82 protein-coding genes, 3 tRNA genes and 3 pseudogenes (2 of these 88 running past the window's edge) are annotated in these 115,343 nt (G+C 41.8%); 41 read left to right on the top strand and 47 right to left on the bottom strand.

Annotated elements, in window-relative coordinates; all coding sequences use genetic code 11:
- Nucleotides 1-1,296: the 3' portion of an arginine--tRNA ligase gene (gene argS, locus DWW10_RS12540; protein WP_022392633.1), read on the top strand. Its footprint begins 522 nt before the window's first position; 1,296 of the gene's 1,818 nt are visible here — the last part of the coding sequence; its start codon lies beyond the left edge, outside the window; its stop codon occupies nt 1,294-1,296.
- Between the two features lie 77 nt (nt 1,297-1,373).
- On the opposite strand, the gene topA is transcribed toward argS, so the two are convergent.
- The 5 genes from topA to DWW10_RS12515 all read right to left on the bottom strand — a co-directional run bounded on the left by topA (nt 1,374) and on the right by DWW10_RS12515 (nt 10,927).
- Nucleotides 1,374-3,731, bottom strand: a complete 2,358-nt coding sequence (gene topA, locus DWW10_RS12535) for a type I DNA topoisomerase (protein WP_022392632.1) — start codon at nt 3,729-3,731, stop codon at nt 1,374-1,376.
- A 134-nt stretch (nt 3,732-3,865) separates the two neighbouring features.
- Nucleotides 3,866-5,521 (bottom strand): TonB-dependent receptor, encoded by a 1,656-nt coding sequence (locus DWW10_RS12530; RefSeq protein WP_022392631.1) that lies wholly within the window; start codon nt 5,519-5,521, stop codon nt 3,866-3,868.
- A gap of 73 nt (nt 5,522-5,594) precedes the next feature.
- Complete coding sequence (locus DWW10_RS12525; RefSeq protein WP_022392630.1) at nt 5,595-8,627, bottom strand: tetratricopeptide repeat protein; 3,033 nt, start codon at nt 8,625-8,627, stop codon at nt 5,595-5,597.
- 93 nt (nt 8,628-8,720) lie between these two features.
- A complete protein-coding gene (locus tag DWW10_RS12520; RefSeq protein ID WP_022392629.1) occupies nt 8,721-9,248 on the bottom strand; it encodes an NUDIX hydrolase in 528 nt (175 codons plus the stop codon).
- Nucleotides 9,249-9,274: 26 nt separating this feature from the next.
- A complete protein-coding gene (locus DWW10_RS12515; RefSeq protein ID WP_118421685.1) occupies nt 9,275-10,927 on the bottom strand; it encodes an RNA-binding domain-containing protein in 1,653 nt (550 codons plus the stop codon).
- 1,175 nt (nt 10,928-12,102) lie between these two features.
- Here DWW10_RS12515 and DWW10_RS26040 point away from each other — a divergent pair.
- A complete protein-coding gene (locus tag DWW10_RS26040; protein WP_182021391.1) occupies nt 12,103-12,264 on the top strand; it encodes a hypothetical protein in 162 nt (53 codons plus the stop codon).
- Nucleotides 12,265-12,334: 70 nt separating this feature from the next.
- Here DWW10_RS26040 and tnpB read toward each other — a convergent pair whose 3' ends face one another.
- The 8 genes from tnpB to DWW10_RS12470 form a co-directional block, all read right to left on the bottom strand.
- Nucleotides 12,335-12,853 (bottom strand): IS66 family insertion sequence element accessory protein TnpB, encoded by a 519-nt coding sequence (tnpB, locus tag DWW10_RS12505; protein ID WP_022392625.1) that lies wholly within the window; start codon nt 12,851-12,853, stop codon nt 12,335-12,337.
- A gap of 686 nt (nt 12,854-13,539) precedes the next feature.
- On the bottom strand, nt 13,540-15,159 hold the full coding sequence (locus DWW10_RS12500; protein WP_022392624.1) for a sulfatase family protein: 1,620 nt from the start codon (nt 15,157-15,159) through the stop codon (nt 13,540-13,542).
- Nucleotides 15,160-15,179: 20 nt separating this feature from the next.
- On the bottom strand, nt 15,180-16,757 hold the full coding sequence (locus DWW10_RS12495; protein ID WP_022392623.1) for a sulfatase family protein: 1,578 nt from the start codon (nt 16,755-16,757) through the stop codon (nt 15,180-15,182).
- 25 nt (nt 16,758-16,782) lie between these two features.
- Entirely contained in the window at nt 16,783-19,251 is a 2,469-nt protein-coding gene (locus DWW10_RS12490) for an alpha-galactosidase (protein ID WP_022392622.1), read from the bottom strand.
- An 86-nt stretch (nt 19,252-19,337) separates the two neighbouring features.
- Complete coding sequence (locus tag DWW10_RS12485) at nt 19,338-20,819, bottom strand: RagB/SusD family nutrient uptake outer membrane protein (protein ID WP_022392621.1); 1,482 nt, start codon at nt 20,817-20,819, stop codon at nt 19,338-19,340.
- A 30-nt stretch (nt 20,820-20,849) separates the two neighbouring features.
- Complete coding sequence (locus tag DWW10_RS12480; protein WP_118421687.1) at nt 20,850-24,251, bottom strand: TonB-dependent receptor; 3,402 nt, start codon at nt 24,249-24,251, stop codon at nt 20,850-20,852.
- A gap of 251 nt (nt 24,252-24,502) precedes the next feature.
- Nucleotides 24,503-25,447 (bottom strand): FecR family protein, encoded by a 945-nt coding sequence (locus tag DWW10_RS12475; RefSeq protein WP_118421688.1) that lies wholly within the window; start codon nt 25,445-25,447, stop codon nt 24,503-24,505.
- Between the two features lie 65 nt (nt 25,448-25,512).
- Nucleotides 25,513-26,064 (bottom strand): RNA polymerase sigma-70 factor, encoded by a 552-nt coding sequence (locus DWW10_RS12470; RefSeq protein WP_118421689.1) that lies wholly within the window; start codon nt 26,062-26,064, stop codon nt 25,513-25,515.
- Between the two features lie 383 nt (nt 26,065-26,447).
- Here DWW10_RS12470 and DWW10_RS12465 point away from each other — a divergent pair, with 383 nt between their 5' ends.
- From DWW10_RS12465 to DWW10_RS12450, 4 genes are read left to right on the top strand one after another with little or no spacing between them, the layout of a single operon-like run.
- The gene (locus DWW10_RS12465) at nt 26,448-26,894 is read left to right on the top strand and encodes a hypothetical protein (RefSeq protein ID WP_022391576.1); all 447 of its coding nucleotides are present in this window, start codon (nt 26,448-26,450) and stop codon (nt 26,892-26,894) included.
- Between the two features lie 14 nt (nt 26,895-26,908).
- The gene (locus tag DWW10_RS12460; RefSeq protein ID WP_022391577.1) at nt 26,909-27,403 is read left to right on the top strand and encodes a 3'-5' exonuclease; all 495 of its coding nucleotides are present in this window, start codon (nt 26,909-26,911) and stop codon (nt 27,401-27,403) included.
- 19 nt (nt 27,404-27,422) lie between these two features.
- Nucleotides 27,423-28,223 (top strand): inositol monophosphatase family protein, encoded by an 801-nt coding sequence (locus DWW10_RS12455; protein ID WP_007661949.1) that lies wholly within the window; start codon nt 27,423-27,425, stop codon nt 28,221-28,223.
- A gap of 17 nt (nt 28,224-28,240) precedes the next feature.
- A complete protein-coding gene (locus tag DWW10_RS12450) occupies nt 28,241-28,945 on the top strand; it encodes a ComF family protein (RefSeq protein WP_022391578.1) in 705 nt (234 codons plus the stop codon).
- Between the two features lie 117 nt (nt 28,946-29,062).
- Here DWW10_RS12450 and DWW10_RS12445 read toward each other — a convergent pair.
- Together DWW10_RS12445 and DWW10_RS12440 are read right to left on the bottom strand one after the other, a co-directional pair.
- Nucleotides 29,063-29,136: transfer RNA gene (locus tag DWW10_RS12445), tRNA-Asn, on the bottom strand.
- A 24-nt stretch (nt 29,137-29,160) separates the two neighbouring features.
- Nucleotides 29,161-29,234, bottom strand: a tRNA-Asn gene (locus tag DWW10_RS12440).
- Nucleotides 29,235-29,314: 80 nt separating this feature from the next.
- Between DWW10_RS12440 and DWW10_RS12435 the strand changes: the two genes are divergently transcribed.
- The 13 genes from DWW10_RS12435 to DWW10_RS12375 all read left to right on the top strand — a co-directional run bounded on the left by DWW10_RS12435 (nt 29,315) and on the right by DWW10_RS12375 (nt 51,068).
- Entirely contained in the window at nt 29,315-30,295 is a 981-nt protein-coding gene (locus tag DWW10_RS12435) for an adenosine kinase (protein WP_022391579.1), read from the top strand.
- A gap of 10 nt (nt 30,296-30,305) precedes the next feature.
- Entirely contained in the window at nt 30,306-32,063 is a 1,758-nt protein-coding gene (locus DWW10_RS12430; RefSeq protein ID WP_022391580.1) for a S41 family peptidase, read from the top strand.
- A gap of 147 nt (nt 32,064-32,210) precedes the next feature.
- Nucleotides 32,211-35,048: a triple tyrosine motif-containing protein gene (locus tag DWW10_RS12425; protein ID WP_182021390.1), complete on the top strand. Its 2,838-nt coding sequence runs from the start codon at nt 32,211-32,213 to the stop codon at nt 35,046-35,048.
- Between the two features lie 170 nt (nt 35,049-35,218).
- Complete coding sequence (gene bglX / locus DWW10_RS12420) at nt 35,219-37,510, top strand: beta-glucosidase BglX (RefSeq protein WP_118421690.1); 2,292 nt, start codon at nt 35,219-35,221, stop codon at nt 37,508-37,510.
- A gap of 202 nt (nt 37,511-37,712) precedes the next feature.
- Nucleotides 37,713-40,718 carry a SusC/RagA family TonB-linked outer membrane protein gene (locus DWW10_RS12415; RefSeq protein ID WP_007661974.1) on the top strand — a complete coding sequence of 1,002 codons (3,006 nt, stop codon included), beginning with the start codon at nt 37,713-37,715 and terminating at the stop codon, nt 40,716-40,718.
- Nucleotides 40,719-40,750: 32 nt separating this feature from the next.
- Nucleotides 40,751-42,268: a RagB/SusD family nutrient uptake outer membrane protein gene (locus tag DWW10_RS12410; RefSeq protein ID WP_182021389.1), complete on the top strand. Its 1,518-nt coding sequence runs from the start codon at nt 40,751-40,753 to the stop codon at nt 42,266-42,268.
- A gap of 17 nt (nt 42,269-42,285) precedes the next feature.
- The gene (locus DWW10_RS12405) at nt 42,286-43,119 is read left to right on the top strand and encodes a LamG domain-containing protein (RefSeq protein ID WP_259320476.1); all 834 of its coding nucleotides are present in this window, start codon (nt 42,286-42,288) and stop codon (nt 43,117-43,119) included.
- Nucleotides 43,116-44,783, top strand: a complete 1,668-nt coding sequence (locus tag DWW10_RS12400) for a glucoamylase family protein (RefSeq protein WP_118421693.1) — start codon at nt 43,116-43,118, stop codon at nt 44,781-44,783. Before DWW10_RS12405 ends, DWW10_RS12400 begins: the two co-directional genes overlap by 4 nt.
- 12 nt (nt 44,784-44,795) lie before the next feature.
- Nucleotides 44,796-46,109 carry a glucoamylase family protein gene (locus tag DWW10_RS12395; protein ID WP_409012364.1) on the top strand — a complete coding sequence of 438 codons (1,314 nt, stop codon included), beginning with the start codon at nt 44,796-44,798 and terminating at the stop codon, nt 46,107-46,109.
- A 15-nt stretch (nt 46,110-46,124) separates the two neighbouring features.
- Nucleotides 46,125-46,979: an endonuclease/exonuclease/phosphatase family protein gene (locus tag DWW10_RS12390; protein WP_118421695.1), complete on the top strand. Its 855-nt coding sequence runs from the start codon at nt 46,125-46,127 to the stop codon at nt 46,977-46,979.
- 4 nt (nt 46,980-46,983) lie between these two features.
- A complete protein-coding gene (locus DWW10_RS12385) occupies nt 46,984-48,552 on the top strand; it encodes a sulfatase family protein (RefSeq protein ID WP_118421696.1) in 1,569 nt (522 codons plus the stop codon).
- Between the two features lie 16 nt (nt 48,553-48,568).
- Nucleotides 48,569-50,293: a family 43 glycosylhydrolase gene (locus DWW10_RS12380; protein WP_118421740.1), complete on the top strand. Its 1,725-nt coding sequence runs from the start codon at nt 48,569-48,571 to the stop codon at nt 50,291-50,293.
- Between the two features lie 7 nt (nt 50,294-50,300).
- On the top strand, nt 50,301-51,068 hold the full coding sequence (locus tag DWW10_RS12375; protein WP_118421697.1) for a carboxylesterase family protein: 768 nt from the start codon (nt 50,301-50,303) through the stop codon (nt 51,066-51,068).
- Nucleotides 51,069-51,119: 51 nt separating this feature from the next.
- Here the strand turns inward: DWW10_RS12375 and DWW10_RS12370 are convergent, their stop codons facing one another.
- The 5 genes from DWW10_RS12370 to rpoN form a co-directional block, all read right to left on the bottom strand.
- Nucleotides 51,120-52,961: a 4-hydroxy-3-methylbut-2-en-1-yl diphosphate synthase gene (locus DWW10_RS12370; RefSeq protein WP_118421698.1), complete on the bottom strand. Its 1,842-nt coding sequence runs from the start codon at nt 52,959-52,961 to the stop codon at nt 51,120-51,122.
- 13 nt (nt 52,962-52,974) lie between these two features.
- On the bottom strand, nt 52,975-53,484 hold the full coding sequence (gene purE, locus DWW10_RS12365) for a 5-(carboxyamino)imidazole ribonucleotide mutase (RefSeq protein WP_118216376.1): 510 nt from the start codon (nt 53,482-53,484) through the stop codon (nt 52,975-52,977).
- 77 nt (nt 53,485-53,561) lie between these two features.
- Nucleotides 53,562-53,942, bottom strand: a complete 381-nt coding sequence (gcvH, locus tag DWW10_RS12360; protein WP_118421741.1) for a glycine cleavage system protein GcvH — start codon at nt 53,940-53,942, stop codon at nt 53,562-53,564.
- Between the two features lie 81 nt (nt 53,943-54,023).
- On the bottom strand, nt 54,024-54,692 hold the full coding sequence (locus DWW10_RS12355) for a membrane protein (protein ID WP_007661986.1): 669 nt from the start codon (nt 54,690-54,692) through the stop codon (nt 54,024-54,026).
- Between the two features lie 59 nt (nt 54,693-54,751).
- Nucleotides 54,752-56,242: an RNA polymerase factor sigma-54 gene (rpoN, locus tag DWW10_RS12350; RefSeq protein ID WP_007661987.1), complete on the bottom strand. Its 1,491-nt coding sequence runs from the start codon at nt 56,240-56,242 to the stop codon at nt 54,752-54,754.
- Nucleotides 56,243-56,554: 312 nt separating this feature from the next.
- On the opposite strand from rpoN, the gene DWW10_RS12345 reads away from it, so the two are divergent.
- Together DWW10_RS12345 and DWW10_RS12340 are read left to right on the top strand one after the other, a co-directional pair.
- On the top strand, nt 56,555-57,928 hold the full coding sequence (locus DWW10_RS12345) for an aminopeptidase P family protein (protein ID WP_007661988.1): 1,374 nt from the start codon (nt 56,555-56,557) through the stop codon (nt 57,926-57,928).
- Nucleotides 57,929-57,950: 22 nt separating this feature from the next.
- Nucleotides 57,951-60,029 carry a TlpA family protein disulfide reductase gene (locus DWW10_RS12340; protein WP_022391453.1) on the top strand — a complete coding sequence of 693 codons (2,079 nt, stop codon included), beginning with the start codon at nt 57,951-57,953 and terminating at the stop codon, nt 60,027-60,029.
- 70 nt (nt 60,030-60,099) lie between these two features.
- Here DWW10_RS12340 and DWW10_RS12335 read toward each other — a convergent pair whose 3' ends face one another.
- The gene (locus DWW10_RS12335) at nt 60,100-60,978 is read right to left on the bottom strand and encodes a PepSY-like domain-containing protein (protein WP_007661990.1); all 879 of its coding nucleotides are present in this window, start codon (nt 60,976-60,978) and stop codon (nt 60,100-60,102) included.
- Nucleotides 60,979-61,141: 163 nt separating this feature from the next.
- Here DWW10_RS12335 and DWW10_RS12330 point away from each other — a divergent pair, with 163 nt between their 5' ends.
- Nucleotides 61,142-62,311 carry a DUF418 domain-containing protein gene (locus tag DWW10_RS12330; protein ID WP_007661991.1) on the top strand — a complete coding sequence of 390 codons (1,170 nt, stop codon included), beginning with the start codon at nt 61,142-61,144 and terminating at the stop codon, nt 62,309-62,311.
- A gap of 8 nt (nt 62,312-62,319) precedes the next feature.
- Here the strand turns inward: DWW10_RS12330 and DWW10_RS12325 are convergent, their stop codons facing one another.
- From DWW10_RS12325 to DWW10_RS12270, 12 genes are all read right to left on the bottom strand, one after another.
- Nucleotides 62,320-63,618 (bottom strand): HlyD family secretion protein, encoded by a 1,299-nt coding sequence (locus DWW10_RS12325; RefSeq protein ID WP_022391454.1) that lies wholly within the window; start codon nt 63,616-63,618, stop codon nt 62,320-62,322.
- Between the two features lie 34 nt (nt 63,619-63,652).
- Nucleotides 63,653-65,839: a peptidase domain-containing ABC transporter gene (locus tag DWW10_RS12320; protein ID WP_022391455.1), complete on the bottom strand. Its 2,187-nt coding sequence runs from the start codon at nt 65,837-65,839 to the stop codon at nt 63,653-63,655.
- A gap of 179 nt (nt 65,840-66,018) precedes the next feature.
- On the bottom strand, nt 66,019-67,254 hold the full coding sequence (locus DWW10_RS12315) for a TlpA family protein disulfide reductase (RefSeq protein WP_022391456.1): 1,236 nt from the start codon (nt 67,252-67,254) through the stop codon (nt 66,019-66,021).
- A 195-nt stretch (nt 67,255-67,449) separates the two neighbouring features.
- Nucleotides 67,450-67,674, bottom strand: a complete 225-nt coding sequence (locus tag DWW10_RS12310) for a hypothetical protein (RefSeq protein WP_022391457.1) — start codon at nt 67,672-67,674, stop codon at nt 67,450-67,452.
- Nucleotides 67,675-67,764: 90 nt separating this feature from the next.
- Entirely contained in the window at nt 67,765-69,291 is a 1,527-nt protein-coding gene (locus tag DWW10_RS12305) for a cysteine peptidase family C39 domain-containing protein (protein WP_022391458.1), read from the bottom strand.
- A gap of 19 nt (nt 69,292-69,310) precedes the next feature.
- On the bottom strand, nt 69,311-69,703 hold the full coding sequence (locus DWW10_RS12300; protein WP_022391459.1) for a DUF3244 domain-containing protein: 393 nt from the start codon (nt 69,701-69,703) through the stop codon (nt 69,311-69,313).
- 130 nt (nt 69,704-69,833) lie between these two features.
- Complete coding sequence (locus tag DWW10_RS12295) at nt 69,834-71,336, bottom strand: tetratricopeptide repeat protein (RefSeq protein WP_147350471.1); 1,503 nt, start codon at nt 71,334-71,336, stop codon at nt 69,834-69,836.
- A 467-nt stretch (nt 71,337-71,803) separates the two neighbouring features.
- Nucleotides 71,804-73,354, bottom strand: coding sequence for a vitamin K epoxide reductase family protein (locus tag DWW10_RS12290; protein ID WP_118421701.1), 1,551 nt, complete (start codon nt 73,352-73,354; stop codon nt 71,804-71,806).
- Between the two features lie 39 nt (nt 73,355-73,393).
- Nucleotides 73,394-73,789: a DUF3244 domain-containing protein gene (locus tag DWW10_RS12285; RefSeq protein WP_022391463.1), complete on the bottom strand. Its 396-nt coding sequence runs from the start codon at nt 73,787-73,789 to the stop codon at nt 73,394-73,396.
- Nucleotides 73,790-73,906: 117 nt separating this feature from the next.
- Nucleotides 73,907-75,532, bottom strand: a complete 1,626-nt coding sequence (locus DWW10_RS12280; protein WP_022391464.1) for a tetratricopeptide repeat protein — start codon at nt 75,530-75,532, stop codon at nt 73,907-73,909.
- 142 nt (nt 75,533-75,674) lie between these two features.
- Nucleotides 75,675-77,183 (bottom strand): sensor histidine kinase, encoded by a 1,509-nt coding sequence (locus DWW10_RS12275; protein WP_022391465.1) that lies wholly within the window; start codon nt 77,181-77,183, stop codon nt 75,675-75,677.
- A gap of 47 nt (nt 77,184-77,230) precedes the next feature.
- Nucleotides 77,231-78,904 (bottom strand): nucleoside kinase, encoded by a 1,674-nt coding sequence (locus DWW10_RS12270; RefSeq protein WP_022391466.1) that lies wholly within the window; start codon nt 78,902-78,904, stop codon nt 77,231-77,233.
- Nucleotides 78,905-78,985: 81 nt separating this feature from the next.
- Between DWW10_RS12270 and DWW10_RS12265 the strand changes: the two genes are divergently transcribed.
- Complete coding sequence (locus tag DWW10_RS12265; protein ID WP_022391467.1) at nt 78,986-80,683, top strand: Na/Pi cotransporter family protein; 1,698 nt, start codon at nt 78,986-78,988, stop codon at nt 80,681-80,683.
- Here the strand turns inward: DWW10_RS12265 and rd are convergent.
- Nucleotides 80,680-80,841: a rubredoxin gene (gene rd, locus DWW10_RS12260; RefSeq protein WP_021967231.1), complete on the bottom strand. Its 162-nt coding sequence runs from the start codon at nt 80,839-80,841 to the stop codon at nt 80,680-80,682. The genes DWW10_RS12265 and rd overlap by 4 nt on opposite strands.
- 112 nt (nt 80,842-80,953) lie before the next feature.
- Here rd and DWW10_RS12255 point away from each other — a divergent pair, with 112 nt between their 5' ends.
- The 8 genes from DWW10_RS12255 to DWW10_RS12220 all read left to right on the top strand — a co-directional run bounded on the left by DWW10_RS12255 (nt 80,954) and on the right by DWW10_RS12220 (nt 89,191).
- On the top strand, nt 80,954-82,249 hold the full coding sequence (locus DWW10_RS12255) for a PAS domain-containing sensor histidine kinase (protein ID WP_021967232.1): 1,296 nt from the start codon (nt 80,954-80,956) through the stop codon (nt 82,247-82,249).
- A gap of 74 nt (nt 82,250-82,323) precedes the next feature.
- Nucleotides 82,324-85,008: a calcium-translocating P-type ATPase, PMCA-type gene (locus tag DWW10_RS12250; protein ID WP_022391468.1), complete on the top strand. Its 2,685-nt coding sequence runs from the start codon at nt 82,324-82,326 to the stop codon at nt 85,006-85,008.
- Nucleotide 85,009: 1 nt separating this feature from the next.
- Nucleotides 85,010-85,627 (top strand): HAD family hydrolase, encoded by a 618-nt coding sequence (locus DWW10_RS12245; protein ID WP_022391469.1) that lies wholly within the window; start codon nt 85,010-85,012, stop codon nt 85,625-85,627.
- 22 nt (nt 85,628-85,649) lie between these two features.
- A complete protein-coding gene (locus tag DWW10_RS12240; protein WP_022391470.1) occupies nt 85,650-86,567 on the top strand; it encodes a bifunctional riboflavin kinase/FAD synthetase in 918 nt (305 codons plus the stop codon).
- Between the two features lie 313 nt (nt 86,568-86,880).
- Nucleotides 86,881-87,660 carry a CPBP family intramembrane glutamic endopeptidase gene (locus DWW10_RS12235; RefSeq protein ID WP_022391472.1) on the top strand — a complete coding sequence of 260 codons (780 nt, stop codon included), beginning with the start codon at nt 86,881-86,883 and terminating at the stop codon, nt 87,658-87,660.
- The gene (locus DWW10_RS12230; RefSeq protein WP_022391473.1) at nt 87,657-88,313 is read left to right on the top strand and encodes a DUF2975 domain-containing protein; all 657 of its coding nucleotides are present in this window, start codon (nt 87,657-87,659) and stop codon (nt 88,311-88,313) included. Before DWW10_RS12235 ends, DWW10_RS12230 begins: the two co-directional genes overlap by 4 nt.
- Nucleotides 88,314-88,328: 15 nt before the next feature.
- Nucleotides 88,329-88,958 carry a DUF2975 domain-containing protein gene (locus DWW10_RS12225; RefSeq protein ID WP_022391474.1) on the top strand — a complete coding sequence of 210 codons (630 nt, stop codon included), beginning with the start codon at nt 88,329-88,331 and terminating at the stop codon, nt 88,956-88,958.
- A gap of 26 nt (nt 88,959-88,984) precedes the next feature.
- A complete protein-coding gene (locus tag DWW10_RS12220) occupies nt 88,985-89,191 on the top strand; it encodes a helix-turn-helix domain-containing protein (RefSeq protein WP_022391475.1) in 207 nt (68 codons plus the stop codon).
- A gap of 60 nt (nt 89,192-89,251) precedes the next feature.
- Here DWW10_RS12220 and DWW10_RS12215 read toward each other — a convergent pair whose 3' ends face one another.
- From DWW10_RS12215 to DWW10_RS12205, 3 genes are read right to left on the bottom strand one after another with little or no spacing between them, the layout of a single operon-like run.
- Nucleotides 89,252-89,674 carry a SufE family protein gene (locus tag DWW10_RS12215; RefSeq protein WP_022391476.1) on the bottom strand — a complete coding sequence of 141 codons (423 nt, stop codon included), beginning with the start codon at nt 89,672-89,674 and terminating at the stop codon, nt 89,252-89,254.
- Between the two features lie 29 nt (nt 89,675-89,703).
- Entirely contained in the window at nt 89,704-90,699 is a 996-nt protein-coding gene (locus DWW10_RS12210) for a M28 family peptidase (RefSeq protein ID WP_022391477.1), read from the bottom strand.
- On the bottom strand, nt 90,696-91,658 hold the full coding sequence (locus DWW10_RS12205; protein ID WP_022391478.1) for a S66 peptidase family protein: 963 nt from the start codon (nt 91,656-91,658) through the stop codon (nt 90,696-90,698). Before DWW10_RS12205 ends, DWW10_RS12210 begins: the two co-directional genes overlap by 4 nt.
- A gap of 244 nt (nt 91,659-91,902) precedes the next feature.
- Between DWW10_RS12205 and DWW10_RS12200 the strand changes: the two genes are divergently transcribed.
- Complete coding sequence (locus DWW10_RS12200; protein ID WP_022391479.1) at nt 91,903-92,817, top strand: phosphate acyltransferase; 915 nt, start codon at nt 91,903-91,905, stop codon at nt 92,815-92,817.
- Nucleotides 92,818-92,879: 62 nt separating this feature from the next.
- Nucleotides 92,880-93,962 (top strand): butyrate kinase, encoded by a 1,083-nt coding sequence (buk, locus tag DWW10_RS12195; RefSeq protein WP_022391480.1) that lies wholly within the window; start codon nt 92,880-92,882, stop codon nt 93,960-93,962.
- Between the two features lie 318 nt (nt 93,963-94,280).
- Here buk and DWW10_RS12190 read toward each other — a convergent pair whose 3' ends face one another.
- From DWW10_RS12190 to pnp, 6 genes are all read right to left on the bottom strand, one after another.
- Complete coding sequence (locus DWW10_RS12190; protein ID WP_022391481.1) at nt 94,281-95,906, bottom strand: SusD/RagB family nutrient-binding outer membrane lipoprotein; 1,626 nt, start codon at nt 95,904-95,906, stop codon at nt 94,281-94,283.
- A 12-nt stretch (nt 95,907-95,918) separates the two neighbouring features.
- Nucleotides 95,919-99,344 (bottom strand): TonB-dependent receptor, encoded by a 3,426-nt coding sequence (locus DWW10_RS12185; protein WP_022391482.1) that lies wholly within the window; start codon nt 99,342-99,344, stop codon nt 95,919-95,921.
- Between the two features lie 187 nt (nt 99,345-99,531).
- Nucleotides 99,532-100,467, bottom strand: coding sequence for a FecR family protein (locus tag DWW10_RS12180; RefSeq protein WP_022391483.1), 936 nt, complete (start codon nt 100,465-100,467; stop codon nt 99,532-99,534).
- Nucleotides 100,468-100,602: 135 nt separating this feature from the next.
- The gene (locus DWW10_RS12175) at nt 100,603-100,791 is read right to left on the bottom strand and encodes a hypothetical protein (protein WP_022391484.1); all 189 of its coding nucleotides are present in this window, start codon (nt 100,789-100,791) and stop codon (nt 100,603-100,605) included.
- Nucleotides 100,792-100,880: 89 nt separating this feature from the next.
- The gene (locus DWW10_RS12170; RefSeq protein ID WP_022391485.1) at nt 100,881-101,441 is read right to left on the bottom strand and encodes an RNA polymerase sigma-70 factor; all 561 of its coding nucleotides are present in this window, start codon (nt 101,439-101,441) and stop codon (nt 100,881-100,883) included.
- Between the two features lie 169 nt (nt 101,442-101,610).
- Nucleotides 101,611-103,755, bottom strand: coding sequence for a polyribonucleotide nucleotidyltransferase (gene pnp / locus DWW10_RS12165; protein WP_022391486.1), 2,145 nt, complete (start codon nt 103,753-103,755; stop codon nt 101,611-101,613).
- Between the two features lie 204 nt (nt 103,756-103,959).
- Here pnp and DWW10_RS12160 point away from each other — a divergent pair, with 204 nt between their 5' ends.
- From DWW10_RS12160 to DWW10_RS12150, 3 genes are all read left to right on the top strand, one after another.
- A complete protein-coding gene (locus DWW10_RS12160; RefSeq protein ID WP_022391487.1) occupies nt 103,960-105,111 on the top strand; it encodes a TlpA disulfide reductase family protein in 1,152 nt (383 codons plus the stop codon).
- A 183-nt stretch (nt 105,112-105,294) separates the two neighbouring features.
- Nucleotides 105,295-105,759, top strand: coding sequence for a transcription elongation factor GreA (greA, locus tag DWW10_RS12155; RefSeq protein ID WP_007662037.1), 465 nt, complete (start codon nt 105,295-105,297; stop codon nt 105,757-105,759).
- A gap of 53 nt (nt 105,760-105,812) precedes the next feature.
- Nucleotides 105,813-106,205 (top strand): HIT family protein, encoded by a 393-nt coding sequence (locus DWW10_RS12150; protein ID WP_044154835.1) that lies wholly within the window; start codon nt 105,813-105,815, stop codon nt 106,203-106,205.
- Nucleotides 106,206-106,313: 108 nt separating this feature from the next.
- On the opposite strand, the gene DWW10_RS12145 is transcribed toward DWW10_RS12150, so the two are convergent.
- Nucleotides 106,314-107,399: a mannose-1-phosphate guanylyltransferase gene (locus DWW10_RS12145; RefSeq protein ID WP_022391489.1), complete on the bottom strand. Its 1,086-nt coding sequence runs from the start codon at nt 107,397-107,399 to the stop codon at nt 106,314-106,316.
- Nucleotides 107,400-107,556: 157 nt separating this feature from the next.
- Here DWW10_RS12145 and DWW10_RS12140 point away from each other — a divergent pair.
- A tRNA-Leu gene (locus tag DWW10_RS12140) sits at nt 107,557-107,640 on the top strand.
- Between the two features lie 64 nt (nt 107,641-107,704).
- Nucleotides 107,705-107,854, top strand: a pseudogene (locus DWW10_RS12135) (Fic family protein); the annotation flags it as partial.
- Between the two features lie 2 nt (nt 107,855-107,856).
- Here the strand turns inward: DWW10_RS12135 and DWW10_RS12130 are convergent.
- The 3 genes and pseudogenes from DWW10_RS12130 to DWW10_RS12120 form a co-directional block, all read right to left on the bottom strand.
- The gene (locus DWW10_RS12130; RefSeq protein WP_022391490.1) at nt 107,857-109,830 is read right to left on the bottom strand and encodes a nuclease-related domain-containing DEAD/DEAH box helicase; all 1,974 of its coding nucleotides are present in this window, start codon (nt 109,828-109,830) and stop codon (nt 107,857-107,859) included.
- Nucleotides 109,831-110,165: 335 nt separating this feature from the next.
- Nucleotides 110,166-110,357, bottom strand: a pseudogene (locus DWW10_RS26435) (mobilization protein); the annotation flags it as partial.
- A 29-nt stretch (nt 110,358-110,386) separates the two neighbouring features.
- A pseudogene (locus DWW10_RS12120) lies at nt 110,387-110,542 on the bottom strand (transposase); the annotation flags it as partial.
- 318 nt (nt 110,543-110,860) lie between these two features.
- Between DWW10_RS12120 and DWW10_RS12115 the strand changes: the two are divergent.
- From DWW10_RS12115 to DWW10_RS12105, 3 genes are all read left to right on the top strand, one after another.
- Nucleotides 110,861-113,095, top strand: a complete 2,235-nt coding sequence (locus DWW10_RS12115) for a sensor histidine kinase (protein ID WP_259320475.1) — start codon at nt 110,861-110,863, stop codon at nt 113,093-113,095.
- Nucleotides 113,096-113,198: 103 nt separating this feature from the next.
- A complete protein-coding gene (locus DWW10_RS12110) occupies nt 113,199-114,461 on the top strand; it encodes a TolC family protein (protein WP_022391492.1) in 1,263 nt (420 codons plus the stop codon).
- Nucleotides 114,462-114,464: 3 nt separating this feature from the next.
- Nucleotides 114,465-115,343, top strand: the 5' portion of a protein-coding gene (locus DWW10_RS12105) for an efflux RND transporter periplasmic adaptor subunit (RefSeq protein ID WP_022391493.1). Its footprint extends 219 nt past the window's final position; the window shows 879 of its 1,098 coding nt (coding positions 1-879); it begins with the start codon at nt 114,465-114,467; its stop codon lies off the right edge, out of view.

Below are 115,343 nucleotides of genomic sequence, written 5' to 3'. Positions count from 1 at the left end.
GCATGGTCCAAATATGGAAATGGTGAAACTCCTGAATCATCCGGTAAAAAGGGCGATCATCTGGTAGGTGACTATTATGTAGCTTTCGATAAACATTATAAAGCTGAAGTGAAAGAGCTGATGGCCAGATTCCAGGCTGAAGGTGCGACGGAAGAAGAAGCTAAAGCGAAAGCAGAAGCTGCCTCTCCTTTGATGAACGAAGCTCGTGAAATGCTGGTAAAATGGGAGGCCGGTGATCCGGAAGTACGTGCACTCTGGACAAAAATGAATAATTGGGTGTACGAAGGTTTTGATGAAACTTATCGTAAGATGGGTGTGGGGTTTGACAAGATATATTATGAGTCAAATACCTATCTTGAAGGTAAAGAGAAAGTTATGGAAGGTCTTGAAAAAGGTTTCTTCTATAAGAAAGAGGATGGCTCTGTATGGGCTGACCTTACTCCGGAAGGCTTGGATCACAAATTGTTGCTCCGTGCCGATGGAACTTCGGTTTATATGACTCAAGATATCGGTACAGCAAAATTGCGTTTTGCAGATTATCCTATTGACAAAATGATTTATGTTGTAGGTAATGAACAGAACTACCATTTCCAGGTGCTTTCTATCTTGCTTGATAAACTCGGTTTCGAATGGGGAAAGGGGCTTGTGCATTTCTCTTATGGTATGGTCGAGTTGCCTGAGGGTAAGATGAAGAGTCGTGAAGGTACAGTAGTAGATGCCGATGACTTGATTGAGGAAATGGTGAACACTGCTAAGGAAACTTCAAATGAACTGGGAAAACTGGATGGTTTGACTCAGGAAGAGGCTGATAATATTGCCCGAATTGTAGGATTGGGTGCTTTGAAATACTTTATTCTCAAAGTGGATGCCCGCAAGAATATGACGTTCAATCCGAAAGAGTCAATCGACTTTAATGGAAATACAGGACCGTTCATTCAATATACGTATGCGCGTATTCAATCTGTATTGCGTAAGGCGGCTGAAGCCGGTATCGCAGTTCCGGCTGAAATCCCTGTAGGTATCGAGTTGAGTGAGAAAGAGGAAGGACTTATTCAAATGGTGGCTGATTTTGCAGCTGTTGTGAAGCAGGCAGGCTCAGACTACAGTCCATCTATTATTGCCAACTATACTTATGACCTGGTGAAAGAATATAATCAGTTCTACCACGATTTCAGTATCCTGCGCGAAGAGGATGAAGCCGTGAAAGTATTCCGCCTTGCTTTGTCGGAGAATGTGGCTAAAGTAGTTCGTCTCGGCATGGGATTGCTGGGTATCGAAGTACCGGACAGAATGTAATTACAGATAGTATTATAAAACATCAGCCCCGGAATGATTCTTTCATTCCGGGGCTGATTGTTTTATGATGAATCGCTTTATGCTTTCTTCTTGGCATATTTTCCACGTTTCGGTTTTGCCGGAGCTGATGCAGCTTTTTCACTTTGCAGTTTGACGATTTCCAAGCAGGCATCCAGACTTAAATCTTCCGGAACGATATCTTTTGGAATCTTATAATTGCTGCCTTTATAAGCGATATAAGGGCCATATCTTCCGTTCATAATTTCCAATTCCGGTTCTTCTTCGAATTTTTTAAGATGCTTCTTGGCTTCCGCTTCCGCTTTTTCCTTGATCAGTTCCAGAGCCTCTTCCAATTCTATTTCCATAGGATCTGCTCCTTTGGGAAGTGAGGTATAGGTTCCGTTATAATAAATATACGGACCGAAACGTCCGGCATTGACGCTGACAGTTTTACCTTCATGTTCTCCAAGGGTACGTGGCAACTTGAACAGTTCCATAGCCTCTTCCAGGGTAATAGTCTCGATAGACATGCCTTTCTTCAGAGGAGAAAAACGAGGTTTCTCTTCGTCTTCCGCACTTCCTATCTGTACTACCGGACCGAAACGTCCAATCTTGACTGAAACAGGTTTGCCACTGACGGGATCGTCTCCCAATAAGCGTTCTCCGGTCTTATGTGCATTCTTGGCAGCGAGGGTACTTTCTACAGATGGATGGAACGTTTTATAGAACGTCTTCATGATAGTCGTCCATTTTGTATCACCTTCTGCTATCTCGTCGAATTGTTTTTCTACGCTTGCCGTGAAGTTGTAGTCCATGATGCTGGGGAAGTATTGCATCAGGAAGTCGGTTACAACTGTGCCGGTATCTGTAGGTAACAGTTTGGCTTTCTCAGCCCCGGTAATCTCAGTGCGTGTATCATCTGCAATCTTATCTTTCTTCAAAGTGATTACATTGTATAAACGCTCTTCGCCAGTCTTGTCTCCCTTCTCTACATACTCACGCTGCTGTACAGTAGAAATAGTAGGTGCATAAGTTGAAGGACGGCCGATACCCAACTCTTCCAGTTTGCGTACCAGGCTTGCTTCAGTATAGCGGGGTGGATGTTGCGTGAAACGTTCCGTAGCAGTTATATTCTGGTACTGTAGTTTCTGTCCCTTCTTCAAAGGAGGTAACAGATGGCTTTCATCTTCCTGCTCCACATCATCATCATAAGATTCTCTGTATACGCGCAGGAAACCATCGAATTTTACTACTTCTCCGGTTGCATTGAATGTATCAGATGCATTGCTGATGCTGATGGTTGCTGTTGTCTTCTCCAGTTCGGCATCTGCCATCTGGGAAGCTATAGTACGTTTCCAGATCAGGTCATACAGTTTCTTCTCCTGTGCGCTACCTTCTATTTGCGCCTGTTCCATATATGTAGGACGGATAGCTTCGTGTGCTTCCTGTGCCCCTTTGGTCTTGGTACTGAAGTGACGTGGATGCACATATTTGTCCCCCATCATGTTAGCGATGGCTTCTTTACTGCCGTTGATTGCGTATTCCGATAAGTTTACCGAGTCGGTACGCATATAAGTGATACGTCCGGATTCGTACAGTCTCTGAGCCACCATCATGGTTTGAGCAACCGTGAAACCGAGCTTACGTGCAGCTTCCTGTTGCAGGGTAGAAGTGGTGAACGGTGCGGCCGGGCTTTTCTTTACCGGACGAGTCGTGATATCTTCAATGGTAAACATTGCTGCCTGGCAATGCTCCAATAGTTTCTGAGCTTCTGCTTTAGTCTTGAGGCGGCGTGCAAGTTCTGCTTTCATCTCCACAAGTTTGCCGTCAGTGTCGGGAACCAGGAAAATAGCAGTGACCTTATAAGATGCTTCACTTTGGAAAGCATGTATTTCACGTTCGCGCTCTACGATGAGGCGTACGGCTACTGATTGTACACGTCCGGCAGAAAGTGCAGGTTTTACTTTCTTCCACAGTACGGGCGATAATTCAAAACCCACGATACGGTCGAGGATACGGCGAGCCTGCTGTGCATTGACAAGATTGATGTCAATGTTTCGAGGTTGCTCAATAGCCTTTAATATAGCGGTTTTGGTAATTTCATGGAATACGATGCGTTTGGTATGTTCCGGATCGAGTTTCAATACCTCATACAAGTGCCACGCGATGGCTTCTCCCTCGCGGTCCTCATCGGAAGCCAACCATACGGTATCTGCTTCTTTCGCTTCAGATTTCAGTGTCTTTACCAGCGCTTTTTTATCTTCCGGGATTTCATAGTCCGGTTCAAAGTTCTTTTCAACGTCAATACTGAATTCTTTTTTCTTCAAATCGCGTATATGACCATAGCTGGAAAGAACCTTATAATCTTTTCCCAGGAACTTCTCAATTGTTTTTGCTTTTGCCGGTGACTCGACAATGACAAGGTTTTTTGGCATAAATTTCTGTTTTATAGTGACTCCTGTCACTGAATTCGCCCGCAAAAGTAGAAAAAAACAATTGTTTCCACCTTATAATATGTAGAGAATATATTCTTTTTTAGTAAAAATGACTTTTTTTGCCTCGTTGTTTGTTAAAAACGGAAACTCACACCACCTACGAAATTGATACCTTCTGTAGGATATCCCCAATAATATTGATAGTCTTTGTTCAATAAATTGTTTACGCGGGCGTAAATAGAGATGCCTTTGAAGACTTCGTAGCTGCCACCAAGGTAAAGATTACCAACGGGATCAACTCGTTCGTTTCCTATTTTTTCACGAGTGATGTGCTGGTATCCGAAGCTGATCAGGACTGAGGAGATCGGTCGGATATCTGCGTGAATGTTTGCTTCGAAAGAGGGCATATAGGCAAGTAGCCAATCTCCGTTATCTTCTTCTACCTTTGCAACTTTCCAGTCACGGTAGACACCTGAGGCGGAAAAAGAGATAATGTCTTTATAGCTGTAGCTGACCTCAGCGCCTGCATAGATGTTATGCATGTTTCTTTGGAACAGTTGGAGATACGATTGGTTGTTGGTATCTACGAAATAGCTTGAAACTCCGACAGAGGCGAGGTTATTCTTTAAATCCTGGTATCCACCATAGAGGTTGAACCATAAACCTGTTACAGGGCTGGTCTTGAATCCGAGTGCGGCATTCAGTTGCTCGTAAGTGGCATCCAGTTGCATTTCACTCTGTCCGTAAGGCGAAACGGTTTCCAGTCTGCGGAAGTCATTGGTTCGGCGTCCGCCTGTGGCCTGGGCATAAAGAATGTAACTGTCAGAGAAGATATATTGGGCAGTGACGTCCGGTGATACCCGGAACTTCTTACCAAATCCGAAAGCAAAATCCACATGGGCGCCAAGTCGGATTTTCCAGTCATCATTCTGATACAAGTAGTAAGGATTGAGTTCTACAGATGTATAATCATCAAAAAGATTGTTCTTATAAAATACATTGTCCATTGCCAGATCTACTCCTACAGATTGTTCTTCGGAGATAGAACCCATTGCACCTGCTTTGGTCCGTACCATCGCTTCCTGTGCATCTTTCTGAGAGAGGTCATACTGGCGTTCATAGAACATCAGGTTCGTTTCGGCATGAAACTGAAAAGGCAAGTCTTCGCTTGTCGATTTGACTCCGAAATGTACATCGCCCGACAGGAATTTCTGTTTGTTGTTTATACTATAGGGTATAAAGTTGAAATTGCTCAGACCGAAGTTGCCGGCTACATTTAAGTCCACTTTCCGGAAAGCATGTATATAGTCCATGCCAACGTGTGTACGGTAGTAACGTGCATCCCATTTCTCCGCAAAACCGGGTACTTTTAGTTTGCCGTCCATGCCGTTCATATGGAAGTTCAGATTTAACTTATCGCTATTGGGAAGGATAAATAAGTAATTGGCGCATGCGTCCAGATTTCCATAATTTCCATATCCCAGGCGTGCGTATCCGCGTTGGGCTTTGTCCTGACTTTCTGCTCCGGTATAAGCTTGCATGGTACTTGCGGGGATATTTCCTTCCGGTACCAACGTTGCATCATATTCCACTACTTTTTTGCTGACAGTTGGCGGTGCTACTTGTGGCAACACATTTACCTTGGAAGCATCCATGATGTCCGGATTATATTCTTGTTCTACCACGACCGTGCGGCTCAGGGTAGTGTCTTTAGCTTGCGTTTGGGCCTGTGCCCAGTTCGGGAAGGCTATTAGTGCCAATGCTCCGAATATATATTGTACCTTTTTCATATTTATAGTTGACGAGGTTTTAGTTGACAAGTTGACAAGGCCTCGTATCTTGTCAACTTGTGTCCTTATTCCTTTACTTCAGTTTTTCCAGTCTCTCATTGATCATCTGTTCAATGTCATCGTCAGCATGGTAATTCTGCTGCAGGCTCAATAAATATTGGCGTGCATCCAGTTTCTTATCCATGGCTACATATACATCAGACAGCAGAATAAAACTGCGTGCCAGCCAGTAAGCGTGTGGTGTACTTTGTTCGATGAAGTTAAGTATTTCTTTCTCAGCGGCAGCATACTCATGGGCTTTATACAATTGCAGGGCAACCAAGTATTTAGCTTCGGCTCCATAGAGAGTACGTGTATCCTTAGCCAATGCCTGAAGATCGTTCATCGCTTTTTTGTCGGCCTGTTGGTTCAAGTATGCTTTAGCACGGAAATACAGGGCTTCGTTGCGCAATTCCGGTGTCAGCTTAGCCTCGGCAAGCATGTCCGTAGCGGCAGCGATTGTTTCTACATCATCCTGCATCATGGCTGCACTGCGTAGCATACCGGTTGCTGCAAGCTGGCGACGTTCGGCGGTGGTAGCTTTAGCCTTCAACTGCTTGTAGTCGGTAAGTGCCTGGTCGAAATGTTTACGGTTGAATAGTATTTCAGCCCGTGCGATAAGTGCTTCCTGTGAGTAAGGAGTGTCCGGATATTCCAGCAGCTTACCGGCGTGTTCCAGTACTGCTTCTTCGTCTTTCTGTTCTTTGCCGATGACGCACAAGTAATAGTGCGCATTCAGGCTGAATGCACCGTTGGGATAACTTTGCAGATAGCGTGTAAAGCTTGACTTGGCTGGTGCAATCTCTCCTTTCATGTATACCTTTTCGGCAGCGATGTAAGTCAGTGAGTCTTGCTCGCTGGCGTCGAAACGAATTTCCCCCGGCACTTTAGCCGCTAACTCGGCAAATTCATCTACGCGGTTGGCATCCACATAAATGGATTTCAGGTCTCGCATGGCAAGACGTGCTTCCTCGCTACCCGGATATTGTGTTACAACATGCTTGTATGCTTCTATCGCACGATCATAATCATCGTTCTGATAGTACAGCAAGCCAATCTCAGCGGCAGCTTTACGGCTGACCGGACTTTCCGGATATTTATCCAGTAACTCTTTGAAGGCTGCGATGGCCTGGCGGCTGTTGTTAGTCTGTACATACGAACGTCCTTTTTCATAAAGGGCATTTATGGCGTAAGGTGAACTCGGATATTTGCTGGACAGACGGTTGAGCAATGCCACTTTGCCGTCATAATCCTTTTGTAGACCGGCTACTAAGGCCAACTGATAGAATGAGTAGTCTCCTGCAGGAGTTCCCATATTCTCAGCTTTATTATAGTATTGTTTGGCTTCATCGAAACGGCGAACATGCAGGTGGCAGTCGCCTATACGGTTATAGGCGTCGGCAAGTGCGGTGGCATTTTCTCCTTTTTCCAGTTGTGTAAACTTCAGGAAGCGGTTTTGTGCAAGCGTATAATCTTTTTCGTGGAAAGCAATATAAGCCAGATTATAATATGCCAATGCATAAGTCTCCGTATTCCTGTCCGGAGTCAGATTCAGATATTCATTAAAGTTACGGGCGGCTTCCTGCATCCGGTTCAGGCGATAATAAGATTCACCTCTCCAATAGATGGCATCCGCTTTGGTTTGCAGATTGTATTGCCCCAAGGCAATAGACTGGTTGAAATAACCGATAGCTTCCTGGAACTGTGTATTTGCAAAAGACTGGGTGCCGAGGTGGAACAGAATTTTCTGTTTAGCCTCCAGAATGGCAGCACCCGGATGAGTGATACGTTCGATGGATTTCAGGGCAGCTTCATAACTACGGGTATTCATATACACCTCTACCAGATAGCTGCTGACTTTATCTACATACTGAGAATTGGGGAATTCATTGAGGAACTTCTCGAAAACGGTGACAGATTCACCGAAAGCGGAATAAGAAGTTTCGTGAATGCAGAGGGCATAGTTGTATGCGGCCTGCTCCTTGATCTGCATGTTTGCATTAGAGGCGGAAGCCTGTTCAAATGCCATACGCGCTTTGTTCTTGTCTCCCATTTGCAGGTAAGCCAAGCCCATGTGCAGATAGGCATTCTGTGAAAGCGCATCATTTCCTGTAGCTACTTCTCCGAGTGTGTTGGCTGCTTTGGTATATACACCGGAGTGATAATATGAAAGTCCCAGCATGTAGAGCGCATCCCGGCGGGGAGCTTCCTCTTTGTTGTTCGCCAGATACTTTTCAAATGCTCCCATTGCTTCGTGGTATTTTCCGAAGTGGTAGTCCGCATCGCCCAGAACACGATACATTTCTGCGGTATATTCATTGTTTGGGTAGGCGGACAGGTAATTTTGTGCAACGATTTCCGCCTTATCATAATTCTTCTTTATCAGATAAATTTCTGCTATATAATAAGGTGCCAATGCTTTATACTTTTCATTATCCTGCAAAGACAGGAAACCAGTCAGGGCGTCATCGTAGCGCTGCTGGGTGTAGCGGATGTATGAAAGGTAATAAGTGCAATCCGCAACATATTTTTTGCTGGTGTTACGAAGCATCTCGAACCAGATGGCAGCTTCTTTCACATTTCCTGTTTTCAGGTAGCAGGTGGCGAGGCGATAGGTCATGTCATCCCGTTCTTCATTTCCAAGCAGGTCGAGGCGGGAAGCATTGAACATAGCCATAGCCGCATCATAGTTTCCTTCGAAGAAGTATACGGAAGCCATGAGTGCATAAATGCGATTGGCGTATGGAGTATCGGGATACTCATCCAGATAGGCACGCAATTTATCTATACTTTTTGTATCTTTCAGTTCATAAGCGGCGCATACCAGCATATATTCGGCTTCCATCCGTTCGCCTTCGGCAGGCAACGGTTTGCCTTCAGCGTCTACCTGACGCACAAAGGCCTGAAGTGGTGGGATGGCGGCAGCGTAAGCTTTTTGTTGGAACAGTGATTGTCCTTCCTGGTAAAGTCGTTGGGGGGAAGTGATTTTCTCGCTGGTCTGTGCCGTAGCGAGCAAGGGTGCACAGCAGAGGACCGTGCACAGTATTCGGGAGAGTTTATTCTTCATAATACAACGCGTTTTTACAAAAGTACGGGTTTTAAGTCGAATTTGTTACACTTGTTTGGCTTTTTTAGGATATAGAGTTGTGAACGTGAATCGTTATTGAACTATTTCTTTCAGGAATATTCCTAATCCTTTCCGGATAGATCCCAGCCCGAAATCTTCTGTGCGTATATCTTTCAGTGGAATGAAGAACAGGTCTGCAGCGTCATCCATTGCTTTGTAATGCAGCGTATCGGCTACCGTGCAACGGAAAAACAGATCCAGCGTATGGACAGGAAAACCGGAATACACATATATGTTAGGCAAGGAAAAAAGGTATTCCGCCTTATTCACTTCCATGCCTGTTTCTTCTTTCACCTCACGGCGCACCCCTTCTTCTCCGGTTTCGGTCATGTCGATAAAGCCGCCCGGCAAATCCAGTGTGCCTTTAGCAGGATCTTTGGCGCGGCGGCATACCAATAGCTCATTTTGTTCATTCATAATCAAGGCTACGGTGGCGGCGGAGGGGTTGAAGTAATATACAAATCCGCAGTCGGCACAGCGTTTTGACTTTTCGTTGTTGATTTCGAAATGTATGGAGCCACACTTGGGGCAGTACTTGAATTGGGAAAGAGGATGTTCCATGGATTTTATGAGTTTATTAAACCTTTTTATTTTCTACCTAATAACAAAAGAACTTGCCTTCCGGTTTTTGAAATTTTGTATGTTTGTTTGGGACTTGTCCTTTTGTCAGGAAACTCCATCTCCACCCATCCATATGAAAGTAGTGGATCCAAATACTTTAGTCTGTTATCTGAGTGATTTTTTAATCCCATCATTTCAAAAAGCTCTGTTCGCGGAATTCTCTTTTGCAAAAGTATCAGCATTTCTTTCACTCTATTGTGTACTTTCCTATTTAAGAGATCGCTAACTTGGTCGCTAACTTGGTCGCTAACTTGGTCGCTAACTTGGTCGCTAACTTGGTCGCTAACTTGGTTTGTGAAATTAATAAGGTCATCAATGGTATTGAAACTAAGTTTAATATCAAGATTGATGTTTGGCTTTATAAATGTTTGATCCGCTAAAATATGCGCTGGAATTGTTGTTAAAAAGTAAGTACTATCATCGTCTGTTTCAAAAACAGGTTTGGGAGAACCATTTGCCTCCAATGCGTCATATATAGCAGGAAAGCCTGTGCCTCTCCCTTCTGTTAATTGCAACTCCTTCAGGAAATCACCGATACGTCTGTTTCGATATTCACGGGCTACAATGCGGCGTTTGCTTTTTAATACATTAACATCAACAGGTGGAACCGGACCAGGCAGACTTAATATCTCTATTTTATCTGGCCATATCTGAACTTCTATAGGTGATTGTTGTTCGTAACTTTTGTGATATACAGCGTTTGATAAAGCTTCTTCAATTGCTGCATATGGGAAGTTGTAGAACCTTAATGCTTCTGCTTTATCCTTTTGTTTGATAACTTTCTCAGTGATGATATTAGTTTGTATAAAATTCAAAGCATTTCTCAATTGCTTTTGCAGGCATCCTTTGAAATAGTATTCCTCAAATTGTTGTCCCGAACCATCTTTATGCCATACAACTTCGATCCATGAGCGGGGAAAGAACTTTTCCGGATTTCTGGAGAAGAATAGCAAACCGACGTTTACCGGACGCAAATCTTCATTTGGACCTTTAGCTATATACATTGCTTTTGTCAAATCTGCCAGTGACATTTTAGTACTTTCGGAATATAGATCGCTTTTAACTTCCTGTAAATGGGACTGAATAAGGCTTAAATCAAAATCATCAATCTTGGCTTGGTTGTTTACTCGGTCATCAAACGGGATACGGGCAGTAAGCTCCATCAATAGGCGTAAGTTCTCTTCTTTAGCTACAATGCTCTCACTGCCAACACGTATATAGGGTTGTCGTTGTGCTTTTGTACCAAGTGTTATGGGAGCGGAGTACATGCGATTGTCTCCTGCAGGACACCAGAGTACCATGATGTGTTTACCTTGTAGTACATAAGGTTGCATAATCGGAAAATAGTTAGGTTGTATCTGGTATCCTATGTTAATAACCTCTTTTTGTATTTTATCCAGACTACTTTCTTTTAATCCGATGAGGGATGATTCAGGCTTATCGCCGTTTTCATTAATTCCAATAATAATATAACCGCCTCCCCAATTGTGGAGATCATTGGCAAAGGCGCACATGGTGTGGATAATGGTTTCCGGATTCCACCCGGATTTAAGCTCGATCCTCTCCCATTCAACAGTGTTGCCTTTTATTAAGTCTTCTATATTTATTGGTAAAGCCATATTCAGTTACATAATATTTCTGCAAATGTACTGAATGTTGTCGGTATAACAATAGGACAGATCAGATAAGTGGAATTTTCAAGTCTGTGTCTTTCCAATAATATTGAGGGCCTGAGTTCAGTTTACACTTAAAGTTAGTTTCAATCTACTATCACTACTCTCACTTTAAAAATAAATCGTTGATAGCTAAAGTGTTAGGTGTGAGTGAGGGTAAAGTTTGCGCGTGAGAGTAGGGGGCTTACTCTCACGCGCAATTTTTGTATTTTTATATCGTAACTTCTTTTGTTATAACGTGGTATCCTGCATGTGGCACATGTGTCGAATGAACCTGTAATCTGATGTTTTTTAGTCTTTTTTCCCATGTAAGTGGTGGGTTTGCCATAGTTGCTTGCCTTAATCATAAGGCATTAATTTGTTTTGCATTAGTCAAATATCTCGTTCACTCTTAGGAATAATTGGATGTTAACCTTGGTCAACAGGCTTATCAACGTTGGCTGATCGGCCTGTTGACCGAGGTTAACAAGCCTATTGACCAAGGTTAGCACTCAATAGGACTTACTGTAAAGTTGCAAAAGGAGTAGAGGAAAGTCAAATGCTTCTCTGTTTGTTGTTTGATTAGTATTGAAGCTTTTATTGTAAAACAAATGGGGGTGAACCTTTTAGCGCAACAGGTAGATAAGCGTTCTAGTCATTATATACACAGCTACCGGAATACCCTTGCACTATGTCAGACTTTTGTGACATGATTGTAGTACAAATAATAGTATTGTAATAGCTATATGTTTTTCATAATCAATTGTTGAGAAATTGTAAATCATTTTTAGAATTACATATATAGTGAATATTATTTTCGATTGAAAATTTGTCCATCCCTATATTCATACCACCAATACAAATCTTTATTTCCCCTATGATGAAATTCAAATTGGTACTTTTGAGGAGCAATACAAGAAATTGTAGTAGAACGCCCTGTTTTGTGGAGGAGTATACCATATTCTATGGTATCTACATAGAAATTATATCCTTTGTAGTTGAAAATACCTTGAGTCCACTTTCCATAATTATAGAAACGGGGGTTATAAATAACACCAATTAAAATGTATGGATTAGGCGAGAGTTCCTCCGTATCGGTTAATATTCATTTAAAGAAGCGCTTTAAAAAAACTTTCGGAAGTATGAAAATGTTACATGAAGATATCAGGACGGAATATAGTAAAACCGGTCTGTACCCGCTCAGGAGATATCTGTGGCACAACTTTTACAAGGCTACACCCTTTTCTACGGATGGTGTAGCCATCACCTCCAAAGGGTGTAGCCATCCGGGAGAAAGGGTGTAGCCCTGCCGGAAGAACGGTTTACTTACACCGCGATTGATGAATGTTATTTGACAAGAATTCCACATGCTGCCTACAGATCAGACCGTGCCTGTTTCCTGGAAGGCTTATGTACGGTCAGAAGCTCATTCAGGTGGCTCCATGGGATGGGAAGGAAACCGGCGGAGACTTCCTCACGGCGCAGGTGGTACAAGCCTGTACTCAGGCGACGGGATTCCAGATGATATTCACCGCCGGTACGATACAGAAGAGACAGTTGACGACGCGAGCGTTCTATAAAGACGTGACAACTCTCTTCTTGCAAGGGGGAACCCGTGTATCGGAGCACTTCACCGCAAAAGCCATCAATGCCTTTGTTGAAATTGGAACAACAGGGATAAAGATAGTAATGCCAAAAAGGACTGCTACGGAAAAGACCAAGACCCAAAGGCAACAGTAAATCCTCAGCAGTACTTATTCCAAGGTTGGAAACAGGAACCTTATAACAGCGGCCATCATTAAAAATGAAAAGAATGGAGTCAAAGTAATTCGACTCGGAAAAAAGGCTGCGTAGCTTGTCACTCTCATTATTGAATACTAATACTGAACACATGACTGATTATACTTTTAATGAAGAGGCAAAGATAGGAACTAAAAGAAGGGCAACAAACACGCACAAGACCGAATGCTTACAGGCAAAAGAACATTTTGTCCGGTTCAAAAGAACAAAATCATTAGGCTAAATATACATTTATCTGCTTTGTTACAGTTCTTGAATCCTTGGAAAGGGTTGTGTTACCTCTTGCTCTCTGGTGTATTCGGTGCTGTATTCTTTCATTATTCGCAAGGAGTGTGGTGGTGTTGAGGGATTTTTGAAGAAAAAAGTACTGAATGAGCTTTATTTACTCGTAGAAAGGTGTTGTTTGAAGATAATTTGGTGAGTTCGGTATGAAATGTATATGATGTTGAAAAATAGAATGTTATATTGATAGTAAGTAAATATATTGAAAAAATGCGGTGTAAGAAGACGGTTTGGCTACACTTGTATGCAAATCTTTTATGTCACGTAAGATATTATTGATGAGTATATTAATGTACAGGGGGTAGGATGTAGGCAAAAACGGTCTTTTTTGTTTCTATAAATCACTGTGATCTGATCTTGAGAAAGTAAAGTTAAATACTATTATTGATGAAAGTTAACGACAAGCAAACCGCAGTAAATCAGTGTTCACTGCGGTTTGTCTTTTTATATAATCTTCAATTACAAACTATAATCCTGAGCCAATTAATAATAAATCTTCATTTTTTCCAATCCGGTTTAGGAAATAGCCGAATCGGACTGTAACGGATATAAGTTTCGAATATCTCTTTATCAGGACCAATCATGCGAGGATCACCTGAACACTCCATTTCATTTTGCAAAGCTGTTTTGAGCTCTTTTTCGACTGGTACATAGTCTACATAACCGACTAAGTTGTGTAAACAGAATGGATCGTCGTTCACATTGTATAATTCGAATTCAGTACGTTTGTCATATGCCATGTTGAAATAGGGATGTATGGCAGGATCTTTATAATTCTCGATCAGAAATGACTTTGACGGTGCGTCATCAACATCAGTAAATGCCCATCCGGAATGATGAATGCCTTTTTCATCGATGCCATACATCGGGTAAACTCTCCCCGTTTCATTATTGATTGCCTGAGGTGCACCGGCAGGCCAACGTTCCGGTTTTATATTCCAGATAAAGAGGTATTCCCTGCTACGTATGGCGCGTTGCGGATATCCGAGGTTTTTCCAACGGGAAGAAGAATGTCGTTCACGGCCCATAAAGACATATTTCCTAGTTTCATCCACAATCCCATTTTTTTCAGACCGGAGAATATTCACAATGCTTCGCCCTGAAATAGGAAGCATTCCATCAGGTTTCACTCCTGCGAGTTCTAGAATGGTTGGTGCGATATCTACAAAACCTATCAGATCGTCCACCCGACGTTTACCCGGAAATCCTTTCGGGTAACTGATTGCCAGGGGCACATGTACACCATATTCGAAGCAGTTTGCTTTTGCACGCGGAAAAGGCATGCCATTGTCGGCTGTTACCATAACGATCGTATTGTCAAGTTCGCCGATGGAGTCTAGGTAATTCAGCATTTTATAAAGATGAGAGTCTGCCCATTCTATTTCTACAGCATAATCAAGCATATCTCCCCTTATCTCATCTGTATCGGGGAAAAAACCGGGTATATCAACCTGAACAAGTTCTTTTCCATTACGCTTCCATGATCCTTTTTCATAAGCCCGGTGGGGTTCGGTTGAACCGTACCAGAAATAGAAAGGTTGGTCCGGTTTGCGTTGTTGCATGAAATCATGGAAGTTGCTAAAATAGTCTATCAATCCAATCCCTCCTGCAGTTCTCGGATCCGACGAATCGTTTTTTGTGTATCGATATTTATTGTAGGCATGTCCGGCTGCATTCTCTTTTCTCCATAGTGAATCTTCCTCATTCTGGGCGTAGCGGAAAGGGTCAACTCCTTTTCCGGTAAATCCGGTGTGGTAACCGTTTGCTTTGAGAAGATCAACAAAGGGAATGAATTCTTTCATCCAGGACGAAGCATGCTGTCCTGCCTGTTTATTTTGCCAATGATGACGCCCCGTTACCAATGTACTCCGGGATGGCGCGCTTCCCGGTGATCCGGCATAACAATTGGTGAAATAGATTCCGTTGGCTGCTACTCTGTCAAAACCGGGGGTGCGGACAAACTTGCTTCCAGCAAATCCTGTGTGTATATACGTCTGATCGTCATTGATTACAAAAAGTATATTAGGCGGTTTTATCGTTTCTTTCTGATGTTGTTTACATCCGCCTAAAACTCCTGAACTAATGGAGAGAAAAATTATTCCAGATAAATGTTTCATGATATTATTTATATTTTAATTCAAAAGTTAACTTCCAATCCGGAGGCTTCCGGTTCAAAATCTGACTTGTTTATTGAGCGTGCCGGAACACTTTCACCTTTCTTTATGCGGTTCCATGCATCTCGGGCAGAGCCCATATACGGATATGAATCAAAAATATCTCCCTGACCAAGCATCCTTGGATCCTGCTGTTCTGCCAGTTTTTGCAGAAGTTCGCTCCGCATTTGTCTTTTCAATGTATCGTAATTGGCATCTTCTGCCAAGTTTACGATACATTCGCGGTCTTCTGAGATTTTGTACAGTTCTTCTTTCTGCCGTTTACCGAAAGAAAGCTGCCAGTAGCTCTCCGTTTCGGGATTCCGGCGTGCTTTTAATACTTCTGTTTTTGTCGGACTGCCGTCTACATTCATATATCCTGTTTCTGGATTTCCTGCCGGCCAGCGACTGGTTTCAAAATTTATCAGATAAAGAAAGTCGCCTTTTATAATACCTCTGATAGGATATCCTTGATCGTTTGGGCGTCCCACATCATGTCTTTCCTTACCGATCAGAACATAGTCCTTTTGTGGTTTGCTGTCTTCTTTTGTTAACAAGTCGAGAAAACTTTTACCTTCTATCGGTTGCATCCTCGATTTTTCTTCCGGTATGCCGGCTACAGCAAGAATTGTAGGTGCCAGGTCAATAAAACTCAGAAGATCCTTTATCTCCCGTCCGGTTTTTGTTATCCCTTTTTTCCACATCATGGCAAACGGGACATGATTAGAGTATTCGTATTCTTGTCCTTTGGCGCGGGGAAACGGCATTCCATGATCGGCAGTAACGATGACAATTGTGTTTTCCAGTTCTCCCGCCGCTTCCAATATCTGAAGAATAGCGACTAGGTGTTTATCAAAATGCTCTATTTCCAGCGCGTAATCCAGCATATCCGTGCGTACTGTCTCATTGTCCGGCCAAAAAGATGGAACAGAATCAATCTGATTGATATCTTTTCCGGCTTTTAAAGAAGAGCCGAATTCGTATCCTCTATGTGGTTCCAAAGCCCCATACCAGAAACAGAAAGGTTGGTCCTCGGGCTTATTTCTGAGGAATTCTTTGAAATTAGCCGCATAATCAATATTGGATATTCCCTTTGTCGGGGGTGTCAATTTGATCTGATTCCACATTTTTCCGACTATATTCCGTGCATTTCCCAATGAGTCGTTAGCAAAACCGGGTCCCCAGCCTTTTCCTGTTGCTCCTACCTTATAGCCGTTCTCAGTCAATACCTCGGGATAAGATTTGAATTTTGCAGGGAAATCGGGCCAGTGGTTGCAGGCTTCTTCCAGTTGCCAAGAATTACGTCCTGTAATAATGCAGGCGCGGGAGGGCGATGACTTGGCATTACAAGTGTACATGCGCTGAAACAGCAGGCCTTGTTGCGATACTTGGTCGAAACCGGGTGTGTGGAGCCAAGGCGTTCCATATGCTTGCATGTGGGGATAGGATATATCGTCGGCAATGCAGAACAGGATGTTGGGGCGTTGTTTTTCTTCTGCTTGTTTGCAAAATAGGTTGCTTGTTCCGGTAACTAAGAATATAGGGATGAATATTTTCTTCATTTTATATCATAATAAATTAAAAGTATTATGGAATGTTTTCAAATGTAATGGATATATCCTTACTTTCTTTTGAATATAAGGTAATTTCATTTACATTCTGTGATAGTACATTTCCTCCGATAATTTTTATCGGTTTCTTGCCTTCATATTTTATACACACGGTTGAAGCTGATGCAACCTTAATGACTAGCAGGTTGTTTTCCAACTGTATATTGTCCAACTGTCCTGTGGATGAAATGACGGATACTTTTTCTCCTTTATTGCCAATAAGAAAAGCGTTTATTGTATCATCCGGTTTATTGAAATTGAAGTCCATGCTGATACTTTTGTGGTTGCTTGTGTAAGGATGATTTAAGATTCCGAGTAGTTGTGACCGATTCAAATCTAATTTGTAAAGGAGCCTGGTCTTTGATCCGCTGAATCCGATAATCTGTCCGAAAGCATGCATGGAATCTACCTGGGTGTATATCTCCGGTGATGCTCCTACGTTAACATTATAATCGGTCATTATGCCGTGAATATAGGGTCTTACCCGTTTGGCTTTTGCTAATGTTTTACCGATACCAATCCTTTCTTTGGGAGTAAGTTGGCTTAGATCTCCCCAAAAACCATGCCCAGCAATTAATGTGTTATTTATATTATAATGTTGTGCGCGGTAGGGTGCTACATCATGTGGATAAACCGCATAAGTAAATAACTCTTTTGGAAAAAAATGTCCGTAATCATTGATAACCGTACGCATAGATTTAGTTCGGTAAGCGGAAAAGTCACCATAAGCGGATGCACCATTATTGATGAAAAAGAATATTCCCTCTTGTAGAGGCATTAATCCAATCATGCACCGTTCCGGCTCTGTAAGGTCTACTTCTATAACTACATCGTTATTATATTTCCGTAACTCTTTCATAATGCGAGTTACATAAAAAGGGAAAAGATAATTATATCTTTCTATCCTTTCTTTTTTTGTATGGCTATTATCTCCATGATTGAGGCCGGACAGAGAACTATTGAAAGTATTCATAGCATCCCATTTAAAAAAGCGAATACCTTGATCAATCAGTTTTTTACAATCTTCGAGAAATAAATCAGAAAAAGGCCCTACGATATCAAATACTGGTTTTCCCCATTGTGCTACAATAGGAACTCCGTCGGATCGGCGGATAATCCATTCGGGATGTTGTTGGTATCTTTTAAAGAGACTGTCTATTGCCATCGGAGATAACCAGATCCCTGGTATCATATTATGCTCTTTCATCCGGTTAACAAGTGGGGTTAATTTGTTAGGTAAACGTTTTTGATGTGGAGTCCATATACCTAGTGCTTCTTCCCATCCATCGTCGAGTACAAAAAGTTCAATATTCATCTGAGCAGCATAATCAATTTCCTGGAGTATTCGTTCCTCTGTCAAGACCCCTCTTAAATCATGCCCTTTCTTATTTAGTTCTCTTTGCATTGCCCAGGTATTGTAATAGAAATGAGATTCCCGGGATTTAGGGTGCTCTGTTATTTGGCTGAAAAGGTAATTGTGTATCAATGGTTCGATTTTTTCATCTTTTCCTATAAAACTGAAACTATTCCATACGGTTTCGTAATAAGAATCGTATGGTATTTTCTCATTATCGAAATAACCTCCTCTTATTAGTTCTGTAGCTATTGTCCGGGTATTTCCGTTTTGACTATAATGGTGGGCTATAAACCAGAAATTTTCATCTTTTATTTCTGTTTCGTCTCCTTCTACTCCCTGACTAGCGTCAATATCGCCCTTTTTCATGGAGGTAACTGCCGACAATCGGAAACCTTTTGCTTCATCTTGTGAGGCATGTTCGTACGTTGACATTACTTTATGATTTCCCGTGCAGGTAACAGAGAAAGGACCTTTCAGGAGAAGTTCATCACTATCCGTCAGTGTATGATTTCTAATAGAGGGATAAAATGTATGATTCCAATACTGGTAATTAGCTATTTGTATTTCCTGTATAGATCCTTTCATGTTATTGTTGAGGGATAACCTTGGGTAAATGAAATGCAGTTTTCCTTCCTTTTTATTCAACTGAAAATTGTGTCCTTTGGTCGATTTCAGTTGTATCTTCTCTCTGGTAAGTGTTGAGTTCTGAAAATATTGTCGGTACAATTCCATTTTCAAGCCTTTGTAAGCTCCCTTACCCTTAAAATAAAAAATATACTCCAAACCTTGATTAGCCAAACTTCTTTCTTCGTATTTAATAAATTCCCATACCGGCATGGATGAGAGTACTGTTTCTTTGTTAATCTGAAATTCGAAGTAAGGAAGTGCATTTTCAGCTATTAATTCTTTCTGGTTTTTCTTATCAAACACTGATTGAACGGAGATTGTATTATTCTTAAATGATAATACCTGTCGCATCTTTGCATTTTCATAAATGAACTCCTTTCCAGCCATGTGTCCGTTGGCTAGTATATCATTATCACAATAGAAGAATAAAATGATTAGTAAAAAGATGTTCTTAAGTTTCATTGAATTTGTTGAGGTATTGAGGGGTGTATCAAAAGTCCACTCTTTTTTACCCAAAGGGAATTTTGATACACCTCAATGATTTTTATTTATTTAGGCGTAATTTGATAATCATTTTGTTTCAATTCCGGATTTACATCAACCTGTTTCTGTGGAATTGGAGTGGTGAGGTTTGTTTCATTGAGTTTAAACCCTTTACTCGTCATAACTTCAATCGCACGGCCGGTGCGGATTAAATCGAACCATCTGTGTCCTTCAAAAGCCAGTTCCACACGGCGTTCGTGTTCAACGATTAGGAAGAATTCATTTTTATCCGAAGTTTTAATATCTACGGGAGAAGTTTCGGTTGTCTGGTAACCGAATCCTCTGCGACGCACTTGATTGAGGCAATCGCATGCCTGCGCTGTTTTCCCGTTTTGGTTTAATGCTTCGGCATACATTAAAAGTACGTCGGCGTAGCGGATTACCGGAAAGTTATTGTTGCTGTCGCCGCCTTGGTAAGGGATGTCGAAGTATTTCTTCACATGGCGTGATTCTACCCATTTCCCGCCTTTGCGTGAGTCGTTATAGCCGAGTGCCATAGAAAAATCACGTCTTAGGTCGCCATCTTCGTATGCATTATAAATATCCATTTCCGGAATGTTGTTACCTCCCGTTCCTCCTACTTGGACAACATTGGTTCCTGAATTGAAAGGTGCAAATGTGTTCGGGAAATCACTACCTTCTCCGTATCCGCCTTTCTTGAACTGAACTTCGAAAACGGTTTCTTTGTTGTTATGATTATCCGCATGGAATACACTGGCATAGCCCTTATTGTTCAACGAGCCTGCCTCGTTCTCTAAAAGTGCGTACACTTTGCTATTTATCACTTCGGCTAGTTTAGCTTCGGCTTCCGAGTATTTGTTTAGTGTTAGATATACTTTGCCTAATAAAGCTTTGGCAGCTCCTGAAGTTGCCCGACCAATATTCTCGTCTTCTTTATAAGATGTAGGCAATGCTTCGGATTCTTTTAGGTCAGCGATGATTTGTTCGTATACTTTTTCTTTTGGATCTCTCATGTATTTATATGATTCATTGATACTAATTTCATGCAATACTAATGGAACGTCTCCATACACACGAACAAGATTAAAGTAAGTCAATGCCCGGAGAAATTTGCATTCCAGTTTGTATCGGTCACTCAGCGTTTTGTCTATATCTATATTATCGATACGATCTAAAACCGTATTAACACGATTAATACAAGCATAGCTCTTATTCCAGAAATTGGCAATATAAGGATTCGTAGTACGGATATAGAATTTATCGAATTCATCTTGATCGACCACGGAACCGGACAGTAAATTGTGTGTGTTGTCTGATGGAATTTCTGAAAAAACATACCAGTTGCCATATTGACCGCCTTCCTGAAGTGTGGAGTACGCTCCGTTGACGGCCATTGTAAATTGTTCCGCTGTTTGATAAAACTGTTCCCCCCCTAATTTATTTTTCGGTTGTAAGTCCAGAAAATCGCTACAGGATATAAGGCCTAAACACAAGCCTAATGCTACTATTTTATATTTTGCTTTCATACTTATTATTCTGTTTTTAGGTATTAACAATTAGAAAGTCACATTTATGCCTACCGTGAAAGTTCGGTTCAACGGGTACATTCCATAGTCAGTACCCGGTGCCAGCGAGCTATCCTCTTTATGGCTTGTTTCAGGGTTGAATCCGCTATAATTGGTGAATGTCGCCAGATTCTGGATAGACATGTATACCCGGGCATTCTGCATGGCGCATTTTTGAGTAAGTACTTTAGGCAAAGTGTAACCCAGCGTCAGGTTATTGATCCGTATAAAAGAAGCATCTTCCACCCAACGGGTTGAAACGGCATTATTTTGTCCCGTGGTCAAGGCATTTGCGCGTGGAGTTTTGCCGTCTCCCGGATTTTCCTCAGATTGCCATCTGTTGAGCACTTCCCGCATCTGATTCATATTTCCTTCTAATTGTGTGAAAAAACGTTTTCCTAAGAACAGTACATCCCGCCCATGAACACCTTGTAGTACTATACTGAGATCAAAATTCTTGTATGTCAACTGGTTAGTCATCCCCCAAGAGAATTTAGGTTCGTTGTTTCCGATAATGGTACGATCATCGGCATCAATTATTCCGTCTTTGTTTATATCGGCATATTTAGCATCACCCACATGCGAATCGGCCAAGTGGGGACTGTTATCTAAATCGGCTTGGTTCATATAAACGCCTATTTGTTTATAACCATAGAAATTTCCCATCGGTTTACCAATCATTGTAATGTGCGTTGTTCCGGCGCCACCGTCGCTTTGTATCGGATCACCTGCGGGACCAAGCTCAATCACCTTATTACGGTTCATGGACATATTTAGATTGGTGGTCCAACTAAAGTCTTTATTCATCACATTGACAGAATTGATTGTGAATTCAATCCCTTTATTGTTTACTTTACCAATATTACGCCAAGCTTTGGAAAAGCCAGTGATTGTTGGAATATCTACATTAAGTAACAGGTCGGTTGTTCTGCGCTTATATAAATCCAACATAAACGATAAACGATTTTTGAATATGGAGAACTCAAATCCTAAATCGTATTGTAAAGTCTTTTCCCAAGTCAGAGCGTGATTGGAAAAACTATCTTGTGCTGATCCGGCAACAACATTTCCAGTTCCGGAACCAAATACATAATTTGCATTACTCATCGTACCGATTGATGCGTAATTGTCCGACATGCTGTTGTTTCCGGTTAAACCAATACTTGCCCGTATTTTCATATCACTAATCCACTGGATATTTTTCATAAACTTTTCCTGTGAGATTCTCCAGGCTACTGACCCCGATGGAAAATAACCGTAGCGATTGTCTTTTCCGAAGCAGGAAGAACCATCTGAACGAATCGAAGCTGTCAGATAGTATTTATTGTTATATCGATAATTCACACGAGCCAGATAAGAAATCAGTGACCATTCATTCATATCAGAAGAACCGCTTTTTACCTTTGCATTATTTAAGGTACGGATAATATCGTCAGGAAAATCCGAACCTTCCGCTTTGCTCTGATTGTAAGTGTTCTTTTGGAAGGTAAGCCCAGCTACAGCATCAATTTCATGAGCTCCGAAAGAAGTGAAATAACTTAGTGTATTTTCGTTCAGCCAATTAAAAACTTCTTTGTTCTCAGTATTACCTTTTCTATCAGTTGAAGGAAGTGGAGCCACCGTTCCACCTTTAGGAACGTTAGATGGGCGGAAAAACTTACTTCTGTAGTTCATCATGTCGGCTCCTATTGTTGTCTTAAATTTCAAATTTCTTAATATGGAAATTTCAGCAAACATATTTCCGAAAAAGCGGAGATTGGCTCGTTTATTTTCGATATCTTTTGCTAAAGCAACAGCATTGGGAACACCGCTCAGACCATCGCCAGCTACAGCGTATTCTGCTTGCGAAGACCAGGTCCCATCTGGATTATAAACAGGCATAAGGGCAGTGGTTGCTAATGCCGGAATGATTACTCCGTCACCCGTCCAGTGTCCTTCGTTCACCCGGTTTTGATTGATATAGGTCGGCGCCAGATTGATCCCGACTTTTAGCCATTTAGTAAATTCACTTTCAATTTTCGCACGGGCTGAGAAACGTTCATAATCGCTTCCAATGATGATTCCTACTTGATTGAAATATCCGGCAGAGAACATATATTTTGTTTTGCTATCCCCACCGCTAACAGAAACCTGATAGTTTTGGATAGGCGCCGTTCTGAAAATTTCGTCCTGCCAATCTGTTCCTTTGCCTATGGCTGCCATAACTTCCGGATCATCGTATATGGCTGGATAGCGATAACGGTTACCGGCGGGGCGCATTTCTAATGGATCATTGGGTGATGCACCCGGAACACGATCGACATAATTATTGTTGAAAGCTTCTCTACTAAATGCAACGAACTCCTCAGCATTTAACATGTCCATTTTTTTAGTGACATTCTGAAATCCATAATATATATCTAAGTTTATACTCACTTTTCCGGCTTTACCCGACTTAGTGGTAACCAACACAACTCCGTTTGCTGCACGCGAACCGTAAATGGCAGATGCAGAGGCATCTTTCAATACTTCTATAGATTCTATATCATTCGGATTGATAGAATTCAGATTTTGTTCGCCTAAAGGAAAGCCGTCAACCACGTATAGTGGGGAACTGGAAGCAGAGATTGAACCCGCTCCGCGCACACGGATAGTGGCGGCTTGTCCGGGAGAACCAGCAACCTGCTGAACTTGCACGCCAGCTAGTTGTCCGGCCATAGCTTGTGTAGGGTGTGATACTTTCAGGTCTTTCATAGAACCGGCTGATATTTGACCTACAGATCCTGTTAGGTCTTTCTTCTTAACAACTCCATAACCAATAACTACTACTTCATCCAGAGTCTCCGAATCTTCTTTCATGATTATCTTCAAATGAGTCTGATTGCTAATTTTAATTTCTTGAGTGAGATAACCAATATAGGAAACTTGAAGAATAGCGTTTTCGTGCATATTGGTAATGATGAACTTACCATCCAGATCTGTAATGCATCCGTTAGTGATACCTTTTTCAACTATATTCGCTCCGATAATCGGTTCACCTTTTTCATCGGTGACTATACCGGTAATTTTTTTAGTTGATTGCTGGCTTATTCCATTTTGGTGAGAAAGGTCATCACGTTTGATAAGCGTGACGTTCTTTCCGACTAATTTATATGCTACGTCGGTTCCTGTAAATATTTTATTTAAAATTTCAGAAACAGATTCATTATCAGCATTCAAGGATATCTGTCGATTTACATTGATCTTGTTCCTGTCGTATACGAACAGGTATTCGGTTTGCTTCTCTATTTTATAAATGATTTCCCGTAGGGAAAGATTGTCGGCATGTATAGACACTTTTGCATTCTGTGAATTGGCTTCTGTTGCAAAAAGGTTGCAAAAACATGCGAACAGAACAATAACTGTGATTTTCATAATACGAAATATGTGTTTAATTTCGGATATGGATTGTTTATACAAAAAATAATTCATAATTTTGTATGCAATTATGTTAGTACTTCGATTAATTATTCAAGGTCGGGAGTCTAACCCTTAACCGGTAAGTGTTGGAGCACTTGCCGGTTTTCTATTTACTCTTTATATCTATGTCATAGGCTATTAGTATTTAAAGGTTTAACAATAAAATTTATATAAGAATCAATCTCTGTAAGAATTTGTATGTTGGATTAATTAATAATAATTAAATTTTTCTCATCATCTTTTTGGTAAGTGAAATGATGGGTGAGCTGCAAAACATTCAGGATGTGGTATAAACCATCTCTTGTTCGAAATTTGGCAGTGGAATGTAGCTTGTTCTGTATAATAGATTTGTTGTTTATCTGAATATTTACATCAAAATATAATTCCAGCTTTTTTAGAACTTCCATCAGTGACTCATCAAAATAGAGAATTCCTTTGCGCCAAAGAAAATAGTCAATGTGCTGCATAGAAGTAACTACTAACTTCTTATTTGTCAATATAGCCCGATTGTCAGGTGTCAAAGAAAGCTGTTGATTTGTCGCATGATCGCTAATTTCAACTTTTCCAGTTAACAAAGCAGCTTCAAAATCTTTTGATTGTTTGTAGGCTCTTACATTAAAAGAGGTTCCTAATGCCTTAATATCATAATTGGATGTGGATACAATAAATGGTTTGTTTTTATTTGCTTTTACTTCAAAAAAACCTTCTCCATTGAGACTGACCTTTCGTTTTCCTTTAGCGAAGCGGGTAGGAAAATTTAGTGTACTACCGGCATTCAACCAAACCTGAGAACCGTCGGCTAAAGTAAGTTGTGCATTCTGCCCAGCTGGAACATGTATGGTTTGCATGGCAATATCTTCTTCTGTATCTACGAGTGGTAGATGTATCCAATAATGCAAAATAAATCCTAGAATAAAGATTGCAGCTAGTTCTATTGCTTTTTGCCAGATATGTCTTGATTTTACCTTCTTTAGGAAAGAATTTGTAATAACTTCAGGTACCTCATGCCAGAAACTTATCTCATATAAACGGCATAGCTGCTGATAGTGTTTCATATTCGCCTCATTGGCATCTAGCCATTCCGTAATCAAACGTGATTGTTCATCAGTTGTACGTCCTTCGAAATATAATTGTAGTAACTTATCATCCATATTTTTCTTTGCTTTATATATAAGACGATAGTTAGGAAAGGTTCACTAGTAGCAAACCTACTTTTTTAATAGAAAAATAAAAAATAAAACAGAGGCAGGTAATCTTTTAGAGAAATGCGTAGAGCTTTCAATGCTTTGGCAATATGATAATCGACCCCTTTTACGGTGATACCTAATGTTTGTGCTATCTCTTTTCCGGATTTCTGTTCGAAACGGCTCATCCTAAAAACTATGGCTGTTTGTTCGGGAAGTACTTCTAGAGTATGATTTAGGATCGTTTGTATTTCTGTAGAGAAAATATCATCAGGATTGCATCCTTCAAGAGTTGATATACGAATGGACAATTCCCGCCGCTGCCATTCAGCCATAGCCTCAAGTCTTTCTTTGTGGCTAATCTGTGCTCTGAGGTAATCCTGGGATTTATGTTTTAGTATTGTCAATAGCAAGACCAAAGGTTTCTCTACGGTTTCCTTATTCATTGTTTCCCATAACTTAATAAGGGATTCTGTCGCTATATCTTCGGCTACCTGGTCGTTTCGTACATACATCAGAGAGAAACGGTAAGCTTTTCTGTAGTACTTTACATAGATGTCGTTAAACTGTTCGATTTGTAACATTATTACTAAGAACCTGTTAAAATATGATTGAAATATTGTTTTAAGAATGTTTCTGATTAGTCCAATAGTATAAGTGACTAAATAAAATGTATCAGACTGATTTTACGGAAACAGGGTGGCAATATATATAGAAAGTTTTGAATGTACAAGCAGAAAGTGTAAATATAATCTTTAGATGATTTGAAATGTAACCTTTTATTCTGTGAGGCTGGTGCCACTTTGATACAGTTATGGTATGGCTCATCTCTTTTGTCTGGAAGGAAATAATCATGGTTTTAGTCTATTCATAATTTGTAAAAAGGAAAATAAAAGAGTGAAGCAGATGGAGAAGTTTTCGGCTTTATTTGTACTTTTGGCGTACGAAATATTAATGAATGATTCTTATGAAAGCAGGATACATCTGTTTATTGCTCTTAATGGGTGCGAGTGTCGCACTCACAGCATGTGGTAATACCAAAAATAAAAAGGCTGAAAGTAATATTGTAGGTAATGATAAAGACGAGCATGGCTGCATTGCTTCCGCCGGATATACGTGGAGTGAAGTGCAAAAAGACTGCATTCGTCTTTGGGAAAAAGGAGTCCGCATGGAAGATGTGGCGGATAAGGAAAAGTCGGCGTATATTGTTTTTGCTCCCGACTCATTGCAAGTAGAATTATTCTTCTCCGGTGACCAACCCAATGAAATATTGGATCGCCGTTCGCTGCCGGGCGGAGACTATGCCTGGAATGTAGAAGACGATGATACAAAGAATGTCCGCCAGGAGAATGGAAAATGGACAATCAGCCAACGAGGAAACCTGATCTATCAGCAGGTGGACGAGGCTAAGTAATTGTTTGAGCTGTTATGGAGAACTTTGCTGCCATAGACTTTGAAACTGCCAATGAACAACGCACCAGTGTGTGCAGTGTCGGGGTAGTGATTGTACGGGATGGGGAGATTGTAGATCATTACTATAGTCTTATTCGTCCTGAACCGGAGTATTACTCCTATTGGAATACCCGGGTACATGGGTTGACATTGGCAGATACAGCGGAAGCACCGGTATTTCCGGTAGTATGGCAAGAGATTGCACCGCTTATAGAGGGGCTTCCGCTTGTGGCGCATAACAAAGGTTTTGATGAAAGTTGTTTGAAAGCGGTTTTCAAGACTTACTGCTTAGATTACCCCGATTATGAATTTCATTGTACCTTGAGTACGGCACGAAGGCGAATCAAAGGTTTGCCCAATTATCAGTTGCATACGGTAGCGGCCTATGTTGGATACGAGTTGGAACAGCATCACCATGCATTGGCTGATGCTGAGGCTTGTGCCTGGATCGCCCGGGAAATAATAGAATAACGAAGAAAAAAGTACGAATATGGATTTAGCATCACTTACTGCGGAAGTCTGCCGCATTGCTATGGATGCAGGAAGTTTTTTGAAAGAAGAAAGAAAAACATTCCGTAGCGAGAGCGTGGAAAAGAAACATGCGCATGACTACGTGTCCTACGTAGATAAAGAATCGGAGAAGCAGATTGTTGCTGAACTCTCCGCATTGTTGCCGGAAGCCGGTTTTATTACGGAAGAAGGTTCGGCTGTGTATCAGGATGAACCCTATTGCTGGGTTGTGGACCCGCTGGACGGGACTACGAATTATATCCATGACAATGCACCTTACTGCGTATGTATAGCCCTTCGCTCCAGGGAGGAACTCTTGTTGGGTGTGGTGTATGATCCTTGCCGGGATGAGTGTTTCTATGGTTGGAAAGACGGTGGCGCTTACGTAGATGGCCAGCGAATACAGGTTTCTAATGTACAACAGATGGAAGATGCCTTTCTGGTAGTCGAACTGCCTTATAACTCATGCCAATATGCCCGTACGGGAGAACACCTGATACATAACCTGTATGGTAAAGTAGGTGGCATTCGTATGACCGGTTCTGCTGCCTTAGCGATATGCTATGTAGCTGCCGGACGTTTTGATGCCTGGGCGGAGGCGTTCATCGGCAAATGGGATTATTCGGCGGCGGCGTTGCTTGTATTGGAGGCAGGTGGCCGGGTGACCGACTTCTATGGAAATGAAAGTTTTATAGAAGGGCATCATATTATTGCTACGAACGGACATCTGCATTCTACGTTACAACAACTGATACAAGAAGTCCCTCCATTGGGGATGTAACATAAATAAACTACTTAATGAAAAATACTGTGAAAATCTGGTTAGGCCCTCTGTTTCATCTCTTTTTCCCACGTTGTTGTGTGGTTTGTGGAGCTCCGCTTGCAGAAGGTGAAGAGGCTATTTGCACGCATTGTAACATTAACATGCCCCGTACCAATTACCATAAGGTAAAAGACAACCTTGTGGAGCGTATGTTCTGGGGAAAGATTCCTTTGGAACGTGCCACTTCTTATTTTTTCTATCGCAAAGGGAGTGACTTTCGCAAGATACTGCATCAGTTCAAGTATGGAGGACGAAAAGAACTGGGTGCAATAATGGGGCGTTTTATGGCTGCAGAGTTGGCTACAACAGATTTCTTTGAAGGTATAGATGTCATTATCCCCGTGCCTCTGCATCCCCGTAAGAGGAGGGCGCGCGGGTACAATCAAAGTGAATGGATTGCCCGTGGTGTGTCTCAGGTAGTAGGATTACCTGTGGATGTATCTTCGGTGATACGTGAGAAGCATACGGATACGCAAACCCGTAAATCGACTTATGAACGTTGGGAGAATGTGGATGGCATCTTTCGGCTTCGTCATCCGGAGAATTTTGTGGGAAAGCATGTACTGATCATTGATGATGTGTTGACTACCGGCTCTACTACTACTGCTTGTGCCGATGTTTTTCATGAAGTAGAAGGAGTACGCATTAGTGTGCTGACATTGGCGGTAGCCGAAGGATAGTATAAATAATGTTAATATAAAAATTAAGGCTCTGCATTCAGCAGATTCTGTATCATTGATGCAGCTGTTTGCAGGACAGAAAACAAAAAAGGTTCGCCGTAATGACGAACCTTTTTGCTCTTCCTCTTGGACTTGAACCAAGGACCCTCTGATTAACAGTCAGATGCTCTAACCGACTGAGCTAAGGAAGAATATGCATTCAAGTTTCTCTTTCGCTCTTCCTCTTGGACTTGAACCAAGGACCCTCTGATTAACAGTCAGATGCTCTAACCGACTGAGCTAAGGAAGAATGTTGTTTTTTCTCAAATGCGGTGCAAAAGTAATAGGATATTTTGAAATATGCAATATCTTTGCAAAAAAAATATCGAAATGGACAAAATAATTGGAATGGGCAACGCCCTTGTTGATGTTCTTGCTACTCTCAACGACGACCAAATTCTAAACGAAATGGAATTGCCCAAGGGGAGCATGACTCTGATTGATGAAACGAAACTGCTGATAATCAATGAGTGTTTCAGTGAAATGGAAACAGAACTGGCCACCGGGGGCTCTGCAGGAAATGCAATTCGTGGTATGGCATGCCTCGGAGCAGGAACAGGATTCATTGGTAAGGTTGGCAATGACGCATATGGAAAGTTTTATCGGCAAAGTTTGTTGGAACGGGGAACTGAAGCAAATTTATTGGTATCTTCCGAGTTACCTTCGGGGGTAGCTTCCACTTTTATATCGCCTGACGGGGAACGTACTTTCGGTACTTACCTGGGTGCTGCTGCTACATTAAAGACAGAAGACCTTTCACGGGAGATGTTTAAGGGCTATACTTATTTGTTCATTGAAGGTTATCTGGTACAGGATCACGATATGATACTTCGTGCCATTGAACTGGCAAAAGAAGCCGGATTGCAAATCTGCCTGGATATGGCAAGCTATAATATTGTGGAGCAAGACCATGATTTCTTCTCTTTATTGATAAACAAGTATGTGGATATTGTGTTTGCCAATGAGGAGGAGGCCAAGGCATTTACGGGTAAGGAGCCTGAAGAGGCACTGGACGTGATTGCCAAAATGTGTAGCATCGCTATTGTGAAGTTGGGTGCCAGAGGATCACTCATCCGTAAAGGTACGGAAGAAGTGCATGTGCATGCTGTCACTGTGGACAGGGTAATAGATACGACCGGTGCAGGTGATTATTTCGCTGCCGGTTTTTTATATGGGCTGACTTGCGGATATTCCCTGGAGAAATGTGGTAAGATAGGTTCTATCCTTTCAGGAAGCATCATCCGGGTGATCGGTGCAGAAATGCCTGTCGAGTGGTGGGAAGATATCAAAACGAGAATCAGTGAACTATAATAAACAGGATATGAAGAAAATACTGAAAGTACGCTGGATAACTGCTTTACTGTTAGTAGTAGGTGCAGTTGTCTTTTTTAGTTTCAAGAGTGGTGATAGCCGCAGTTTCCAGATTGCAAAGAACCTGGATATATTCAACTCCATTGTGAAGGAACTGGATATGTTCTATGTAGATACGTTGGACCCGAATAAGACGATACGTGAGGGTATCGATGCGATGCTGTATTCGCTGGACCCCTATACGGAGTTTTATCCGGAGGAGGATCGTAGTGAACTGGAACAAATGCTTAAGGCTTCTTATGGAGGTATAGGTTCTATCATTCGATATGAGCCGAAACTGAAGCGTACGGTGATTGTAGAACCTTACGAAAATATGCCTGCTGCGGAAGTGGGATTGAAAGCAGGTGATATCTTGCTTGAAATAGATGGAAAGGATTTGACCGGAAATACGGATGTGAGTAAAATGCTTCGTGGACAGGTGGGGACAAGTTTCCAACTGAAGGTTGAGCGTCCCGGTGAGGCAAAGCCATTAGATTTTACAATTGTCCGTAAGAACATCCAGTTGCCGTTTATTCCTTATTACAGCAAACTGGATAACAATATCGGTTATATCAACCTGAGTACTTTCTCCGGAAATCCTTCCAAAGAGTTTAAGAAAGCTTTCCTTGATTTAAAGAAACAGGGTATCACTTCATTGGTGATCGATTTACGTAATAATGGCGGTGGTTTGTTGGAAGAAGCTGTAGAGATAGCCAATTACTTTTTGCCTCGTGGCAAGACGATTGTAACCACGAAAGGCAAGATAAAACAAGCCAGCAATACGTATAAGACCTTGCGCGAACCGTTGGATACGGATATTCCTATTGCTGTATTGGTAAATAGCGGTACGGCTTCTGCTTCGGAAATTCTGGCGGGTGCATTGCAGGATTATGACCGGGCAGTGATTGTGGGCAATCGCACGTTTGGAAAAGGCTTGGTGCAGGTTCCGCGTACTTTGCCTTATGGTGGTACGATGAAGGTGACTACTTCCAAATATTATATTCCCAGTGGTCGTTGTGTACAGGCGATAGACTACAAGCATCGTAATCCGGATGGTAGTGTAGGACGTATTCCTGATAGTTTGACTACCGTATTCCATACGGCTATCGGACGTGAAGTGCGTGATGGCGGTGGTGTGACACCGGACGTTGCAGTGGAACAGGAAAAGTTACCTAATATTTTGTTCTATCTGGTGAATGATAATCTGATCTTTAATTATGCTACGCAATACTGCCTGAAGCATCCTACAATCGCTTCTCCCGAGAATTTCGAAGTGACGGATGCTGATTATGCAGAGTTTAAGGAAATGGTGAAGAAGGCGGACTTTAAATATGACCAGCAGAGTGAGAAAATTCTGAAGAACCTGAAAGAAATGGCAGAATTTGAAGGCTATATGAAAGATGCTTCCGAAGAATTCAAGGCACTTGAACAGAAGCTTAGCCATAATCTGGACCGTGACCTGGATTACTTTGCAAAAGATATCAAGAACATGATAGCACAGGATATCATTAAACGCTATTATTTCCAGCGTGGCGGCATCATCCAGCAACTGAAGGATGACAATGACCTGAACGAAGCAACGAAGGTGCTGGGCAACTCGGAGGAGTATAAGAAAATGCTGAGCGTACCGGAAGCTACGGTCATAAAAGAGAAGGGGAAAGAAACAAGCTTGGTGAATTATAATTCATACCGAAAAAGCAGTCTGATGATTTTTGACTATGTAGTGTAGGCTATAGCTTGTAGCTTCTTAAAATAAGTAACCGGATAATTTTACGGTTTATCTTTACCTTTTCGGAAAAGATAATCCATAAAGTTATCCGGTTTTTTGGTGGAAAACAATTACCTTTGCTGGCAGGTTACTTGTAAATCAATATATATGAGAATATCTCTGTTGTTATTTTGCATATTTTCTCTTTTTAGTAGCTTATCACGTGGTTCCTCTATTCCTTTCTCTCCCATCGTGAGGAGCTATTCCGTATCAGATTATAATGCAGGTATTCAGAACTGGTCTATCACCCAGGATGATAGGGGAGTTATGTATATTGGCAATAACAAAGGTCTGCTGGAGTTTGATGGAAATAGCTGGGAGCTTCATGAATTACCTTCCAGGAATATAGTACGCTCTGTATATATCGGTAAAGACGGTAAAATATTTGTGGGCTCTTTCGAAGAGTTCGGATATTTCGAACGTAATTCATTGGATAGCCTTGTGTACCACTCTTTAAAAGATGAGGCGAAAGATTTCCGGTTCCATAATGATGAAATCTGGACGATTACGTCGGCACATGGGGAGATTGTATTTCAATCTTTCGGTTCTCTGTTCTTTTATGACGGGCATACCGTGAAGGGGATTCGTACAAAAACTCTTCCTTTGAATCTGTTTCAGGTAGGTGATACGGTTTATTCTCAACAGATAAACGGAGGGCTTTTCATTCTTGCAAAGAATGGGCTGGAAAATCTGATTGAACGAAAATTACTGGGAAACAGTGATGTGGTGGCAGGACTTCCGTATAATGACGGGGTTTTATTCCTGACACAAAAGAGTGGCGGTTTTGTTTACCAGAATGGAAAGATACTGAAGTGGCATACAGAATGTGATGCTGAACTCGAAAAGTACTCTGTAAACCGGGCTGTAATGACAAAAGACAGTTGCTATATTATCGGTACGCTTTCTAATGGAATTTATGCAATAGATAAAGAAGGACGTTTACTTTGGAAGGAGAATACGGATAGTCGCTTACAGAATAATACTGTATTAGGGTTATATTGTGATGCCGATAACAATGTCTGGGCAGCTTTGGATGAAGGTATAGCCTATATACAAAATAACTCCCTGGTGTATTACTATGAGCCTCCTTACCGGAAAATAGGAATGGTCTATGATGTGCTGGTGAAAGAAGATGAGGCTTATATCGCTTCCAATCAAGGACTTTACAGGATTAGGAACAGACTCCCCGAACTTGTTCCGGGACTGGAAGAGCAGGCATGGTTCGTTGGTGAATGGGGAAAACAGATTTTATGTGGACATAATAAAGGAACTTTTCAGATATCGGGCTCGCAGGCATTGCTGATTTCGGATGTGAGAGGAGCGATGTGTATGAAAGAAGTCAATCTGGAAGGACGTTCGTTCTTATTGCAAGGCACCTATACGTTTCTGAATTTATACAATGAGGAGTCTTCGGGCATCTGGAAGTTTCTGCGGTCGTTAGGCGGGTTTACCCACATGGTGCGGGAGATCGAGATGGATCCCCAGGGGAATATCTGGGTGAAGCATTTACGGAAAGGATTATTCCGTTTTCGGATTAATCCGGATCTGAAACGGGTAGAAGATGTCAGAACCTATATGGAACTGGGTGATGTGAAAGATGGGGACTTCTCTTTGTTTAAGATCAACGGACGGGTTGTTTTTTCAAATGGGGAAACGTTTTACACTTACGAAGATATGAATGATTCTATTATTCCTTATGAATCGATGAATGAACAATTGGCGGATTTGAAAGGAATACATAGTGTGAGTCATGCAAAAGGCAATCTATACTGGTTTGTCAGCAGTAAGATGGCATATTTGGTGAAATGTGAGATGAATGTTTTCCGGATTGAACATAGAATTCCGTTTTCTTTGTTTGATGGTTTGTCTATAGAGGAGAGAGCAGCGATGGTTTATGACAAGGCGAGTGGCAGTTCCTATCTCTGCTTGAATAATGCTGTTGCCCGAATTGATTCAGATAGTTCTCTTTTGTACAAGTCCTCTATTAGGCGCTCTTTGTGGATCTCGGCTATAACGACTGAGTCGGAGTGGACGGGAAAAATAAAACGATTGTCGGTGCAAAAAGAGAACAAGATTGATGCAGATTTGAATACCGTATGCTTCTCTTTATGCTATCCGGTTTATAATGACTATACTTACAAGGTAAGATATAAATTGGAAGGACTATCCGATCAGTGGGTGGAAGGTGACCGCAGCCTGCAGAAGAAATATACCCGTTTGCCATTTGGGTCGTATGTTTTCAAAGCTGAGATTTATAATGAGAATGAAGTATTGGCATCGGTAACGCTACCTTTTGAAGTCTTGAGACCTTGGTATCTATCATATTGGGCTATCACCGGTTATGTTCTGATTGGGCTGTTGTTGTTATTGTTGTTGCAATACATCGTTTATCAGTCTGTGAAGAAGAAGAAAGACAGGGTGATTGAACAGCAACGCATTGCCCATCAAGCTGAGATAGAAATACAGGAAAAGAAGATTATCGAATTGGAGAAAGAGCAACTGGAAGCTGATTTACGTTTTAAGAGTAAAGAGCTGTCCGGAGTTGTGATGACCAATATTGCCCATCAGGAGTTTTTGAATTCGTTGAAAGAAGAAATACAACAGCAGAAGTTATCAGGGCAGTATACGCGGAAGAACTTGGATAAGCTCTTAGTATTGATTAATCAAAGTATCGTTTCAGATGAGGAAAACTGGAATATGTTCCAGGCGAATTTTGACCGGATACATGAGAACTTCTTCCGAAACCTGAAACAACAATATCCGGATCTGACAGCAGGTGATTTACGTTTCTGTGCTTTACTCCGCCTGAATATGCCGACAAAAGAGATTGCCAAGCTGCTGAACATATCGGTGAGGGGCGTAGATGCGGCAAGATATCGCTTGCGTAAGAAATTTAATCTATCTCAGGAAGATAGTCTGACGGATTTTATGATTAATTTTAAATAGTTGATTCTTAACGTAATAATGTGAAAGGAAGTACTAAAATAGTACCTCCTTTTTTTTTGTTTTGCACTAAAGGTACTTTTGTTGTAGCTCTGTATTGTGGCGGTTTAAGGTGCTTTCTCTTTATTTGCAGCGAAATCATTTTTCTCCAAAAATAATAAAGAATGAAAAGCATGAGACAATTAATCCTTAAGGTACAATCGTTTTTAATTTTATTGGTGCTGGTATCTGCCAATGTGCAAGCACAAAAATCCCCTGTCGATATGGATCGCTTCATTGATGATCTGATGAAGAAGATGACGCTGGAAGAGAAAATCGGCCAGTTGAACTTACCTGTTACGGGTGAAATAACTACCGGACAAGCCAAGAGTAGCAATGTGGCTAAACGTATCCGTGCCGGTGAAGTGGGTGGACTCTTTAACTTGAAAGGCGTGGAGCGTATTCGTGACGTTCAGAAACAGGCAGTAGAAGAAAGTCGTCTGGGTATTCCTCTTTTATTTGGTATGGATGTAATTCATGGATACGAAACGGTATTCCCTATTCCTTTGGGACTATCCTGTACCTGGAACATGAAAGCTATTGAAGAATCTGCACGTATTGCTGCTATCGAAGCCAGTGCTGATGGTATTTGCTGGACATTCAGTCCGATGGTGGATGTTTCCCGTGATCCCCGTTGGGGACGTGTGTCCGAAGGGAATGGTGAAGATCCCTTCTTAGGAGCGGAAATTGCGCGTGCTATGGTACGTGGTTATCAAGGGAAAGATATGAGTAGTAATGATGAGATTATGGCTTGCGTGAAGCACTTTGCGTTATATGGGGCATCAGAAGCCGGACGCGACTATAATACAGTGGATATGAGTCATCAACGTATGTTCAACGAATATATGTTACCTTATCAGGCTGCCGTGGAAGAAGGTGTGGGTAGTGTGATGGCTTCATTCAATGAAGTGGATGGTGTACCGGCTACCGGAAATAAGTGGCTGATGACCGATGTACTTCGTAAGCAGTGGAACTTTGATGGGTTCGTTGTGACGGACTATACCGGTATCACTGAAATGACCGATCATGGTATGGGGGATACACAAACAGTTGCAGCCCTGGCTCTGAATGCAGGTGTCGATATGGATATGGTGAGCGATGCTTTTACAAGCACACTTAAGAAATCTCTGGAAGAAGGAAAAGTTTCAGTAAAGGCTGTTGATGCTGCTTGTCGCCGTATTCTGGAAGCTAAGTATAAGCTGGGCCTTTTTGATAACCCCTATAAATATTGTGATATAACCCGTCCTAAAAAACAAATCTTTACGAAAGAACACCGTGCTATAGCCCGTAAGACAGCTTCGGAAAGCTTTGTTCTCTTGAAGAATGAGAATAGTGTACTCCCTCTGGCAAAGAAAGGTACCATTGCTGTAGTAGGCCCTTTGGCTGATAGCCGTAGCAATATGCCGGGTACGTGGAGTGTGGCTGCTGTGATGAACAAATATCCTTCTTTGATTGAAGGTCTGAAAGAAGTAGTGGGAGGCAAGGCTAAAATTCTTACGGCTAAAGGAAGTAATCTGATGAGTGATGCCGAATACGAAGAACGTGCTACTATGTTTGGCCGTACCCTGCATCGTGACAATCGTACAGATAAGGAACTGCTGGATGAGGCACTTGCTGTAGCTGCCAAGTCTGACGTGATTGTTGCTGCTTTGGGTGAGTCTTCCGAGATGAGCGGTGAAAGCAGTTGTCGTACAGACCTCGAAATGCCGGATACGCAACGTGCACTTTTGCAGGAATTGTTGAAAACCGGCAAACCGGTGGTATTGGTGTTGTTTACCGGTCGTCCGTTAGTATTGAATTGGGAGCAGGAAAATGTACCTGCTATTCTGAATGTGTGGTTTGGTGGTAGTGAAGCTGCTCTTGCCATTGGTGATGTACTGTTTGGAAATGTAAATCCGAGTGGTAAACTTACTGCTACTTTCCCGAAGAGTGTAGGACAGATTCCTTTGTTCTATAACCATAAGAATACCGGTCGTCCTTTGCCTCAAGGGGCCTGGTTCCAGAAGTTCCGTAGCAATTATCTGGATGTAGATAACGAACCGCTTTATCCATTTGGATATGGCTTGAGCTATACTACTTTCTCTTATAGTGATATTACATTGGATAAATCGTCCATGAATATCAATGGAGAGATTACGGCAACTGTAACGGTAACCAATACAGGTAAGTATGACGGTTCGGAAGTAGTGCAGCTATATATCCGCGATCTTATAGGCAGTGTAACACGTCCGGTGAAAGAACTGAAAGGCTTTGAAAAAATCTTCCTGAAAGCCGGTGAATCCAAACAAGTGTCTTTCAAGCTAACAGCTGATATGTTGAAGTTCTACAATTACAATCTGGATTTTGTGTGTGAACCGGGCGACTTTGAAGTAATGATAGGTGGTGATAGCCGTGATGTGAATAAGGCCCTATTTTCGCTTCAATAAGTATCTGCCTGGTAGTAGATAGATAAAGAACGAATACAGAAACTTTATTAAAAATAAATATCTGATAACTAATTAGTTCTGCGAGTATGTAGTAGTTATAAAGTAGTACCATGTTTAGGCGTGGTACTCTTGTGGTAGCCTGTTTTTTGACTTAAATCAATTATTGCTATACGTTTGCAGAGTAATTTTAAATCAATACAAAATGAAAAGAAATCTATTAATTACATGTGTGATGTTGCTGTTTGCTGTCGTTTCGATGGCGCAGAACAAGATTACAGTTTCGGGTGTCGTTACAGATAAGACAGGCGAAACTGTTATAGGTGCTTCTGTTCGGGTAAAAGGACAGGAGAATATGGGAACTATTACGGATATCGACGGAAAATACCAGATTCCTGGCGTACCGGCAAATGCCACTTTGATATTCAGCTATATTGGTATGAAGGAACAGGAAGTGGCGCTTAATGGGCGTTCTACAGTGAATCTTATGATGGAAGAGGATAGCCAGCTCATTGAAGAAGTTGTAGTAGTAGGTTATGGTAGTGCCAAGAAGCGTGATTTGACCGGTTCTATTGTAACAGTGAAAGCTGCCGAGATTGCTTCAAAACCGTCTACCAATCCTTTGGCTTCTATTCAAGGTAAGGTTGCCGGTGTGCAGGTTATCAATACAGGACGTGCCGGGCAGGATCCGGAAATTCGTGTTCGCGGTACAAACTCCATCAATGGTTATACTCCTTTATATGTAGTGGACGGACTGTTTACGGATAACATCAACTATCTGAATACAGCGGATATTGAATCTATGGAAATCCTGAAAGACCCTTCTTCCTTGGCTATTTTTGGTGTGCGTGGTGCTAATGGTGTTATTATCATTACTACTAAGAAGGCGAAAGAAGGTAAGACTCAGGTCAGTATTAATGGTTCGGTGGGTTGGAAAAAGGTTACAGACCGCGTTAGCCTGACTAATGCAGAGCAGTTCAAAATGCTTTATAATGAACAACGCATGAATCAGGGTGGCGATCCGTACGATTATACAGTATGGAATGCAGATACTGACTGGCAGGATGAGATGTTCCAAACAGGTTTCCTTACTAACAATACGGTTAGCATTACAGCTTCGGGAGATAGAAGTAAGTTTTATCTGGGCTTGGGATATGTAATGGAAGAAGGTTCCATTAAGAGTGAAAAGCTGAATAAGTTTACTGTGAATTTGCATAGTGAACATAAAGTAACCGACTTCTTACGTTTTGGTTTCCAGGTGAACGGTGTACGTGCATTATATCCTGATGCAAAAGGTGTAGGCTCTGCTTTGAAAGCAGCTCCGATTGCTCCTGTTTATGATGCGGAAAGCGGTCTTTTACATACTCTTCCTGATTTTCAGCGTGCTCAGGTTTGGAATCCTATGATTGAACCCGTGTTGAGAGGTGCTCATAATAAATCTGCAAATTATCGTATGGCAGGAAATATCTACGGAGAGCTTGATTTGATGAAGAATCTAACCTTTAAGGCTACTTTCTCCCTGGATTATGCTTCCAGCCAGTCACGTTCTTATTCTCCGCTTATTTATGTGTATAACCCGGATGTAGAAGGTGGTAAAGAAAGATTGACGGATAAAGAAAGTATCAGTCAGTCGAAGTCTACATCAATGGCTGCACAGTCCGATTATGTATTGACTTATATTAACCAGTTTGGTGATCATGGTTTAACTCTGACTGCCGGTCTTACTACGAATTATAATGAATATTCTGATTTATCGGGTGGCCGCAGTCAATTGCCGGGTTATGGTGTTCCCATTGGCGAAGATATAGATAAGTGGTGGATTACTATGATTGATGATGCTACATCAGCTACTAATGGTGGATCCCAATATAAACGGTTTACAATGTCCTATCTGTTCCGTGCATTGTATAACTATAAAAATCGTTATTTGCTGAATGCTTCTTATCGTCGTGACGGTTCTTCCGTATTTAAGAGAACAGGAAATACATGGGATAATTTCTATTCATTCGGTGCCGGTTGGGTTATGAGTGAAGAAGCATTCATGAAGAAACAGAATGTAATCGATTATCTGAAGTTGAAAGGCTCATGGGGTGTTTTGGGAAGCCAGAATACAGGAGGTTCCCGCTATCCGGCCTATCCTAATATTACAAGTTCGGGTTCTGCTGTCTTTGGTGATAATGTTATTGCAGGTAAGGGACCGGATAAACTGATTTCACAGACATTGGGTTGGGAGCGTAACTATTCATGGGAAGTTGGTTTTGATATGCATCTGTTGGATGGTCGCATGCAGATTTCTCCTGTTTATTACAATAAGACAACCAAAGATTTGCTGACAAGTGTTCCCGGTCTTTCAGGTACGGTTCCTGCATTGCAGAATACAGGAGAGATTCGTAACCGTGGTTTTGAGTTGGCAGCATCCTGGAGCGATAAAATCGGTGAAAACTGGCGTTATGGTGTTTCAGCCAATCTAACGACTATTGATAATGAAGTTGTATCATTGATAAGCAAGGATTACTCAATAATTAATGGTGTTTCCCGTGTATCTGAAGGATATCCTATCGGCTACTTCTATGGATACAAAGTGGCAGGTGTTTATCAGAATGAAACCGATATAGAAACTTCAGCACCTAACCAGGTAGCTTCTGTGAAGCCGGGCGATTTGAAGTTTGCCGATGTAAATGGTGACGGTATTATCTCAGAGAAAGACCGTACTATGATTGGTAATCCTACTCCGGATTTTACTTATGGTTTTAGCGTAAATCTGGGTTACAAGAATTTTGATTTGAGTGTAGATATGATGGGTGTTTATGGAAATGAGGTTTATCGTAACTGGGATAGTAGTGCTTATGCACAATTCAACTATCGTACAGGGCATTTGAACCGTTGGCATGGTGAAGGAACATCCAACTGGGATCCGATTCTTGATCCATCCCGTTCTGTAAATCTGGAAGCCTCTTCTTACTATGTAGAAGACGGAAGTTTCTTCCGTATCCGTAACATAGAGTTGGGATATACCTTTGATCCCCGTTTGTTGAATCGCATTAAACTGCAATCTTTACGTATCTATGGTAATGTGCAGAATCCTAAAACATGGAGCCGCAATACCGGATATACTCCTGAAGTTGGTGGTAGTGCAACAGCGTTTGGTGTAGATGGTGGAGGTTATCCGATGCCTGTAGTTTATACATTAGGCTTTAACTTATCATTCTAAACATGAAATCTAATAAAAGAAAAACGATCAGTATGAAAAAGATATTTTATTATGTGATGGCTTTGGCACTGGGATGTTCCCAGATGTCATGCAGTGACCTGTTAGATCAGAAACCGCAAGGAGTATTGACTGAAGATGACCTGACTGGTGGTACTTATGAAACACAGATTTTTAACATGTATGCCTTGCTTCGCGGTTATCATATTGTTTCCGGAAATACGGCGTTGGCTATTCATGGTATGCGTTCGGAAGATGCGGAAAAGGGTAGTACACTGTCTGACGGATCTGCAACAGGAAAAATGTTTGATGATTTTGAATATGCTGCAAGTAATGGCATGATAAAAAGTTACTGGAATGCCAATTATACCTTGATTCATAAAGCAAATGATGTATTGGAGGAGATGAAGTCGAATCCTTCATTGACAGGCGGTGACTTAGTCAATAAGGGAGAGGCTTTATTGATGCGTGCTTTCTGTTATTTCAATTTGGTACGTGCTTTTGGCGAAGTGCCCTTGATTGATTTTAAAGTAGGGAGTGTAGCAGATGCCAATATTCCCAAATCTTCTGTTGCTCAGATATATACTTTGATTGATGAAGATTTGACAAATGCAGAATCTTACTTGCCGAGGACTTGGGAAGCACAATATGTCGGTCGTCTTAGCTGGGGAGCGGCTCGTGCCTTACATGCCCGTACTTATATGATGCGTAATGATTGGAACAATATGCGTGCGGCAGCAGAGGACGTTATTTCTTCCGGTTTATATAATTTGAATACACCTTATGAAGATATTTTCCGTGAGAAAGGTGAAAACTGTAGTGAATCTGTTTTAGAACTGCAATGTACTGCTACTGCTGCTCTTCCGGGTTCCAACGAAATTGGTAGCCAGTATGCTTCGGTACAAGGATGCCGTGGAGCCGGTGAATGGAATTTAGGTTGGGGGCAACATACTCCTACTCAATTATTGGCTGATGCATTCGAAGAAGGTGATCCGAGAAAGGATGAGACTCTATTGTATTTTATTAGAACGGGAGAAGATCCTTCGACCATTCCAGCAAACAAACCTTATGGAGAAAAGCCGGTTGCCAATGCTGATGTGATAGCAAAGTACTTTAATAAGAAAGTGTATACGGATCCGGCTTTACGTGAAAAGTATACAAAGGGGGGATATTGGGTGAATATTCGTCTGATCCGTTATTCGGATGTCGTACTGATGGCTGCGGAAGCTGCTTGCGAACTGGGTGATAATACGAGTGCAAGAAGATATCTTGAGATGGTACGTGCCCGTGCCCGTGGTACGAATGCTAATATCTTGCCGGAGGTTACCACTGATAATCAGAGTGAATTGCGGGAAGCTATTCGTCATGAACGTCGTGTTGAGTTGGGTATGGAATTCGACCGTTTCTATGATCTTGTACGTTGGGGAATAGCTAAGGAAGTGCTGCATGCAGCCGGAAAGACCGGTTACCAGGATAAGCATGCATTGTTGCCTTTGCCTCAAGACGAAATTGACAAATCAAATGGCGTGTTAGTTCAAAACCCTAATTATTAATTCATATAGTAATGACCATGAAAAGATATATTTATTTATTGTTGGCATTTTGTGTGTCAGCACTCACTTTGCAATCTTGTTTCCAGGATATGGATCATCCGGCTTTTGATTATCCGGATAGTTCTGCTCCCAAAGTGTTCTCACCAATGAAATTGTTCTTGCCTTTTGAGAATGATATGCGTGATAAGGGCAATTACACCTTCCTCATGAGTGCCGGAGGGGATATTACTTATACTGATGGAATCAACGGACAAGCTTATCAAGGTACAAAAGATACGTATCTGTTAGCCCGTGTTCCTTCTTATCTGACCGATTCCATACCCGATTTAGGAAGTTGTACGGTGGCTTTCTGGATGAAAACAACGAGAAATACTTCCGCATATGGTGTCTTCAGTATTCCTAATACCAAGACTTTCTGGGGTAACTTTGATATCTATCTGGAAAATACAAGTAGTGAGACCCAGGCTTTCTTCAAGATGCACCTGTATAACTGTACATCCGTAAAGGATAATGATGAGAGATGGGTAGAAGCTAAGATAGACAATGTTTTTGGTACCGAATGGGTTCATATGGCATTTGTTTATGATGGTAGTAATTCGACAGTAACAGTTTACCGGAATGGTGAAAGTGCATTTACAAAAGAGCTGCCCGGTTATGGAAAGCTTAAATTTAAAGATTTGGGTACATTTGCTATCGGAGCATTTCAGTTTAGCACAAAACCCAGTTTGACAGAAGGTGCAGGAGCACAGAGTTGGGCATCCAATTTTCCGGGACAGTTAGACCAGTTCCGTTTCTATGACAGAGCTATATCTGCTTCTGATATCAAGCAACTTTATTCAGGAAAAGAATGATGACCGTTAGAAATAGAGTGAATATGAGAGCTGTTTATTTCATACTGTCCTTATTACTGATTTCTTGCAGTAAAGATGATGCTTCGGAAACACCCGGAAAATTTGAACTGCAAAGTATATCCATTGGTGAGAAACAGGATCAGAGTTCCTTTGAAAATGTAGCTCCCAATGCCAGTATTGTGCTTACATTCACAGATGCAGTGGATGAAGCTACGATTCAGAGTAATATCATATTGAAACTGAATGATCAGGCGGTGGCATATGATTCAAAACTACAGGGAAAGGATAAACTCTCATTGACTCCAACAGGTGGCTTTAAAAGTTTTTCCTCATATAAACTGGTGATCAATCCGGGGGTGAAATCCACCTCCGGAGTATTTCTTACCAATGGCAAAGTCTATGAAATCCGTACAGGGATGGATGATTCGGATAAGTTTGATCGCATTCCTGACGAGGATTTATTAACTTTGGTGCAGAAACAAACTTTTAAGTATTTCTGGAACTTCGGTCATGCACATTCCGGTATGGCACGCGAAAGAACAACTTCCGGTGATGTTGTTACTACCGGAGGAACAGGATTTGGAGTGATGGCGATGCTGGTAGCGGCTGAAAGAGGATTTGTAACTCGACAGGAAGCTCTTGAAAGAGTGCAGAAGATTGTAACTTTCCTGGATAAAGAGTGTACGAGTTATCATGGAGCCTATGCACACTGGATTAACGGCGCAACCGGTGAGACAAAGCCATTTGGTGATAAAGATGATGGTGCGGATCTGGTAGAAACCTCTTTACTTTTCCAGGGACTGCTTGCAGCACGTGCATACTTCAAGGACGGTTCGGAAGCTGAGAGTAAGTTGCGTTCTGATATAACCCGCTTGTGGGAAGCTATTGAATGGACCTGGTTTCAGAAAAGTGGAGAGTCTGTTCTGTATTGGCATTGGAGCCCGAACTATGGATTTGAGAAGAATCTTCCGATCAGAGGTTGGAATGAGTGCCTGATAACTTATGTGCTTGCAGCTTCTTCTCCTACTTATCCTATCGATAAGGCGGTTTATGAAGCTGGATGGGCAAGGAATGGCGGTTTGAAGAATGGTAATACCTACTATGGATACAAGCTTCCGCTGGGAGCTGATAAGGGTGGACCGTTATTCTTATCTCAATATTCCTTCTTGGGCATTAATCCGAAAGGACTGAAAGATCAATATGCTGATTATTGGGAACAGAATCAAAACCATACTCTGATCAATTATAATTATTGTAAGGAGAATCCTAAGGGATATGCTGGTTATGGAGCCTCTTGTTGGGGGTTGACAGCTAGTGATGGTGATAATGGTTATTCGGCACATTCACCTACAAATGATAAAGGAGTGATTGCTCCTACGGCTGCATTGTCTGCATTTCCTTATACTCCGGAAGAGTCGATGTCTGCATTGCACTTCTACTATTATAAGATGGGTGATAAACTCTGGAGAGATTATGGTTTTGTAGATGCTTTCAACCTGACAGCTAATTGGTATGATAACCAGTGTATAGCTATCGATCAGGGACCGATCATTTGTATGATAGAAAATTATAGGACAGGAATGCTTTGGAATTTATTCATGGCTATTCCGGAAATTCAGCAGGGAATGAAAAAGTTAGGCTTTGAAAGCCCTGCACTAAACTGATAAATAGAATATATGATGAGACTTATAATATATGTGATGCTTCTGCTTTACCCGTTTAGCCTGCTACCGGCAGCTTCCGGTGGTAAGAAGGGGAAGAACTTGTCTGATGAAGAACTGATGACCCTCGTGCAGAAACAGACTTTCCGTTATTTCTGGGATTATGGACATCCGGTTTCGGGCTTGGCACGCGAACGTAGTAACGGTAATGACGATATTGTTACCATTGGTGGTTCCGGCTTTGGGGTAATGGCTATTATTGTCGGTGCAGAACGTGGATTTGTAACGCGTGAACAAGCGGCAGAGCGTATGCTGAAAATAGTCAGCTTTCTGAATGATAAGAATACGGACAGTTACCATGGCATTTGGGCGCACTGGATAAATGGGCAGAACGGAGAAACCATTTCTTTCAGTAGGAAAGATGATGGTGCCGATCTGGTAGAGTCTGCTTTCATGTTCGAAGGGCTGCTGGCTGCACATCAGTATTTCAACAAAGATAATCAGGTGGAAAGACGTATCCGTGGTCTTATTAATGACCTGTGGCGTCAGGCTGAATGGAATTGGTTTACTAAAGGTGGTGAGGATGTACTCTATTGGCATTGGTCACCCAATAACGGTTGGTCGATGAACCATCAGATAAAAGGGCATAATGAGTGTCATATTACGTATATACTTGCTGCTTCTTCACCCACTTATCCCATTGCAGAGTCGGTATATCATAAAGGGTGGGCCAATTCTATCGTTTTCAAGAATGGTAAGAAGTATTACGATATAACCTTGCCATTGGGAAGTGATTATGGCGGACCTTTGTTCTTTACCCATTATTCTTATATGGGACTTGATCCGCGTGGCTTGAAAGATTATTATGCTGATTATGAAGAACAGATGAAAGCACATACTCTGATTAATCGTGCTTATTGCATAGATAATCCGAAAGGGTATAAAGGGTATGGAGAACAGTGCTGGGGACTGACAGCCAGTGATGGTGATAAAGGGTACTCTGCGCATTGTCCTGGTAATGACCGTGGTGTTATTACTCCAACAGCCGCCTTGTCGTCTATTCCTTATGCACCGGAATATTCATTGCAGGCCATGCGCTATTTCTATGAAGAGCTTGGCGATAAGCTTTGGGGGGAATATGGTTTCAAGGATGCATTCAACCTGACTGCTGATTGGTTTGCGCCATCTTATCTGGCTATAGATCAGGGACCTATTATTGTTATGATAGAAAATTATCGTACAGGTTTAATATGGAAATTGTTTATGAGTCATCCGGATGTACAAAAAGGATTGAAGAAGTTAGGATTTAAAACACCATACTTAAATTAAAAAGGTTACATAATTATGAAAAACATGTTTTTTAATAGTGTATTAGTTGCTTTCGTTCTGCTTGTTGCTTCGTGCAGCAAGCAGCCGGAAGCTAAGGTTGATGTGATGTCATTCAATATTCGTCTGGACCATGTAGCGGATAGTTTGAATAACTGGAAATATCGTAAAGATGCTGCGGCACAAATGATTACTTATTATGCTCCGGATGTAGTAGGTATGCAGGAAGTATTAAAGAACCAGTTGGACGACCTGAAGAACCGTCTTCCACAATATACGGTTTTAGGTGTGGGGCGTGCCGATGGAAAAGAAAAAGGGGAATACTGTTCCCTGTTTTATAAGACCGATCGTTTCGATCTTGTGAAAAGTGGAAATTTCGGTTTGAGTGAAACACCCGATTCTATTGGAATAAAAGGCTGGGATGCTGCTTGCGAACGCATTGTGACATGGGCTGTTCTTAAGGACAAAGTCAGTGGTAAAGAATTGGCTGCCTTTAATACACATTTTGACCATATTGGTAAGGTTGCCCGTCGTGAAAGTGCAGTTTTGTTGCTTGCAAAGATACGTGAGATAGCCTTGGACTTACCGGTGGTTATTACGGGAGATTTTAATGGTACTGTTGATTCAGACCCGATTTCTGTTCTTACGGAAGGGGGAATGCAGAATACTTATTCCACATCTGACGTAGTTTATGGTCCTGCGTGGAGTTTCCATGATTTTGGGCGTATTCCGGTTGAAGAACGCCAGTTGATCGACTTTATTTTTGTCAATGGACAGGTGGTAGCCAATAAATTCAGAGTGATAGCAGACAAGCCGGACAATGGCTATTTATCCGACCATGCGCCTATTCAGGCTAATCTGACAATTCGATAGTGCCATGACTTCTAAATTATCCTTGGGGCTTGTCGTCTTACCTTTTGTGCCTTCCTCCATTCTGCAAGGTCAAGAGCAGGAAGTCCGTAACGAACGCCCCAATATTATTTTTATTATGAGTGATGACCATGCCCGTCAGGCTATGAGTATTTATGGTCATCCTATAGGGAAAGTGGCACCGACTCCGAATATTGACCGTATCGGGCATGAAGGAGCAGTTTTCCAGAATAACTATTGTTGCAATTCTATTTCCGGGCCGAGTCGTGCTGCCATACTTACCGGTAAACATAGCCATAAGAATGGTTTCATGAAGAACTGGGCGAAAGGTTTTGACGGTACGCAACAGACCCTTCCGAAGATATTGCAGGCAAATGGTTACGAGACAGCTGTTATTGGTAAGTGGCATCTTATTTCTAAGCCTACAGGTTTCGATCATTGGATGATTCTGGATGATCAGGGAGAATATTGTAATCCGCATTTTATTACTGAAAATGATACCACACGTCATTTGGGGTATGTGACGGATTTGATTACTAAGTACACGGAAGAATGGCTCGACGGACGGAAAGACAAGAACAAACCTTTCTTTCTGATGATGCATCACAAAGCTGTTCATAGAAACTGGGTACCCGCAGAAAGACATTACCATCTGTATGAGCATACTACTTTTCCACTTCCTGATAATTATTTTGATGTTTATGAGGGTCGTTATGCGGCACAGATGCAAAAGATGAATATCTATTGTGACATGTACGAAGGACACGATCTGAAGATGGTTACCGGTATGGATAGTGACAGTTTACTGTTCGACCCTTGGCCGCATGCTTTTCTGGGGACAATGGAGCCGGATGAACGCCGTCGCTTTCTTGATGCATACCGTGATAGAAATAATGAATTCCACTCCAGAAAACGTTCATTCAAAGAAGTTGCGGAATGGAAATACCAGCGTTATCTGCAAGATTATATGGGAGTTGTAGCGAGTGTAGACGAAAGTGTGGGAGAGATTCTTGATTATCTGAAACGTACCGGACTGGATAAAAATACGATTGTAGTCTATACTACCGATCAGGGATTCTACTTGGGAGAACATGGTTGGTTTGATAAGCGTTTCATGTACGAAGAATCTTTCGGCATGCCGATGGTTATGCGCTGGCCCGGACATATCAAGCCGGAAACTCAGGTAACAGGACTGACGCAGAACATAGACTTTGCTCCTACTTTTCTGGATATGTGCGGTATCGAAGTGCCACGGGATATGCAGGGCGTATCGTTCCGGGAGTTGGTAGAGACGGGAAAGAAACCGCGTGATTGGCGTAAATCGCTCTATTATCATTATTATGAATTTCCCGGATTTCATAGTGTCCGTGCTCATTATGGTGTAAAGATGGAACGCTACAAATTAATGCACTTCTATGTGGAAGACAAATGGGAACTGTATGATCTGAAAACTGATCCGACAGAAATGCACAATCTGTACGGAAAGCAAGGAATGGAGAAAGTAACTGCTGAACTAATGGCAGAACTTGCACGTTTACAAAAACAATATGAAGTTCCTCAGAATTTGTGCAAGTAATATAAAGAACGAAAGAATGAAACATCTGTTATTGACTATAGTCTGCCTGATTGCGTGGACTACTCTTCCGGCGCAGGATATGCGTCAGGATACATATTGTAATCCCTTGAATATAGATTATACCTATATGATTTATAATTCCGACCGGGATATTTCTTACCGTTCGGGGGCCGATCCGGCAGTAGTGGAATTTCGCGGAGAATATTATATGTTCGTAACGCGTTCGCACGGCTATTGGCGCTCCAGGGATTTATTGAACTGGGAGTTTGTACGTCCCGGTAAGAATTGGTATCCTCAAGGATGCAATGCTCCGGCTGCACACAATTATAAGGACTCTGTGCTTTATGTTGCAGGCGATCCTTCAGGTTCTATGAGCATCCTTTATACCGATGATCCTGCTTCCGGTGATTGGGAAGCTACGCCTGCCATTCTGCATAATCTGCAAGATCCTGATTTGTTTATTGATGACGATGGGAAAGCTTATATGTTCTGGGGATCTTCCAATGTTTATCCTATCCGGGGTATGGAATTGGATAAAAATCACCGTTTTACAAAGAAAGGGGAGACGAAAGAACTTTTCAATCTGGATATGCCTAAACATGGTTGGGAGCGTTTTGGTGAGAATCATACGGATACAGTATTGGGCGGTTACATCGAAGGCCCCTGGTTGACAAAACATAATGGTAAATACTATATGCAATATGGTGCGCCGGGTACGGAATTCAATGTTTATGCGGACGGAGTATACGTAGCAGATCATCCGATGGGACCTTATACCTACCAGAAACATAATCCGGTATCTTATAAACCGGGTGGTTATATGAATGGTGCCGGGCATGGAAGCACTGTGCTTGGTCCCGGTGGGCAGTATTGGCATTTTGCTTCGATGTCTCTTTCCATCAATGTGAACTGGGAACGTCGTCTCTGCATGTTTCCCTCCGGATTCGATAAAGATGGTATTATGCATGTGGATACCCGTTTTGGAGATTATCCCCGTTATGCTCCTGCCGTGCCGGGTAAGGCAGGACAGTTCCGAGGGTGGATGTTGCTCTCTTACGGTAAGCCGGTTACCGCCTCTACTGTAAAAGGAGAGTTTCAACCTTCTGCATTGACTGACGAACTGACTAAGACATTCTGGTTGGCTGAGACTAACGATGAACGCCAATGGGTAATGATCGATCTGGAAAAACCGGCTGCTGTATCTGCTATTCAGATCAACTATCATGATTACCAAAGTGATATGTATGGTCGTTATGAAGGGCTTCGTCACCGCTATGTGATTGAGGGTTCACTGGATGGACAGAATTGGGAAATATTGGTTGACCGCAAAGAAAGTTATAAAGATACCCCGAATGATTATGTTGAACTCGGACAATCTCAATCTGCGCGTTATATCCGCTATAAGAACATAGATGTACCGACCCCGAACCTGGCAATTTCTGAACTTCGGGTATTTGGATTGGGTATGGGGAAAACGCCGCAACAGCCGAAGAAATTAACCCTTGATCGCCACGCGGACCGTCGTGATATTACTATCAGTTGGGAACCGGTCAAAGGTGCACAGGGATATAATGTGTTATGGGGTATTGCTCCCGATAAACTTTATAGCTCCTGGATGGTATATGGCAATAATGAATTACTTATGAAATCTCTTACCACCGATCAGGATTATTATTTCTGTGTGGAAGCATTTAATGAGAATGGCGTATCTTTACGTTCAGAAGTGAAACATGTAAAATGACAATGCTATGAAACGATTAATCAGTGCTATTTGTGTTTTTTTCTTCCTGTTACCTTTGCCTGCTCAGGAAACGTACCAGAAAGAAATCTTTATCTCTTCCCGGGGAGATACCTTGCAGTATCGCTTACTGCAACCGGAAAATATGAAAAAGAGTGAGAAGTATCCTTTGGTGCTTTTTCTGCATGGTGCAGGGGAGCGCGGTAATGATAATGAGAGGCAATTGACCCATGGTGGACAGATGTTTTTGAATCCGGTGAACCGGGAGAAATACCCGGCATTCGTGCTTGCACCACAGTGTCCCGAAACGGGCTATTGGGCATACTCGGCACGTCCTGAATCATTTTTGCCGAATGAGATGCCGTTGGACGAACCGATAACTCCGATTTTTCAGACAGTGAAGGATTTGCTGGATACTTATCTGGCAATGCCTCAGGTTGATAAATCACGTATCTATATCGTTGGACTTTCTATGGGAGGAATGGGAACCTTTGACATGGCTGTCCGTTTCCCGGAGATATTTGCTGCTGCTGTACCTATTTGCGGTACAGTAAATGTGGCGCGCCTGAAAGCTGCCAAGTCTGTAAAGTTTCGTATTTTCCACGGTGATGCTGACAATGTGGTTACACCTGAAGGTTCGCGTGCGGCATACAGGACTTTGAAGAAAACAGGTGCTGATGTGGAATACATCGAGTTTCCGGGATGTAATCATGGTAGCTGGAATCCGGCTTTCAATTATCCCGACTTTATGAGTTGGCTGTTCAGTCAGAAGAAATAGTTTAAAGAAAAATGGCAAGTAGATTTATCCTGCTTGCCATTTTTCTTTAAACTATTTTTCTTCATAATCCCCGTTAGCTTTAATCAACTCAATCAGCTTTTCTACAGCTTCTTCTTCGGGAATATTCTTTTCAATGCATTCTTTCTTCTTATACAGACTGATTTTCCCACGTCCGGCACCTACGTAGCCATAGTCAGCATCAGCCATTTCTCCGGGACCATTGACGATGCAGCCCATAATACCTATTTTCAATCCTTTCAGGTGTGAAGTAGCAGCTTTTACACGTGCTATGGTACTTTGAAGATCGAACAGGGTGCGTCCGCATCCGGGACAGGAGATATATTCCGTTTTGCTGGTGCGTATACGTCCTGCTTGCAGAATACCAAAGGCTGTGGCATCTACTACAGCATGACTGAGATCTCCCTGGTTGAACAGGAAAATACCATCGCAAAGGCCGTCGAAGATAAGTGCTCCCATGTCAGCAGCAGATTTTATCTGCAAGTCCTCTGCTTCATTTTCAGCATAGTGCTGGAAGAATACAACCGGATTTTTCAGTCCTTCCTGCATCAATTGGTGAACTAAGGCACGATGTTCTCCAAGTCGGTTAGGATGGTTACTCTGTGATATAATGACTACTTCCGGATGATATTTCAGACAAGCAATCACTTCTTCTGTTTGTGCCATGTAAGGCATAAACATGAATTTCAAATCGGCTTGGCAATTGCCCATAAGTGGCATCTGCTGGTAATTGAAAGCCGGATAGGTTCCGGGCTCTTCTTCCCATACATCCGCATCCAGAATGTATTCCACTCCTTCTTCACGAATTTCCGGTAAGGCACGTCCGGCATAGATGTAATCCGGAATGAATTGCGGGTTCGTATCGAACTTTCCGTCCATGCGTTCGGCAATGACTACAGGCAGGTGATTCCCGCCTATGTTGCGTACGGCAGTTGTCTCACGCCGTACCGGAGAAAGATAATTGAAACCTTCTGCTTCCACTCCGGGTATGTAAGGATGATCCTGGTGCTGCATGATATAATCCACCAACTTTCGTGCTACAGGTATTTCTGCTTCCGGAGCTTCGCTCAGAGAAACACGGATGGTATCACCCAGGCCGTCAGCTAGCAATGCACCGATGCCCAATGCAGATTTGATACGCCCGTCCTCACCATCCCCGGCCTCTGTAACGCCAAGGTGCAGCGGGAATTGCATTCCTTCCTTTTCCATTACAGCAGCTAACAGGCGAACTGTTTTCACCATTACTACTGTATTGGAGGCTTTGATGGAGATTACAACATCTGTAAAATCTTCTTTTACACAGATGCGGAGGAACTCCATGCACGATTCCACCATACCTTCCGGTGTATCGCCGTAGCGAGACATAATACGGTCGGACAGTGAACCATGATTTACACCGATACGGATGGCTGTATGATTCTCCTTGCAGATATTCAGGAAAGGAACGAACCGGTCATGTATCTTCTGCAACTCTTGTGCATATTCTTCGTCTGTATATTCCAGATGCTTGAAGGTGCGTGCGGCATCTACATAGTTTCCCGGATTGATACGTACTTTCTCAACATACTGTGCTGCTACATCTGCTACCTTTGGGTTGAAGTGGATGTCGGCAACCAGTGGAACCATATATCCGTCCCGGCGCAAGCCGGCATTGATGTTCATCAGGTTTTCCGCTTCTTTAATGCCTTGTGCTGTCAGACGTACATATTCACCTCCGGCATCTACAATTCGTTTGGCCTGTGCCACGCTGGCTTCTGTATCCTGCGTAGCGGTGTTTGTCATACTCTGTATGCGTATAGGATTGGAGCCGCCCATAGGGGTGGCTCCAATATTTACTTCTGATGTTTCCCGACGGGAATAGTTGAATAAATCCACTAATTACTCCTTTTTAATTCGTTTTATACTCGTACTTTACTTCTTTCAGTTCCTCGTTCGCCTTTACGATTTTCTTTTTCAGTCCTTCTTTGTAGGCTGCAAAAGTTTCAGCGAGATCGGCATCGCTCAAAGCTAGCATTTGTATAGCAAGAATGGCAGCATTCATGGCACCATTGATAGCAACTGTGGCTACAGGGATTCCGGGAGGCATCTGAATGATAGAGTAGAGAGCGTCTACGCCATCCAGCACAGAACCTTTAACGGGAACTCCGATAACAGGCAGTGTTGTGTTGGCAGCGATGACTCCGGGCAGAGCGGCGGCCATGCCGGCAGCAGCGATTATCACTTTAACGCCGCGTCCGCGGGCGTTCTTTGCAAAATTCTCTACTGCTTCCGGAGTGCGGTGTGCAGAAAGAGCGTTCATTTCGAACGGTACATGTAAATCATTCAGCAGTTGAGCGGCCTTTTCCATAACAGGAAGGTCGGAGGTGCTGCCCATGATGATGCTTACTAATGGAGACATAATTATTTAGTTATTAGTGTTTAGTGATTAGTGATTAGCAAGCTTATATCAATTTGCTAATCACTAATCACTAATAGTTAATCATTAATCAACGCTTTGTAGGCATCAGCATCCAGCAATGAATCGAAGTCTGCATCAGCATCCGGTTTCATTTTGATGAGCCAGCCTTCGCCGTACGGATCTTTGTTTACCAGTTCCGGTTGGTCGGCAAGAGCCTCGTTTTGCTCCAGGATTTCTCCGCCTACGGGCAAGAAAAGATCCGAAATGGTTTTTACTACTTCAATGGTTCCGAATACTTCGTCGGCTGCCAATGTTTCACCCTCTGCCTGGATATCTACGAATACGATATCGCCCAATTGTTCCTGAGCGTAATCGGTGATACCTACATAAGCTACATCGCCTTCAAGGCGTATCCACTCGTGTTCTTTGGTGTACTTTACATTTTCTGGGAAATTCATGATCATTATTTTTAAAGGTTAATACTTATATAATTACAAATTACTAATTATAAATTACAATGTGAGCCCTTTTTACTTCTCTTAGAAGAGGAAAATACGGAACAGGATATTACTCAGGGGATGAAGCACCAATAAGGAGCAAATCAATCCTACGGCAAAACCTACCAGCACCTCTCCCAATGTATGATGCTGTAAAATAATACGTGCTGTGCCCAGGACACCTGCAATCAGGATGAACAAACATAGCCACCATACCGGATTGTATCCGAACAAGGCACTGAAAGATACCAATCCTCCTACAATAGCCCCTACACCTGCCATATGCTCGCTTAACTTCCATTTCAGATTGACAACAATACAGATAACCATCATGATCAATGCGGCAAGAATAATACCTGTCATGTACCAGGGGATATTCAGGCGATGCATCATCACCAGACAGAATACGTATGAAGTAATAGTAAGCAGGAACGGCATAAAACGCCGTTTACGTTCTCCCAAGTCTTCGGGACTGAAGCCGTTGATCTTACGAAACAGGAAGATGGTGAGTGTAGGCATAAGAATGGTGAAGCAGTACACTACTCCCAGCACAATCAGCTTATACTGTATAGGCATGATGCGCAGGTATGAGAAAAGGAACAGAATCAGAAACGCCAGGAACGGGATGGAAAACGGCGTGAATATAGCCGATATCACCCGGGCTGTCCGGATTAAGCTCCTGTCTGCCACAATATGTTGTTCTTCAACCATTTTAATTTATAATTTTACAATTGGATTCATTAATCATTTACCACCTTATCATTTTATAATTACTTTCTCAGTCTTGCCACCGGTATGTTCAACTGTTGCCTGTATTTGGCTACCGTGCGGCGTGCTATCGGATATCCCTTTTCTTTCAGTATATCCGTCAGTTCATCATCCGTATAAGGTTTCTTTTTATCTTCATTGTCAATGCATTCCTTCAATATCTTACGAATCTCGCGTACAGACATTTCTTCACCGTCCTCGGTGACATATCCGTCATTGAAGAAAAATTTCAGTGAATAGATGCCGTAATTGGTTTGTACATATTTGCTGTTGCTGACGCGGGAAATGGTTGAAATGTCCAGTCCGGTACGTTCGGCAACATCTTTCAATATCATAGGACGCAACAATGATTCGTCTCCTTCGAGGAAGAACGGACGTTGCAGGTCGATAATGGCTTGCATAGTAGTCATTAATGTATTCTGACGTTGCTTCACGGCATCGATAAAGCCTTGTGCTGCATCCATTTTCTGCTTCAGGAACATCATGGCTTCTTTCGACTCTTTCGACTGGTTAGCCCTGTTTTTGGTATGTTCTTCCACCATCTCGGTGAAGTCGCGGCTCATACGCAGTTCCGGAACGTTCCGGTTGTTCAGAGCCAGATTGATGGTACCGTCGTCGTATGTATCTACAATGAAGTCGGGGATGATCTGTTGCATGTTCCGGCCGATGGCTTCACCCAGGGAGGCACCCGGACGCGGATTGAGTTTGCAGATCTCTTTGATAGCCTGTTCAAAAGCGTCTTCTTCCAGTCCGAGCTTCTGCTGTATCTTGTCCCAATGCTTACGGGTGAATTCTTCGTAACATTCGGAGATGATCGCTTCTTCTATATAAAGTAGAGGGTTCGGGGTGAAGTGCTGTTGTTCTATCTTGCGATGAATCTGAATGAGCAGGCATTCTTGCAGGTTGCGTGCGCCAAGTCCGGCGGGGTCAAAGTCCTGGATAATCTTCAGTGCTTCTTCCAATTCCTCCTGGGTGCATTCGATGCCGGCGTAGATGGCAAGTTCATCACAGATGCTATCCAGAGACTTACGTAGCAGGCCGTCGTCATCCAATGATCCGATCAGATATTCCGCCAGTTCACGCTGATGCTCGGTCAGGTCACGTTCGCTTAGTTGCTCCTTCAGAGTTTCGTAAAAAGAAGTAGCATCGGAGAAAGGTATTTCTTCAGCCTGTTCACCTTTGCTACGGTTGTTTTCCTGCAATTTGTAGTCGGGGATATCGTCTTCGCTCAGATAGTCGCTTAATGAATCATATTCATTGGCTCCGTTGTCTTCTGCGGAACCTCCCGTATCGGAATTTTCAGAAAAGTCGTCACTTGCCGTATCTTCCTTTCCTTCTTCCAGAGCCGGATTTTCCAGAAGTTCCGCATGTATACGGTCTTCCAGTTCTACAGCGGGCAATTCCAGTAGCTTCACTACCAGAATCTGCTGGGGCGACAGTGTCTGTACCTGTTGCTGCGCTTGAGTTTGTACTTGTCTGGAACCTTGTGCCATACTTATTCTTTTCTTTTACTCGCCACAAAGATAATGCAAACCAAGACAGAATAAAATGAACGAGTTCATTTTTTATGCCGAGGCGCAGCTTATCTTCGCACTTTTTGCAAAAATAGTGAATAGTTCGGGAACGCGAAATGTTCTCGGTATAAGTTTTTCATGCAAGCATGAAAGTTTGGCGCCTAATTTACATTATCTTCGTTAAAAGCGAAGATAAGCTGCACATCAGCATTAAAAAATAAGCAAGCTTATTTTGTGCTGCTTTTGGTTTGCATTATCTTTGTGCGTATCAACTTAAAAAATTGCAACGTTATGTTTGATAAAGAAACTTATGTGCAGCGCAGAGCCCTGCTGAAAAAAAATGTTGGCTCCGGAGTGTTACTATTCTTGGGAAATGACGAACAAGGACTGAATTATGAAGATAATGCTTTCCGTTATCGTCAGGATTCTACCTTTCTCTACTATTTCGGCTTGTCGTTTGCCGGACTTTCCGCTATCATTGACATCGATGAGAACAAAGAAATCATTTTCGGGGACGAACTGACTATCGACCATATTGTGTGGATGGGCACACAGCCAACTCTGAAAGAGAAGAGCGAACGGGTAGGTATTCGGGAGACACTTCCTTCTGCCGGAATTATCAGCTATCTGCACAAAGCCGTACAAAAGGGGCAGACGGTACATTATCTTCCGCCTTACCGTCCCGAACATAAGTTGAAACTCATGGATTGGCTGGGTGTTCCGCCTGCACGCCAGGAAGGTTCCGTACCGTTTATCCGTGCGGTGGTGGCACAGCGTAATTATAAATCTGCTGAAGAGATTGCAGAAATAGAAAAAGCATGTGATGTGACTGCCGACATGCATATCAAGGCGATGGAAGTGATTCGGCCGGGTATGTACGAATATGAAGTTGTGGCAGAGATGAACCGTGTAGCCGAAATGAATAATTGCGAACTTTCTTTCCCTACGATTGCCACAATCAACGGACAGACTTTGCATAATCATTATCATGGTAATAAAATTAAATCGGGTGACTTGTTCCTGATCGACGCCGGTGCGGAACTTCCGTCGGGTTATTGCGGTGACATGTCGTCTACTGTACCTGCCGATAAAACGTTTACTTCAAAACAACGTGCCGTTTACGAAATTCAGAATGCTATGCATCTGGAATCTGTAAAGGCTCTCCGTCCGGGTATCCCTTATATGGAAGTGTACGACTTATCTGCCCGCGTAATGGTAGAAGGTTTGAAAGGACTGGGCCTGATGAAAGGAAATGCAGATGATGCAGTGCGCGAAGGTGCTCATGCATTGTTCTATCCTCACGGTCTGGGACACATGATGGGACTGGACGTGCATGATATGGAAAACTTGGGAGAAGTGTGGGTAGGGTATGACGGTCAACCCAAGAGCACACAGTTCGGACGTAAGTCTCAACGCCTTGCTATTCCTTTGGAACCGGGCTTTGTACATACTGTTGAGCCGGGTATCTACTTTATTCCTGAATTGATTGACATGTGGAAAGAAGGAAAGAAATTCACAGACTTTATCAATTATGACAAAGTGGAAGAATATCGTGACTTCGGCGGTATCCGCAATGAAGAAGATTATCTTATTACAGAAACCGGTGCCCGCCGCTTAGGCAAGAAGATACCGTTGACTCCGGAAGAGGTGGAAGCGTTGCGATAGTATCAATTTAAGAATGAGTCTAATGAAAAAACTACTATTCTTATTTTGTCTTTTGTCCTGGAGTGTATTGCATGCACAAAAGACGATTAATCGGCCTCCGTTTATAGCAAAGGCAACGGAAACCATTGAGATAGCTGCTATTCATTTGTCGGATACAGCTACCGTGGTTGATGTGGATGCAAAATTTATTCCAAAGAACTGGATACGTATTGCTCCTGCTACTTGTCTGGTTGCAGATAATGGTGAACGTTACCAGGTGCGGCAGGGAGTAGGCATAGAGTTGGGCCAGGAATTTTGGATGCCTGAGTCGGGTGAGGCTACTTTTTCTTTGATATTTCCACCTCTGCCGGCATCTGTAAAGTCGTTTGATTTTGTGGAAGGTGAAGGTGAAAGAGACTTTAATCTTTTTGGTATCAGCCTGATCGGGAAGTTGCCCAAACTCCAATTGCCTAAAGACTTAGGGAAAGCCGGCAAAGCGACTGCTGTTGCTTTGCCGATGCCTGAAATCAAAGAGGGAACCGCTATCATCAGTGGGCGTATTCTGGATTATAAGCCTTCATTTCGCATGAAAGTCGAACTACATTCAGCTGATTTTTTATCTGCTTATGGCCAAAAGAATACAGAGTTAAAGTTGGATGAAGCAGGAAATTTTCATACGGAAATGCCTGTTTCACATCCTTCTGTGGCCTATTTAAGTGTGGGTGGCTCTGTTATTTCTTTTTTATTGTCTCCAGGTGGCGAAACCAAGATTACTGTAAATCTTCGTGAGATGACGCGTGCTTCCAGTCGTTTGCGGAAAGATGCGAAACCTGAAGGGAAGAAGGTTTATTTTGAAGGACTGAATGCCGGATTGAATACGGAGATGAATTCCGGATTAGAGATTCCTCTTTGTTCTGTTGAGCTGAAAGACTTGTATGACATGAATCCGGACCAGTACAAGGCATATTGTATGCAGAAGTATGAGGAAGCAGACAAGGCGATCCACGCTAATAAGAAGATAAGTAAGGCTTATGCGGAACTGTTGACGGTGCTGAATAAAGATGCATTGTATGGGTTGTTATGTGGATATGATTATCAGCTATTGCAGGCTTATGCTCAGCAAAAGGGGCTGTCTGTGCGTGATGCAAGTAAAGAGTATCGTTCTCCTGAACCATCAAATGACTATTTCGATTTTCTAAGTGAATTTGGTTATATCAATTCACCCAAGTCTGTGTATTGTTTTAATTATCCTTCCAGGGTAGTTAATACCGGGTATATAAGCTTGCCGTCTGTAAAGCGAGGTGACATCTTTGATTATTTACTCAATTCCCCTAAAGTGGCCCCTAAAGATAAGGAGACGATGAAGAAATATCGCGATAATCCGTCATCGTATGATTCTTCGGTAATGAAAGAACTGAGGAATAGATATGATGCTCTTTTTCAGGAATTTGGTAGACAAGGAATGGAAGCTAACCGAAAAGCGGTTGAAGAACTGATTGGTAGCCAAGGTATCTATTATGATGTACAGAAAGCCATGCAATGTGTTTCGAAACTGGAAGATTTTACACCTTTATCTGAAGATGATTTTGCTGCGTTGCATGCAATTGAAAATTCCTATTTTCTGAACCGGTTGACCGCAATGAATACGGAACTGCTTCGGAGGATAGAAGAGAATAAGAGTAAACGTGGTTTCACGGTTCGTACTTTGGCTGCAGACGTTAAAGATGATGAACTGTTTGAAGCTATGGTCGCTCCTTTCAAAGGTAAAGTGGTGCTTGTTGATTTCTGGGCTACCTGGTGTGGTCCTTGTAAGATGGCAATGAAGATGATGAAGCCCATGAAGGAAGAACTGATAGATAAGGATATCGTGTATGTCTTTATTGCCGGTGAAAATTCTCCGGAGACAACATGGAATAATATGATACCCGATATTCATGGTGAACATTATCGACTTACCAATGCACAATGGGCGGCTATCTGCAATAAATTTGAGGTTCGTGGTGTACCTACCTATCTGGTACTCGACCGTGAAGGAAAACAAACTTATCGGTCGGTCGGTTTTCCGGGAACGGATGCGGTGAAGGGTGAATTACTGAAAGCATTAAATTCTTCCATTGACTGATCATATACTCTAATAAACGAAAAGGGGTAGCTATGGCTGCCCCTTTTCGTTTATTATCTAATCGGTGTTATCAGATAAACTGTCCGTCTTCGTTGATCTTAACTTTCACTTCCTTTTCGCCTTGCTCCAGCTCTATCCAGTAGTAGTTCCCGGCAGGAGTTTCAAAATATTCGGCATCATCTACTACATAGCCGCTATATTGTGACGCTTTAATGGCATCTGTTACTTTTACTGGAAGTACATATACATCCCATGAGGTGGAAATCCATTCATAGTTTGTACTAAGCAATACTTCTTTACTTTGATTTTCGTGTATGATGTCCACTTCAATCATTCCTTTCTCTTGCTCAATCTCAATAATACGGGCGTTAGGATAATTCTTCTGTATAAGTTCTGTTACGGCAGTAACCATATTGGATGGAGCATCCGGCAGCAATGATTCATTATTGCCGTTACCGTCATCATTTACGGCTTTAATAAGAATTCCGTCTGCTGAATAATGTAAGTCCATATCTATATCCTGTGCAGATTCCACTTCTATGATGTAGATAACCTCTTTTTCGGTTCCTGCACGTTCAATGCGTTCCACTTCATTATCTTTTTGCCAAGTGGCGTATTCACTGCTCTCAAAGGAGGTCCTTACTGCTTGTGGAATGGCACTATATGGCATTTCTGTCTCCGTCATATGCCACGAACCATCTGCCTTGTACCAAGCTTCTGTTTTATATCCGTTGTCACTCTTGTTATTGAATTCAGCTTTGTAATATTGCTCTTGCGAGACAGTTTTTGTTTCCCAACTCAGGTTAGCGGTGTTAGAAAAACTACTATCGAATGCCGTGCGTACAGCTTCGGGAACTTTAGAACTTGGGAGATCGTCATCGTCATCACTGCAGCTTTGTAGGCTTAACATCCCCATAACTAATAGGGCTAAATACATTTTCAATTTCATAGTTACTTATTTTTTAGAGTTTCTGATTATTGTTGATTTTATTGCAAAGATGACGGGCAATTCTGGAAGAAATTGGGAATTTGCCTCCAAAAGTGGATAATAAATTCTATATTTGCGATTTTAACATTAAAAAGAGCAGATTGCTAATGAATTTATACTGATTATGGTACAGAAATTGGAAACACACACCCGTATTGACGTAGCTGACGTGCTGCGTGGACTCGCCGTTATGGGCATCATTGTATTACACTCCATCGAACACTTTAATTTCTATTCATTTCCTGATACAAGTACTCAAAGTGCATGGCTTAACTTTTCTGATAAAGCCATTTGGGACGGACTCTTTTTCATGTTCGGAGGAAAGGCTTACGCTGTGTTTGCTTTACTTTTTGGTTTTAGTTTCTTCATCCAGGATAATAACCAGCGTATGCGTGGCAATGATTTTCGTTTGCGTTTTTGCTGGCGATTGATCTTATTGTTCATTCTTGGTAATATAAATGCAGCTTTTTTCACGGCCGAAGTATTGGTGCTCTATTCGTTAGTCGGATTCATCTTACCACTTACCTGCAGGCTGAAAGATAAATGGTTGTTTATTCTGGCATGTGTACTTTTGATACAACCATTACCACTTTATTATGTGATATGTGCCTGCATAGATCCTTCTTTTGTGACTCCCTCTATTCCGACAGGTAGTTACTGGGGAGCTGCTTTTCAAGTGCAGAGTCACGGCACTTTCCTTGAAACTCTGCGTGTGAATTTATGGGAAGGGCAGATTGCCAGTCTTGCATGGGCTTGGGATCACGGACGTGTATTCCAGACTGCCGCTCTTTTCCTGTTCGGCTTGCTGATAGGACGTCGGGGACTTTTCCTGAAGGAAAATCTGAAATTCTGGAATAAGGTACTTTGTGGCGCTCTTATCGCTTTCTTCCCCCTATATGGATTGGGTAATATGTTGCCGGGTTTCATCGTTAGTAAGTCTATTCTTACTCCTTTGTTACTAATCATAACTTCCTTGTCCAAATTTGCATTTATGCTGATATTGGTGTCGGGTGTTATCTTTGCTTTCTATCGGACAAATCTGCATGACTGGTTGATGAAGATTACTCCTTACGGTAAGATGAGTCTTACAAATTATATTACTCAGAGTATTATCGGTTCGTTGTTGTTCTATAATTGGGGTCTTGCACTTCACTCTCAGTTGGGTATAACAGCCAGCTTCCTGGTAGGAGTAGTGCTCTTCATCGTGCAGCTTGCTTTCTGCCGTTGGTGGATGAGCCGTCATGCACACGGTCCGCTGGAATACTTGTGGAAACGAGCGACTTGGTTGAAATAAAGGATTTTTTATAGATATTTTTCCCACAGATAGCGGAGCGGACTGAGTAGACGTGCAGTTACGCTCCGTTCGTCTGTCATGACCTCTGCTGTGCCGGAAAGTTCTCCTTTAAAGTCCAACTGCTTGCCATATGAGGTGCATAAGTTCTGTGGCAGACCTACCGTGACAGTATACATATTGTCCTCACTTGCTAATAGTGAAACAGACAGCACTTCTCCGGTGAGGAAGCCGAATTCCATGTATGGATACCCTGTCACACTGATATTCACTCTTTGTCCGGGGCATACTTTGCCTGATCCGCTGACGGGTAATTTTATTTTTCCTATAATGTCACCGGGAGTAGAGGCTACAATAGAGAACACTTTATCTCCCGCATTGACATTCTGGTTCTTCTGCCAGATATTATTGTAAGATAATATACCACCGGCAGGGCTGGTAAAGAGATATCCCAACTCCCAATCGCTGATGCTTACCTGTAAATCATTGAGGGCTGATTTTAACGAAGTGCTTATTGTATTGGCTTCCCGATTACGTTCCATACGGATTTCTACAATATTCTGTTGTAATTGCGCCTCTTGTATTCTGGCAGATGAAAGTGAAGTCATTAGTTGCTCTCTCCCTTGCCTGCGATTCAGATAGGTTTGTTGTGCTTCTTCATAATCAGCTTTCGATATTAATCCTTTGTCGAAGAGTTTCTTTTCCCGGCTATGGGTAGCGGAAGCTATCTGTACCTGTTCTTCATCAAGTTCTGCTTGTTTATTCAGATGCCGGATGTACTTCTGATACTCTTGCAGTTCTTTGCAGGCGGCCTGCTCTTTCTGGGCGTAGAGGTCTATCGACAGAAAATTACGATAATCTGTCAAGCATTTGATGAAAGAGGCATAAGCATTCTGAATGTTTCCGAGTTCCGGTTTCTCTGGAAACACGGTTTGGCAGATACAACTATCCGTCAGAATGAAAGAAGTAATCCTTTCTTTCAGTTCCAATACATGGGCAGTGATGGCAGGATTCTCCAGTACAGCTATGATATCTCCTGCTTTTATGGTTTCACGGTCTTTTCGATATACCTCCTGAATTTTTCCACTTCCTCTTGCCACGATCCATACGGGCGGATGCTCTGTGGTGATGGTGATTCCGGCACTTACTATATCCGGGTATTTGAAGAAAGAGCCGCCGATGAAAAGCAGTGCCAATACCCCGAAGAATACGGTTATTCCCCACCTGATCAATGCGTGTGGCGGTCGCGTCAATATCTCCTGCACCTCCTCACACCTCAATTCTATGTCCTTTTCTTCTTGTTTCTTCATAACTCTCAACTCTCCATTTTCAACTCTCCACTTATTAAAGTTCCAATTGGTTCTTCACCAGCTTGTAATATCTTCCTTCCAGAGCAATCAGCGCTTCATGCGTTCCGGTCTCTGCTATCCTGCCCTGTTCTATGACGATGATTTGTTCCGCATTCCTTACGGTGCTCAACCGGTGGGCTACCACTACGGATGTCCTGCCTTTGAAGAAGGTTTGCAGGTTGTTCATGATAGTGCGTTCGTTGTTGGCATCCAGTGCATTGGTTGCTTCGTCGAAGAAGATGAATTCCGGGTCTTTGTACACGGCGCGGGCTATGAGTATGCGTTGTTTCTGTCCCTGACTTAATCCGTGCCCTTCCTGTCCTATCTTAGTATTGTATGCTAAAGGCAATTCTTCTATGAAATCGTGTATATTTGCCACTTCAGCAGCATGGCGCAGACGTTTCTTGTCGATATGCTCTACTCCGGGTGCAATGTTACCGGCAATACTGTCGGAGAAGATGAAACCATCCTGCATTACTACGCCGCACCGCTTGCGCCACTCGCGAATACTGTAACTTCCCAGTGGAGTATCCCCGATGAAGATATCGCCGCTTGCGGGCGGGTAGAATCCTAACAGTAGTTTAACGAGTGTTGTCTTTCCGCTTCCGCTCATACCCACGATGGCCGTTTGCTTGCCCGGCGGAATCACTAGGTTGATGTCGTCCAGCGTCGGGTATTCGCTTAGCGGATCATATTTGAAGTTAAGGTTTTGGAGTCTTATTTCTTTCCCTTCCGGTATTTCCCGCAGCAATTCACGGGTGGGGTCTTCCTCATCCGGTTTGTCGCGCACTTCGCTGAGGCGGTCCATGCTGAGCCGTGCGTCCTGCATATCGCGGGCAAAAGCGATGAGCTCATTTACCGGACTGTTCAACTGTCCGATGATGTATTGCACGGACAGCATCATACCCAGTGTCATTTCCCCTTTCACTACCAGGCTCGCTACGAGTGCGGTAATCAGCAAGTTCTTGCTTTGATTAATCAGCACCGCTCCCGAATCCTGATACTGCCGCAAGGCAAGGCTTTTAATGTTTACTTTGAATAGCTTTGCTTGTATTCGCTCCCATTCCCAGCGTTTCTGTTGTTCGCAGGCACTGAGTTTTATCTCTTGCATACCGTTCACCAATTGCACTACCGTACTTTGGTTGGCACTTTGTTGGGCGAAACGCTTGTGGTCCAGTTCGGCGCGCTTCTTCATGAATAGCCAGACGTATGCGACGTACAGGGCGCTTCCTCCCATGAAGATAAGGAATATCATGCCACTGTACACCAGCAGTACAATGCCGAAGATGATAATATTGAATATGGAAAAGATGACGCTGAGGCTGCTTCCCGTCAGGAAATCCTGTATGCGTTTGTGGTCGTTGATGCGTTGCAGGATGTCTCCTGTCATTTTGCTGTCGAAGTAGTTGATAGGCATCTTCATCATTTTGATGAGGAAGTCGGATATGAGGGCGATGTTGATGCGTGTGCCCAGATGTAGCAAAATCCAGCCCCGTATGAAATCTACGGCGCTGCTGCTGAAAGACAGCATCAACTGGGCAATCAGTACCAGATAGATAAAACCGAGATTCTGGTTGTTGATACCAAAGTCTACTACCGATTGTGTGAGGAAAGGTAACATGAGTTGTATCATGCTACCCAGTAGCAGACCTAAAAGGAGTTGTCCCACCAGCCCCCGATACGGGCGGAGATAGGAGTAGAGGAAACTAAAGCCTTTGCGGTTCACTTCGTCTCCCTCGTCCTCTGTCGTATAAAATTCGGGGGTGGGTTCCAGCAATAACGCCACTCCTGTGTCTTCTTCGTTCTTTCGGGAACTCAGCCAGCAATTGCAGAATTCTTCTTTGGTGTATTTCAGCTTTCCCGCACCGGGATCGGCCACCCAAACATACCTGTCGTTGAGTTTATATACCACGACAAAGTGTTGCTGGTTCCAGTGTATGATGCAGGGTAGAGGAGCTTCCTGTAACTTTTCATACCCCACTTGTACGCAGATACTACGAAAACCAATCTTTTCTGCCGCTTCGCTGATACCAAGCATGGATACCCCTTCACGGGTGATGAATGATTTTTCCCTCAACCCTTCCAGCGAATAATGCTTACCATAGAAAGCGGCTACCATGCGGAGGCAGGTGGGGCCGCAGTCCATGGCGTCATGCTGGGTGTAGTGGGGGAGTGTTTTCATTGTTTCATAAGGCTATCCAATGTTTGTATGAGCTGTTCTCCTCGCAGATCTTTGGCAACGATGCGTTTTTCCTTATCCAGCAAGAAGTTTGCAGGAATTGTTTGTATGTTTAGTTGTCTCAGTAATTTGGGTGCTTCAGCATATCAAATACACTTATGTTCCATAAGGAGAGAAGAGTTTCACTCTTTTTTCTTGATTAATTCATCCAATTTTTCTAATAATTCTTTTTGGTGCAGATTGGTTGCTATAACTTTATGATTTTCATCTAATAAATAATTATATGGAATGGCTCTTATATTTAAACCTTCTACCTTTGTATCCATATTCCCTTCAGAGTCAGTAGCTATCAAATTTATAAATTCATTTAGATTGTTGTTTGTGATGGCCTTCTTCCAATCTTCATGTTTTTTATCAATTGAAATCAAGCATACAGTCAGTTTTTCTCCGAAACCTTTTTGGGCTTGCCTGATATAGGGCATTCCTTCCAAGCATGGAATACACCAGCTTGCCCAAAAATCTATAAGGATATATTTCCCGGTTAATTGACAAATAGAAACTTTCTCTCCATTGTTGGATAGTAAATTAATTTCGGTGATGTCTTTGGTGGCTTCTACTTGTTTTGAGGATTGTTTTAATTTTATATCTTCTTTTATCCTCGCATTTATTATGCTCTGAATGTGCGCATCAACTCTCTTGCTTTCTTCTGTTTCGGGCGGGATTCTCACAGGGCGGAGAATACGCTTAATCCCAGTGTCGTCTGGAAACTTCTTTGTCGCTATATTGCATAATGTGATAAGTGAGTCTCTACTAACCTTTTTTTCGAAATATCTTAAAGTTTGCTCTACGTTGCGGGGAGAGTATGAATATTGAATCACATTCATTTTTATAGAATCCAATTGGGCATCTACTTTGTTTATTTGGGTTGTTATTCTTTTATTATCTGTATCTGATAATCCTGGCATAGATAGCTGGGCGTATAAGTCTCTTTTTTTTGCATTTAAACGGGAAGAATTGATTGAATTTTCAATATATTCATTGGTAGAAATAGAACCTTTTACTTTTTTAATAGCTCTCATTCCATCATTTTCGGAAATATTCGTTTCTACATAACTGTTAGGGGATAGTGTTAAATACATATCTATGGGACCTTTTTTTGAGAATAGAATACTAAAATTTTCTTCTTCATCAGTATAGGCATAAAGAACAACTTTTTTCTGACCTTTTTGGATAAAAGCAGAATCTGCTATCAAATGTTCATTGTCAATATAATGGTGTATGTATACCCATTGCTCCTGCGAGGTGATTGAGGGGGCCAATTCCATTGTTATCTGTATATTTTTCCCTTTGGGTAGTTGAGGGAGAAGAGAACAACTGATTCCTGCAAGTAGTAGTATTTCAAATAATATATGTTTCATAGTTAAATTGTTTTTTTGTCTGTTCTAATCGGAAGATATTACCTATTTCCCGATTAGAACAGATGATGTTGGTAGTATCTAAATACTAAAGTCCGGAATGCATCGCAACTATTCAGGGAGTTTCTGATTTGTTATATATATTTGTTCCTACAAATAGCACAAAATCAGAAACTCCCTGAATAGCTGCGATGCATATTAGCAGTTTATGATAACATTTCCTGCTCCCCACATGTCGTCATATTTATTGTGCATTTCTTGGTAAGCCTGATCTTTACTCATTGTACTTGGATAGGGTGCATTAATATAGGTCGCACTCCCATCTTCGTTAATAATTGTGATGTGGCAATGTGCACCGCCGGCAATAGCATTCATTTGAACCTTGTTCAATTTGAACGCTTCAAAATTCTTTAAAGTTTTCATATCTTTTAGAATTTAATGTAAGGAAACAAAATTAATTGTGGGAAGCTTAAAGTATCACCCTATTGACTTCTGTTTTGCAAAACAATATCTTTATGTCAATACATATTTCAACTCTTTTAATTGATAGAATTCCGGTACGTAATATCCGTCAATAATTATAGAAGGCGTTTGACTGATATGTTGTTGCGAACAATAGATTTGCTGTTGTTTCCATATCCTTTGTTCTTCTACAGTGATAGCATATTTGTCAACTTCTTTTATATTATGGTTTTTGTACCATTCTTCCAATGCTGTTATTGCTTGCTCCCATCCGTCTGTACGGTAAGTTGCGATAATAGTTTTGGCTACTTTCTCTCCAATCCCGTCTTTAGGAAAAGTTAGGAGTACTAATGATATAGAAACATTGGAGGCAATTTCTTTGATGTGCGAATGCATTCTGGCGCAATTCTTGCAGTTGGGATTCGTTACAATCATCAACTGTGTTGTGCTCAAAATCTGGTTATGCAATGCTATTTCTTTATTGACCATTGCTTCAATCTGAGTTTCTGCAAACAATAGCTTCTGAAAGCTATCAGGATTCAATAGTTTTGAAAATTGTACTTTTAACTGCTTCCTTTCTTCTTTTACCTTTAATAGGGCTCTGATTTGTAACCACCCGGCTAAACAAATACAGGCGATTGCTATAAAAGAGAGCATGGCAGAGAGTGAAAATTCCCTATTGAATTGTCCTTGTAGAATATAAAGTGTTACGCAACTGCTCCATACAGTCAGATTAATAAGCATGCAGAGCATACATCCTTTGCGAATAATGAATAGCTGATAGATTACAGAATAGAATGTAAATCCTATTGCGATAATATTGCATGTTACGCTAATGCCGTAAAATTCATACGGACAGATAAGGGCGAATAACAATAAAACACTGAAGTAGAGTAGCGATAGTTCTCCCAACCCCATTCCTATGATATGAGAACCTTTGGAATGTAGAACTTCATTGCAATCAATCATTTTGCCAATATGACAGAAACGATGCAAGAACCTACTGTTGACAGTTTCTTTATATAGTATTGCGGAAGATACAAGGACCCCTATGCATAATGTAAGCAAATAGGGTGATATTCCTGTTGAGTAATTACGCTTTGTGCTGTATAATATCAATAGAATGGCAATGATACCGGCTAACAATAGTTGGTGTTGTTGAATCCACATCGCTATATCTTTCAGCTTGCAGTTCTTCTCCTGAATGGTACTTTCCGTTACTTCTCCCACTAATACACTGCCTGTCCATTTCTGTAAGAACTGCTGTTTGCTTACTCTCAGGCGTTGGCTGTGGGATAGGGTGATATGCGTTTCTTCTATTTTTTCAATCAGGCAAAAGGGGGAATCGTTATCATTCATGATGACAATACATGGAGCTTCCAATTCATCTAGAAATTCTTTGGGAAGTTGATATGCCGCATTGTTGATGTGGAGTGAGTCCAGTGCATCACTGATGCCCCGCATGCTGTTGCCTAACGGTGTGTCGAGCAAACGGTATACGGTCGTTTTACTCACTTTTACGTGTAATGCATGTAAATAGTGGTAGAGTACTTTACCGGTGTTATCAACTTCCAACATAATGTTTCTCTTTTAATACTTAAAGTATAAATTCACCTTTTAAATAGGTCTCATCTGAAATAATTTCGATATGGTATGTATCTGAATCTTGCATATTTAAGTCAATAGAGACTACTGTCGGATTCATATATTCTTGTGAATAAACAGTTTCGCCGGTAGATTCCTTAGTAATCTTGATAGTAACTGTTGATGTCACCTCTTCAAAAGATACGGATACTACCTTATTATATAGGTAGGCATGTACAGGCTGGAGAATGATGCTACGCGTTTTAGGAGCATCTTCCGGGTCTACATTATGATCTTTTTTGATATCCCCATAAAGAATAATTTCCAGACCTTTAACGAAGTCTTGGGCATATACGGAAGCTCCCCAAGCAAAAAATGCGATTAAAAGGAATAATAGCTTTTTCATATTTTACGTTTATTAGATATTGTTTGCTACAAATATAGCGGGGTTTTATCCTGATAGAGTGTATCAAAAGTGTATCATTTCGCTTTGTGTGATGCATTTTACGCGTATATTCCCCTTAAAAACGTCTGATTTAATAGTTTTTAAGAAATTCTTTTAGCTTGTTTATGCCGGGCGGACAGCCTGCCTTTTTTAGAATTTCTTTTTCTTTCCTGTAGATCGTATTTCGCGTTTGCCTTACTATATATTCTAAGTTGGCAACCGGAAAATCAGTCAAAAGCAGACAACACAGGTGTACTTCTTCTTTTTCCAATTCAGACTGGGTTCTCAGTCGGGTAATGGCTTTATCCCAACGTACATCGGTTTCGGCAATGAAACGCTGCCAGTCGTCATCGTTCAACTGTTCTTCTGACTCATCATCTTTTTTATAAGAATTGATAATCCTTTCTATTTTTGAGTAAACCTCAGAATGTTCAAGGGCTTCTTTTGCCAATGCATTTCGTTCTTTCGTTAAAATATCAAGTTCTTGTTGAAGCTTTTTCTTTTTCTCTTCATTGCCATGCTGCTGATTAATTTCTTTTTGCAGGCAGGTAATCTCGGTTTCTTTTTGGTTGAGTTTATTTTTAAGTTGCCTATACTTCTGTTGTAATTCTTGTTGTTCTTTCTCTAAAAGAGCTTGTTTTTGCTCTATAGTACGTGTCTTCCGTTGATTGCTTTTTAATTTAACATAAATTACTCCGGCGATGCAGACGAGTAGGATGCTTACTGTTATTACAATATGCAGTTTACTGTTTTGACGTTCTATGGTGTTGGAATATTGTTGTTTTACTACTTTTTTCTCTGCAATAAGAATATCGTTACTCTGTTTTGACAAGTGGAGGCTATCCAGATAGAGCGAATGCTTCTCTGCCAGCGCCAGTGATCTGTCTAAATCTCCTTGTGCTTTGGCTATCTCTGCCAGACGCATATAAGCGCTGGCTTTGGTGCCATATCCTGTGCTCAATAGGCTTTTATTGATATATATAGTAGCGGAATCATATTGTCCGGCTTTAAAATAAGCGTCGCCTAAAAGCAAAAAAGCTCTGTAACGCTGCGCTGTGTCACTTCGTAACGATATATTGAGTTGGGCATATTGAATTGCTTTTTTATTAAATTCCATACTATTGTATAATGAACTGAGCGCGGCAGCTATGCCTGCTTGTACCCGTTTATAGCTTGGGGCACTTGTCATTTCAAATGCCTTCAATAGTTTTTCTTCCGCTTTAGGATAGTATGGTATTCCTCTCTCTATATTAATCTTTCCTTGGAATGACAGTGCTTCCGCCCAAAGGCTTGTGTCGTTTCTCTGTATTGCCAATTTTTCGGCTAATTGATAGATGGAATCTGCTTCTTCCAGCAAATCTTGCAGATAGTATAAATATCCTGCATTGTTATAGATTAACCCTAAGAGCCTTTGGTTTTCTGTTTTTTGAGCTAATGGAATGGCTGTCAGAAATTCTTTGATAGCATCTCCACAGCGATTTGCATCTCTATATATACATCCTTTATAATAATAGGCTTTAGCCTGCATCGGGATGTTTTCTGCAGAATCGTAATGCTTTATAGCAATCCGTATCAGCGAATCATCTGTCTGCACAATGTAGTTTTTATCCCTTGCTTGAGTCAGTAGCAGGGCATAGTAAGCTTTGTCCGCCTGTACTTTCAGTTGTTGCGGTTCTACACTTTCCAGAATACGTAGCGCACTGTCCGGATATTCTTCCATTAGCGAATCTGCTTGTACTAACAGTATATTGTGATTGTGCTGTCGTGTACATGAGTTTAGTAAAAGAAAACTTATTAGCCATATTGTAACATAAATGCCCTGCTTCATTTTGATGAGTATTTGGTTAGTAGTATACAAAGGTATCTCTTTTGAGAAATATTACCAAGGCAACTGTATGTTTTTTGAGTTCTCTTTCTTCTTATCTTTCTCAACACGTTGAGAATCTTTTCTCACATAATTAAGAGTTTATTCTCATCATATTGAGAAGAAACTCTCACCATATTGAGAAAAGATTCTCTATAAAGGGAGAATACTTTCTTTATAAAGCTTCTATTTGCTTCTTATCTGTTATCCGAGGATACTAATAAATACTTCAATTCGGCCAATTGATAAACGCTTGGCATATAGTGTCCGTTGACAATAACCGCTGGTGTATGACTGATATTATTTCGCTCACAATATTCTTGTTGCTGTCTCCAAAGTAGCTGTGCAACGTCATTGATGTAGTATTTCTCTACACCCGGTATTTCCTGAATCTCGAACCATTCCTCCAGTAAATAAGTAGCCTTTTCCCAACCTTCGGAGAGATAGGCGGAGAGAATTGTCTGTGCAATATGTGCTCCCAGACGATCATTGGTGTATATGACTAATGAGATGGATATATCCGCTGAGATCTCCCGAATGTGGTGGTGAACTTTGGCGCATGCCTTGCAGTTGGGATTCACAACTACCATCAGTCTGTCTTTTGTATGATCGGCAGAATTGTGTAAAGCTATATCAGGATGGATCATCGTTCTGACTTTAGGCTTTAACGCCAGTAGCTTCTGGAAAGTGATTGGATTGAGTAGACCGGATAATTTGACCTTCATGAAACGCTTCTCCTTGTCTGAAGAAACAAGTGCTTTTGCCTGTATCCAGAATATCAGGCAGATAACGCTGACTGCAATCATAGAAAAGAGAATCCGGATGGAAAATCTCCATTCAAAGTTATTCCGTATGATATAAAGCGATGCTGCTGTCAGCCAGACCGAGAAGGTGGTGAGCATACAAAATAGACAGGCTTTATAAATAAAGAATATCTGATATATAATAGAGTATAGCGTAAATGCAATTGCTATGAAAACAGACAGGGCAGCCAAAAAATGAAACTCTTCGGGACAGACGGCTGTGAAGAAGAACATAGTGGTGAAATACATCCACGATAGCTCTCCAATTCCTATTCCTGCAATACTTGCACCCTTGGATTTGAGTACTTCATTGCAATCTATAACTTTACCTATATGGCAGAAACGGTGTAGAAAATGATGGTCTACCATTTCTTTGTATAGGATTATAGTAGAAATGAGAATACCGCAAGTTAATGCAGAGAGATAGAGTGGTAATCCGGGGGGATAATTTCTGCTCCAGATTGAAGAAAAAACTAAGAGGACAGATATGATCCCGGCAATTAGTATTCTGTGTTGCCGACACATATAATTAATATTTTTGATCAGGCAATGAGATTCACAGATGGTTTCCCGAGTGGTTTCACCCAACAGGACAACTCCTGTCCATTGGTGAATAAATAATTTTCTACTTATGGGCATGTGGCTGACTTCGGAAGTAGTGATAATGAGCCGATCCTGTTCTATCTTTTCAACAAGACAGAATGTAGAATGGCTTGTTTCCAATTGGGTAATGAACGGGCCGTGCAGCTTCTCCAGATATTGGGGTTGAAGTTGGTAAACTACGTTCTTTACATGAAGTGCATCTAAAGCGTCACTAATACCTTGCATGGTGTTGCCCAACGGATTGTCGAGCAGACGGCATATAGTAGTCCTGCTCACTTTTACGGTCAATGACCGTAAAAAGTGATGGACTACTTCACTGGTGGCATAATCATCTCCCAGCATAGTCTAAATTTATAGTTAAAGTTTAGGTTAGGTTCTTTGTTAGAGAGTAAAGTATCCGCTTAAGCGAATTTCATCTGATACAATCTCTATCTGATATTCTCCGGAATTTTCTGCACTTACATTGATTGTAATAAGTGTAGGCATGGAATAAGTCTCAGAATAAACGACTGCTCCTGTAGAAACATTTGTAATGGTAATACTTGCAGAAGGCAAATCCTTGTTGAAAACTACGGTGACTATATCACTATCGACATAGGCACTGGCGGGCTGGATGATGATGCTCCGGGTAATCGGACCACCTTCTATAGGCCCTGATGGATCTAAGGGGATTTCCCTTTCATCATCACCAGCAAATGAAAAACGATCCTGGGCTTGCAATGAAGTGCTGCCCAATACTACAGTTAACACGAAAAATACAAATAATAACTTTTTCATAAGATATACTTTTAATTTGTTATGACGGTGGCAAATTTAGAGAGAATTTATCCAATGAAAGTGTATAAAAAGTGTAGAAATGTAGTAGAAGCTATCATATTTAGACGACTTGGTTCATTATTCAATGATAAGTGTATCCAAAATATCACGAAGTGAAGTCGATTTATCAAAGCATTTCATTTTTTGTTCCAATATTCGCTTGGTCTTTTTATATATGGCATCTCTACTACATTCCATTATATATCTAAAATGGCTGGTAGGCATGTCGGTTAAATAGAGACAGCATAGATATATTTCGTCCAAGGATAAAGGATATTTGCTTGCCAGCCGTATCGTTATGTTGTTCCATCGTATGTCGGTTTCTGCAATGAGTTGTTTCCAGTCTTCTTCATCGAAATGTTCAGTGGATTTATCTGTTTTTTTATAGGATTGGATAATCCGTTTCATTTTAGCATAGACTTCAGAGTGCTCATAGGCTTCCTTGAGTAATGCTTGTCGTTCCGTGTTCAAGGAATGGAGTTCCTTCTGTAAAATGGCTTTTTCTTTTTGGTTATAATTATGTTGCTCTAACTCTTTTTGTAAAGAGTTTATTCTTTTCTTGTATTTTTTCCATAGGATGAAGAATACCGACAAGAGAGTTGCTATTGTTGTAATCGTATAGTAAGAGAATTTTCCCAGATTCTTTTTATATTCTGATTGTTTACGTTGTATCAGTATATTTTTTTCTGTTGTGACGATTGCTGTACTTTGTTGTTTTTGCTGAGCACTGTCCAGATAAGCGGAATATTTCCTTTCCATTTCGAGTGCTTTTTCCAGTAAGCCTTGTTTCTGGGCTATGTCGGCTAAGCGCATATAGATGCCTGCTTTGGTAGAATGATCTTTGCTGTATAGCCCTTTGTTTAGATAGATTAAAGCCGAATCATATTGAGCTGTCTTATAATATGCATCTCCCAAGACGAGACAAGCCCTGTACTGCATATTTATATTTTCCTGATTATTGACGCTTAGTTTTGCATATTCAACAGCTTTTTCTCCCATATTCATGCGTCCGTACAATAGACTTAAGGAATAAGTCGTTTTAGCTATCAGACTTTTTAATGTACTGTGGCGTGAAATCTCAAATGCATGTAATAGTATTTGCTCTGCTTCTTTATATTTCCCTTCTCTGATATTGATCATACCTCGTTGAGATAATACTTCTACATGTAAGTGGAAGTTTTTTTGTTTAATGGCAAGGTCTTCTGTTATTTGATAAATGGAGTCGGCTTGTTCATTCAGACGTTGCTGGTAATATAGATTTGCTATATTATTGTATATATGCCCGGCTAAGTTGTAGTCAGGAATCTTTTTGGCATAGGATATGGCTGTGAAAAAGCAACTTAAGGCATTTGGATAGTCTTCTTTGTCCCTCCAAATGCATCCTAAATAATAATGTGCCCTTGCCTGCATAGCCGTATTTTTAGTAGAATCATAATATTGCACTGCAATACGTATTAGAGAATCCTCGGTTTGCAGAATGAAATTCTTGTCTTTGACTTGTGTCAATAATAGTGCATAATATGCACGGTCGGCTGCTGAATGAAATTCTTTCGACTGAATGCTTTGCAAAAAGCGTAAAGCGCTGTCTGGAAGCTTTTGTATGAGAGAATCGGCTTGTACAAGTTGGGCGTTCGGGCTGAAACGAGTACAAGCCGCTAATATACAAGATGCAAGTAATAGCATAGCTAAGACAGTGGCTTTCATTGATTTATCATTTGTTGTTGCAGCCTGCAAAAGTACCCGTTTCTGGTGATAAAACAATGTAATGTAGGTGTGGAAAATAAACAGCCCCTATTCCTGAAAATAAATCAGAAATAGGGGCTATTGATTTTAGGTGTATTTTTTATCAGGTATGTAGTTCCAAAACAAAACGACAACCCTTGGTATAACTGCTGTCCAGCGTCAGACTACCATTCATTTTAGTAGCAATTAGAGAACAAATAGGTAGTCCTAAACCGTCACCTTCTGTAAGGTCTTTCACTTTGGTGAAAGGCTTGAATAGGTCTGCTTGTTCTTCTTCGGCAATGCCAGTTCCTGTATCGCTTATGATGAACTGATGAGTGTGTGCTCCACGTTTTTTGAAGTCCAACCAGATTTTGCCACCTTCGGGAGTAAACTCGGCTGCATTGTTCAGCAAGTGGAGAAGAATGCGTTCAAGTTGTTCCGGATTCGTTTTTACACTGAGTTTCGGTGCATTGACGGCAGTAGTTATGTCTGGTTTCAAGCCGCTTTTAATCTTATCCATAACACTTTCACAGAAAGTATTGATGTTGATTTCACGCATTTCGTAAGCCTCTGATAAGGTGTTTTCCAAGTCGGACAGCTCTTGAATGTGTTCTGCAAAACCCTTCAGGGCACGAACGCCCGGTTGCGTTCCATCCAGAGTATTCAGGGTTGGCTCCATTTGTGCTGAGATATTCTGGATAAACTGGGTTTTCAGTTCATTGTGCTCGTTCGCAATCTGGATGGCTTTCTTTTGCTTCCGGGTAAGGAGAACGAAACGCAGCAATACGATGCCGGCCAGTACTAATACAGCAGCAAGGAGTCCGGCGAGGATGCAAAGACCAATGATGATGTACTGCTTGGCGGAGAGAGAGCTGTCTTTCTCTTCGATAGTTTGCAGGCTCTCGTCATACTTCCGTTTCAGAACATTCAGTTCATCCTGGGCGGTAAGTGCTTTTACAGAATCCGTCCAAAGAATGTACTTGTCGTAAGTGCGGGCCACTAGTCCGGCATTATTTGCTTTGCGGGCAATGTCGATCAATGTCTTATAAGACTCGTCTACTTTAGCGTAGTTTTTCTGTTCCTTATATTGACCGATCAGGCGGTTGATATAGGCATCTCCTTGCGAATTCATGCCGAAAGTATAATAATAATTGGCCTGAGTATAGAGCAAATCATTATTGAGAGAGTCATTTTTGGCTGCTTTAGCAGTTTCTTCCAGCTTGGTCAGTTGCTCTTTGGCTCGAGCAGGGTTCTTAAGGTTGATGTACATTTGCAGGCGCTCCTTATTGATACGGAAGCGCAGATCCGGCATAGCCTTGCCACTTTTCTGTTCGCCTCCTGTAACCAATAGTTCCGCACCGCGCAACAGCTCGAAAGCTTCCTTATAATAGTTTTCCCGATGATAGAGGGCGCTGGCGTTAACACCGCACTCTACAGCCTTGTCATACTTTTCTTGTGAGGAGAAAGCATTGTAAGCTTGCAGGAAAAGGTAACGGGCTTTAATATATTCTTTTTGTTTCAGGTTAGTTTGTGCCTGTTGCATTAGCTCATCGGCGCGGCTGGTGTTTTGCGCGAGAGTCATTGTGCTTAAACACAATACGAGAGATAGAATGAAAGCAAATTGTTTCATGAGCATAACTATTTATATGAATTTGCAAGCAAAAGTAAAATAATCTTTTAGTATTTGAAACTACTTCCGCCTAAAAATTCACGTAATAATGAGGTAAACGGTATTTCTTTGTCTTGTATGGGTGTAAAATATTTGATGAACTTCAACAAACGGTACGCTTCGGCATACTCAGGGCAGTTGCGAGGCACACTGGTCAATATGGGTTCGGCATGGCAGCGCAGTACGGCAAACTCAAACAACAGTGCGGAGTTGAACATCACATCGGCATTTTCCTGATAAGGGAATATCCATTTGTCTTCTCCGGCTCGTACGCTGGGCCAGCGGGAAATGGTTTCCCGTGCCGAGTAGCCGCGGTAGTTGAAGTCGCGGATAATACGGCGCAACAAACGGTTGTCCGTTGTGGGAATCCAGTTATGGTCGTCCAGAGAAATAGTAGTCAGGGCGGACACATAGATTTTGTATTTATTCTCTGCCGGTATTTGCGGGGTGAGTTCAGGATTCAGTGCATGAATACCTTCCAGAATAAGGATGGTATGCTCGTCTATCCGTAACTTGTCACCTTTATATTCACGCTGTCCGGTGGTGAAGTTGAAACTCGGCAAGTCTATTTCTTCACCTCTTAACAGAGCTTTCAGGTCTTCCTCAAACTTTTTGAGATCGAGTGCGTAAAGTGATTCGTAATCATAATCGCCATTCGCATCTCTTGGGGTATCTTCCCGGTTCACAAAGTAATTATCCAGAGCTATAGGATATGGGCGAAGTCCGTTCGTCATAAGCTGTACGGAAAGACGTTTGCTGAAAGTGGTCTTACCCGAAGAAGAGGGACCGGAGATAAGTACCAGTTTCACACGGTTACCATTTTCACCACGGTGATAAATATCATCGGCAATCTGGGCTATCTTTTTTTCTTGCAGTGCTTCGGCTACGTTGATCAGGTCGGTGGCATGCCCCTGTTCACAGGCAAGATTGAAATCTCCTACATTGCCCAACCCCATGATGTAGTTCCAACGGAGATGTTCTTTGAAGACATCGAGCATTTTTTCTTGCTTGACAACTTCTTCCAAAACATTGGGATTTGCTTTGTTGGGTATGCGTAGTAATAAGCCATCGTAGTATTTTACAATATCGAACAGCCAGATAAAACCGGTACTGGGTAACAGGTTGCCATAATAATAGTCGATGGTGTCGCCTAACGAGTAATAATAGGTATAGATAGAACCTGAGGTTTCCAGTAGTTTCACTTTGTCCGTCATTCCCCGTTCATTGAAGATGCGTACTGCTTCGGTGGTATGACATTCTGTGCGGCGGTATGTGATATTTTCATCTATGATTTCCTGCATACGCTTTTTAATGGCGGATACATCTTCCAAGGTAATCGGGCGTCCGATGCGGAGATTGCAAAAATATCCTTTGGAGACAGGATGTTCTACAAAAAGTTTGCCTTCGGGGAACAGTTCGCTGACAGCTTTATAAAGTACGAAACAAAGGCTGCGTACGTATGTCCGCAAGCCGGATGAATCGCGTATATCGAGGAATTCTACATCTTTATTATTATATACCCGGAAATTCAATCCTTCGGACCGGTTATTAACTTTCGCACTGACAACCTGATAGGGAAAATTAAGATTAAAACCGTAATAAATATCCAAAAGTGAACTCCCGATGGGGAATTCTTTAGAAATATTATTATTTTTGCAACAAATTTGTAACATGTGTTTCATGACGTCTCCTTTTTAGGTGATTAATACGTTAAATATAGATATAATAACAGATGTGGCATAAAACCTTCTAATTAATTAAAGATGGAATATTCTTTTTATGATTTTTTAAAGCTGCTTGGCTCACTGGCATTATTCCTGTACGGAATGAAGATAATGAGTGAAGGACTTCAAAAGTTTGCCGGCGACAGGCTCCGGAAAATTCTAACGGCAATGACTACCAACCGGGTAACCGGGGTACTGACGGGTGTGCTGATCACAGCACTGATTCAATCCTCTTCTGCAACTACCGTTATGGTGGTGAGTTTTGTAAACGCCGGACTGCTGACCTTATCCCAATCCATCGGCGTAATTATGGGAGCTAATATCGGTACTACCGTTACAGCATGGATTATCTCAGCATTAGGCTTCAAAGTCGATATAGCCGCTTTCGCACTTCCTCTACTTGCCTTCGGCATCCCTCTCCTCTTCTCTCAAAAAAGTCATCGTAAGTCTATCGGCGAATTCATTTTCGGTTTTTCTTTCCTCTTTATGGGACTTTCTATGCTGCAATCCAATGCACCGGATTTGAAAGCAAATCCGGAAATGCTGGCTTTTGTGCAGAGTTATACCGATATGGGATATATTTCTATTCTGTTGTTTGTGTTTATTGGTACTATTTTGACTATGGTTGTGCAGGCATCGGCAGCGACGATGGCTATTACGCTTATCATGTGTGCCAATGGATGGATTAGCTTTGAATTGGGAGCGGCATTAGTATTGGGCGAGAATATCGGTACTACCATTACCGCCAATCTTGCTGCTTTAACCGGTAATACGCAGGCGAGGAGGGCTGCATTGGCTCACCTGGTATTCAATGTCTTCGGTGTTATCTGGGTGCTTTGTCTTTTCACTCCGTTTACGAGTGCCGTATCGTGGTTTGTGGAAAACGTGATGGGAACGAAAGACCCTGCCGTAGCAGTTTCATTTAAGTTATCAGCATTTCACACTTGCTTCAACATCTGCAATGTATTGTTGCTGATCTGGTTTGTGAAATTGATAGAACGTACGGTTTGCGCCATTATTCCGCAGAAAGAAGCCGACGAGGAATATCGTCTCCGCTTTATTTCCGGTGGTATGCTTTCTACAGCGGAGCTTTCCATATTGCAGGCGCGTAAAGAAATTCATCTGTTTGCAGAGCGTACTCATCGTATGTTCAATATGGTACAGGATCTGCTGCATACGGATAAAGACGATGATTATAATAAGCTGTTCAGCCGTATCGAGAAATATGAGAATATCAGCGATAATATGGAGTTGGAGATAGCCAATTATCTGAACCAGGTGTCTGACGGACGTTTGAGTTCGGAAAGTAAGCTTCAGATTCGTGCCATGCTTCGTGAAGTGACGGAAATAGAGAGTATCGGTGACAGCTGCTATAATCTTGCGCGTACCGTCAACCGTAAGCGTCAGACCAATCAGGACTTCACAGAAAAACAATATGACCATATTCACTTTATGATGAAACTGACGGATGATGCGTTGGCACAGATGATTGTTGTAGTGGAACGTTCCGACCACCAAAGCATTGACGTGAATAAGTCATTCAATATTGAGAATGAAATTAATAATTATCGTAACCAACTGAAGAATCAGAATATTCTGGATGTTAATAATAAGGAATATGATTATCAGATGGGCGTTTACTATATGGATATTATCGCAGAGTGCGAAAAGCTGGGCGATTATGTGGTAAATGTAGTAGAGGCAAGTAGTGATGTAAAAGAAAAGAAAGCGTCTTAAGACGCTTTCTCAAATTCTTCTTTTCCGACTCCGCATAGCGGGCAAACCCAATCTTCTGGAAGGTCTTCAAACGATGTTCCCGGCTCAATGCCGTTTTCCGGATCGCCCATTTCGGGATCGTAAACGTAATCACAAACTGTGCAAATGTACTTGTCCATAAAACTATTTTTTAGGTTTTCTTTATAAATAACAATAAATACCGCTCTTTTGTTTCCGGTTTTGATTTGAAAGAGATATATTTGTTTCGTTTTTATTGTAAATGAACTCTTTATGACGATACTAATTCTGATCGGTATGGCGGTACTTGTGGGAGTATTGCTATTGTATGTGTTTGAACTCGGTAGAAGTAGACGTCTGCTGCTTAAAGCAGGAAACGCCAGAAAAGCATTGCGCAGCTCAGAAGAACTGTTTCGTTCCATTATGCAAAATGTTCATGCTTTCATTCTTTTGATAAACAGGGATTTTGTTGTTACCCGGACAAACTATTATGATATCACCAAAGCCCGTAAGCCGGAAGGTAGATTACCCCGTGTAGGAGATTTGCTGCGTTGTAATAACGCATTGTCCGCCGAAGGAGGATGCGGAACGCATGAACTTTGCGGCAGTTGCCCTATCCGGAGAAAGATAGAAGAGACTTATCGTGCAAAAAGTAGTTTTACAGACTTGGAGGCTACACTCGATATACGGGATAGACGAGGAGAGGTATCTGAATGTGATACGTATGTTTCCGGCGAATATATGGAGATAGATGACAAGGAAGGCATGGTAATTACTGTACATGATATTACACGCTTGAAGAAAGCAGAAGTGGAATTGCATAAAGCCCGTGAAAAAGCGGAGAATGCGGATCGTTCCAAATCTGCTTTTCTTGCTAATATGAGCCATGAGATACGTACGCCACTGAATGCTATCGTCGGCTTTTCCGAATTGCTGGCTTCTGCCGGTACGGAAGAGGAGAAGACACAGTTTTTGGAAATAGTTCATTCTAATAACGAGTTATTGCAGCAATTGATTGCTGATATTCTTGACCTTTCTAAAATAGAAGCAGGTACATTGGAGTTTACGTTCTCTGAGGTGGACGTCAAGCAACTGATGCTTGATATAGAACAATTGTTCCGTATGAGACTGGAAGATAAAGCTGCTGTTATCCAGATTATCAGAGAAACTCCTGCGGATGAATGTATTATGTATACAGATAGAAACCGCTTGCAACAGGTTATCTCCAATTTTATGACCAACGCGGTGAAGTTTACGGATGAAGGTAGCATTACTTTGGGCTATAAATGTTGTACAGAGGGGCTTTACTTTTACGTAAAAGATACCGGTAGCGGTATTCCGGAAGACAAGGTTAATCATATTTTTGAACGCTTTGTTCGGGTGGAACAGAATAAAAAAGGTACTGGTCTGGGATTGGCTATTTGTGAAATGATTATCCGTAAACTGGGGGGTAAGATTGGTGTGGAATCTGAATATGGTAAGGGATCTACATTCTGGTTTACACTTCCGATCAATGGTCGTCAGATTAAGGAACAGGGCACAGAGATTGATGGCAAGACTAACTTATAAAAAGATTTAATAACATTCGGTATCCCAAATTAATATTGTACTTTTGTGGCTCTTAATTAAAGCTAACAATTTGCATGACTGCAATGAAGGATGATTTTTATCATGGCGGACTTACTGACGACGAAGTAAGAAAAAGCCGCGAGAAGTACGGAGTCAATCTGTTAACGCCTCCCAAGCGTCCCTCCCTATGGAAGTTATATCTTGAAAAGTTTGAAGACCCTGTTGTCAGGGTGCTTTTAGTAGCTGCACTATTTTCTTTGATCATCTCAATCGTAGAGAATGAATATGCCGAAACAATCGGTATTATTGCTGCCATATTGCTGGCTACCGGAATCGGCTTCTTCTTTGAATATGATGCTAATAAAAAATTTGATTTGCTGAATGCGGTCAATGAGGAAACTTTGGTGAAAGTTATCCGTAATGGTCGCGTGCAGGAGATTCCCCGGAAAGATGTGGTAGTAGGAGATATCATCGTTCTGGAAACAGGAGAAGAAATTCCTGCTGACGGTGAACTGCTGGAAGCTATTTCTTTGCAAATCAATGAATCCAATCTGACTGGTGAACCTGTAGTTAGTAAAACGACTGTAGAAGCAGATTTTGATGAAGAAGCTACATATGCTTCCAATCGTGTGCTGCGTGGTACTACGGTTGTAGACGGTCATGGAACAATGCGGGTGCTCAGTGTGGGGGATGATACGGAAATCGGAAAGGTAGCCCGGCAGAGTACGGAACAGAGTACGGAGCCTACTCCGCTGAACATACAGCTTACCAAACTTGCCAATCTGATTGGTAAGATCGGTTTCTCGGTAGCCGGATTGGCATTTGCCATTTTCTTTATTAAAGATGTAATACTGGTATATCCTTTCTCAACTTTCCATACTTTTGCAGACTGGCTTCCGGCATTGAAAGCTACCCTGCAATACTTTATGATGGCAGTAACCCTGATTGTGGTTGCAGTGCCCGAAGGGTTGCCGATGAGTGTGACATTGAGTCTGGCATTGAATATGCGCCGTATGCTTTCTACCAAGAATCTGGTTCGGAAAATGCATGCTTGCGAGACGATGGGTGCCATCACTGTGATTTGTACGGATAAGACGGGTACATTGACTCAAAATCTGATGCAAGTTTATGAACCGAGTTTCTATGGTTTGAAAAATGGCGGAGAAGTCGGTGAAGATGATATCAGCAAATTGGTGGTGGAAGGTATCAGTACCAATTCTACAGCTTTTCTGGAAGAGATAGCCGAAGGTGAAAAGCCGAAAGGAGTAGGGAATCCGACAGAGGTAGCCTTGCTTTTATGGTTGAACAGCAGGAGCAGGGATTATCTGGAATTACGTGAGAATGCTCCGGTTGTGGATCAGTTGACTTTCTCTACCGAACGTAAATTCATGGCGACTTTGGTGAAGTCTCCTTTGATGGGCAAGAAGGTATTGTACGTGAAAGGTGCTCCTGAAATTGTTTTAGGCAAATGTAAGGAGGTTATTCTGGATGGCAAACGGGTCGATGCGGTAGAGTATCGCTCTACGGTAGAAAAACAATTGCTGGGTTATCAGAACATGGCGATGCGTACCCTTGGTTTTGCTTTCAAGATCGTAGAAGATACGGATACAAGAGATTGTGTGGAATTGGTTGCCGATCATGATTTGTCATTCCTGGGTGTGGTTGCTATCAGTGATCCTATTCGTCAGGATGTGCCTGCGGCGGTATCGAAATGCCAGTCTGCCGGTATTGATATAAAGATTGTTACGGGGGATACACCGGGTACGGCTACGGAAATAGCACGTCAGATTGGTTTGTGGAAACCGGAAGATACGGAACGTAACCGGATAACAGGAGCTGCCTTTGCAGAACTGACAGATGAAGAAGCACTTGACCGTGTGATGGATCTGAAAATAATGTCGCGTGCGCGTCCTACAGATAAACAGCGTCTGGTGCAGTTGTTGCAGCAAAAAGGTGCGGTGGTAGCGGTAACAGGAGACGGTACGAATGATGCTCCTGCATTGAACCATGCGCAGGTAGGTCTTTCTATGGGTACGGGAACATCAGTGGCCAAAGAAGCCAGTGATATAACCCTGCTTGACGATTCTTTCAATAGTATCGGCACTGCCGTGATGTGGGGGCGTTCGCTGTATAAAAATATTCAACGTTTCATTGTTTTCCAGTTGACTATCAACTTTGTGGCTCTACTCATCGTTTTGCTTGGCTCGTTGATAGGTACGGAATTGCCGCTTACTGTAACTCAAATGTTGTGGGTGAATCTTATTATGGATACTTTTGCTGCTTTGGCTCTGGCTTCTATTCCGCCCAGTGAGAGTGTCATGCAAGAGAAGCCTCGTAGTAGCAGTGACTTTATTATTTCGAAAACTATGCGCTCCTATATTTTAGGTGTAGGTGGTGCTTTCCTGATTATACTTATGGGAATGTTGTACTGGTTTAACCATGCCGAGGGCGGCATGACACCGGAACGTCTGACCATATTCTTCACATTCTTCGTGATGCTGCAATTCTGGAACCTTTTCAATGCGCGTGTGTTTGGTACTACAGACTCCGCTTTCAAAGGGATTTCCAAATCGTATGGTATGGAACTGATAGTACTTGCTATCTTAATAGGACAGTTCCTTATTGTACAATTCGGTGGTGCCGTATTCCGTACTGTGCCGCTTGATTTAGTCACTTGGGTGATTATTATTGCTTCTACTTCACTGGTATTATGGGTGGGTGAGGCGATACGTTTCATCCGACGTTTAACTCAGAAATAAAATGAAAGAAAAAGGAATTAAAAACCTTATTATTGATTTTGGCGGTGTGTTGATCGACTTGGACCGTCAGCGTTGTATTGAGAATTTTGCAAAGTTAGGTATGCCCAATGTAGAGGCTATGCTCGATGTTTGTCATCAGCAAGGTTTCTTCTTGCAGCATGAAAAAGGACTGATTACCAGTGCGGAGTTCCGGAATGCGATCCGTGAACAGATAGGGAAGGTAGTGACCGATGCCCGTATAGATGCTGCCTGGAATAGTTTCTTGGGAGGTATTCCTACCTATAAGTTGGATTTGTTGTTGAAGCTGCGTGAGAAATATGTGGTCTATCTATTGAGCAACACCAATGAAATTCACTGGAAGTGGTCGTGTAAGCATGCTTTCCACTACAAGGCTTTCCGGGTAGAAGATTATTTTGAGAAGATTTTCCTTTCTTATGAAATGAAGATGGTAAAACCGGACGTTGCTATTTTTGAGAAACTGTTGGAAGAAACAGGCATAGATCCCAAAGAAACTTTCTTTATAGATGATTCTTCTGAGAATTGTCGTGTGGCGGAAACATTGGGTATTTCTACCTACACGCCGAAAGCATGTGAAGACTGGAGTCATTTATTTAGTTGAGAATTGAAAATTGAGAGTTAAAATGCAGTTGCTTCGTAACATACCGGAAGTGCTTCCTCAGCCTTGTGTTGCTACCATAGGCTTTTTTGACGGAGTGCATCGAGGACATCGCTACCTGATTGAACAGGTGCGCGAAGTAGCTGCTGCACATGGTTTTGCTTCAGGAGTGGTGACTTTTCCTGTGCATCCGCGCAAGGTTGTACAGCCGGAGTACCACCCTGAACTACTGACTACTTGTGAAGAAAAGGTTTCCTTGCTCGCTGAAACCGGCTTGGATTATTGCATGATGCTTGATTTTACTCCTGACGTTGCCATTCTTTCAGCGAAGGAGTTTATGTTGTTCCTTTACAGTCATTATAATATACGTGCTCTTGTTATAGGATACGACCATCGCTTTGGTCATAATCGTAGTGAAGGCTTTGATGACTATGTACGCTATGGGCAGGAATTGGGGATAGAAGTTATTCTTGCACGTGCATATATAGATAAGGATGTTGCGGTCAGTTCTTCTGTTATCCGGCAATTGCTGTCAGAAGGTAACGTCTCGGAAGCTGCTGCTTGCTTGGGATATGATTATTTCTTGAATGGCATGGTAGTAAGTGGTTATCGTGTCGGTCGTAAAATAGGTTTTCCTACTGCAAATCTCCGGGTGGATGATCCGGATAAGTTAGTTCCTTCCGATGGGGTATATGCGGTTCGTGTTACTGTGGCAGGTCAGATTTATGGCGGTATGCTCAGTATTGGCTATCGTCCCACAATAGCTAACGGTACTGACCGTAGCATTGAAGTGAATATATTTAATTTCCATTCAGATATTTACGAACAATATATCTGTCTTTCTTTTGTCCGTTATCTCCGTCCTGAGTTGAAGTTTGATTCCATAGACGAACTTATTGCCCAGCTTCATAAAGATAAAGAAATGGCTTCTCGTTATCTTTAGTTTCCCCTTTCTCTTTTATATTTCTTGCATGATTATCGAAAAACACACTTTTATTATTGTTTTTCGATAAATATTTTCTGTTTTACTTGTTAGTCTCAAAAAATACCTCTTTATTTGCATATCGAAAAACGATAAATTATTATTGAATAACAAAACATATAAAGGTTGACGATTATGAAAAAGGCATTTATGAGTATCTCTTTATTAGTGATTTCCCTCTCCATGTTGATGGCTGTTCTTTGTGGTATAGGAGCTACAGTTTGATGATTTAATAGAGAAAATATATCTTTGTAGACTCTAAAAGACGACAACGATGAAAACGGCAATAAAACTGGCTCTTATTTACTTCGCGATGCAAATTATTGGAGTATTTGTAGTGGGACCATTGGCTAGAGGTTACGCGTATATAGAATACGGTAGCGTAGAAAGAGCTGGTGAGTTGGCTGCAGCTCCTACCTTATTAGCAGGAATAATTTTCATGTCGATTTATTTGTGGAAACAAGGCTATCTGACCAATGATAAACGGTTATATTCGTTTGTATCTGCGAGCTATTTATTCTGGAGCGCCATAATGGGGCTTTCTATGATTTACCTGGTTGACTACCTGATGTCCCATCTTTCATTTTTACCTGATTGGTATAAGAATACTTTTGATATATTGCAATCCGGTTGGCTGGGTATTGTTTGTGTGGCCATACTGGGGCCCATCCTTGAGGAGCTGCTGTTCCGGGGAGCAATCACTAAAGTGCTGCTGAAGAAATATAATCCGCTAACGGCTATTTTGGTCTCCGGGCTGATATTCGGTATCTTTCATGTGAATCCGGCACAAGTTGTAGGAGCTATACTGATTGGTTTTGTTCTTGCATGGATCTATTACAGAACACATAGTCTGATACCTTGTATCCTGATTCATATCATGAACAACAGTCTTTCTGTCTATCTTTCTCTCAAATTCCCGGATGTGGATTCTTGTAGTGAATTGATTGGAGAAAACTCTTATTTGATAGGATTGATAGTTGCTGTCGTTTTATTATTATTGTCATGGAGAATGATGAATACTTATAAATTATCTAATACAACTACTGAAATATGAAAAGGAGATTGAATATTCTTTGCGTGATCGTATTGCTCGTGCTGGGTTATTCGGTTTTGGAGACTACTTATTATGTCGGTTTGGGAATTAAAACCGGGATCGAGAAAGGTATTGACTCCAAGATTGATGCAAAAGCTAAAGAAGAGATTAGCAATGTGCAAGTCGTGCAACTGGTGCCAAAAGATTTGGGCGGTGATATCTTAATTGATTCTGTTTACAATGAAAAATCTGGTGAATACGTACCTGCTGCTTACGGGCAAATGATTGTCAGCGTGAATACACAACCCAGTGTCTTGTCAAGAATTATCTCTCTCTTGATTATTCTTGCGAACTACGTTACGATTATTTGGGCTGTAGTGCTCTTCATTCGCCTTATTGTGTCAATCAATAGATCAGATATCTTCAATTGGAAAAATGTCCGTCGCCTCAGGCGTTTAGGAGTGCTGCTTATTATTGGTTTTGTATGCACCTTCCTTCTTGCGTTTCTGAGTTTCCATAACGTGGAAAAAGTCTTTTCAGTGCCGGGTTATTCATTGAGTATGGCGGATATGGCGCATATTACTTCGCTGGTATTGGGGATTTCAACCTTGATTGTGGCAGAAGTATTCGCTATTGGACTGAAGATGAAAGAAGAACAAGAATTGACAATTTAAAAATACGATACGATTATGAAGAGATTTAGAATATTGGGGATATTAGCGATACTGGTGATTGTAGGAGATTTTGCAATCTCTTTTACTGCCGGTTGGCAAGAAGAACGTGACAGTTTTTTGGCGGGAAGTAAAAGTGCCCGTGCGGAAACACCAGCCTTATACACGCCTGAAGGTATCCCTGTGGAGGTACGACCTCTGGAAACAACGATATTGGATTCATTGCGCAATAGTAAAATGAATGAGAATCTTCCCTACAAAATAGATAAAGTAAGTGTGGCAATTGTTCCGTCTACCTGGAGTAATATTGTGTTTTGTTTTGTTGGATTTGTTGCTTTGGCTATTCTTGCCGGAATTTATTGTCTGATACGGGTGTTAATTTCCATATCGAAGCGTAATGTGTTTACTCATGAGAATGTGGTGAGAATGCGTGTATTCACTTATTCTTTATTAGCCTTTAGCATCTTGAATGCGTTGATGGAATGGCTGAATTATATTGAAGTGGTGAAACAAGTGAGTCTGCCCGGGTATGAAATAAAAGGCTTCAGCATGTCGGAAGATTGGCTGTCATTGATGGTCATTGTCCTCTTTACCGAGATATTTGCCGTAGGTGTGAAAATGAAGGAAGAACAAGATTTAACCATTTAACCTAACCTGCTAAAATATAGAATTATATGATTATAGTAAACCTTGACATAATGATGGCTCGACGAAAGATATCTTTGGGAGAGCTGGCGGAGAAGGTGGACATCACCCCTGCCAATCTATCTATTCTGAAAACAGGAAAGGCAAAAGCAATTCGCTTCTCTACGCTGGAAGCGATTTGTAAGGTACTGGACTGTCAGCCGGGAGATATTCTGGAATACGTGGATAGTGATTAACGGTTAGTGGTTAGTGATAAGTACGTTGGCTGTGACTTATCACTAACCGCTAATGACTAATCATTGTCTTCTTGCCTTGAAAGCCAGTGCGTACATCCGCATCTGTTTTACCATAGACAGCAAACCATTGCTACGAGTAGGAGAGAGGTGTTCTTTCAATCCTATTTTATCGATAAAGTAGAGGTCAGCATTCAGAATCTCATCCGGTGTATGTCCGGAAAGAACTTTCATTAGCAATGCAATGATACCTTTTACAATCAAAGCATCACTTTCGGCTTTAAAGATTACCTTTCCATCCACTTCGTCGGCTTGTAGCCATACACGGCTCTGACAGCCTTCAATCAGATTTTGTTCCGTTTTATATTTTTCGTCGAGCGGTTCCTGCTCGTTTCCTAAGTCTATGAGGAGTTGGTAGCGATCCATCCAGTCGTCAAAGTCGCTGAATTCGGCGATCACTTCGTCTTGTAGTTCGTTGATACTCATTTGCAGATTTATGATTTATAATTTATGATTTATTTCTCGCTGTAGATTACTTGCATTACCGTTTGTCCTACTGCTTGCAATGTAGCCTTATCAATGGCATCCATGTCATCTTTCACAGTATGCCAGTACTCAAAGAAATCACCTTCCGGATAATAAGGAACGATATCAATGGTTGGAATTTTGGCATACTTGTTGATGAATGTATGGTCATCGGTCACGAAACCGCCTTTTTTCTGTACAAAATAGCGCCCGAAACCTAAAGCATTGGCTGTTTTCCAGACTTTCTCATTGACATTGGGAGCTACTTCATGAGACAAACCTTCATAACGGAATTCTGCATTCTTGCCCCCTACCATATCCAGCAGTATACCGAAGCGTGCATTATATCCTTGCACATGCGGATTACGTGCCCAATACTGTGAACCGAGTCCCCAGTATTCCTCTTTATGCGGGCCGTTGTAAGCCTGGTGTGTTCCATAATCTTCAGCATCTACAAAAACAATATCGATACCCATTTCCGGCAACTGTTTCTGTAAATGACGTGCTATTTCCAGCAATACGCCTACACCGCTAGCACCGTCATTGGCACCTAAAATGGGTGTATAATGCTTTTTAGCGTCCGGGTCAGCGTCTGCCCACGGACGGCTGTCCCAATGCGAAAAAAGGACGATACGCTTTTTCGTATCCGGTTTGTAGGAACCGATGATATTGCGGGCTTTTAATAATGTACCAGTATAGGCAGGTAAGTCTACATATTGGTTAGTGACCTTTGCACCAAATTCAGTCAGTTTATCTGCCAGATAATTACCGCAATCCACGTGCGCTTTCGTATTGGGAACGCGTGGCCCGAAGTCAACCTGTGCTTTTACATACTGATAAGCACTGTCTGCATTGAACTGTGGAACATTGACAGGGTTTTCGGCAGTTGCTTCCGTGTCGTCGCTTGCCTTCTTGGTGTTGTTGCTGCATGCTATGAATGCAAGCAATACCAGGCATAAAGGGATGAGAGTATAATTCCGTTTCATTCTTTATCTAAATTAAAACTTAGTTTCACTTCTTTTTTTCCGGTCTCCAACGTTACTTCTGCTCCGTTTATCATGGGTAGGTTCATACTGACATGCCCTACCGGGAAATTAAAGCAGACGGGGTAATCGTACTCTTTTACAAGATCGGCAATGGCACCGTATAAATCCTTACCGAGAGACTTATTTTCTTCATATTCCGTAAACTGGCCTATGATGAGTCCGGAAAGTTTTTCTAATATACCGCCCAATTTCAGGTTGTAGATCATACGTTCTACTGCATGCGGACGTTCGCCTACATCTTCTATAAAAAGAATGGTTCCTTCGGCAGGAATATCGTAAGGTGTGCCGCGCAATCCATAAAATACGGACAAGTTACCACCTCGCAAAATGCCGTTGGCAGTTCCTTTGTGATTTAATTTATGTCCCGGACAAATATAGTTGAAACCATTTTCCAAGGTTTCTACAGATTCTGCTGTTTCCGGATTAAAATGTCCGAACAGTATATCTTTGAGTGCCAGCGTGCAGAAATCATCTTCGGGTTCTACCGTCAGATGGCGTGCCATCAGCGCATGGAGTGATGCGAAACCTTCTTTCTGCAGTACATTGTGCAATGCAGTGATATCACTAAAACCAATTAGCCATTTGGGATGTTTACGGAAACGGGTAAAATCGAGTTTCCCTAACAAGTGCACTGCCCCGTATCCACCACGGCTACAGAGAATGATTTTGGCTTTTTCATCATCCAGGGCATCCTGCAAGTCCTCCACCCGTTGCTTGATGCTACCCCCATACGTTCCGTGTGAACTACCGGCATGTTTAGCCATTACTACTTCCAGTCCCCAGGACTTCAAACGTTTTTGGGCTCCTTTCAAAAAAGACTTGTCTATCTTGCTGGAAGGAGAAAGGATGATGACGCGATCACCTTTTTGTACGTATGGTGGAAAAATAAGGCTGCTCATAATTCAATATTTTGCGTATGGGGACAAAAGTACATAAAATAACTCAAAACGAAATTTAGTTTACACCACAGATTACACAGATTAACACAGATTTATTCTAATAGTGGGAAAAAGTGATAATCTGTGTAAATCGATGTAGTCTGTGATAAAAACTATCAAAATGAAATTGAGATTATGAAATTTCCAAGGATGTTATGCTGTATTTCTCGACATTTTTTCAGATATTTGCTAAAAATCTAACGTTATGGAACCTATTCGAAGCTTTGATCAATTAACCTCACACTTGAAATCCTTAAACAAGAGGAAACGTATTGCCGTAGTTTGTGCCAATGATCCCAATACGGAATATGCCATTGCCCGTTCTCTGGAAGAAGGAATTGCGGAATTCCTGATGATCGGTGACTCTGCTATTCTTGAAAAATACCCTACATTAAAGAAATACCCCCAGTACGTCAAGACGGTACATATAGAAGATTCCGATGAGGCTGCGCGTGAGGCTGTCCGTATTGTACGCGAGGGTGGAGCTGATATCCTGATGAAAGGCATTATCAATACCGATAACTTGCTGCATGCCATCCTTGATAAAGAGAAAGGTTTGTTGCCTAAAGGTAAAATCCTGACTCATCTGGCTGTAATGCAGATTCCTACGTATGATAAGCTGCTGTTTTTCTCGGATGCCGCCGTAATTCCGCGGCCTACTCTGCAACAACGTATAGAAATGATTTGGTATGCCATTCATACCTGTCGGCACTTTGGCATCGAGCAACCCCGCATTTCACTGATCCACTGTACGGAGAAGGTAAGTGCCAAGTTCCCCCATTCGTTAGATTATGTCAATATCGTGGAGTTGGCAGAGGCCGGAGAATTTGGAAATGTGATAATAGATGGTCCGTTGGATGTGAAGACTTCCTGTGAGAAGACAAGCGGTGATATCAAAGGTATTGCATCTCCCATCAATGGGGAGGCGGATGTGTTGATATTCCCTAATATTGAGTCGGGTAATGCCTTTTATAAAGCTGTATCTTTGTTTGCCCATGCTGATATGGCAGGTCTGTTGCAAGGCCCTGTATGTCCGGTAGTATTGCCCTCGCGTAGTGATTCCGGCCTGTCTAAGTATTATAGCATTGCTATGGCATGCCTCACTTGTGCCTGTGACTAAAGTGGCAGGATGATAAAATTGGTAATCCCAATTGTAAATTGTAAATCGTCAAATCGTAAATTATGAAAATTCTTGCTATCAATCCCGGTTCTACTTCAACAAAGATTGCAGTATACGAAGATACTACTCCACTTTTGGTACGTAACATCCGCCATTCGGTGGAAGAGCTTTCCCATTTCCCCCGTGTTATCGATCAGTTTGAGTTTCGCAAGAATTTAGTAATAGAAGCCTTGAAGGAGAATGATATTCCTTTTGAATTTGATGCTATCGTAGGTCGCGGGGGATTGCTGAAGCCCATCCCCGGTGGGGTGTACGAGGTAAATGATGCCATGCTGGATGATATTACCCATGCCATGAGAAGTCATGCGTGTAATTTAGGATGTCTTATTGCTTCAGAATTGGCTACTTTACTCCCCGGTTGTCGTGCCTTTATAGCCGATCCCGGTGTAGTGGATGAATTGGATGAGATAGCACGTATCACAGGTTCTCCGCTGATGCCCCGTATCACTATCTGGCATGCTTTGAACCAACGCGCCATTGCCCGCCGTTTTGCGGCTGAACTTACGGCTGCTTCTCCCGATCATCCGGTCCATTATGAGGATCTGAATCTGATTATCTGTCATTTGGGTGGTGGAATTTCTGTTGGGGCTCACCATTACGGGCGTGCCATTGATGTGAACAACGCTCTCGACGGTGAAGGCCCTTTCTCTCCCGAACGTGCAGGTACATTGCCTGCCGGGCAGTTGATTGATCTTTGTTATTCCCATCGTTTCAGAAAGGATGAGTTAAAGAAACGTATTTCCGGTCATGCCGGGCTGGCAGCTCATCTTGGCACTACGGATATACCTGCTATCATAAAGTCTATTGAAGACGGAGATGAAAAGGCAGAATTGGTACTGAATGCCATGATATATCAGGTTGCCAAAAGTATTGGAGCTGCTGCTGTTGCACTTTTCGGTAAAATAGATGCAATCTTGCTGACGGGCGGTATTGCCCATTCGGAGTATGTTATTTCCCGTTTGAGAGAGCGTGTTTCTTTTCTTGCCCCAATACATGTGTACCCTGGAGAAGATGAGTTGGAAGCGCTTGCTGTTAATGTTTTGGGAGCATTGCGTGGGGAGTTGCCGATACAAGTCTATAAGTGATGATTAGAAGGATATAAGTCCGACGGTTGTTTCATTCCATGAAAATTATGTTTATGTCGAATGGTAACTTCATTTACATACTGAGGTAAAGGTCGTTACATACCGAGGTAAAGAGCGTTACAATATGGGGTAAATGCCGTTACATCCTGCGGTAAATGCTTTTACATCCTGAGATAAATGATCGGTAAATGTAATGCGTTGATAGAAAAGGAGTAAAGCCCCCCAAATGACTTTACTCCTTCCAATCTTCTTTTCCTCGTAAACTAATACGGAGAAAACACCACTAATCAAAATTCTATACCTTGGTCTTATTTGAAATTAGAAATTGTTCTTTCCGGTATCCCACCAGAGACGGGTACCACCAGTATCCAGACCGCCTAACTTGCTAACCAATGCATCATATAACGGCTTGTTGTTCGTGATATAGTCCTGGTTGAAGAATACACGACGAATCATATCATCTGTACTAATGGCGTTGCTGCTGTTATTTACTACTACTTTGAAGAGTTTCGGATAGCCGGTGCGGCGTTGCTCTGCCCAAGCTTCGCAACCTTCGGGATAGATAGCCAGCCACTTTTGGGTGATGATTCTTTCCAGTTTTGTTTCATTATCGGCGGTATTATCCCATTTCGGAGTGATACTGGTAGTTGCTTTGGCATCAAAGTTCTTATCGAATGTATCTACGTAATCAGCAGGAGTGTTTTCACTTTCCAAATATTCACTTACGCCACTGGCATCCCATTGTGCAAAGGAAGTAGTGACACCTTGTTTGTAGCAACTCTCCACGTCTTCAGACGTGAAGCCTCTCAAGGCAGCTTCTGCGCGGAGGAACCATATCTCGGCAGCAGCCATTACTATAATCTTGCTGCTGGTGGTGATGGTGGTTCGTGAGTGGGTGGAGTAACGATTGTCTCCTACGCCTGTTCCCTGGCGCACACCTTTAAACTTGCCTTCGATGCTGGTCAGTTGTTTCACACCGGCCACGGTTTGCGTGATGTTGCCATCATTGTCTCTACCATCTTGTGCGGCATTAAAATAAGACTTCAGGCGCGGGTCGTCATATCCTTTCAGGAAAGACTCCAAGCTGGCGTTCATAAATACTTCGCCCCAACCGGAAACACCACCCAGCGGGTTGCGGATTCCATATTGGCCTACTGTCTCGTTAGATGTTTCCAATACACCGCCATTCTGTGCGTCTAATGCAGCCTGAGCTTGTTCTTTGGCTAAGGTGGGATCTACATTGGATACACGCATTGCCAGGCGCAAGCGGAGAGAGTTGGCAAACTTCAGCCATTGTGCAGGAGTACGTTTGCCTTCCGGCATCATGAAGTCGGCACTTTCAAAAGATACGCCGCCTTTATAATCCTTCAGAATATTGATAGCTGTTGCCAGGTCTTCGAAGAAACGTTTGTAAACTTCCTGCTGAGACTGGGGAGCTTGTGCGGCAGTGCCGAAACCATCATAAAGGATAGGACCATAATAATCGCTTACACGATGCAGGAGGGCTACTTTCAACACTTTGGTAAGGGCATGATACAAGGGCCAGTCTTCGGCCGTGTTCAACTCTTCGGAATCAGCAATGGAAGGCATGACATTACCGTAGGCATAGGTCCACATGGCGCTTGTCCAACCATTGTTCAGGTTGTAGGTAGAGTTGTTCTGATTGAACGCACCATTCATGTCGTGGAAGAATCCGCCGTACATATCGGCTACCAGGTTCTGTATCACTTGATATTGCCAGTCGGTTCCTTCTACACCCGTCTGGTAAATAATACCTTTTTGGATGGTAGAGAAAGGTACCAGGTTAGTCTGGTTGTCATATTTCTGCAAATCGTCTGTATAAGCTCCTTTTGTATCGTTGAATCCGGCAAAATTATCGGTGCAGGATGAAAGACTTAAAAGTCCACCCAAAAGTAGTACGGCTGTATATTTTATCTTATTCATATCGTTCAGGTATTAGAAAGTGAGTTTAATATTGAATCCAATGTTTCTCGTTGAAGGCATACCATAAGTATCCAAACCTTGGTTATCATTACCTACGGACATTGTTGCGTCCGGGTCGAACGGGGCATCTTTGTAGATGAAGAACAGATTACGGGCCACCAGTGAGAGGTCTACACCTTTGATGAATCCTGTCTTTTCGAGCATCTGCTGTGGGAAGGAGTAGCCTAACGACAACTCACGCAAGCGGATGTTAGTTCCATCGTATCTATAGAATTCGGTGGTACCGTTGCCACGGTCGCCTACCATTTGATAGAAGCCTTGTACGTTCTTGATTTCCTGACCTTCCAGCATGTAGCGATTTGCTGCGCGTGCATCACCGGTTACCTTGCTTACACCTGCATAATCCAGGCCGGCTTGTGTCAGTGAAATAACGTCTCCACCCATACGGGTATCAATCAGGAAGTAAAGTGAAAAACCTTTGTAAGTCAAAGTATTACTCCAGCCGAGAGTCCAGTCGGGATTGAAGTTACCAATCTTGGCTGCCTTATCAGTGGTTACCTGCGGCAGGCCGGCTTTTTTGTTCTTATTGCCATCTTTGTCCGTTGCCGGTTCCAAAAGAATTTTGCCACTTTCATCACGTACAAATACGTTGCCATAGATGTCGCCCAATGAACCGCCTTCTACAACCATCATCTTATAAGGCATACTAACGTTGCCGGAAGCATACTGGAAGTTGGGTGTTCCACCTAGAGATACAATCTCATTCTTGTTAGTAGCGAAGTTGAATTGAGTTTTCCAACGGAAGTTGTCGTTCATCAGCGGAGTGGCTCCTACAGTGACTTCAATACCGGTGTTGCGAATCTTACCTGCATTGATCCAACGGAAGCGGCGCTTTTCGGCAGTCGTGTTCACCCGGATTAATTGGTTCTTGGTATCGGTGCGATAGAACGTAAAGTCGAAATCCAAGCGACTGTTGAAGAATCTCCACTCGGTACCAATTTCGATAGAGGTGCTGATCTCCGGTTTCAGGTCTTCGGCAAAGTAATAGTCGATAGGATTGACTACGCCACCGGCTGTAATAGTCTGTGCCGGGCTGGTAATGCCGATGGGAAGGTCGTTACCTACTTGTGCCCAAGATGCACGGACTTTACCGAAGCTGATCCATGACGGGAGGTTGAGTGTTTGGTTCAAAATCCACGATACACCTACTGAGGGGTAAAAGAAACCGGAACCTTCACTCTTCGTGTTGGCCAGTGTAGACGACCAGTCGTTGCGGGCGGTCAGATCTAAGTAAAGGCTTTCTTTCCAGCCGATTTGTGCTGTTGCAAAGAGGGATTGGATGGTGCGTCTTTGGTCGTTCAGTTCATCGATGAAGGAAGTTCCGGCGCCGCCCAAATTCATGTTGGCAACTGTAAACACGTTTGCTTTGTACAAGCCGGATTTTCCGGAGTCAAGGCTTAGTGAGTTAACTTTCGTAGTGTTGATGCTGCTACCGATGGCTGCATTCAGTGACCAGTCGTTCCAGGTTTTGTTGAACATTGCCATCACGTCGCCGTACATCATGAATTCCTGACGGTTCAGCTTGATGTAACGTCCGTTTTCGTGGGCTACATCGGCTGCTGTGCCGGCGTACATTTTCTGGTCGTAGTTATCGTTGATATAATCTACATTGCCACGTGCTTGGATGGTGAACCAGTCGTTTACCTTCAGGTTGGCGCTCAGTGAAGCCATTGTGCGGAAGCGTCTGTCGTTGCTGGTAACTCTGTTGTTTAGCCAATAAGGGTTCTGAGTGAAACCACTGATGTCTGTATACCAGTTCTGTAAGGGCATAGATCTGTTGGCATCATATCTTTCGAAGCCGTTGTTGTCGCGGTAAACACTCATGTCTTCGCCACGTGGAAAGGAATATAAACCTACCAATGGGTTCATATAGTAACCACCGGAAGTAGGGCGGTTCTTGATTTTCTGGGTCATCAGGTTCACGTTGGCATCCAGCGTCAAGCGTTCGTTGAAGAGGGAAGCTGTTTCGCGGAAAGTGATGTTGTGCTTCTGAAGTTTGTTTACATCAACAATGCCGCTGGCGGTAGTGTTGGCATAAGAGAAGTAGGTTTGCATCTTCTCTTTTCCTACTGTGACGGACAAAGAGTTTGTAGCAGTCACTCCGTTACTGAAGTAGTCGCCCACATTGTCATAAGCTTTCATACTTGCATTTTCGCTGCCCCAGCTAGTTTCGCCACTGGCGCCGTATCTGTTTTGGAATTCGGGTAGGCTGATGGCATGGTCTACAGTGAGGTTGGAAGAGAAGGTGATGCGTTGCATGCCGGCTTTTCCTTTCTTAGTAGTGATAAGGATTACACCATTGGCAGCTTGTGAACCGTAAAGAGCGGCAGCGGAAGCACCTTTTAGGATGCTCATGCTTTCAATATCGTCTGGATTGAGGTTGGAGATACCGTCACCGGAGTCGCGGTTACCGGTATCATTATTGCCACCCATGGCGGAAAAGGCTTGTTCTGATGTGTTATTCAGCATAGGCACACCATCAATGACATATAATGGCTGGTTATTACCGTCAGCGTTGGCAGAACGAATACCACGGATGGAAACCTTGGCAGAACCCCCTAAACCGGAGGAGTTGCGTGTAATAGATACACCGGCGGTTTTTCCGGCCAATGCATTAATCATATTCGGGTCTTTGGCACGTGTCAGTTCGTCGCCGCCCACTTGTTGGGTTGAGTAAGTCAGTGAAGCAGCTTTTTTCTTGATACCCATAGCGGTTACTACAACCGTTTCCAGTGACAGGGCTTCTTCCTGCATCTGTACATTGAGAGTTTGCTGCCCGTTGAGAGCAATCGTTACAGGCTGGTATCCGATAAAGCTGATAACCAGCGTTGCATTAGTCGGTGTATTTAGTGTAAACTCACCGTCTATATTGGTAATGCAACCGTTTGTAGTTCCTTTTTCCACGACATTGGCACCGATAATGGGCTCACCTTTCGTATCGGTAACAACACCTTTCACAGAGATATTCTCTTGTTGTACGGCAGTAATGATTTCACTTGCCTTTTCATTTTGCTTGGTCAGCACTATATTCTTGCCTTCCATTACATATCTGATGTCGGTACCATTAAAAATTTCGTCCAAAACTTCGGACACCGGTTGATTGTCTGCATCTACATTTACGGTGCGGCGCACGTCCACACTTTTCTTATTGTAGACAAACAAATATTCGGTCTGAGCCTCGATTTTATCGAGGATTTCGCCTACTCGTAACTCAGAACGGGGGATGCTGATTCTTGCACTCTGAGAGTAGGTAGCATGGCTGTATGCCTGGAACGTTACAAACAAAAGAAGGAATAGTGTGATCTTCATAGTTCGTAATATTTGCTTAAATACTAAACTTTTTGGGCAAAAAAGCCCATTCAAAGAAATTTTTCTCATATCTTTGTAATGTGTTAAGTTAATAAATTGATTAAGGTCGATTTTTGACTGTTTCGGATCGGAAAGTATGGGGGTACTTTCCGATCTTTTTTGTAGGGGTAATTAGTAGACTGTTTCTTCTATTTCATAATGCTTTTCTATTTAAGGGGTTAGTACTAAATTTTAAGGTTTTATTTTTGATATCAAATTATTTCTCGTAAATAAAAATCGAGTCTTTTTCTTCATTGATACTGAACTCAAAAGGATGATCTTTTGAAATGGTTCGAAGAATATGCTCTATGCCGTCCTGCTCGCGGAATTTTCCGGTACAACTATCATAATTCAGCAATTTAGGATCGGAAACGGTTATTTTTACATTATAGTATTTTTCTAGTTTGGTAAGGATGCAGCTGAACGGTACATCATCAAAGCAATATAATCCTTCTTTCCACCGTAAGTATTCGTAAGAAGGAAGTATAACCTTTTTGCATTTCCCGTCATAGTTTCCAAAGAATTCATCTTTTTGCAAACGGGTGATGACTTTGTTGTTATTGGCGGGATAAATGTCCACAATACCTTCTACGAGGGTAGTTTCGAATTCTTTGCTGTCTTTATAGGCACAAACATTGAAGCAGGTACCTACTACCTTTACTTTATTCATTTCGGTGTGTACATAGAAGGGGATATCTTTATTTTTTGCCACTTCAAAATAGGCTTCACCATCCAGTTCCACGTTTCTTTCGCTACGTCCGAAGTTGGAGGCATAAGTTAATGTGGACTGTGCATTCAACCATACACGTGTACCGTCAGCAAGGGTGATTTGTGCACGTTGCCCGGCAGGGACAGTAATGGTTTGCGGTTGGGCGAGTTGATTATAGAGGTAATCGTTTGTCATGAAGTAGCCGCATACACCTATGATGATAACGGCAGCTACGCGCATTCCCCATTTGAGTATCGGAGCCAGACGGAATGTCTTTTTCTTGCTACTCTGTCTGTCAGAGAATAGGGCCACATCAAATATCATACGCTCTTTCAGGAAAGCTTCTCGGTTTTCCTCCGAGGCTTCCACCCAATCAAGGATGCGCTTTTCTTCTTCAATGGTGGCAGTTCCTCTAAAATACTTATATAATAGTTCTTGGTTCATGACGTACTTAAATGGTTAATTAAATAAGGGAGGTTTTTCCTGCCCTTCTATAATTAATACAGGTAAGTTCGTCACTACCCTAACGGGAAATGAAACTTTTTTTTGTTTTATGAAATAATAAAGCTATTTACTGCATCAATCTACTGCGTTGGGAATGATGGATACAATGTAGCATTCGTCCGAAGCTTCGGCTTTAAATAGATTGTAAGCAATGCCTATGGCTTCCTCCGGAGAGTTTGCTTCAATATTCTTGTTGACATTCAGGGTTTCAAAAATTTGTTCTCCCTCGATAAGCACGTAGTATATTATTACAATATATCTCATAACTACCATGTTTAATAGCCAGCAATATTACTGATGCTGCAAACATATGCCTTTTATTTATATTATCAAAGAAAAGCAGAAGAGTTTTATCAGAGAAGAATAGAAGTCAGATAATCTTTTAGTTCCACACGAAGAATACGTAAAGCTTTAGTGATATGGAACTCCACTGTTTTGAGGGAAACGTTCAGTTGTTCTGCTATTTTTTTATTCGGTAGGTTGCTATAACGGCTGAGCATGAATATTTCGCGGCTTTGAGGTGGCATCTTTTCCAGAGCTTTATTTACGATGTGCTGTATCTCTGTGCTGAATATTTTGTCGGGTTCGCAATCCTTTAAAGTAGCAATGCGCAAATCCAGTTCGCGCTGACGGTGCGAATTCAGATCTTCCTCAATACGTAGACGTGTTTGTTCACGTTCCAGGTAGTTGAGAGCTTTATTCTTAATAATGGTAAGGAGCAGGGAATGCAGACCTTTATCTTCTTCCCAGCGGTCGCGGCATTCCCATAGAGAGATCATGGATTCCATCAAAATATCCTCTGCTTCTGCCCAACTTCTAGTATAGGAGTAGGCAAAGGCAAGGAATTTTTCCTGGTTCTCCCGAAAGAAACGAGAAAATAAATCCATAGTATGTAGGCTTCCGGCTAAAGGCATTTTTAAATATTCTCTTTCTTATTTAAGGTTAATATTGTAAAGTAACATAATCTTTTTGGAATACGCAAAAGTATGAAAAGATTTTTCTGGTTTCCCTCTTTCTTTTTTTGCAAAAAGAAAGCCCGACGGAACTCCGTCGGGCTTTGTATACTAAAGAATAAGGAATTTCTTATTTCTTTTCAGGTCTTTCCTGTCTTTCCGGTCTCGGAAGCAATACTTTCCGGGAAAGCTTGAACTTACCGGTCTTCGGGTCGATATCGAGTAATTTCACTTCGATTTCGTCACCTTCTTTGATACCGGCTTCTTCTACTGTTTCCAGACGTTTCCAGTCGATTTCAGAGATGTGGAGTAAACCGTCTTTACCCGGGAGGAATTCTACGAAAGCACCATAAGGCATTACGGAACGTACCTTGCCTTTGTATACTTCACCAACTTCCGGTACAGCAACGATGCCCTTAATCAAACGCATAGCGTCATCAATGCTCTTCTTGTTGGTTCCGGAGATTTCGATTCTTCCGATATTGTCTACCTCTTCGATAGTGATTGTAGCACCTGTTTCTTCCTGCATACCTTGGATAATCTTTCCACCAGGGCCGATTACCGCACCAATGAATTCTTTAGGAATAGTCATCGTTTCAATACGCGGAGCATGAGGTTTCAGTTCTTCACGTGGTTCCTGAATGGTTTCCAGAATCTTACCGAGGATGTGCATACGTCCTTCTTTGGCTTGGTTCAAAGCACGTTCCAGAATATCGAATGACAGACCGTCTACCTTAATATCCATCTGAGTGGCGGTGATACCATTCTTGGTTCCTGTTACTTTGAAGTCCATGTCGCCCAGGTGGTCTTCATCACCGAGGATATCGGACAATACGGCATATTTGTCTTCACCCGGATTTTTAATCAATCCCATAGCGATACCTGATACCGGTTGTTTGATCTTCACACCTGCATCCATCAATGCCAGTGTTCCGGCACATACGGTAGCCATGGAAGAAGAACCGTTAGATTCAAGAATATCGGATACTACGCGTACTACATACGGATAGTCTGCTGGGATTTGACCTTTCAGTGCACGCCATGCCAAGTGTCCGTGACCAATTTCACGACGACCTACGCCACGTTGTGCTTTTGCTTCTCCGGTAGAGAATGGAGGGAAGTTATAGTGAAGCAAGAAACGTTCTTTGCCATGTTCCAGTACATCGTCGATAATCTTCTCATCCAGTTTGGTACCCAAGGTAACAGTAGACAGAGATTGAGTCTCACCACGAGTGAAGACTGCAGAACCGTGAGGTCCGGGCAGGTAGCTGATTTCGCTCCAGATAGGGCGGATTTCGTCAGTCTTACGTCCGTCAAGGCGCTTGCCTTCGTCCAGGATGCTGCGGCGCATAGCCTCTTTCTCTACATCATGGTAGTAACGGTCGATCAGTGCTGCTTTTTCGCTCAATTCTTCTTCGCTGAACTGTGCTTTGAATTCTTCGCGGATAGCATCGAAAGCATCCATGCGTTCGTGCTTATTTTTGTTGCCGGAAGCTGCAATAGCATAAGCTTTTGCATAACAAGCCTCGTGAACAGCTTTGCGCAGTTCTTCATCGTTTACTTCGTGGCAATATTCGCGTTTTACGGTAGAACCCACTGCTTCTGCCAATTCTTTCTGAGCTTGACATTGTACTTTGATTGCTTCGTGAGCTGCTTTCATGGCGTTCAACAAGTCAAGTTCGGAAACTTCACTCATTTCACCTTCTACCATCATGATGTTTTCATAAGTGGCACCTACCATAAGGTCCATGTCTGCTTCTTCCAACTGGTCGAAAGTCGGGTTGATAACGAATTTTCCGTTGATGCGTGCTACACGTACTTCGGAAATCGGTCCGTTGAAAGGAATATCTGAAACAGCGAGGGCAGCAGAAGCTGCAAGTCCTGCCAAGGCATCAGGCATATCAACGCCGTCGGCAGAATAGAGGATGATGTTTACATATACCTCTGCGTGATAATTATCGGGGAATAAGGGGCGGAGAGCACGGTCTACAAGGCGGCAAGTCAGGATTTCATAATCCGAAGCGCGTCCTTCACGCTTGGTGAAACCGCCGGGAAAACGTCCGAATGCGGAGAATTTTTCTTTGTACTCTACCTGTAACGGCATGAAATCTGTTCCGGGAACTGCGTCCTTAGCGGCACAAACAGTAGCAAGAAGCATGGTGTTACCCATACGAAGCATTACAGAACCGTCTGCCTGTTTTGCCAGCTTTCCCGTTTCGAGTGTGATGGTTCTGCCATCAGGAAGCTCGATCGTCTTAACAATTGGGTTAATCATAAAAAATGTTTTATCTATATTTTCTTTCAAAATTCGTGCAAAGATACATATTAATTCATGTAATCAGGTGGGAATGAGATAAAAAAGTTTATAATTGACTATTTTTTTGAGTTTCCGTGTGGAAGATGCAATGAAAATGCTTTGACTAAACTTGAAAAGAGCTATATTTGCACGTTCGTTCTAATAGAAATTAAGAAGCTAAATATGAAAAAGATCTGTATTGTTGCGCTTGCCGCTTTGGCTTTGAGCGCATGTAATTCTGAACCGAAATTCAAAGTTGAAGGCGAAGTTTCAGGTGCCGACGGTAAAATGCTGTATCTGGAAGCTGCTGCTTTGGAGGGTATCGTACCCTTGGATTCTGTTAAATTGAAGGGTGACGGTTCTTTCAGTTTCAAACAAACACGTCCGGAGTCTCCGGAATTTTACCGCCTTCGTGTGGACGACAAGGTTATCAATTTCTCAGTAGATTCTACGGAAACTATCGGATTGAAAGCTCCGTATACTGATTTTGCTACTGCTTATACGGTGGAGGGATCGGCAAATAGTACCAAGATAAAAGAACTGACATTGAAACAAGTGCAGTTGCAAAATGAGGTGAATGAGTTGGTGAAGAAGATGCAAGCTCATCAGATAGGTGCTGATGTGTTTGAAGAGAAACTGGCTACCTTGATGAAGGACTATAAAGATGAAGTGAAAACAAAATATATATTTTCTGCTCCCAACACGGCGGCTGCTTATTTTGCTTTATTCCAGAAGCTGAATAATTATCTTATTTTCGATCCTTTGAATAGTAAAGAAGATATCAAGTGCTTTGCTGCTGTAGCAACCAGCCTGAATAACTATTATCCGCATGCTGTACGCTCTAAGAACCTTTATAATATTGTGATTAAGGGAATGAAGAATACCCGTACGCCGCAACAGAAAGTTCTGGAGTTGCCGGAAGAGGCGATTTCTGAAACTGGTATCATTGATATCGCTCTCCGTGATATGAAAGGTAACACTCATAAACTGAGTGAACTGAAAGGCAAAGTCGTATTGCTTGACTTTACTATTTACCAGAGTGCAGCTTCTGCTCCCCATAATTTCTTGTTGAATGACCTTTATACTAAATATAAAGATCAGGGACTGGTGATTTATCAGGTCTCACTGGATGCAGACGAGCATTTCTGGAAAACAACCGCTGACAATCTGCCCTGGATTTGTGTAAGAGATGCCAATGGAATTTACTCAAATGTGGCCGGCATGTATAACGTTAAGGAGGTTCCTTCGCTGTTCCTGATTAACCGGAATAGTGAACTGAGTGCCCGTGGAGAGACCATAAAAGACCTGGATGCTGCTGTGAAAGCACTGCTGTAACTTGTTATAAATTAGAAGTTTTTATTTAAATATGTTACATAGCAGCAATTTTTGCTTGACACGCATTGTTTAAAAGGCTATCTTTGCAAAAGAAAAATCGAAAGAGGGTTCCAGCATGCTGACCATGTTGGAATTCTTTTTTGTTATATAATACCATTTAGAAACTAAAAAGGAGGAAAAAGTATGGCTTATATGTCAGAAGATGGCTACAAGAAATTGATGGCCGAACTGAAAGAATTGGAGACGGTAGAACGTCCTAAGATTTCGGCTGCAATAGCCGAAGCACGTGACAAAGGTGACCTGTCGGAGAATGCAGAGTATGATGCTGCCAAAGAGGCTCAGGGCATGCTTGAGATGAAAATCAATAAATTGAAGACGATTATAGCAGATGCCAAGATTATTGATGAGTCTAAGCTGAAAACAGACTCCGTGCAGATATTGAACAAGGTAGAGCTGAAGAACGTGAAGAACGGCATGAAGATGACCTACACTATCGTTTCGGAAAGCGAAGCCAACCTGAAAGAAGGTAAGATTTCTGTTAACACGCCCATTGCGCAAGGCTTGCTTGGCAAGAAGGTAGGTGAGGTAGCCGAGATCAAAGTACCGCAGGGTATGGTTAACCTTGAAGTAATGAACATATCATTTTAATGTAAAGGCAGGTCCGCATGCGGGCTTGCCTTAATTTATATATCATAAAAGCTATGGCAACAATATTCAGTAGAATTATCGCAGGTGAAATACCGAGCTATAAGGTGGCAGAGGATGATAAGTTCTTTGCGTTTCTGGACATCAATCCGTTGGTGAAAGGTCATACGTTGGTCGTTCCCAAGCAGGAAGTGGATTATATCTTTGATTTGAGTGACGAAGATTTGGCAGCAATGCATGTTTTCGCCAAGAAAGTGGCACGTGCCATCGAGAAAGCTTTTCCTTGTAAGAAAGTGGGTGAAGCAGTGATTGGTTTAGAAGTACCTCATGCGCATATACATCTCATTCCTATCCAGAAAGAATCGGATATGCTGTTCTCTAATCCGAAGCTGAAGCTTTCTGATGAAGAATTTAAAGCAATTGCCGAAGCGATTCGTACAGCGCTCTAAAAATAAAACTCCTTCCTTTTGATAATAAGAACGGGGACTGAAGTAAATTCAGTCCCCGTTTCCTTTATTTCGGTTTGAAAGTCTGTGCTTTCAATTCTCATTTCCCGGTTAAATATAATCTTCACCCAATTTTATTTGTGCATCGTTTACATATTTACGAATGGAATGTTCTTCGTCTTTTTTGCAGATGAGCAGCACATTGTCTGACTCGGCAATAAGATAACCTTCCAGTCCGTCGATGACAGCGAGCTTATTTTCTGGGAGTACTACAACATTTCCTTTGCTATTGTATAATAATGACTGGCATTTCAGCGTCACATTTCCTTCCTCATCTTTTGGAGACAAGTCGTAAAGGGAACCCCATGTTCCTAAGTCGGACCAACCGAAATCTCCTAATGAAACATATACATTGTCGGCCTTTTCCATGATACCGAAGTCAACGGAGACATTGGGGCATGCAGGGAAGTTCTCATCGATAAAAGCCTTTTCGGCTGGAGTGCCATATACGTCTTTACCCGGAACCAATTTAGAAGCCAGTTCGGGGAGTAATGCTTCTACAGCTTTAATGACAGAGTTTACATTCCACATAAAGAGTCCGGAGTTCCAATAAAATTCTCCGCTTTCTACGAATACTTTAGCTAATTCCAACTCCGGTTTTTCGGTGAAGGTTTTCACTTTGTAGAAATTATCTCCGCTTTGTTCGGCTATCTGTATATAGCCATAGCCTGTTTCAGGACGATTTGGTTTGATGCCGAGGGTAAGTAGTTTTTCTGATTGTGATACGAAAGATAAGCCTCTTTCGATAGCATCAAGGAATTCACCCTCTTTCAGAATCAAATGGTCGGATGGAGCTACCACAATATTTGCATTCGGGTTCAATGCGCGGATGTGATAGGCTGCCCATGCAATGCACGGAGCTGTATTTCTGCGTGTAGGTTCCAGTAATATCTGTTCAGGATTCAATTCGGGCAGTTGCTCCTTTACGAGGTCGGCATACAGGTCGTTTGTAACAATAAGTATGTTCTCCGTAGGAATAACTTTGTTGAAGCGGTCGAAAGTCTGTTGTAAGAGTGATCTTCCTGTGCCGAAGAAGTCCAGAAACTGTTTTGGAAGTGTTTTTCGACTGAATGGCCAGAACCGGCTACCGATGCCGCCCCCCATGATAACACAAAAATTATCCTTATTTGTTGTCATATCGTTTGTTTTAAAAGTTTCTGCTAAAGTACACTATATTTTGGAAACATGGAATGTTTGCAGAATGTTTTATGACTTTTTTCTCCTTTTTTTAGGAAAAGTATTGCAGGTTTAGAAAAAAGCTGTATCTTTGCACCGCAATTGAGAAATCAAGCATGCCCAGATGGCGGAATCGGTAGACGCGCTGGTCTCAAACACCAGTGGATTCACTTCCATCCCGGTTCGACCCCGGGTCTGGGTACTGAGGCGGAGAAAGTTGAAAAACTCTCTCCGCTTTTCTTTTCTACTCCTCGTAACTTGTTGGTTTGGACTATGACTACCTTTACTCTCTTATTACCCACTCCACAGCCATTGAAGGCTCTACGCTTACCGAATTGGATACCCAACTGCTCTTTGATGAGGGGCTGACGGCAAAAGGAAAACCGTTGGCGTATCACCTGATGAATGAAGATTTGAATTATTTTCTCTCTTTGTTTGGTTCTATTTTTTTATCAATTAAATTGCAATTGGAAAAATATTCGTGGTATTGTTGGTTACCAGAGTTGATAATAAATAGATAGTTTTGACAACGTGTGATACCTGTATATACTAACTCGTCAGAAAATTCATAAGGTCGTGTGTTAGCTAATTTTTTTGTTGCTTTCAGATTATCTTCTACAACCAAAAACAAAACAGGACTTTCCCATCCTTTAAAAGAATGTATGGTAGATAATTTAATGGTTCCTCTATTCATCCAAAAATTAGCTTTCCTGTTTTTTCTTATTTTTAGTATTTTAGCGTTACTTTCAAACCCAGTTTTGGCTTTTGGGTATAATTTCATAAATTCTTCTCTGGTTTCAAACATAATGTTTGTTTTTTCTTTGCTTTCTGTTCGTAACATATAATCCAGTTTGCGTAACATCCTGATGCGAGAAGACAAAATTGTCACATCATTAGAATTAAATCTATGCTCTTTTATCTGTTGATAAATATAAGTAGCAATGTTATTGTCTTCTTTGATATTTTCTTCAATGGGATAATAATGGTATTCAATGTAAGGCTCATCAAATAAAGACATCATCGCATTAGTCTCAATTTGCTGTTCTACTATATATTTATCCGCAAAGAAATGTTTTTGAAAATCAGTTACTAATAATGCTATTTTTTGAGATAAACGATAGCTTTTATTTAACTTTCTATCCCAAGCACCAGTTTGTACTGGTATTCTAGGCATTTTATCATTATCTAGTTCTCTGGAATAGATATTTTGTTTTTCATCGGCAAATGCAACAATTTCAGCATTATCACTAGCAAAATAGTTCATAATAATCCTTATCCAATTTTTTTGATAGTCTTGGGTCTCATCTATCAGTATTGTTTCGTATTTACGTAACTCTTCTTGGTGGTTTTCAAAAAGTTGAAGATTTGAATATACATGCAAATCTGCCAATTTATTATATTCTTCTTTTGAAGAAATGAATCTACTATTTCCTTCTTCATCTTTAAGAAAATCAAACTCAAGCCCAACATTATTCATATTATTATTAATGAAGTCGTGGTAATTACTTATATGAAAGTATTCCCAAGCAAACTCTTGACGAACTGCACTAATCTTATCGTGAATGTAATTCCTAAGTGTTATGTTGTAAGTTAAAATGAGTACACAATTATGCGTCCTCTTATGGGCATTTACTGCTCTTTCTGCTAAAACCAATGTTTTACCAGAGCCTGCTACCCCCTTGATTCTTTTTCTCGCACCTTCTTCACTTTTTGCTAATAATTCTTGCTCTTTCGATAATTTATAACCGAGTCCTTCTTCTATTGTATGATAGGACGGTTTCAGTATGCGTACAAAACTGTTATATAATTCATCTGTAAAATAATGGCTTTTTTTGCTTATCCATCGCTTCTCAAAAATAGCGTCCATTATTTCTTTCTTTAAAGCATCATTTCCAATTATGGTAAAATTCTTATTAAGGAAAGTCTTGTATTTATCTGTAGGCTTTGCTCCTTTACAAAAGTTTTGTGCATATTCAGTCGTATGGCAATGAAAATATACAGCGCAACTCACCACATACCAATATTTATAATCCTTTAAATGTAAACTCAATAAAGAATCGATATGCAAATCATATAAGTTTTTCTTATATTTCAAAACTTGGTTAAGTGGGTTGTTCTTATACACGGAATTGTTACAATTTACTATCCAATTTCCCTTCTCGTTTACATGATAATTTGATAAATCCCAATCTTTTACCTCGAAAATCATAACACCTCCCCCTTTGTGAATTACTATAATGTCAGGCAAATCTCCATTTAAAAATGGCTGAAAGAATATCTCATATTCATGATCATAGGCATTTAACAAAAAAGAGAGTAAGGCTTTTTCACCAGAAGTAGCTTCTGGTTTTCGCTTTCTAATAACTTCAATAGAAGGATAAAGTGTTGCCATACTTTGTACTTTTTTAAGTTATATATAAGAATATAAGTGTGCATCTCACATCTTACACTCAGAAATCATCGGTTTTTGAAAAAAGAATCTATATCATTGTTTGTCTTTTCATATAACTCTTAATATAACCATAACTGGATAATGTTCAATCTGTCCAATTTTTAGAATCACTTTACTTTGTTCATAGAGTATGGGTTATTCCTTTTTCAGAACCTTTGAACCAATTTGATAATTCCATGTCAAACTTAATAAGCTATGGCATAAAGGTACAAAAAAGGAGTAAATCAAGTATAATTTGATTACCCCTTTCTATTCAATTTGAGTATATTAACACTTTACAATCTGTATCCTTTACTCTTTCTCGGAACTTCGGTAGATTTTCGTAAACTATGCTGAAGTTTGCTAAATTCTTCTTTGAACCATTCCCCTATCGGCTGCTTGTTTATGGTCAGCAACAATTTGCTATCATCGGTCGGACTTTTCTCTACCTTGAAGATGTCGTTCCTAATTTCAAACTTCCGTTTATGTGTCTTGTCCTAGTATAGGTGGTTCTTCATCACTTTGGTTGAAGACTTTTATTTGTTAGTACCATTTTTCTTTTTAGCAGTTCTAATCCCGCCCTTCCATACATCATGCGTTTAATCGTTTTTAATTTATTGACGAGCCCCTCTATTATTCCATTTGACTGAGTGTAATCAATTGCGTTTTTCACCAGGACGAGACAGTTCAAGTTATAAATGCGATACTTTTTTCTATTTCATCAGCGTTATACCTGATCCTATTTCACAATTAGTGTTCAATACGGATATAAACAACAAAAAGATGAACGTAATATGCAAATTTGCCATTGGATATTTCTTAGGCATTTATTTTTTCCTAACTTTGCAAAGGATAGTTGAGAAGCTTTTGCCATTTTATATTTTAATATTTACCCAATATGCCAAATCAGAATACATTTCTGTATCCCCCTTTGACATTTCGAATACTTGCGGTTGCTATTTTCGCTTGTTTATTTCTGGTGCCCAAGACGATGGCTGATACAAAAGATCAAGAGTATATTGTTCTTATCAGTTCTTCCACTTTTCGTGAGAAATGGGCTTATGATCTACTTGAAACCGTAGAAAAGGCATTCAATGAAGAAAAATTGGTGAAGGTATATTCGGAGACTCTCACAACATGGCATTTCAATAATCAACAGGAAATAGATCAGAAGGTTGATTATCTAAAGGATAAATATTCTGTGCCTCCCCAAGCTGTCATATTTGTAGGTGATCCGGGATGGTACGTTTGTAAACCGCTTTTTGACACTATCTGGAAAGGAGTACCTACAATTATTTGCCACTCGATGCCGCATACGTCGGCTGATATAAATAAGTACTACAATGGCGAATATATACCTGAAGATCAGATTATCACTAGACCGGAAATGCTGGAACGGTATAATGTGACTGCCATAAATATTCCTGTTTGTATCAAAGAAACCATAGAATTGATGAAGGAGATTACTCCTGAAATGAAAAAGGTTATCTTGTTATCGGATGACAGATTTATCTGTTCTCTAATTCGGAAAAAAGCAGAAGAAATACATCAGCAATACTTTTCTGATTTGGATATGGAATTTATTACATATCCTCAGACAAATACAGAAACAATGCTTCGCATGATTAATGAGTGTGGTAAAGAGACAGGTATTATCTACTGTTCGTGGGTGAATGTAGCCAGTCAGAATTTGTCTGAAAAGTATTATCCTGATGAGAGAATGCATTCTTATATTTCCGGTATAGTTAAAAAGCCGGTATTCTCGTTGTCTGACCAGTTCACAAGGGTTCATGCTTTATTTGCCGGTGGACATTATATAGGCAGTTCCGATGTGGAAAGTACCGTTATCGGTGAAATTAGAGGTGCACTGAAAAAGGATGGTACATACGGGGCGAAAACGGTTGTTGCCGGTACGCCCAATACCTATCTTAATTACCAGACATTGCTTGACAAGGGAGTTCCATTAGATAACTTTCCTAAAAATGCGGTTTATTGTGATGTTCCGCCCAGTTTTATCCAAAAGAATATTATTTATGTTGTGATTGTGTTGGGTACTGCTATTGTCCTACTGCTATTTTACTTTATGCACAAGCGTATCAAAAAAGTGAGAGAAACGGAGTGGCAAGAGCATCTGCATTTGCTTGAAAATATTCTCGATAACCTTCCTATTGCAGCCAAGGTGAAAGATGTCGATAATGATATGCGTTATACTTTTATAAACAAAAAGGCTGAAGAGCTCTTTGAATATCCAGCTAAGGAGGCGATTGGAAGAACTGATTTCGATATAATGCCTGAGGCTGCAACGATGATCAGGAAAGAAGATGAAGAATTGGTAAGAACGGGAATTGCCCAATTTGGTACCAGGCGTTTCTTTACGAATAAGAACGAGGAACGGTTTACTTTCCAGAATAATAATATAGTTTCATTTTCCGACGGGCGTAAGTGGATTCTCTATACAGCCTGGGATATTACAGACCAGAAGATTCTGGAACGCAAACTGCGCCTGGCTAAGGAAGAGGCTGAAGAGTCGAACCGGATTAAATCGGCTTTTCTGGCTAATATGAGCCATGAGATACGTACTCCTCTCAATGCAATAGTTGGTTTTTCGAGTATACTGGCTGAAGATGTATCGGAAGAAGAACGGATAGAATACCTCAGTATCATTAGTAAGAACAATGATATATTATTGCAACTGATCAATGACATCCTGGATTTATCAAAGATAGAAGCCGGTACACTGGAATATGTCTATGCGAATATAGACGTAAATAAGATGTTGTCTGAAATAGAACAGGCTGCCAGGATGAGACAACCGAATGCGAATGTGGCTATATGTGCAGTGACGCCTATGCCGGATCTTCTTTTATATACTGACCAGCGTAGAATTACTCAGGTACTGAATAATTTCATCAGCAATGCCATGAAGTTTACAAATACAGGGAGTATCACGTTCGGGTATGAAGAGCCCAAAGATGGTTATATACGCTTCTTTGTGACAGATACCGGTACCGGTATCCCTCCTGAAAAAGTGGCGGATATATTCAACCGTTTTGTAAAGCTCGATTCTTTCAAACAAGGAACCGGACTTGGACTGGCTATTTCACAGAATATCGTGAAGGAACTCAAAGGCGAGATCGGAGTGCTGTCTGAGTTGGGTAAAGGTTCTACTTTCTGGTTTACGCTGCCTTATGAAAAGATGGGTGCACACCGTTCCATCCTTCCATAAGTGATTTCTAATCATTTTCTAATCTCGTATAAGTTTATTATAATCCGTTCCGGAAGCCTTAATTTTTAAGGAGTTGTACTTTTGCCTCAAAATTGATAAAACAATGATGAGGCAGATTACATTTACCCTTTTTCTTATTTTCTCATGCAGCCTGTGGGCGCAATCGAATCCGTTAAAGTTGACGATGAAGGAGGCGGAGGAACTTTTCCGTACCCACAATCTTTTACTGGTTGCCGAATATTACAATGTAGACATGGCACAGGCACAAGTGGTGCAGGCTAAATTATTTAATAACCCCGTTATCACATTGGAGCAGAATATTTATAACCGCCTGAACGGTAAGTATTTTGATTTGGGGAAAGAAGGAGAGTCCGGAGTGCAGATAGAACAAGCCATCAATCTTGCTGGACAACGAAACAAACGAATACGTCTGGAAAAGATCAATCACCAATCCGCTTTATTGCAATTTGAGGAAGTAGCACGCACCTTAAACAGTGAGTTGAAGGAAACCTGTGTCGAAATGTATTTCCTAACCAAGTCCGTGCAGATTTATGATAAAGAGATCACTTCTTTAGAGGAACTGCTTCTATTCTATAAGAATATGGCAGAGAAGGGGAATATTTCATTGTTGGAATTATCCCGTATGCAGGCATTACTGTTATCACTGAGAAAGGAGAAGAATGATGCAGTAAATGAGTTGGTATCGAAGAGGGGGAATCTGAAGATGTTATTAAACTTGCCGGTCACTCAGGAGATAGAAATACTTTTGGATGAAACGATGCTGAGCCGGTTGGAATTGTCTGGTCTGTCACTTGCCGATCTGGATTCCTTGTTACCTTCCCGCCCCGACCAACGGTTGGCTTTCTCCATGCTTGAGGCTTCCAAAGCGAATTTGAAGTTACAGCGTTCATTGGCCGCTCCGGAGTTTGCCATTCAGGGTATTTACGACCGTGCAGGAAACTTCATCAACAATTATTTTGCCGTAGGTCTTAGCTTCTCTGTTCCTATTTTCAATCGAAATCAGGGTAATATCAAGTCAGCCAAACTGGAGATAGAAAAGAGCCTGAAAGAGAAAGAATACACAGAGAACAGGGCAAACTCGGAACTGTATGTGGCGTATTCCCGTCTGGAAAAGGCTATGGAACTTTATCAATCAGCAGACGATGACTTGGAAAAGAACTTCAACCGGTTGATTGAAGGGGTGAACGAGAATTTCCGTAAGCGTAATATCAGTATGCTGGAATTTGTCGATTATTACGAGAGTTATAAGGAAACAAGTTTGCAATTGTATGAGACCCGGAAAGATGTTTTTCTGGCCATGGAGAACTTGAATACGGTAGTAGGACGAAATATATTTAATTACTAAGCAATGGATATGAACAGGATTTTACAGGTTTTTATAGGTGCAGTACTATTCTTGAGCAGTTGCTCGACAAAAGATAATAATGAAACTTCAGTATCTCCGGAGGCGTGTCTGACAGATAGTTTGATGCAAGTTGTCAGCATAGATACCGTACATACACGTATCTTAATCGACGAGTTGACACTGAACGGTCGTGTGACGTTTAATCAGGAGCAAGTGGTACAGGTTTTTCCAATCTTCGGTGGGCGGGTGATTGCTGTGAATGCCGAGGTGGGAGACTACGTACATAAAGGTGAAGTGCTTGCTGTGGTCAAGAGCGGTGAAGTGGCGGAATATGAGAAACAGCTGAAGGATGCAGAACAACAAGTGGCCGTAACCCGCCGCAACTGGGATGTTGCGCAAGATATGTACAATGCCGGCATGGCTTCGGCTCGCGACACATTGCAGGCTCGTCAGGAATTGGTGAGTGCCGTGACGGAGGAAAGACGCCTGAAGGAAGTCTATTCCATCTATAATCTGTCCGATGAATCCAGATATGAGATTAAATCACCGATAACGGGTTTTGTGGTGGAGAAGCATGTGAATAAAGATATGCAGATACGCTCCGACCAGGGTGAAGAACTATTCACGGTATCCGGTCTGGATAATGTCTGGATTATGGGCGATGTATATGAGAGTGATATCCGCAAAGTGAAAGAAGGTGCGCCTGTCCGTATCACGGCATTGGCCTATCCCGGCAGAGAGTTTACAGGGAGTATTGATAAGGTTTACCACATCCTCGATGAAGAAAGTAAAACCATGAGCGTGAGAATTAAACTTCGTAATGTGGATTATCTGTTGAAACCCGGCATGTTTACTAATGTATATGTACAATGCGAATCAACG

The organism is Bacteroides intestinalis (assembly GCF_003464595.1).
Classification (GTDB): domain Bacteria; phylum Bacteroidota; class Bacteroidia; order Bacteroidales; family Bacteroidaceae; genus Bacteroides; species Bacteroides intestinalis_A.
Note: the sequence above shows the minus strand (reverse complement) of the source record. Positions and strands in the feature narration are given on the sequence as shown.

Excerpts from the sequence above, each read along its gene's own strand:
- topA (WP_022392632.1), bottom strand. The coding sequence starts at position 3,731 with ATGCCAAAAAACCTTGTCATTGTCGAGTCACCGGCAAAAGCAAAAACA.
- DWW10_RS12530 (WP_022392631.1), bottom strand. The coding sequence starts at position 5,521 with ATGAAAAAGGTACAATATATATTCGGAGCATTGGCACTAATAGCCTTC.
- DWW10_RS12525 (WP_022392630.1), bottom strand. The coding sequence starts at position 8,627 with ATGAAGAATAAACTCTCCCGAATACTGTGCACGGTCCTCTGCTGTGCA.
- DWW10_RS12520 (WP_022392629.1), bottom strand. The coding sequence starts at position 9,248 with ATGGAACATCCTCTTTCCCAATTCAAGTACTGCCCCAAGTGTGGCTCC.
- DWW10_RS12515 (WP_118421685.1), bottom strand. The coding sequence starts at position 10,927 with ATGGCTTTACCAATAAATATAGAAGACTTAATAAAAGGCAACACTGTT.
- DWW10_RS26040 (WP_182021391.1), top strand. The coding sequence starts at position 12,103 with ATGAAAATGTTACATGAAGATATCAGGACGGAATATAGTAAAACCGGT.
- tnpB (WP_022392625.1), bottom strand. The coding sequence starts at position 12,853 with ATGTGTTCAGTATTAGTATTCAATAATGAGAGTGACAAGCTACGCAGC.
- DWW10_RS12500 (WP_022392624.1), bottom strand. The coding sequence starts at position 15,159 with ATGAAACATTTATCTGGAATAATTTTTCTCTCCATTAGTTCAGGAGTT.
- DWW10_RS12495 (WP_022392623.1), bottom strand. The coding sequence starts at position 16,757 with ATGAAGAAAATATTCATCCCTATATTCTTAGTTACCGGAACAAGCAAC.
- DWW10_RS12490 (WP_022392622.1), bottom strand. The coding sequence starts at position 19,251 with ATGAAACTTAAGAACATCTTTTTACTAATCATTTTATTCTTCTATTGT.
- DWW10_RS12485 (WP_022392621.1), bottom strand. The coding sequence starts at position 20,819 with ATGAAAGCAAAATATAAAATAGTAGCATTAGGCTTGTGTTTAGGCCTT.
- DWW10_RS12480 (WP_118421687.1), bottom strand. The coding sequence starts at position 24,251 with ATGAAAATCACAGTTATTGTTCTGTTCGCATGTTTTTGCAACCTTTTT.
- DWW10_RS12475 (WP_118421688.1), bottom strand. The coding sequence starts at position 25,447 with ATGGATGATAAGTTACTACAATTATATTTCGAAGGACGTACAACTGAT.
- DWW10_RS12470 (WP_118421689.1), bottom strand. The coding sequence starts at position 26,064 with ATGTTACAAATCGAACAGTTTAACGACATCTATGTAAAGTACTACAGA.
- DWW10_RS12465 (WP_022391576.1), top strand. The coding sequence starts at position 26,448 with ATGAAAGCAGGATACATCTGTTTATTGCTCTTAATGGGTGCGAGTGTC.
- DWW10_RS12460 (WP_022391577.1), top strand. The coding sequence starts at position 26,909 with ATGGAGAACTTTGCTGCCATAGACTTTGAAACTGCCAATGAACAACGC.
- DWW10_RS12455 (WP_007661949.1), top strand. The coding sequence starts at position 27,423 with ATGGATTTAGCATCACTTACTGCGGAAGTCTGCCGCATTGCTATGGAT.
- DWW10_RS12450 (WP_022391578.1), top strand. The coding sequence starts at position 28,241 with ATGAAAAATACTGTGAAAATCTGGTTAGGCCCTCTGTTTCATCTCTTT.
- DWW10_RS12435 (WP_022391579.1), top strand. The coding sequence starts at position 29,315 with ATGGACAAAATAATTGGAATGGGCAACGCCCTTGTTGATGTTCTTGCT.
- DWW10_RS12430 (WP_022391580.1), top strand. The coding sequence starts at position 30,306 with ATGAAGAAAATACTGAAAGTACGCTGGATAACTGCTTTACTGTTAGTA.
- DWW10_RS12425 (WP_182021390.1), top strand. The coding sequence starts at position 32,211 with ATGAGAATATCTCTGTTGTTATTTTGCATATTTTCTCTTTTTAGTAGC.
- bglX (WP_118421690.1), top strand. The coding sequence starts at position 35,219 with ATGAGACAATTAATCCTTAAGGTACAATCGTTTTTAATTTTATTGGTG.
- DWW10_RS12415 (WP_007661974.1), top strand. The coding sequence starts at position 37,713 with ATGAAAAGAAATCTATTAATTACATGTGTGATGTTGCTGTTTGCTGTC.
- DWW10_RS12410 (WP_182021389.1), top strand. The coding sequence starts at position 40,751 with ATGAAAAAGATATTTTATTATGTGATGGCTTTGGCACTGGGATGTTCC.
- DWW10_RS12405 (WP_259320476.1), top strand. The coding sequence starts at position 42,286 with ATGAAAAGATATATTTATTTATTGTTGGCATTTTGTGTGTCAGCACTC.
- DWW10_RS12400 (WP_118421693.1), top strand. The coding sequence starts at position 43,116 with ATGATGACCGTTAGAAATAGAGTGAATATGAGAGCTGTTTATTTCATA.
- DWW10_RS12395 (WP_409012364.1), top strand. The coding sequence starts at position 44,796 with ATGATGAGACTTATAATATATGTGATGCTTCTGCTTTACCCGTTTAGC.
- DWW10_RS12390 (WP_118421695.1), top strand. The coding sequence starts at position 46,125 with ATGAAAAACATGTTTTTTAATAGTGTATTAGTTGCTTTCGTTCTGCTT.
- DWW10_RS12385 (WP_118421696.1), top strand. The coding sequence starts at position 46,984 with ATGACTTCTAAATTATCCTTGGGGCTTGTCGTCTTACCTTTTGTGCCT.
- DWW10_RS12380 (WP_118421740.1), top strand. The coding sequence starts at position 48,569 with ATGAAACATCTGTTATTGACTATAGTCTGCCTGATTGCGTGGACTACT.
- DWW10_RS12375 (WP_118421697.1), top strand. The coding sequence starts at position 50,301 with ATGAAACGATTAATCAGTGCTATTTGTGTTTTTTTCTTCCTGTTACCT.
- purE (WP_118216376.1), bottom strand. The coding sequence starts at position 53,484 with ATGTCTCCATTAGTAAGCATCATCATGGGCAGCACCTCCGACCTTCCT.
- gcvH (WP_118421741.1), bottom strand. The coding sequence starts at position 53,942 with ATGAATTTCCCAGAAAATGTAAAGTACACCAAAGAACACGAGTGGATA.
- DWW10_RS12355 (WP_007661986.1), bottom strand. The coding sequence starts at position 54,692 with ATGGTTGAAGAACAACATATTGTGGCAGACAGGAGCTTAATCCGGACA.
- rpoN (WP_007661987.1), bottom strand. The coding sequence starts at position 56,242 with ATGGCACAAGGTTCCAGACAAGTACAAACTCAAGCGCAGCAACAGGTA.
- DWW10_RS12345 (WP_007661988.1), top strand. The coding sequence starts at position 56,555 with ATGTTTGATAAAGAAACTTATGTGCAGCGCAGAGCCCTGCTGAAAAAA.
- DWW10_RS12340 (WP_022391453.1), top strand. The coding sequence starts at position 57,951 with ATGAAAAAACTACTATTCTTATTTTGTCTTTTGTCCTGGAGTGTATTG.
- DWW10_RS12335 (WP_007661990.1), bottom strand. The coding sequence starts at position 60,978 with ATGAAATTGAAAATGTATTTAGCCCTATTAGTTATGGGGATGTTAAGC.
- DWW10_RS12330 (WP_007661991.1), top strand. The coding sequence starts at position 61,142 with ATGGTACAGAAATTGGAAACACACACCCGTATTGACGTAGCTGACGTG.
- DWW10_RS12325 (WP_022391454.1), bottom strand. The coding sequence starts at position 63,618 with ATGAAGAAACAAGAAGAAAAGGACATAGAATTGAGGTGTGAGGAGGTG.
- DWW10_RS12320 (WP_022391455.1), bottom strand. The coding sequence starts at position 65,839 with ATGAAAACACTCCCCCACTACACCCAGCATGACGCCATGGACTGCGGC.
- DWW10_RS12315 (WP_022391456.1), bottom strand. The coding sequence starts at position 67,254 with ATGAAACATATATTATTTGAAATACTACTACTTGCAGGAATCAGTTGT.
- DWW10_RS12310 (WP_022391457.1), bottom strand. The coding sequence starts at position 67,674 with ATGAAAACTTTAAAGAATTTTGAAGCGTTCAAATTGAACAAGGTTCAA.
- DWW10_RS12305 (WP_022391458.1), bottom strand. The coding sequence starts at position 69,291 with ATGTTGGAAGTTGATAACACCGGTAAAGTACTCTACCACTATTTACAT.
- DWW10_RS12300 (WP_022391459.1), bottom strand. The coding sequence starts at position 69,703 with ATGAAAAAGCTATTATTCCTTTTAATCGCATTTTTTGCTTGGGGAGCT.
- DWW10_RS12290 (WP_118421701.1), bottom strand. The coding sequence starts at position 73,354 with ATGCTGGGAGATGATTATGCCACCAGTGAAGTAGTCCATCACTTTTTA.
- DWW10_RS12285 (WP_022391463.1), bottom strand. The coding sequence starts at position 73,789 with ATGAAAAAGTTATTATTTGTATTTTTCGTGTTAACTGTAGTATTGGGC.
- DWW10_RS12280 (WP_022391464.1), bottom strand. The coding sequence starts at position 75,532 with ATGAAAGCCACTGTCTTAGCTATGCTATTACTTGCATCTTGTATATTA.
- DWW10_RS12275 (WP_022391465.1), bottom strand. The coding sequence starts at position 77,183 with ATGAAACAATTTGCTTTCATTCTATCTCTCGTATTGTGTTTAAGCACA.
- DWW10_RS12270 (WP_022391466.1), bottom strand. The coding sequence starts at position 78,904 with ATGAAACACATGTTACAAATTTGTTGCAAAAATAATAATATTTCTAAA.
- DWW10_RS12265 (WP_022391467.1), top strand. The coding sequence starts at position 78,986 with ATGGAATATTCTTTTTATGATTTTTTAAAGCTGCTTGGCTCACTGGCA.
- rd (WP_021967231.1), bottom strand. The coding sequence starts at position 80,841 with ATGGACAAGTACATTTGCACAGTTTGTGATTACGTTTACGATCCCGAA.
- DWW10_RS12255 (WP_021967232.1), top strand. The coding sequence starts at position 80,954 with ATGACGATACTAATTCTGATCGGTATGGCGGTACTTGTGGGAGTATTG.
- DWW10_RS12250 (WP_022391468.1), top strand. The coding sequence starts at position 82,324 with ATGACTGCAATGAAGGATGATTTTTATCATGGCGGACTTACTGACGAC.
- DWW10_RS12245 (WP_022391469.1), top strand. The coding sequence starts at position 85,010 with ATGAAAGAAAAAGGAATTAAAAACCTTATTATTGATTTTGGCGGTGTG.
- DWW10_RS12240 (WP_022391470.1), top strand. The coding sequence starts at position 85,650 with ATGCAGTTGCTTCGTAACATACCGGAAGTGCTTCCTCAGCCTTGTGTT.
- DWW10_RS12235 (WP_022391472.1), top strand. The coding sequence starts at position 86,881 with ATGAAAACGGCAATAAAACTGGCTCTTATTTACTTCGCGATGCAAATT.
- DWW10_RS12230 (WP_022391473.1), top strand. The coding sequence starts at position 87,657 with ATGAAAAGGAGATTGAATATTCTTTGCGTGATCGTATTGCTCGTGCTG.
- DWW10_RS12225 (WP_022391474.1), top strand. The coding sequence starts at position 88,329 with ATGAAGAGATTTAGAATATTGGGGATATTAGCGATACTGGTGATTGTA.
- DWW10_RS12220 (WP_022391475.1), top strand. The coding sequence starts at position 88,985 with ATGATTATAGTAAACCTTGACATAATGATGGCTCGACGAAAGATATCT.
- DWW10_RS12215 (WP_022391476.1), bottom strand. The coding sequence starts at position 89,674 with ATGAGTATCAACGAACTACAAGACGAAGTGATCGCCGAATTCAGCGAC.
- DWW10_RS12210 (WP_022391477.1), bottom strand. The coding sequence starts at position 90,699 with ATGAAACGGAATTATACTCTCATCCCTTTATGCCTGGTATTGCTTGCA.
- DWW10_RS12205 (WP_022391478.1), bottom strand. The coding sequence starts at position 91,658 with ATGAGCAGCCTTATTTTTCCACCATACGTACAAAAAGGTGATCGCGTC.
- DWW10_RS12200 (WP_022391479.1), top strand. The coding sequence starts at position 91,903 with ATGGAACCTATTCGAAGCTTTGATCAATTAACCTCACACTTGAAATCC.
- buk (WP_022391480.1), top strand. The coding sequence starts at position 92,880 with ATGAAAATTCTTGCTATCAATCCCGGTTCTACTTCAACAAAGATTGCA.
- DWW10_RS12190 (WP_022391481.1), bottom strand. The coding sequence starts at position 95,906 with ATGAATAAGATAAAATATACAGCCGTACTACTTTTGGGTGGACTTTTA.
- DWW10_RS12185 (WP_022391482.1), bottom strand. The coding sequence starts at position 99,344 with ATGAGAAAAATTTCTTTGAATGGGCTTTTTTGCCCAAAAAGTTTAGTA.
- DWW10_RS12180 (WP_022391483.1), bottom strand. The coding sequence starts at position 100,467 with ATGAACCAAGAACTATTATATAAGTATTTTAGAGGAACTGCCACCATT.
- DWW10_RS12175 (WP_022391484.1), bottom strand. The coding sequence starts at position 100,791 with ATGAGATATATTGTAATAATATACTACGTGCTTATCGAGGGAGAACAA.
- DWW10_RS12170 (WP_022391485.1), bottom strand. The coding sequence starts at position 101,441 with ATGCCTTTAGCCGGAAGCCTACATACTATGGATTTATTTTCTCGTTTC.
- pnp (WP_022391486.1), bottom strand. The coding sequence starts at position 103,755 with ATGATTAACCCAATTGTTAAGACGATCGAGCTTCCTGATGGCAGAACC.
- DWW10_RS12160 (WP_022391487.1), top strand. The coding sequence starts at position 103,960 with ATGAAAAAGATCTGTATTGTTGCGCTTGCCGCTTTGGCTTTGAGCGCA.
- greA (WP_007662037.1), top strand. The coding sequence starts at position 105,295 with ATGGCTTATATGTCAGAAGATGGCTACAAGAAATTGATGGCCGAACTG.
- DWW10_RS12150 (WP_044154835.1), top strand. The coding sequence starts at position 105,813 with ATGGCAACAATATTCAGTAGAATTATCGCAGGTGAAATACCGAGCTAT.
- DWW10_RS12145 (WP_022391489.1), bottom strand. The coding sequence starts at position 107,399 with ATGACAACAAATAAGGATAATTTTTGTGTTATCATGGGGGGCGGCATC.
- DWW10_RS12130 (WP_022391490.1), bottom strand. The coding sequence starts at position 109,830 with ATGGCAACACTTTATCCTTCTATTGAAGTTATTAGAAAGCGAAAACCA.
- DWW10_RS12115 (WP_259320475.1), top strand. The coding sequence starts at position 110,861 with ATGGCTGATACAAAAGATCAAGAGTATATTGTTCTTATCAGTTCTTCC.
- DWW10_RS12110 (WP_022391492.1), top strand. The coding sequence starts at position 113,199 with ATGATGAGGCAGATTACATTTACCCTTTTTCTTATTTTCTCATGCAGC.